Origin of the sequence: Nocardia arthritidis (assembly GCF_011801145.1) — a bacterium.
Lineage (GTDB): Bacteria > Actinomycetota > Actinomycetes > Mycobacteriales > Mycobacteriaceae > Nocardia > Nocardia arthritidis_A.
Window position 1 is genome coordinate 2,238,946 of sequence record NZ_CP046172.1, and the last position, 115,343, is coordinate 2,354,288.

Consider the following 115,343-nt stretch of genomic DNA (forward strand, 5'->3'; position numbering starts at 1 on the left):
GCAGCTGCGATGGAGGTGAAGCAGTACTCTAATGGCGGGTTGGCGGCGTTGGAGATTGGCGCGGCATACTTGCAGGCGAGTTCCAAGACTTCAGCGGCGTTGCTGACCACCAGCGATATCTTTGCCTTACCGGCCTTCGACCGCTACCGATCCGACAAGGGTGTCGTGTTCGGTGACGGTGGTACCGGTCTTGTTCTGACCCGGCGCAGTGGGGTTGCGAAATTGTTGTCGACCAATGTGATAAGCGATGGCACCTACGGTGCGGTCTACATAGGAAACGACATCGGCACTGGGATCGTTGGCTCGGATACTGTCGTTGGTCCAGTAGATCTACGAGCCCGTCGCAAAGAGTACCTGATAGATAACATGGCACTCCTGATGAAGGTTGTCGAGTCGATGACGAAACGACAATGTGACAGCGTCCGAGGCGCGTTGGCAGACGCGGACCTGAGCTGTCGCGATATCGATCGCTGGATACTCACTAATGTCGGGCAGTCAATGGTGGACCGGCAGTTCAATCACGAGTTCGCTATCGAGGAGGTCGCTACGACCTGGAACTGGGGTCGCGAGGTCGGCCACCTTGGCGCGGCCGACCAGATCGCGGGTCTGACCTACTTGCTGGAGACTGGAGCCCTAAACCCTGGCGATCGCGTTGCATTGTGCGGAGTAGGCATGGGCTTCACGTACGCCTGTGCCGTGCTGGAGATCATTGAGCGGCCCGAATGGTCGCTGACAGCCGCCTGATCGGGTGCGGACCAGGGTCGTGAGTGGGAAGTGTGATTACGAGAAAAATAGCAGACTTACTCTAACCTAAGGGAACTTATGGAAAGTGTGGCCGATTTACTTATCGAACGGGCGTGTAGCCACGGACCGAAGATCGCTGTCGAGTCTGGAAAGGACAATCTCTCTTACGATAATCTGCTTGGTCTCGCTCGACGATATGCTAAATGGTATCGAATGTCGGGTCTGGAAGGGGGCGATCGTGTCGCAATCCTTCTACCTCGGAGCATATCGGCTCTTGCAGCTTTTTTTGGTGTCCACCTCGCGAATGGAATTGTCGTCTTTGTGGGCGACAGTCTGAAGGGTCCACAAATCTCGTATATCCTTGAGCATAGCCAGGCCAAGCTAGTGGTTACCCACAAAAGGCTACGCAATCGAGTCGAGGTGCGTGCGCATATTTTGGATGTGTCGGAGCTTCCGCTAGCCGAGGCTGGAGGTTATATTTCGACGTCCACCAAAAGCGGGGATCTCGCCGCGCTGATTTACACATCCGGCTCGACGGGTAAGCCTAAAGGGATCATGGTTACTCACGGCAATCTCTTGGCCGGCGCGAGAATCGTGGCCAATTATCTAAATTTGAACCCGTCAGATCGTGTGCTTTCTATTTTGCCATGGAACTTCGACTACGGCCTGAATCAAGTTTTGTCAACATTCTATGCGGCCGGGACGGTTGTGATAGGACGGTCCGGGTTTGCGCCTGACGTCTGTCGACTGCTACACGAGGCTGAGATCACCGGTTTGGCTGGTGTGCCTCCGATGTGGGCATTGCTGACTAAGCACCCATCCCCGCTGCCGAAGATGGCGCTGCCACATCTCCGCTATATTACTAATTCTGGTGGCATGTTGCCGCCCTCGACTATCAATTCAATCCGCGCTGCACACCCTCACCTCGATATATACCTCATGTATGGGCTAACCGAAGCTTTTAGATCGACATATCTTCCCCCTGATCTCGTGGACTTGTATCCCGACTCAATTGGCATACCAATTGCTGAGACAAAGCTAATGGTGGTCGGCGAAGATGGCACGGAATGTGCTTCGGATGTTGTGGGGGAATTGGTGCACGGGGGCGTCACGGTAGCTGCCGGATACTGGCGTGACGAAGACACCACGGCACGAGTATTCCGCCCCATCTCCGGCGCTGTCGCTGGTTCCGTTTCTGAGATCGTCGTCTATTCGGGCGACTATGTCCGACGCGATAAGAATGGATTGTTGTATTACGTAGGGCGGCGAGATGAGCTCTTCAAATCCCGCGGCATCCGGGTCAACCCAAGTGAGATAGAAGCAAGCTTGCTCGCTTGCAAGTTTGTGAGCGAGGCTGTAGTGATGGGCGTGTCGAACTCATCTGCCGATGCTTCGATTGTCGCTGTAGTAGTTCCTACCGATATCGATGTGGAGGATCGCCTATGGGAGCACTGCGAAAAGTATTTACCGGGACATCTGCAACCAGATAAAATCATCATGGTCTCCGCGCTGCCCCGTACTAGCACGCTGAAATTAGATCGAAGTGCGATCCGTAAGAAGTATTCGACGTCCTATTCAAAGGCTATATCATGAGGCGTCAATTCGACGAGGAGCTATTACTTCCTTTGGAGGAGTTCGCTCAACTCCATCGGTATACTGTCCGAGCCGCGGGCGTCGATCTAATCGACCTTTCCTATCCTAACCCGCTCTTTCACCGCGACGTCCGAGCGCGCGAACTGCTACAAGAAATCGCTGAAAAGCTAGAACCACGTTCATTGCAATACACTCCGTTTGGAGGCGCGACGGTTGTACGTCGGAGGATTGCGGCTTCGCTTAAATGGACTGGATTGTGTTTCGGGTATAGAGACGTGGTACTGACGCCGGGTGCGACTGCAGCATTGTGCGTTGCATTGTTCGCACTATTTCAGCCAGGCGACGAAATCATCCTTGTGACGCCCTGTTGGATGGACTACCCGATCTATTTGAAACGCTTCGGGCTCGTGGCCCGCATGGTGGCGTCCAGGCCGGACAAGCGCCTGGATCTCGATGCCGTATCCGCTGCTTGCAGCACGCGGACGGCAGGGATAATAGTGAGCCAACCGTCCTGTCCAACAGGTGTTCTGATGACGGCTGCAGAACTTTCTGGTTTGGCAGAGGTATTAACGGCCGCTACTGCATATGGGCGGACCGCGCCGGTCCTGATTAGTGACGAGGTGCATCGCGACCAGACGTGGGCTGACGTTACGTTTAGCACCCCGCTCAGCTATTACCCTGCAGCGCTGAGTGTATATTCCTTTGGTAAGGCATGGTCCATGCAGGGACAACGGACAGGATACATCGCCCTGTCGCCGAATTTTCCGGATGGTAACGAGGTACGCCTACAGCTTGAGCGAGCAATGCGTGTTACCGGGTTCTGCGCACCGACTGCGCTTATGCAAGCGGTTGCCGGCGCTCTGGCGGGAATGCAGCCACACCGAGAAGGCTTGGCTTTCGACCAACAGGTCTTTAGGCGGGGGCTTGACGAACTGGGCTACAGGGTCACGCCGGGACAGGGGTCGTGCTTCATCTACGCGGAGTGCCCAGGTGGCGATGATATCGAATTTGTCCGGAAGGCGGCTCGGGAAGGTCTGCTGATCATGCCGTCAAGCATATTTTATGAGCCTGGATATTTTCGGCTTGCTCTTAATGTTGGTGCAGATCGCGTCGATGACGTCATGGAACGGTTGTCCTGCGTCGTTAGTTAGGGTATGGTTCTGATGAATACTGAAAACGTTAGTGCAGAGTCGATTGCCGACAATTTGGAAGCTCGTGTCCGCCGCATCGGACAAATCGATGCTAATGAAATCGAATTCAATCGCTCGGTGCACTTGTTCGAGATGGGATACCTCGATTCCATGGGTGCAGTGCGACTGATCGAATTCATCGAGGGCACGTATTGCCTGAAGCTTTCGGAAGAGCAATTGAATGACTCAACATTCAGGTCAATTAATGGCATGGCTAGAATTGTTGCAAATATACTATCCCAACGTAATGTGGCATAAGTTTCGGATCCGTGCTGTCAACGCGGATCATGAAATGTCTGTCCGCCGACGTTGTGGCGATTGCGCTGTTTGTCGCCTGCGACCTCACTCCAGCGACTGATCGCGATCAGCTTGATCCGGGAACGAGCCTCGCACCGATCGAGAACGAGCTCGACATGAAAGCCGCGCTTAACAATAGTGGGTTCTCGATCTGGATCTGCGCATCGTAGGTGGATCAACTATGCGTCGGGCAGTGACGCGCATGGATGCCTTCAGGGAGGGAACGCCAAGCGCTCGTGGGCACGGTTGACAGGGCGGCGAGTCGGTGAGGCAGAATGCACAGTTGTGAAAGGTCGCTTCACGGGCTGGTCGGATGCCGCGTTCGATGTTCTATTGCGTCTGGAGGGTGTCCCCTCGACGCACGTTCGGGCGGCGGTGCGCAATGATCGTGAACGTCTGGTTCGGCAGCCAATGGTCGCGTTGCTTGAAGAGCTGGCCACCGTGTCAAGCATATTCGAGGATCACTCGGTCTCGCATTTCCGTACTAATCCGTGGTGGTGGCAGCACCAATGCGCGGTTGCCCGGCTGGGGCGAAATATAGAAATTAGCCTACGTTTCGATCTCGATGGTCTGCGGATACAAGGTGCATGGTGGTATCCGGACTCATGTCAAGTCGATAGCTTTCGAGCGGCTGTGGCAGACGATGTGGCTGGCAGTCAGCTTCAGGAGATTATCGAGAACTTGGAAGAACGTGGATTCGGGATCGAAGGCGATGTAATGAGTCGAGTTCCGCGAGGCTACCCGCGGAATCACCCACGGGCAGACTTATTACGTCATCGCTCGGTGCTGGCTATTGAGCACCTTGGCTGCGATGAATGGCTATACACGCCCACCGTAATCGATCGGGTGCTCGCCGCAACTGATGAGCTCTACCCATTAATGTCCTGGCTAGTCGATCATGTCGGCAGTGCTTCGAATAGCGGTTGATCTTCGCGTTCAGCCGTAGTAAATGTGGCTCACAATTTCCTCAACCGCTTGGCGGTTCGTATTCTACCCTAGTAACTTCACCTGACTTCGGCCAGATTAGTGCGCAGGTGCGTCGGGGCTGTGGATTTGGCGAAGGATCTCGTGGAGGTCGGCTGGTAGCGGGTCTGCGGCGGTGAGTGTTGGTTGCCGGCGTCGACGGTGGGGTATCGGCGTGTGGTTTGAACGAATTTCTTTATGCTCCATCCGGTTCGGGTTGCGATCCCCGGCTGCGTGGAAGTAGTGGTAGGTGAATGCGTCACTGCCACTGTCGAATCCGAGGTCGGTCGTGTCCTTGCATATGTCGCTTCCCGGTTGGGCGCTGGCCCAGTCGTTGTGGAACCATGCCAGGAACTTCTCGATGTCATGCTCGGCCTCGCGAATGTGAAGCATCGGATTGTGGGCTGTTCCCCCTGGTTCGCTCCCATGGCTTCACCGTACGGTCGTCGGCAAGTTGTTTTTGACGACACTCTCCGCGGAGCTGGAAGCCTTTGGCCAGCACGGTTCTTCGCCGACAAGGCTACCCAACCGCTACAGAGATTGTGAGCTGACTTCAGCGTGCAACCGATCCGCTACGTCAAGCACCCGCAGTTCAGGCGCCCGTGTTGGACCGTGCCAGACTCGCCTGACGAAGTGCCCCAGGATGGCGGTCTTCGCCGGGCTGACGCCCCTTCGCTGAATGATGACGCTGTAGGCGATGATGAGGTCGGTGCAGGCGTCGAGGAGCGCGTGTCGGTTCCGTTGCGACGGTTCACGAGCCGTGGTGTCAACGCACGGCGCGCGGGCGGAGACGGCGCAGCATCGGCAGTCGATAGGCATGTTTCGCGAGGGCGGACCGCCAGCAGTGGTCTCGGGCGGCCAACCGCCAATGGCTGGCAAGCCACAGTGCGACGCCGAACACAAGCCAGCCGAGATGGGCCGACGGTGCCTTGTACGGAAATAGCAAGACTGATGCGAGGGAGTCGATCACGAGCAGTATGGCGAGGAATCGCGCGAGGCCGGGATAGAGTGCCCAGGCCAGCAGAAGTACCAGTGCAATGATCACGCTCAGCCCCGTCTGCCCCATGATCGATGCCCTTCTCGATGTTGAGCGAGCCTGTGGCTACCGGAATTGTCCGCCGGAGACCGATCGGCATCAAGAGGCCGAATGGGACCTCCACGCGACGATGATGAGCTACAACCGTCGACGACGACGTCGAACCGGCAGCGATCGCTGTCGCCGTGGGAGTCTCCGACGTCGCTGAACGTCCTGCGCGGCGTCATCCGACGCCGATCCTGGGTCAGTCGACGCGTCGTCGCGACGCGTCAACGTCGGAGTACAGACGATATCGGGTGATGGCGAGGGCTTGTCGACGTAGGGATCTGGAGGATCCGCGACCGGCTGACTGGCGGTAGGAGCACCGAGTCGGGCGAGAACCGCAGCGCGGTCGCTATCGCGGAGCCTGTGTTCCTCGTCAGCGATACGCTTTCGAAGCTCGGCGGCGAAATCCACGAGACGTTGGTCGATGCCCGGGAACGAGGGGGGTGGAGGGCTCAGGGTCGGGGGTGGCGTCCCAGACGGGATGAGCGCGGCGTGCTCGGTGAGCCAGTTTGCCGCTCCGACTGCTGAGATAAGTTCGGTGGTAGTGGACGCGTCGTCGGTGAGCGCCAATGTCTCAAGTTTCACCGCGCCGGTCGCGATGGCTGCGTCTGTGCGTCGGTTTGCTGTTTCGCGGGCGACCCATCGTTGAGCGCGGTCAGCCAACAGAGAGGCGGGGTCGCGGGTCCCCAACAGGGCGGTACCGAAGTCGGTGAAGTCGTCGGTGGTGATCGAACCGATCAACGTGTTGCTGTTCAGGCCGGTGGCCTCTGCGCGAGTGATCGCGTCTAGCAAGGCGGCGAAATGCCGGGAGCAGGCGGCTTCCCGGTACACCACCACAGGCAGGGCCCGGTATAGCAGGTACCGTCCGCGCTCGTCGGACAGCTGCTTGATGTAGTGCTCATGGTCGCGGCGCAGCCGGTTGAGACGCTGGATGCGCATCCGCCGGGTGAAGTTGTCCCGATCGGACTCGGGATCGGGAGCGTCGGGGGTACCCACTGTCGCAGCCGGTCCGGGGCTGCCGGTGAGGCGGCGTCGGAGTTCGTCGGCCAGATCGGCGAGTTCGGTGTCGACGCCGGGATGACGGCTGGGTACGGGTGGGCAGCCGGTCACGGGAGCGTCACGCAGCGCCCTGAACCGACCGGATTGCGCCAGCACTTCGCGGCGATTGATGGCCGCAGCGGCAGCAAACAGCGTCGGGTCGTCGGAGGTGTCCGCGGTCAACGTGTCCGTCGAGGTGGACACAGCTGCGGTCGCGGGGGTGAGGTGCTGCGCGATCCAGTCGTCGGCGCGAGCACACAGCACGGCTGCCACATCGCGGGCGGTGGCCAGGCTGTCGCCGAGGTCCTGGCCGTTGTTGGTGGTGATGTCGGCGACGAGGGCACGGCTGTCGAGTCGATGCTGATCGGCGAGCGCGATCGTGTCGAGCAGGGTTTGGAATCGGTCGGAGGTCTCGGCGTCGCGATAGAGCACGACAGGCAGCGCCCGGTCGAGCAGCCGACGGCTGCGTGCGTCGGCGAGTAGCTGGGTGATGTGGTCGTAGATGCCGCGCAGCCGCGCCGGGTCGTCGATGCGGTCTTGTTCGAGTCGCATGGTTTCGGTGGCGGTGAGATTGTCGTCCTCGCGAGCCAGGACCTTCGCGAACATTTGTTGTCCGGTGATCGGGTCTTCGGGCTGCTGCTCGCAGGTTGGGTCGAGGGCGTCGATTGCCTGGTAGATGTGGTTGGATTCCGCGCCGCGGGTGAGCCCGACGTAGGCAAGGGCACGCCCGAGGGTGGCGTTGATCAACAGGCGACACCGGTCGACGGTGCTGCCTTGGCTGCGATGCACGGTGGACGCGTAGCCGAGCTCGACGTTGGCGGCTGTGTAGTCCGCCGTTAGACGGACACTGCCGCGGTGATTGACACCGAGAACGGTGATCGACCCGTCGCCGTGCACCTTCCGGATGCGCCACAGGTCGCCGTTGTCGATACCGCTGCCGCGGCGTTTGCCGCCGGTGATCCGCAACCGGTTGTCGTTGAGACGAGTCACGACGACGTCGCCGACATAACCGGCAGCGCTGTCGGACATCCGCACCGAGCCGCGCGTTATGTCGACACGTCCGGACATGGTGTGCGCCGCTTGGGCGGCGAGGTTCAAGGCGGCCACGTCATCGAGCGTGGCGGCGAGCATCAACGAGGATTTGCCAGCGGCGATGTCGGCGAGATGATCGGTCAGGATGCGCTCACGCAGCTCGTCGACCATCCCGGAGGTGACCCGTCCGGCATCGCTGTAGAACTCCCACGCCGCTTCCGTGTCGCCGGCACGGACCGCCAATGTGGCCGCGGCCTCAGCAGCGGACTTGAATCGGACGATCGTCATCAGCGTCGGTGCGCGGGTGTCGGCGGCAACGAGACGCAGTGCGCCACCGGACTCGACGGCCGACAGCTGGTGCGGGTCGCCGACCCATCGCACGACCGCGCCGTGCTGGTGGGCGAGGCGTTGCAGCTGGTCGAGGTCGTGGGTGGCCGCCATCGCGGCTTCGTCCACAAGCAGCATCGCGCCCGGGGTGATGCCGGTGGGCAACCTGTACTTGGCCAAGGTCAGGATCCGGGCGACGGTGGAGCCGCGCACGCCGATGCTGTTGCCGAGTTCACGGGCCGCGTTCTTCGACGGACCCAGCGCCAGCACGGACCTTCCGCTGGCTTGCCACGCGCGGGAGACGACCTTCATCGCGGTGGTCTTGCCGCTGCCGGCGGGGCCGATGGCGGCGGTCAACGCCATCCCTGACGTGCAGAGATGATGCGCGATCGCGCGCTGCGCGGCGTTGAGCCGGCGACGCCGCCGAGGTTGGGACCGTTCGACTTCGGCGATGGCCTCGTCGACCGCGGCGTGGGACAGGTAATACTCGGTGGCGGTGTTGGCCGCGTCCAGCAGACGGCGTTCGGCGGCGAGGACTTCTTCGCTGGTGTAGCGGATCGCTCCGGTGACGGTGAATTCGCTTTCCCCGTTGCGCCGCGCGATGGCCGCGGGCACCGGGTCCGGGTCGACGGTCAATTGGATGCTGTGTCCGTCACGTACGGTCTGCACGATTTCCTCGACGGCGGCGCGTTGCGCGATGTCGCTGTCGAAATCACACAGACCGACGCGTTCGTCGGCGGCGGAATAGATGTTGGCCTCGGTCCAGGTCGCCCGACGTCGCGCGATCGTGGCCGTGACTTCTTCGGCGATTCGTTTCGGGTCGTATGTTCTGCGTTGGGTGGCGGTGAATGCGTCGTCGATGTCGGCGAGCAACTCGTCATCGTCGCGTGACAGCAGCAGTTCCCGAACCTGCGCGATGGCCGGGGCGCGGTCGCCGATGCGCAGCGCGATGCATTCGTCCACGGCGCGCTCGATCGCGGCGGCCAGGTGTGTGTCGTCGGATCGCGCAACTACGGATGCGCCGCCGACGGCCACGCCCGCGGCGATAGCGACTCGGCGGGCGTCGAACGTGGCCGGATGCTCATTGAGCCGGTGTTGTTCGAGGAGATCGGTGACGAACCGTCGTGCGTCGCGGCCGTCGCCGAGGAAACCGCGGACCCGGCGATCCCAACCGGCCATCATGTCGCGCAGGCTGTGTGGTTCGGCTTTGGCGTCCCGGGTTTCCAGCGTCGCCTGTTGCGCCAACTTGGCCTGGGCGCGCTTGTCGGGATTGTGGCCGTGTGCTCGCCGGTACGCGGCGAGGAGTTGTTCGGTGCGGGCGATGATCGCGGTGCGGCGCTGGGAGAAGAACTCGATCATTGCATCGGAGATGCCGACGATCTCGAGCACCGGTTGCTTGCCGCGGCCACGGGAGCGTTCCTGGAACCGCAACCCCAGACGGCGCCACAGCTTGCCGACGATCATCGCGTTGTAGCGGCATGATAACGCCACCGCGCCGCCGTAGAGAGGCCGGGCGTCCAGCGAGGACCATTTGCCGTCGCTGCCCTGGACCTTGGTAGAGATGGTCGCGTGCGTGTGCGGTAACGGGTCACCCGTGCGCGAGTCGTAGTGACGGAACAATGCGACAGCGAACCCGTTCGCGTCGATCTGCCGAACGCCGTTGTGGCCACGGCGCGTGACCGCGTACCGCTGCTCGGCCCACTCCAGGGTCTCGCGCATCGCTTCCTCGTGGCATTCCCAAATGACGCGGCGCACCTCGTCGTCGGCCAAGCCCCACAGGATCGCGATCGATTTTTGCGGGGTGAAGACGCAGTCGAAGCCGGCGACGGCCTTACGCGACTTCACTTGCTCCTGGGCGAGCGCGTCCTCGATGGCCTCGGTTGACGGGTCGGTGCCGAGTTCGGCGGTCAGGTGCGTGCGGGTGGCCTCGGTGCGCAGCATCATCCGCTCGTCGTAGGTCGGTCGCCGCTCGTTCTTCTCGGTGAACGCGACCACCATCCGATCCAGCAATTCCGATATCGGCGTTGAAGAGGAGAATTGATAGAAATTCGTACCCAAACTGGCGTCGGCGATCGCGTCGGCTATCGACTTTCCGTCGGCCAATGCCTCCGTGATGATGCGATTCGCGTCCGGGTGCATTCCCTCGCCGAACAACAATTGCATCTGCTGTTCGGTCACCTCGCCCGATAAACCCAGCGCGGCTGCGCCGCGCCCGAACCACTGGCCCGGTGGGCACCCGTACGCGGTGTAGTAATCGGTGAGGTCACGAGTTCGATCCCGCGTACGGTCGCCCGTAGCGACCTGCTGGGTCAAGTACTCGTAGCCGTCACCGGAATGCAGTCGGTGAAGTGTCATCACCTATTCGAAAGTCCCCCAAGTCGCATCGCGATGCAAGGGGTGTGACGCGTTTAAAAAGAAAGCCCATATGGGATGTAATGGGATGTAATGGCGCGAGCAAGAATGGTGTTCAGAAGGGGGTGTTGGGAGAGCTACATTGAAATTCTGGGGAAACAGAATGAGAACGACCACGTCCGGCCGGACCCGAAACCGGGGCGACCGGCGGGCCGAGAACACCGGGAAGCGAAGGACGACATGGACAGCCAGCAGCCACCCAAGCGTTCGACGTCAGGACGGACGATTGCGCGCCGCATCACCGCGCAGGCGGTGCGGCATCAGCTCGAGATCGCAAAGGCCAACGGTGACGATCTGTATCTGTTCCGCCGCCACTGCGACGCCCAGAGGCGGGCAGCCCGGCGTCGCGACGCCGCCATCGCCGCCGCGACGAGTCGATACGAGATAGCCGTAGCGGAAGCGAAAGACGCCTACGAGAAGGTGGTAGCCGCTGCGCTGCCGCAGCAGAGCGACGCGCTGCGTCGGATGAAACAACGAGGCGTGAGCGACGCCGACCTCGGCACGTGGGCCGAGATGCCGGTCGGCGAAGTGCGCAAGCTGCTCGGCAGCAGCCGAAACGCAGTGTCGACAGGGAAGTCGGGGCGAGCGCGTCCAAGCCCGGCGCGCGATGACAACCAGAAACCATTGGTGTCGGGGAGAGACGACGTGGCGGGATTACCGGAGCTTGGAGGGAAGCAACCGCCGCAGGACCGAAGCGTGGACGATCCGCGCGGCGAGGCGCGAACGCCAGGCGCCGTGCTTGACGGCGAAGACGAAGTGCCCAGTCAGCCACAGAGCGATTCCAGTCAGCAGCCAGCCGGCATGCGCGGCGGGCGCACGGTTGGGAAGCAGGATCAGCGTGAGGACGGAGTCGAGCATCAAGAGGATTCCGGCGATCCGGGCGAGGGTGGGAAATAGGGACCAGAAGATCAGAAAGCCTGAAACGGCGATGACAGTCAACCAGATCAGTGCCATGGCTGAGCCTCTCTTTGTGCGGACGGGGCCGACGGGAATGTGATGGATCGCGAGCGTCGCTGTGGCTCGGCGTGGACTCCGGGGGCCGTGTCGGCGGGTCACCGCGCACCTGCTTGGGCAGGCGGGTGAGTCGAGTGTCGACACGGCCCTCGCAATCCGCGCCGGGGTGCGGCGGTTGGCCGCGGTCAGACACCGTGCTGCTCGCTGGAGGTGGCGACGTCGCCGTTGCGGGGCGAGGGTTGTGTATTCGGCAGGCTCCATTCGTAGGAGCTGCCGGGGCGGGGTGCGACGCGCGGCATGCTGGTGGTGGCCAGTCGCTCGCGGCGCACGTCGTTGAGCTGTTCGGACTCGCGGTCGAGACAGTCGTCCACGGTCACGGTCAGATCGTGGACGACTGTCTCGAGAGCGCGACAGCGGTCCGAGAGTTGGGCGACCAGAGCGCGTAGCCGAGAATTCTCGGCCTCCAGGTCAGCTCGTAGGAGTGGCTCGGACATGGCGCACGCATCCGTGTGTGCACCCGACTCAGTCGGGCAGCGGGGTTACCGGTCGACGGTGATAGTGCTCGAATTGAGCCCGCCGGAAATCGGCAGCAGCGACACGGACACCACGATCAGCCAATCCCGCGACGTAACGGTCTAGACGGCCGTGGGCCGCGGCGTGATCGTGAGCCGAGGTGCTGCGGGCGATTTCTTCCATCAGCTGATGCGCGCGCCGGTCGATCGTGGGGTAGCGAGTGGCCCAGGAACCCTCCATGCGTTCCCACTGGTCCGGGTCGTAGGTGAGGTCACCGACCCACCCGTCGATGTGGGCGGTCGCAGTTACAACAGTCATCGTTTTGCCTTTCAGGACGGGGGAATGGAAACAAGACCGTCTGTCCCGGTCCCGCGATACGGGACCGGGACAGACGATGGGAGATGAGGGTCAGAACGGCGGCTTGTCGTCGTCGCTCTCGGGGGCCGACTGTTCGCCCGCGCCGACCGAGACCGGGGTCTGGTCGGCAGCAGCGCCCCAAGGGTCGTCGATCGGTTCGCCGATCACGGTGGCGGCGCGCGACGCCTTGGTGACCACCGCCGTCGCGTACTGCAACGACGGTCCGAGGACATCGACGGTCATCTCCATGACGGTGCGCTTCTCGCCCGTGTCCTTAACGGTGTAGCTGGACTGCTTCAACCGCCCGTACGCGATGACAGTCATGCCGCGGGTGAGGCTGTCGGAGATGTGTTCGGCCAGCGGACCCCACGCGGTGCAGCGCATGAACACCACGGGCAGGTCCTTGTACCGTTCGGCGTCCTTGTCGTAGTAGCGGTCGTTGCACGCGACGGTGAAGTGAACGCCTGCTTCGCCCTTTTTGCTGAAGAACAGTTCCGGGTCGGCGGTCAGGTTGCCGATGACGGTGGGAGTAATTGCTCCGAACATGGTGAGTCTCCTTGGGTGAAATTGAATTGATAGGACGACCGACCCACCCCGGCCCCCCGCCAGCTCGAAAGTGAGAAGAGCTGGATCGGTGCCGTGGGGCTGTCGATCTATGGCTCCGCCATCGGGCTGCGGCAAGGGCGTCAAGCCTGGGGCGCTTTTCCACAGGCTTGACGCCCTTGCCACGGCCTGATCCCCTTGGGGTAGATCGACAGCCCCTGTCACCGATGCCGTCGACCCATCGGACCTCCATGCACCGACCCGACAACGCCCGCAAGGCTTTCCAACGAGGTCGGATGCTGGGAATCGCCTCAGAAGGCACCCGGTGAACGTTGAGTGTGATTCGGAACGATGGGGTGCTGCTGATGAAGGCCGCCGTGGCGTGCGATGAGCAGATCGTCGTGTAGGCCGGTCTACGCCGCCAGTGGTAGCGAGCGGCGTGGTGCTGGGTTTGCGACTGGCTCCGGGCATCATGGTCGGCTCTCACCTGCAAGGGAGGACCACCAGTTGCCGACGAGCCCGCGTGCGGTCCAATCCGCGAGGTGGTCGTGTGCGCAATCGCGGTGCGAGGCGACCGCCGCCATCCGCTCGATGGGATAGCAGCGCGAATGCGTCGAGCACCCTTGGGGCCAGCCGGGTACGTCCTCATCGAGCACGATGACGTTTGTCGGGATCAGCCCGTCGCTGGCGAGCGGCGCGAGCAGGGTCGCCTCGGCGTCAGGGTCACCGAGCGCAGCGGTGGGCAGCAGCGCGAAGTGCCAGCGCCGGTCAGGAGACAGGACAGCGACCCGGATCGGAGTGTCCAGTAGCGCGGCGGCGGCTTGCACGGCGGCCACGGCGGTGTAGCCGTAGCAGAAGATCTCGAGCGGGGTGCCATCGAGACGGGAGTAGACGGCGGCGCACCAATCAGTGTTGGCGGCCATGTCGTCGTCGAGCACCAGGCCGTCGCCGTTGCACACGAGCATCTCGAGCGGAATACCGTGGGTTTCGCCGACGGGAAGGTAAATGTTCACGTGGCCTACGACGCGGATCTCGGCGTAGTAGCCGAGCTCGGCTAGAGCGATCAACTCCGGTGCGTAGCGCAACTGTGCTTGGGCGATGAGGGCGTCGAAATTGGTGGAGGACAACGCCTTCTCCCCTCGGGAGTGCGGGTGCGGGAAGTGAAGGGCGGGCCTATGGCTCCTGTCCGATCGCTGTTCGATGGGGCGCATGAGGACCACAAGCAGGTTTCTCCACGTCAGATGGTGGGGACTTCCTGACTAGATGCCGGTAGGCGTTTGAGCTGGCTCGGAAGGGAAACGCGCTGCTGGTGATGGGCGACATCCGCTGGTGATGAGAAGGTCGTCGCAGGCCGGTCCTACGCCGCCAGCGGTTGGGAGCGGGTCGGTGCCGCTGTGCGGTCGTGGGGAGTCGGGGCGGAGGGCCAGCGGTCGAGTTCTTCGCCGGTGACTGCTTCGACGAGGGCAGAGATGAGGATCTCGGCCACCGGAGGGGTGACGGCGTTACCGAGCTGCCGCACGCGCTCGCGTTTGGTGCCCAGGACCACATAGCTGGAGCCGAATGCCATGGCGCTGCTTATTTCCTGGGGCTCCAACATGCGGAAACGGACATCGGCGATGTCGAGTTCGGCGACGCTGTCGACAAGAGCGAAATGACCGCGGGTGGGTACCGTGCACATCGGGTCGGTGATCGGCCTGGCGGCGCAGCGGCCGTAGTACGGCAGGAGCATCGAATCCCACTGGGTGCCGAAGGCATTGACGGCGGGGGTGACGAGGCCGTGATGGTTGCCGCTGGCGGTGATGGTGGCCAGCGCCTCAGTGACCGGTCGCGCATCGGAGGATCCGCCGCGGAGTTCGGCGATGAACGGCCAGAACGCGACGGCGGTTTCCGCGCGGGTGGTCTGCGTGCGCATCGGGAATGTCGCGGGCACGGCGTCCTTGCCGTCGCGGCCTTCGGTCGGCACCAGCAGCGGCGGCACGACCAACGCATGGTTGGATCCGTCGGCGACGACGGTGGCCAGCGGCTCGTCCAGACCGATGGTGCGGGGGCGATCCGAGCGCAGCAGCGCCAGGAACGGGGCCGGCACCGCGAGCCCGTCGTTCTCCCTGGTGGTGCGCGCGCTCATCGGGGAGGTGATCGGCATCGCCTGATCACGCCAGGTTCCGCCTGCGGGAACCATCATCGGCATCACCGTGGCGTAACGGCGCAATCCGACCTGGATCCGTTCCATCGTCTTGTCCGCCAAGGGTTTCGCCCGATCACCGATGCGAGTTCCTTCCAGGCTCCAATCGATCGCCGCTGCCGCCGGGAGCGCGGGCGGTTCCAGGATGGTGTTGCGACACCGAACATGTGGGCAGCGGTAGAGATACTGTTGCCGGTATCGGCCCATATCGGCGTTCGGTTGTTTGAACACCTGGAGTGCCTGCACCCATTCGTCGCAGCCAGTGCAGTACGCCAAAGGGCGTAACCACTTGTCCCAGTCGGGTTCACGGCCCAATGTGGTATCCCAATAGGCAAGATATAGGCGGTCACGGCTTTGCGGTGCCGGTGGCGTGAGGACCGGCTGGGCGTGCATGGAATTCATCGCGATGAGCTTGGTTTTGTAGCCCAGGGCTCGGATTTCGGTGACCCAGCGAGTCCATTGGTCCCACGCACGGACCTCGATGACGTTCTCCACTATTCCTGCGCGGACTCTGCCGCCGCGGTCGATGACACCGCGCAGGTACTGAGGGACCTCTTCCATGAGGGCGCGGGAGCGTTCGGCGGCCTCGTCGCGGGGGAGCTCGAGCAGGTCGACTTGCAGGGTGTTGTGAAAGTCGCGGCGTGCACCGCGCGCGGAGGACCATTGCGGGCACTCCGGAGACGCCCACAGAAGGTCGGCGACCGGCCACCGGTGCACCGGCGCGGTGCGGATGTCACCGAGATAATGGTCGGTAGCTGGAAAATTTCTGGAATGGGACTCAATTGCCAGATCCCAATGATTCGCGGCGCGAGCAACTCGAACACCCGGAACAGCATGAGCGCCTTGGCTGGAGCCGCCGGCGCCACAGAACCAATCCATTAACTCAAGCATGGTTGCACCTCTTCGGAATGCAAGGAAGGCGACAGGTGACCCGCACCGTAAAGACGCAGAAGCGCGCCGACCGGCCGAAGCCGGTCGGCGGACTCGTGGTCATCGACTCGGTGTGCGACTTGATTGTCGGGAATAAGCTATGCAGACAGAAGGTGACCCGTTGTGGTCTGCCGGGACGGTGGGATCAATTCTCGGTGTTAAATGCGCCGCCGGATGCTCGCCGCAATTGCTCGTCGAGCGTGCCATCCACGAGGTTGGCGATGAATCCGCCATCGAGGTATACGCACACGGTGAAGCGGTCCGAGCCTCCGAGTACTCCGTCCATCTCGTTGTTGGACGCCGCGACGTCATACCCGTTGGGTAGGCGTGCCCAGAATGCGTAAGTGTCCGCTCCGAGATAGACACACTCGCATGTGCCGGTGACGGCGTAACGCCCGACCGTTCGGAACTGTTCGGGGTACCGGGACGTGAAATATTCGACCGCTTCGGTCGGATTATGAGGATGGAGCGAGCGACGGAGTTGCTTGGCTCGGCGCACGGTGAACGTGAATTGGAAGATAGCGAGAACGCAGAGGAGGGCTGGAATGGTTATCAGCACGATCGTTGCGGCATCGTTCATCGCTCAGGCGCCTTTCAGTGTGTTGTGCTCCTCCACGCCACGAGGACGGAGATCAATTCGCCGATTTGATCGGCAGAAAGGTCGGCGGCCATGTAATCGCCGTCGTGTCGGCGTTCAGCGGAAAACGCCGACCACCATCTCCGTAGTCGATCACATGCAAGCAGTGATCTCCCTCATCTGCGGCGGAATATATTTCAAGATGAACGGAAATATTCAGCTCCTTTGATCGTCGACTGTGTCATGCCAACGCCATGGCTTCGACGGCCAGGTCGTCGAGGGCGTCAGCCCGGGTGGGATCGGCCAGTGTTTGGGAGAAGCTGGTAATTGCGTTGGCGATCCCAGCGGCGTTGAGCTGTCCACCCGCAATAAAATGGCTGAGAATTCCGGAGCGTTCCGCTTCGGAGAAACGCATTTGTTTGGCGATGACGGTGATCGTCTTGTCCGGTTCGGTCACCGGAGTCGTCGCGGTGGTATCCAGAAGCTCGATCTGTTCGGCGAGGAACTCCGGCGAGAGCCAATGTCGGACCGTATCGCGGGTTTTGGCCGTCACGACGGCCAACTGTTTGTCATAGGTGTCCTGGGACCAGGCAACGGCACCGGCCTTGAGTCGGCTTCCGAGATGGACGTCGCGGACGGCCAGCATCGGCAGCGTTAGCCCATTACCGCAAACCTGTACGTAGAGTTCAGGTTTCAGCACGACAGCGCCATGGCCAGTCTCGGAGTTGGAGAAGCGGAAGCCGGCGAACATCACCGGCAGGCCGGGATCCCTGGGCAGCGGGGCGGCGGGCGTGGGTAGGCCGGGTGGAGTGGTGACACTGGTGCGGTCGCTCGCGAGTTGTGGCGTGGCGAACGGGTTGCGGTAGTTAGCGAGCAAGGCCGGAGCCAACTGGGCGACGGCGGGTGAATAGACCTTGACGTGCATGGAGGAGTCGGTCAGGTCGCAGGAGCGGATGGTGACCGGGGTGCCTGCCTGGTTGATGCCGTCGAGTACGGCAGTCAGCACATCGAAGTTGTCGCAGATACCGAAGCGGTCCGATAACACTGCCCGCAGCACCCCCGGTCCGCCGGGATCACCGCGGAATGTCCGCAGGAGGAATTTCCGCTGGTCGGATTCGTGACGGCTGTCGGAGCCGGGGACACGGCCGTGGATTTTGCCGTTGACATTCACATCGAACAGGTCCAAGCGGCCGGTGTCGCGCAGCTGGCGCAGGTACCGGCGAGATATATCGAGTTTCTCGGCGATGTCGCCGTCGGCGGAGGCGGTCGGCAGGTACCGGCCGTCGACCGGGGTGACACCGGCCTCGTCGATGACAGGATCGGCTCCGGTCAGTTCGATGAATCCGTCACGGCAGGTCAACGCGGTGACGGGGGCGACAACGTCGAGTTTGGCGGTCTGCTGGGTTTGCAGCAGCGCGACCATGTCGTCGAGAGCGGCGTTGCGGACGCCGGTAAGTACGGACACGAGAAACCATCTCCAATCGGGAAAGGCGGAAAGGGCGGTTCGCCGGTGTGACCAGGCGGGCACACCGGCGAACACGGGATCAACGGAGTGTTGATAGCGGGGTGCTTTTAGAGGTCGGTCTCGATGGAGTCCGGATCGAGCTCGCCGAGTCCGGCAAGTTCGATGGCGACCAGCGGGTAGCCGCGCGCGGCGAGAAAGCGTAGATAGAACGCCACGTTCTCGTGGTTATCCCGCCCGGACGCGACCTCACGCATCCGCCACAGATCCTTGGTGATCAGCCGTTCATAGCCTGCGAGAACAAGGACGTAGACATAGACGTCGGCCCGGCCCCGGGTCGCCTCGGGCAACGACGCGGCAGCGTCTTCGGTGTTGGCGAATCCCAGCAGCCGCAGCGCCATGTCAGCGGCACCGAACCGGCTCAACAGCTCCGGATCACGCAGCAGCGACGCGGCGACGAACTGGGCCTCGTCCTTGGTGAGGGTCTTGCGCGGCACGATGTGCTCGACCAGCCAATCGCGCCGGGCGGCATTGACCGCCTTGGCCTGGTCGCAGAGCCTCTCGATCCGCGCGGCTGCCTGCCGCTCGGCTTCACGGCGCTCGGCCGCCAACCGCGTCGCCTCCGCACGGGCAGCCTCTACCCTCGCGGTCTGTTCGGCGGCCAGACGCTCGGCCTCGATACGAGCCGCCGCGCGAGACTGAGCTTCGTGCGGATCCTCTGTCTTGGCGGTGTCGTCAGCAGGATCGTCGACGGCGTTGACGCCGGAGGTCACGGGTGCCGTGGCGGAGGCAGCCGCTTCGACAGCCTCGGAGTGGTCATCTGGGTTGTCGTCTCCGGTCGGAGGTTCTGGGTCGGGCCCGGAGAGCTCGATGTCATCGTCCAGGGGCGCGGGCATGACGCCAGCGGTGGTCATGTCGTCGGGCCGGATGTACCACCACGGCCGCCACGGTGACAGCTTGATGGTGTCGGCGTGGCGCAGTCCATCGGCGGCCTGGGCGGTGCGGTCTTCCTCGGTGTCCCAGTCCACGGTGTCAGGATCGACCGGTACGCCGGTCTCAGCGTCGGTGATGTCGAGTTCGTCGTCGAGGTGTTCGAGGTAGACCGCCCATAACGCGGCGTGTTGCCGGGTGGCGGCGGGGGTGACTTGCAGGCCGTCGAGGGTGCGAACGTCGTCGATCGGCACGTAGCTGTCGGCTGCCTGCGAGAAATCGTCCTCGCGCAGGACGCGATAACCCTGTTCGGTGTAGCCGAATGCCTCAGCCTGGTGGGCGAGAGCCTGGTCACGCTCGTCGCGCAACAACTGCGCGGTCCAGTTGAAATCGCGGGCGTCGGTCTGTTCCAAGCGCGCTACGGCCTCGGTGTCACCGGCATTCTCGAATTCCGCGATCACCTCGAGCTGGGCGAGGTCCAATGAGCCTTCGTCGAGCAACCGTCGGGCCGTCGGCGATTTACCGATCAGGGCCGTGGTTTTTACGACGTCCTTCTTCATCTGAGTCGCCTTGGACACCTTGGTGACCGGCATGCCCAGATCCAGCATCAGCGCCACCGCCGCAGCGTGGTCGCTCTTCGGCAAGGCGACACGGCGGTAGGTGCCGAGTTGCTTGGTGATCCGCGTAAGCGCCCGGGTTTTGTCATCGAGGTCGGGGGCGCGGCGAACCCAACCTGGTATAGCCTCCAGACCCGCCTTGCGCGCAGCCAGTACACGCAATTGGCCATCGACGACGCTGATACTGCCCTCGGGAGTGAGTTCGGCGATGATCGGAATGGAGACGCCCTGTTCGCGAACTGCGGCCAGAAGTTCGACTAGCTCGGGATCGGATTCGAAGGTGTCGTCGAACGTTCGACGGACGTTGTCGTCCACCACCAGGATGCGGGGGTCCAGCGACGGTGGCTGGACCAGGAGTTGTTCGAGAGCGTCAGTGGATTCGGAGACTGGTGCGGATTCGGCGATGTCTATCGACATGGTTGTCTCCCTTGATGTTTCAAAGGTTGCCGGGGATCGACGCGCGGATTCAGCCGGGCGTTGCAGTTGTGTATTGCTGTGCGCAGGCGCGCGGATGCGGGGGCCTACGGTTCGTGGAAGCCGGTCTCGTAGCCCTCGCCCACACAACGCAGGCAGGCCAGGTGACCTTTTTCGCCGTCGCAGTTGAGACACCGAACAAGATGGAAGTTGCACTCCGCGGAGGCGAACGGTCCCGCGAGCCAGCTGTCTGGGTTTTGGTCGAGCCAGATGTCATCGCCACAATGGCGGCACACGCGTCGCTGGTCGGATGCCATATCAGCCCTCGATGGGAATAGGCGCACGTGCTGTGGCTGCGGGTGGGTGAAGGGTGTGACCGACCTGCCGGTGTGCCGCAGCGTCGTGAGCGAAAGGCAGTGAGAATCGTGTCCGACTGCTACGAGGCTGGGTCAGGAGTCGCCGTAGTGCGTGTCGGGGCCGTTGTTGACGGACACGACCAGCGGCAACGCACTGGCCGGGATGCCGTCGTCCTCGACGTGAACGAACGTGTCCGAGCCGCGCCGACGGATGTGAACACAGACCCCGGCGAACTCGAAGACGTACATGTCAGTGCGATCGCCGTATTCGGGTTGGGCGTCGAAGACCTGAATGCGCGCGAGACCGAGCCGATGAATATCCGGGATTCCAGGAGAACCCTCGGTGATGGTGTAGGTGACTGTCATAACTGACCCTGCTGCGGTCGTGACGGATGGATGGCGGAGACGAGCGGGGGTGTCGAGCCGCCGGGCAGCGCCGCAAATTCGATACGCCGGTTCTCAAGTTGTGAAACGATGCGGCGGTTCGTCGGCCGAAAGGGCGGGACTTGCGTGACGGACGAGGCTCAGCTGATACGGCGTGGGCGGAGTGCCCCGTAGGCGAGCCCGTCGTCGATGGTCCGTGCGGCCTCGGCTTCGGTGAATCCGTCGTACCCGATGTGGTGGCGGGCGGCCTCGTGCAGGATCGCGCGCGCCTCGTATTCATCGAGTTCTCCGCCGCCGACGAGCCGTCCCAGAGCCCCTGCGGCACTCAGCAGTGTCAGATGGCGTTGGCCGGTGGATGCGGAGGTGACCGCGTCCACCTCGCTTCGGAGAACTTTCGAGATGTAGGCGTGGGCGCGATAGTCGGGTAATACCAAGGGATGTCGCGGCGGTCTCGGCAGCGGCGTGAGTGCGTCGGCCAGCCAGTCGGGCAGATCCGCGACCGGTGTGCGGCGAACGATCCGATACACGTCGCCGGATCGGCGAGACCCGGGCGCGACGACATAGCCGCCGACGCCACGGGTATCCACACGCCATCCCAACCTGGCGGTGCTGTTGCCGAGATCGGCGCGCGGTGGCGGCCGGAAGTAGAGATGCCATCCGGCGGGGGTGCGAACGGTAAGAGTCTGCGAGGGAACCGGCCTGCCCGCTGCCTCGGCCAGGCGTGTCAGCACATCGCGTCCGTCGACGGCACCGGACCATTGCGGAGGCGGGTCGACGTCGGCACCCGCGTCGAGGTCGAGGACCAGCAGTCGGCTGGGACCGCAGGCGATGCCGATGTTGAACGGCACCGTGCGCCAGAATCGGCGGATGTCGGCGTGGTCTCGGGTGGCCGCGTCCTGCCAGTCTTTGATGGCCGGGCGCTTATCGCCTGGACGCAACGGAAACACATAGTTCCCGGCTGCCGCTGCGGCCAGCGCCATGTGCATCATCGGCGCGACCCGTTCACTGAAGGGGGCACCCGGGGCGATGCGGGCCAATTGCACGGCGACCGCGTCCGCCCACTGTTCGACGGTCATGATCGGGGGTCCGTCGGCTGGCGATCGTCCGGCGGATCGGTGGGGTCGTATCGGCCGGGTTCCCAGTCCTCGACGTCACTCCCGCATACCGCACATTCGGGATAGGCGGTGCCGTCGGCCGTAACTTCCACATGGTGGCGATGTGTGCGGTAGACGCAGCTACAGCCGGGTTCGGCGTAGCAAGCGCGTTCGCCGCCGTCAGGATGATTATGGACCCATTCCCGGGCCGCGACGTCCTGCTCGTCGAGGATCGGGCAGTCCTGCAACGCGGCGATGATGCGGTCGAGCTCACGCAACGCGGCGGCGTCGTCGGCGAGGACGGTCAGGGTGTGGATCTGTCCACCCGGCCACAGATCGATGCGATAGTCGGTGCCGAACGGTGAGACAGCGTCGATATATTGTTGCGCTAGTTCGTAATTGGATTCCTGAATCGCGGTGTCGCCGCGGGCGTTGACCGACAAGGGCGTGGTCAGCCAGATCCAGTCCTGCCGATCGCTTCGGCGTGCCCACCAGATGTTGTCGCATTCGCGGCTGTGGGTTTGAAGGTCGTTCACGAGCGGAATCACTGCGGCGATTCGGTCGGCACGGCGCTTACGTGCTCCCGGCATAAGATTTCTCCTTTCCTACGAGCAGGGCGTTCGCCATCCCAGCGGTGCCCAACTGAAGGTTCCGGCGGGCCGCTGCTCGTCGTGCGGCCCGCCGGAACCGGGCACTGATCGGGTTGGTCGCGGAACCTCAGACCAGTTCGGGCACGCGGCGGCGCCACGGCACGGCGGTGTGCGGGGTGAGCGTGCGGCGAGCTACGTAGCGGGGTGCCAGATACTCGTCGGCGTACCAGCGGCCCGGCGCAAGCCGCGGATGATTGGCGTGCTCGCCGTCGACCGCCGGATCCACGCCCGGCCGAAAGATCCGCAAGTGCCCAGGAGCGACGGCATGGTCGGGGCCGAGCGCGTCGTTGAACCCCGCGACGCTGCCGGGGTCGACGACCACCACATTGGCCACGCCTGCGACCGCCGCAGCGGTCCTTTTCGCGATCGTGTCGAAGCCTGACGCACTACGCCGCAGGCGGGTGAACAGGTCGGGCACATGCATTAGCACCACGATCGGCACGCGACGCTCGAACGCCGATACCTGCTCGGCCAGCTGCTCACCGGCGGCTGCCGATCCGGCAATGTAGCGGGGTGTCGTGGTCAGCAGGTCCTCGCCTACGCCCGGCTGCAGGCCGTGATCGAGCAGCGTCATCACGATCGATGGAGCGGCGCAGGATCGGCCCTCACCCCGTACCTCGACGCTGATGGTGGTCGAGAATGTGCCGGACAGGCGGCGGTCTTGCACAGCGGACAGCCGTGTCCGTCGAACACTGTTCCCGTGACGCAGCTCGACCAGGGACGCCGAGTACTCGTTGTGGTCGGCGCGCGAAAACTGTTGGTGTGCTGTGATGAAAGGGTTGACCGATGCCTCGGCGGTGACCCACGTCGTGAACGCCCCCATCGCGGAGGCGAGTGCGTGCTCGGCGTGGTCGGTCCACGTCGCGGTGTAGAGAAGTTTCATGGCTCACTCCTGTGACGAAGGGGCAGTGCGAGCACCTGTAACGGCGGGGCCCGGCCCGTGTGGTGGGCGCATCCCCCTCGCCACGGCGTCGGGAAGGGTGTCAAGCCTGCGGGCGCTTTTCCCGCAGGCTTGACACACGACCGACCGCCGTCGGCAGCATTACAAGCGCCCACCACACGGGCGAACCCGCCTACATCAAGGGCGACGGCCGGAGTCAGGCGCGGAAAGGGCTGGGGCCGAACATGTCGGTCCAGCAGGCAGGACAGATGCGGGACTTGACGAACTCACGGTCGGGGATCGACAGGTGTGCGAGCGCGTCCTGGATCCGCATCCGGCGCTCGTACCATGCGGTGAACCTGGCGCGATTGACCAGGAAGGTTTCGACCTTGCCGCAGGTATCGCAGTGGACCTCGACCGGCAAGTCCAGCGATGGGTCGGTGTCGGATCGGGTCGAGTGGTCCGGTGAGTCGCTCACGGGAAGTGCCCGGTCGGTCAGCTGAGGGTGTGGATGTGGATCTGGTTGCGGCGGTGGATCTTCGGGATCCTGGTCGGGGCGCGAAGGTAGCGCAACTCGGTGTGGCGATGTTGTAGCGTCGTTGTGCCGTGCAGCGTTATCGCGCCGAGTGGTCGGGGACAGTATGGAGTCGCTGCGGTCACGTGGTACGCGGCCGGTCGGTGGCGGATGGTTATCGGCGCAGTCGTCACACAGGCCGATCAGGCGGTTGCGTATCAGGTTGTTCGCGGAGATGGTCACGATTTTGACCTTGCGGCAGTGCTCGCAGTATCCGATGGTGCGCATGCGCCGATGCCTTTCTGCCGGCCGGTGTTTCACGCGCGTTCAATGCCGGTGTGCGTGCGGGGTGTGGAAGAGGTTCTGATCAGCGAGGATTGAATCTCCGATCAAGCCTGTTGGCGATGTCGGCGGGGGCTCATGCTCGAATTCACCGTGGGAGATGATCACCAGCGGCCGGGTTCTCCGGCAGGGAACGCCGGAGTGCGCCGTCGATGGGTTCGTCATCGGCGATCTAGGAATGGAAGGACCAATCGCCGGGCTGGGGTGCGTCGAACGGATAGTTTGGTGTGTGCGCGTGGGCGAGCAAGGGCGCGCTCTCGTACGGCTTGCGCCAGGATCCGTCATCGGACGCGGTCGCGTGGCAGGCAGGGTCGGTGCACTGGCGGCGCCATCCGTGGAATACCACGGCGTAGATCAGGTGATCGCAGCTGATCAGCAGCGAGAAACGACCGTCACGGGTCACTGTGGTGTCGGCGCCGCGGCGGGTGGTGAACAATCGGACCACCAGGCTGTGCCAGCTGCGTATTGCGTCGAGGCAGTGCGCCGATGTGGGGCCGTAATAGTCGGCTAGCGACGCCAGGTGGGCTTCACACTTGGCGATCTCGTCCGCGGCATCGCGGGTGATGTGGATATCGAACTGGTGGGGGCGACGGTCGACGACGGTCAGTGGGGGTTCGGGGACGGCCGGGTCTTCGAAGGTACTCGGCCAGATATTGACCAACTCCATTCCGATCGTGGTGGCGGCGCCCCATTGGTCGGCGCGGGAGGTGACCGCACCGGCGAGCGCCTGCCACTGGGTGGCGGGGATCGCGAAGCGTTGCGGATCGAGCGGGTTATCGCGGTCGAAGTCACCGAACCGGCGGCCGTGGTCGGCCAGTAGCGTGTCGAACAGGCCGCGGACCGCGGCATCGACCAGTTCCGACATCGATGTCGCGTTGGCGATGCTGTCGGTGAGGGCGCTGATTTCGGTGTCGGTCAACGCACGCCGAACTTCTTTGACGGGTTTGGACATGACAACTCCTCTGGTGATCTGGAGGGCTTGGGGCGCAACACAATTGGGGATGCGTACAGGTTGGAGCGTGGTGCCGTGGGTGCATCCGCAGGGAGGTCGGGCGGTGCCAGAGACCGCTCGAATCCACCGCGTCAGGCAGCGGCCCGGCCGGCGTAATGGGTTTGGACGTGGTCGCGCAGTTGGTTGTGGACCTCTTCGACCCACGCGATGTCACCCTCGATCGCAACGTCGGCGACCGCGACCTCGACAGGTTCGCCGCGGGCGACGAAAGTGGGTGTTTTGCCGACTCGATACGCCGTGATGTGGATGACGCCCGGCTCGGTCACCGGCTCGTTCTCGCCGCGCCACCAGTTCTGCGGATGACGCCAGAACGCGTGGTACTCGACGTCGTCGACGCGCCATTCCCAGCGTTCCCCCTCGGCGGCGCGATGGTGATCGAGTTTGACGCTGCCCCGCTTCTTGTTCGGACGCGGACGGGCCGGCGCGACATCGAGGAGCGCGAAAAGCTCGGGGAAATGCTCACGGGCCTGCGCGGCGGTGAGATGACCGATCACCTTGTCGTAGGACAGCGGCTGCGGGCGACCGTTGCGGCGGGTCAGCGCGGTGAGGGTTTGGACTCGACCGCCGAGGGTTTCGTAGAGACCGGCCACGCTGACCGACTTCGGGTTGACGCGAGCGACCTCGTGCCAGCGATCACGGCTCCAGGAGACGAAGTCGCCGACCGCGAAATCGTCTGGACCCCAAACGCGGACACCCGCCTCGTCGAGGACCCGCCACCAGTAGTCGATTTCCTCGAGCTTCTCCACGATCTCGGCACGTGTGATCGCCAGCGAATGATCCGACCACCGGTCGCCGTTGGCCTCGAGGGCGCGGCCAATCCGGCGAAGCTCGGTCTCGATGCCGAGGATGCGGCGCTGCGTGGTGCCCGGGTTCTCCTTGTAGGAACGGAAATTCGCTGCGGCCGCCGCACGGTCGATGCGATGTTTGGCCTTGTCGTAGAGCGCCCACGCCTTGCCCTCACGCTGCCATAGCCGATCCAGCAAGCGACGGTGACGATCTTCGGAATGATGACCGACGAGAATCGGCTGACCGTTGAGCATGTCGTAGGTGCGCTGGTTGGCCGCCCGGATGGTGTCCGACGTCCAGAACTCGCGCCGCGCCATGTATTGCTGGTAGGCAGCGCGGTCGTCGGCCCGGTCGTACTTTTCCTCCATGAACCCGGCGAAGTCGACCGCCGGTGTCGTGTCGTCGATTTCGATCTCGACCTCGTGACCGAGTTCGCGCAGGCGCGCGACCGCAGTGTCGATCTTGTAGGTATCGGATCGGTGGCGCCGCGAGTGCGGCAGATACCAGAACGGATCACCCAACTCGTCATCCTCGGGAAGGTTCTCCGACCCTCGGAAGTTGCAGGGCCACTCGGTGAGCGCCTTCCCGACCCCCGACATGCCACGGTAGGTTCCGTGGACGAGGGTGCCGAGTTGACGATTGTGGCGAATAGTAATGCTACTCATGCGATTACGTCCTTCTGATGAAGGTGCAGCAGTCGAGGAATGAGAGAATTCGCCGGACGCGAGGGGCGTCGGGCGATGCTCGGGCACGCTGATCCCGGTCCCGGTCGCGGGACCAGAGGGCGCCGGAGTCGCGGTCGGACTGGCGCGATGTGACACGCGGTCGGTGTCAGCGGGGTCGATGCCAACGACCCGGCAATTTCACTGCTGTGCTGGTCGGTGTTTGGTCACGGCGCTGTCGGCGGCGGCCTCCGAGGTCATCGAGGAGATTGGGCGGCGTTCAGTGGAGAGTCCGGTTACGGCCGTTGGGGCGCAGGAGTTTCCGGACGGGACTGTGCGGCCACCAGGATCAGCAGGCTGTTCGCTGTAGAGAGGACCTGGTCCAAGGAATCCCGGATCCTGTCGATGAGCGGGAGGTGCTTGTCCGGGAAGCTGAACTCGGTCCAACCGGTGGTTAGCCCGACCATGCGTTGGCGGCCGTGTCGGTTGTGGAGGATGACGTAGAACCCGGAGCCATCGGAATCGTCGTCGCCGTTCACCTGAAGCTCGAGATCCGGATCGCCGACGAGCACTCTGGCGGCGACAGCGTCGCTGACCAGATCCGAGACAGCGCTGGCAGGCGCCTCGTGCATGTCATCGGGAACGCAGGCGTCGAGATCGTCATGGTGTTCGTCAACCCAGTTCGCGAGCGCATGCTCATCCACCGCGAAATATGCTGGTGTGGTGTGGTCGACGGTGAACACGACGCGGGAGCGATGGTCGTAGTCGTCAGAGTCGCTGTGGGCCGGCAACTCGACGGACCCCTTGCGAGTTGTGGCGAAGTCTGCGAGTTCTTCCTCATCGGGGTTCGACGGCGTCGGAAATTTGCCCCGGAACAACACCAGCATGGCGATGGCGTCGTCACGGGCCCGGAAAGGTTGTGGGAACTCGATATTGGCCGATGCGATCCACAGCCCGTCGCATTGATGGACGACGCCGAACTTGGTGATGTAGTCGGTGGTCCAGACTTCGAAGGCGGGACCGTCGGCCTGCGGGCTGATGTCGGTGAGCACGATCGGCGGGAGGTGCGGGGTGATGTCCATGGTGTCCTCGCTCATGTACTCGCCTCGGTTCTGGTCGTGTGGAGATCCGGTAGACGCGGGCTGGACTGGATCGACGGGAGTGGCGAGAAAGTGGCGTCGGTCAGGGCGTGGAGGAGGTCGGCGGCGGCGCTGTCGAGTTCGCGGAGCTGGTCGGCGGCGTGGGCGGCGAAGCGCGGTTCGAAGCCGGCGCGTTGTTTAGGACGAACTTCGGCAGGCGCAGCGACGTAGAAGGTTTCGGTATGCGGATAGTGATCGCCGGTGGGGTGCGCCAGCCACAGCCTGGTGTGACCCGCCTCGGTGACGGGCTCCAGATCAAGGCCGAGGGCGAGGCGGTGCAGGAGCTGCTGCTCGGTGTCGCGGTTGCCTCGGTGGGCGATCTCGACCGATCGCCACGCTTGTGCCGGGGCGAAGTAACAGCGACGAACGCGATACAGCGCCCATTCGATTGCCGCCAATTCCTGCTCGAGAAGCTCCAACACAGCCGCAGCGTCATCGCGTCGCAGGCGCGCTGCCAGCGTGCCCGCCCGCCCGAACAGCCCGGCATGGCGGTTCAAGGCCACGGCCATGTACTCGTCGATCAGGTGGTGAACAGCTTCGGCGGGTGCGGCGTTGAAGCGAGCGAGCTGCTCGGGCCATTCATCGCGCGAAACGAAACAGCATTGACGGCACAGGGATTTGGGCCACCACACACCGAACAGGTCGTAGAGGTATTGTCGGCATTGCTGTCTGGTCCAGCCGATTTCGTGGATCGGATAGAACGGGCGGCGGCGACCCCCGAATTGCACGGCCGAGTCGGTCAGAATCCGGCTGCCCTCGTCGACGTTGTAGCCGACTGCATGCAAGTAGGGGGTCGTGCCGAGTTCGCGGGCCCGCCACTGGTCCAACGGCCATCCCTTGGCCTTGATCGAACACTTGCGGGTGCCGCCGAGTTGCGGCATGACACCGTTGGTGCGGTTCTCCCGGCTGAGACTTAAGAACCCGTGCATGTCGGGGTCGGAGTGCAGATGTACTGGTTCCCGGGTGTCCTGCATTACGACGATCCCGTCGGCGACGGCTGGCCCTGCACGAGCGACCTCGACCATGCGGACGTGGTGTTCGGTCAGGATCGGCAGCACAAACCGCTCTACCAGCTCGCAGGTGGAGGCCCATTCGTCGCCGGTCTGGGCGGTCATGACGATGAGATTGGACAGATCGTCCAGGAGTTCCGGCGGACCGAATCCCGGTTCGAGCAGGGTTCGCATGACTCCGGCTGTGCTTTCCGCGCCCATGCCATACGACCAGCAGATCGGCAGGACGGGGTCCTGGGCTGGTGTCGGCAGGTCGAAGAGGGTGTCAGCTGCGGGCACAGTTGGCGACGGTCGTGTCGGTGGCGCGGAAGACCCGCGTCGGAATACCCGCCCGCTGAGCCAACCGGGCGGTGTGGCTGGCACCGGCCGAGTTGTTGCGGATGAAGGCCAGACACAAGTCGGCGCCGGCACTCACCATCTGGGCGTTACGCACGAACCCGGCGCGGCGGCCCAGCCGGTCCCAGTCGGCCGGGTGACGTTCGACCCGCCCGCCCCACGCCAGCCAACACGCTTCGCAGAGCGCGTCGGCGCCACGCGGGCATGCTCCCGACACGAGCACGGCATCCGGAGACCACGCATCTGCCAGCGCCGCTCGGATGGTGGCGCGGTCGGTCCAGCTACGGGAGCCGGTGATCAGAATGCGGCGGCCTCTGCCGAGCGAGGCACCTGACGGCTGCGGTGGGGTCGGTGAGATAGTGACGGCCAATTCCAGGCGCACGATCTCTCGGTCGGTGGTTGTCTGGTTGAACATTGCTGTGGACACGACGACCTCCAGGACGCGACGTGGATACCGGTGCCGGAGCGGAAGTGGTTGAACACGATCGGTGTCGACGCCGGGCCCCGTTCTGCGGGGCGCGCCTCGGCTGCCGCGGCGGCGGGAAGGGGGTCAAGCCCGCGGGCGCTTTTCCCGCGGGCTTGACGCACGACCGACCGCCGACGGCACCATCTTCGGGCGCCCGCAGAACGGGGACCGGGGAGCCGCTTTCTCAGAAGTCGGTGTACTCGGCGAATCGCTCGCCGGTCGCGGGGTCGCCGTGATAGACCGCTGGTCCGTCGTTGAGGTTGATGCGGATCGGTCCGGTGTGATCGAAGGTGTCGATGTGCACCACACGGCGATCGTCGCTTTGGCCCCGATACACCCTGACTTCGATGTCGTCGCGGATGATCCGGTCATCGACGAGTTCGGTACCGTCCAGGAAAACCCGCACCTTCGGCCCAGGGTCGACCGGAGCGACATGCAGCACGGTGTGTCCGGAATCGGCCTGCTCGACGCGCAGCGATCCCCACAGCGCCTCGGCGACGACGATCGGCGTACCGGTGGCGGATGGCCCTGCGGCTGGGGTTTGGGGTTCACGGCCATGAGATAGCGCGGTGATCAGGTGCGGCAGAGCGGCGCGGGCCTCGGTGATCGCCTCGTCGAGAAGAGCGGACGCGACTTCGACCAGCTGGTCCTCGAAGCTCGCGTTTGGGCCGAAATCTGCTGCGATGGAAGCGGTCCCGAGCAGTACACCCGCCTTGTGCACCGACACCGTCACGATGCGAGCGTCGAGTTCGGTGAACAACCGGGCATCCTCGCGGACCTGCCGCTCGGCCTCGATCTGCGCGGGACCGCGGGCATACCCGAGTGCCGCCAAGTCCGCCCGACGCTGCGCAATGGTGTAGCAGGGCAGAAAGTACCGGGGAGGATGTCCGGGTGTGGTCGGGTCGCGGGAGATGACGTCGGGAGACCACGAATTGGTGTACTCGCCCAACCATGACCGGTCCGAATCGTCGTCCGGGGAAGCCGTCGCGGTGACGACGAGGCCGGTCGATTCCGGGTCGTCGAGCAGGAAACGAACGGCGTCATCGCCCCGGCATTCATAGGTGGGCGGTGGTTCGAACGCGACAGCGTGACGGTAGGCGACGGCGGCAGGAAGCCCGGCGGCGCGACCGGCCCGGTACCGTCGAATCACGCCAGCGTCAACGGGCGATGGCAACATGTGCGAGCCTCCAGTTCTACGCGGCGGACGGTCCGGCAGGTTGGGATGTTGTCGTGGTCGTGCGGGTGAATCGGCGACCGTTCGCCGGAGGACGGGGGTCGGTGCCCGCGATTGCGGAGTGGTGTTGGGTGAAGTCGCAGACGACGATCTCAGTGGCGATCGGCCGCTGGTGCCAGTCGTCGGCGTAGTAGGTGGTGTCGACGCTGCAACCGAGCTCCAGCGCGATGCCGGTCGTGGTGTGGAACTTCTGGTACTCGGCGTCCGGATCCTCGGTGTAGCAGCGCTTTCCGCTGTGGCTGAACGGGGCCGATTGCTGCGGAACGAGGAACACGCCATGGCGTGCCAGTTGCGCCGCGACAGCGATGACGTGGTACTCGAATCGCGGACCGCGGTACCCCGGACCGTCCATCGCGCGGCGGATGGGTCCGAACGGCGGGTTGGCGATCGCGGTGTCGAACGAGCGCAGCCGCATGGAGGGCACGGTCAGCACGTCGGCGCAGACCCAGGTGGCCTCGGGCATGATCCGCATGCCGATTCGGACGTACTCCGGATTGCGTTCGACACAGACGAATTCGCGCGGCGGTTCACCGTTCCACCGGTGATCGAGAAGGTTGCGGCACGCGAAGCTCAGGTGCCCGATTCCGGCGCACAGATCGATGATGCGGGTTCCCACGACGTCGATGCGCATGTCACCCGCGAGCCCCAGGGGCGTGAAATACGCTCCGTCCAAGCAATACTCGGGATTGGCGGCCTCCTGCCAGTGATCCAGGACGAACTTCTTCTCCTCGTCGTCGAGGTCTCGGTCGGCGTCGATCAGCAGGCAGGCTTCACGATGCAGCTTGGCTTGACTTCTGCTCAATGTCGTAGACATACGAAATTCCTTCGCTCAGGCCACCATTGCCGGTAGCCGAGAGTGGGGTGGGATCGCGCCGAGACGTCGGGCGAGTGGGTGACGGCTCGAACAGCGAAATCTGGCCAGTCGCAGGGACACCGGAGCGCGCACCGGCCGCTGAGGTCCGCCACGGTCGGCGTGGGATCGGTTGCGCTGGAACGGGATCGGACCACAGGCCGGGGTCGGCGGCGGCCACACGCGCGGCGCAGGCACGCAACGCGTCCATGGCCTTTTCCCGCCAGTACAGGGCAAAGCGGAAACAATTTCGGCAATCGGTGATCACGCGTTCGCCGGTGACCGGGTCCGGGCGCGATAGGTGCCGACAACCAGGTAGCTGGACGTTGGCGGTGCGAGAGGCCATCGACCAGGCTTGACTATCACTGCTGTGGAGCAGATGACCGGCCAACGCCAGCGCATTCAACGACACGCCGTATCCGTGCATTTTCATGCCCAGCGGCGCGAGAGCGGCAAGGACCCGGGCTACGTACCGGGCGCGGTTCTTGCGGCAGACGCTTCCGATTCCGACCCACCGGCCCGTCAAGTCGATACCGGCCTCGAGGTAGCGGTAGTAGTGCTCGATGTACTCGTGCGGATGCAAGCCCTGCAGCGTGGGCAGCCACGGCACGAAATCGAACTGCTCGGACAGATACAGATAGTTCTCCAGCGTCGCCTGCTGATGCTGGCTTGTGGTCAATCCGGTGAAGCGCAGGCAACCGGGTTCGCAAGGCACGTCTTGGATCCCGACGAACAACGGCGGCCCGATGTCCTCGATCAGCCGAGTCCACAGCGCCCCGTATTCATCGGGATGAGCCCACCAAGGATGCCCACGCGGATCGGCGGTCAGCATGATCGCCGAATACGCTCCCGAGTCACCGGCATACGGGGCCTGGAGCGCTTTGACCGGGAACTTCTCGCCGCGAGAGCGATACTGCGCCAGTCTTTTCGCCGACACGAACACCGGGACCGGAGACGCGGTCATCAGGCTGGGTTGACCGATCCCCAGGAAGAACAGCATCCGACGGGCCGGGTCGAGATGATCAGCGCTGGTCGTCCACGGCGTGACCGGTCCCCACGCGGTATCGCACCGCTCGATCGATCCGGGGGCCACGGGCAGCAAGCGAGGCTGATTGGAATTTTGAGTAAGCAGGGACGGCAATGCACCTCCCCGGAACACCTGGGGGGTTGGGAAATCTCGGATGGGACAGGGGTGAATGGAACTGCCCGCCGCGGCGAAACGCGCTCTCTCCCAACAGAGGTCGGGCTCGCGGGTCGGCGGGCCGGCCGTTCAGTCCGCCTTGGCGGCGGAAAGGGGGTGTCAAGCCGCACGCTTTTCGCGGCTTGACACCCCCGCCGCCAAGGCAGACTGATAAGGCCCGCCGACCCGCGAACCCGGCTCTGCCGCTCTACCTCACTCCGTGTGGTTCTCGCGCATGAGCATGTGCGTGAGCGCCGCACCCATCCCGAGCACGACCACCGGGAGACACGCGACCAGCGTCGTGATCGGCCACGGTGCGGTCGGGGTTCCCGCGGCCTGCATCAGGTGATAGGCGATCTGTCCGGCAGCGCCGAGCACCAGGCTGCCGAGGGCCGACCACTTGGCGTAGTTGACGGTCTTCGCGGTCCGGATACGACCCGACAACCAGACATACAAGGCGTACGACGCGTAAGCCTCGACGCCGATCGGCAGGGTGATCGCGCTGTTGAGGCGGGCGGAATCCCAGATGCCGGGCAAGGGATGGATGACACCGAATCCGGTCAAATCGCCGAGACCGACCCAACCGGACCACACTGCCACCGCTGCGGGCAGCGCGATCAGCAGTACGGGCCAGATCCTGATCGGGCGAGACGATGTTTGCGGTGCCACAACTGCTCGAGCGTCGCGACCGGATTCGTCGTCGGTGACGTCGTCAACCGTCAACCCGCCGAATGGCGACGTGTCGGTCCGGCGATCGTCTGGCACGGGTTCATCGACAGATGACGCGTCGATCTCACCATGTGTACGAAGCTCTGTCATTGACGCGTCCACCGGCTGTTGTTCGAACTTCGGTGTCGTCGCCTCAGTGACCGTGTCCTCCCTGTTCGCGACGCGGACGCCGTCGGGCGACGCAGGCAGGGTGTCGGCGGGAGCCTGCCGATCGTGGTCGGCAGGGCGAGACAGGTAACGCTGGGTTCGCCGCCAATCGTTGACCACGTTGGATGCGTGCTGACGCGAGACCTTCGCTCCGCAGCGCGCCAGCACCGAGCGGACGTCGTCGGTCGTTGGGTCTCCGAACAGCTCGCACACGAGCCGCATCATGTCCTTCTTGGTCGAGCAACCTTCGAGGGCCGTCCGGAGCATGACATCGTCGGGCACACCCTCCAACGGGTTGAACCCTTCGGGAAAACCTTCGGGAATCAGGGCCAGTGCGCGGTCACTGCCGGAGTGTGTTGTAGGACATATCTTTTCAATGGTCATAGTGCTGTCTCCCTCCGGCTCGTTCAGGCCGCTGCGGCGAGTGGATGGGGCTCGCCGGTCAAGCTGGCCAGCGCCAGCGCGACTTCCTCGAGGCTGGCCCGGGTGTAGATGACGGTCGAACCCTCGGACTTCCCTTCGGCGTGCCCGGCGTAGGCGCGGGCGACGGCGAAGCCGAAGTTGCGTTCGACCCATTTCAGGGTCGTGTGCCGAAGCCAGTGGGTGCTGATCTGTTGCTTTTCGACCCACGGCAATTCGAGTCCGATCCGGGTCCACAGTCCGTCGTATCGGCGTCGGGTGATCGGTTTGCCGTTGCGGTAGCGCAGCAGTTGTTCACCACGTTGTACTCCGCGCTCGTGGGCGTGGTGGAGCAGGTTCGCCATCAGAGTGGGCGAGATCGGTTGCCAGCGAGGGATTTTGCCCTTCTCTACGAGGTGGATCAGGCATTGTTGCGGATCGAGGTCGTCGAGGCGCAAGCCCAGGGCACCGCCCCGCCGGCACGCGGTCTCGGCGTGCAAGCGGAGTAGCACCGTGTCGAGGTCCGGGTCGTTGCCGGTGGTCGCGGCCACCTTCGCGATCTCGGTGAGCTGCTCGAGCGGTAGGCCCCGTCTGGTGGACGGGATGCGACGCGGTTTGGCGACTCGTTTGGCAGGGTTGTCGCCCGGCCGGAGGAAGCCATCGCTTTCGGCGTGCTTGTACAGGAACCGCAGGGCGCTGATCATTGCTTCGGCGGCTCCGCGGCCGTCGCGGGCGTTGCGGTCGGCTTTGGCGTTGCGTCGAGCGGCGTCGCGCATCTCGGAGATCTCTGTGACGGTGGGTTCGTCGATGCGACGGGGACCCCATTCCCGCTCGACGTATTTCCAGTGGGTGTTGTAGGTGCGCAGCGTGCTCTGGGAGGCCACTCGCTCGCGGATGGCTGGGATGTATTCGGCGAATGTCGGCGCGGACGGTCGGACGTCGAGCAGATCGGCGGCGGTGATGCCCATCCTGGCGAGCAGGGTGCGCGCGGCGTCGAGCTCGACGGAGGTGATCGCAGGGGTAGCGGTTGTCACGGCTGCTCACCGCCGTCGATACGGTCGCGGATCTCGGCGACCAGGTCCGCGAGCGCGACCTGGCACACGATGATCAGCCGTCTCTGGTTGGGGTGGGCAGCCAGCAGCACACGGTCGCCTTTGCGCAGGCGGATCGCCTTGCGGATGTCCGCGGGAATGGAGAGTTGCCCGTTGCGCGCGATCGCGTGACCGCCGGGCTCGCCGTCGGTGACCAACAGCACACCGGGCAGGCTGGGCGCCACTGGCCGGATCCGGATCGGGGTGCCCGGGTCCCAGCCCAGCGAGCCGAGCACCGCGCGTTCGGCCAGACGGCCCGCGTGGTTGACCAAGACCGAGCCGTAGACAACACGAATCGTGTCCAACGAGGTCGGCAACATCCGATCCAGACGCCCGCCTCGCAACCGCGCCGGTGGCAAACCGGAATCTGGCGGCGCAGCACTGTGATCGGCCGTCGCGGCGGACGTAGGCAGCGCGAACGGGAAAAGACCACCGATGCTCGGTGACCCTGAATCGTGTTCTAGCGCGCTAGAACACGAGATACGGGAATGGTGTCCAGGAGTATTGGAATTGTGCGCCATCAGGGACTCGAACCCCGAACCCGCTGATTAAGAGTCAGCTGCTCTGCCAATTGAGCTAATGGCGCTTGTTCTGTTGTTGGCTCCGGGGCGGTGGGCCGTGTTCCGGTGCGGGACAAACATTAACAGGTGGGGGGCTTAGAAGTGAAATCGGTTTCTGACCGGGGGTTTTGTGGCGGGTGGTGCGGGGGGTGGTGGTGGGAAACCGGCAAATCGGGCGGCGGTGGTGCTAGCGTCGGGGTGGGCATCCAGGCCGTGTCGGGGTCGTGATCGGGTGGGTTCGGGTGCTCGAGCTGGCAGAATGCGGGTTGTGATCGGGATCGATGCGGTGGATCGGTCGGGTCCGGAGCCATCGGCGCGTTGGTGTGCGCCGAGACTTGAACAGGGGTTGGTATGCGCGGTGGTCGTGGTGGGCGGTCGATCCGGGGGATTGTGGTCGCGCTGGCTGCGGCCGGGTTCGCGCTGACGGCGTGTTCGGCGCAGGAAGCAGCGAAAGATGTTGCGATAGAACGTAATCCGGTTATCGAAATGATCAAGCCGAAGATGGTTTCGCTGGTCGAGGACGGGGCGAAGGGTGTTTCGCCGGGTGTACCGATGGTGTTCGCGGTGCAGGACGGGATCTTCACGAATGTGAGTTTGGTCAATGCGCGGGGCGAGTCGGTGCCGGGCATGATCGCGCCGGACGGCCGGTCATGGCGGAACACCGAGGTACTCGACTACGGCGAGACCTATCGTCTGAAGGCCGACGCGATCGGGCTCGGCGGCGCGAACACCGCGTCGGTGAGCTTCACCACCAGTTCGCCGCGCAATCGAACCAAGCCGTATCTGCTGCCGGGCGAGGGCGATGTGGTCGGCGTCGGCCAGCCGGTGGCGGTGCGGTTCGACGAGAACATCCCCGATCGCGGCGCCGCCCAGGATGCGATCAGAATCACCACCGAGCCCGCGGTGGAGGGCGCGTTCTACTGGGTGAACAATCGCGAAGTGCGTTGGCGGCCGGAACATTTCTGGGCGCCGGGGACGAAGGTCACCATCGATGTGAACGTCTATGGGCGTGATCTCGGCGACGGACTGTATGGCCAGAACAACATTCACTCGTTCTTCACCATCGGCGACGCGATGATCTTCACCGCCGACGACGACACCAAACAGGTGACGGTGGAACGCAACGGCGAGCTGATCCGCACCATGCCGACCTCGATGGGCAAGAACAGCACACCCACCGATAACGGCATCTACATCGTCGGCGACCGCTTCGAGCGGATCATCATGGACTCGTCCACCTACGGCGTCCCGGTGAACTCGTCGGACGGATACAAGACACCGGTCGATTTCGCGACCCGAATCTCCTACAGCGGCATCTTCTTCCACTCCGCGCCGTGGTCGGTGGGGCAGCAGGGTTCGGTGAACACCAGCCACGGCTGCCTGAACCTGAGCCCCGCGAATGCCAGGTGGGTCTACGAGAACGCCAAGCGCGGCGACATCACCATCGTGAAAAATACGGTGGGCGGCACACTTTCGGGCGTCGACGGACTCGGCGACTGGAATATTCCGTGGCCGCAATGGAAAGCGGGCAACGCCTGAGCCGGATTGCGCTTCCATCACAGTGGTTTCCGGGTCCTGTGCGCCGGACCACACGGCCACTACAGTGCAGGATGCACGTGCGCGGACGGGGGTCACAATGTCGAACGGGTTTCGTGTCCTGATCGCCTGGGTGATTACGCCGCCGTTGCTGGTGGGTGCGTACTGGCTGTTCTGGGCCGTCGTCGCACCGGGTTTCGGTCGGCAGAACGGCGTGGAAGCCTGGTGGTACAACGTCTTCCTGCACGGCAACGGGCTGTGGTGGTTCCTGGCCTACGTTTTCGCGGGGCTGGCCGTCTACTTCGGCTACGTCTACTACGAGGTCTGGTTCCTGACCGGGCTCTGCGTGCTGCTGATGATCGGAAGCCTCGGTGTAGCAGGGTATTTCCTGGTCAACCTGGACAAGAACGAAGGCCGCTTCTACACCGGCGCGACCACGTTCTACGTGCACGATCCCGAACACGTGCCGTCCGCGCTGCATCTGCTCGCCGACGGTGGCGCCAAGAACACCGACGGTTGCGCGATCAAGGGCCGTCACGACGTCTACGGCTGCCTGCGGCAGGGCGACTTGCCCAGTGCGGGTTGGGATCCGAGGATCGGCTCGCTGGACGGCGCGGGCGTCGCCCTCTCCCGCGCCACCGGTGACGTGCAGGCGGTGAGCCTGCGCACCGAGACCATCACCTACCTGAACGGCAAGGGCGACAACGGTTCCTGGAGCGGCGTACTCGACGGCAGCGGGATCAATGTCCCGCTCGGCGGGGTCGCCGAATGGTCGGGTCAGGGCAGCGCGACCCAGTGCACCTTCACCGGCGACTACGGTATCGACCGGGCCTTCGGCGGCTCGCGGCGCAACAGCCTGCCCAACCTGCTGAAGGAACGTTTCCCGCTGATCGCGTACAGCATGGGCGATGTGTGGGGTTACTGCGACGGCAAGGAGCCGATCGTGGTCATCCCGGTGACCACGCCGATACCGTGGACCCACCGCACCGTCGACGCACCGGCGGGCGTGATCACCGTGCGCGGCGACCACGGGCGGGTGCGGCTCGACTACCTGCGTGATGTCGCCCCTGGCACGCTGCCCGGTCCGGTCTATCCGAAATCGATTGCGGCCCATCAGCGCACGGAGACGAAATGGGCTGCGGGCCGGGAGTACATGAACCGCAACCACTTCGGCTTCGATCCGGCGCATTCCGGCGCGCAGAGCGGCAATGTCTCCGAGTATCTGCTGCGGGACAAGTCGACCGGGCGATTGCAGTGGGTGACGCCGATGACGTTGCGCGGCAGCACTTCCGAGCTGTTCGTTGCCTATGCGATCATCCCGGCCGACGAGGTGCACCGCGGTTCGCTGAACGCGCAATCGGTGTACGCGCTCGACGACAGCGATCCGCGCCGCATCAATATCGACAACCTGGATGCCGACGCCCGCTCGTGGCTGGCCGCCAACGCGGGCACGGTGATGTCGAACGGCGGGAAACTGGTGGAGTTCACCCCGATCGATGGCGACACCTGGCGCGGCTTCGTGGAATTCAACGGTCGGGTCGCCTACCGGATCGATATCGCGGCGAGTCGCAAGACTCCGGTGCAGTTGGTGCGGCTCGACGACACCGGAGACACCGGCCCGCCCGCACCATCCGGCCCGCCCAACGCCGACTGCGGCAAGGCGCTCGCATCCCTCACTCCGGCCCAATTGGCCCAGTGCGCCAAGGTTTTCGTCGACGAACTGGCCAATCGGCAGCCCGCACCCCGCTGATCGGACCCATCAGTGGGGCTGCGTCGCGAGGGAACTCTCCAGCGCGGTAATGAAATACGGGAAGTGGGTGGCGAAGCGCCGCAGGTCGCGATCCTTGTCGAAGCCGCCGAACCAATACAGTCCTGCGGCCATCGGCAGGTCGCGGAAGCCGCGGATCCAGTTGTCGGCACGGCCGGTGACGACGGTGAAGGGCAGCGCTCTGGCGAAGACCAGCTCCCGGTCCGATTGTGAAAGTTGCTCGGGGCGAAGCATTTCCAGCGCACTCCCGAAGCCGGCCAACTGCTCGACCAGTTGACGTCCCGCGCCGGTCCTGGCCGGGAGATAGCGTGGCAGCAGCAGTGCCGCGATGCCCCCGAGCAGCAGGGCGGCCCCGACCAACGCGTTTCGGCCCACTACGGCGAGCGCGATCGTCATGCCGATACCGGCCAGCACGAGCGGCACGCCCAGCCAAAGCGATCGTCTGCGGGTGCGGTCGGCGAGTAGACCCTGGCCGACGGCATCGGACAGCAGTGCCGCGCGTACCGGTTCGATCGCGGTGCCCGGCAGCTCGGAGATGGTCGCCGTAGCCGAATCACCGGGCAGCAGTGCGTGATACAACGCGCGTTCGTAATCGCGCAGCTGCTCGTCGGCCGGGTGCGCCCGGGTGATCCGCCAATCCGATTCGCCGATCGGCTCGATCCACAGATAGCGGCGCACCGCGAGATCCACGACGGTGGCCGCGAGCGCGGCCGCGTTCGCCGAGGCGTGGAGCAGCACACCGGCCTGGCCGGGCAGGACGGCGCCGGGCGAGACGAACTGGGTCTGATTTCCGTTGCGCCACAGTGGTTCCACTGCCTTATCGCTGGACGGGGCCGCGGCGTCCTTGCGTCGAGTCCACACCAGGTAGCCGCCGAATGCGGCGAGGGCGAGCAGTAGGACGCCGAAGGCGATCAGCACCGGTGTGGTGATCGTGAACGCGCCGGATCGGCTGCTGTCATGGATTTCGGCGTTGGCGGGCACGGTGCCCGGCGGCAGCTGCAGGGTGACGTCGAGCAGGTCGCCGCGGTGCAGACCGTCCTGTCGCAGTTGCAGCACACCGTCCGGTTCCACGTGCGCACCAGCACAATTCGTGGTTCGACCGGCCGGGCCGATTCGGCAATCCGCGATACCCATGCGGAAGCTCGGGCTGATCACCGATGCCTCGATCGCTGCGACATCGGCATCGAGCACACCGGTCCACTTGAACAGCTGAGTGCCGGGTGCGTCGCTGACCACGCCGTGCACCGTGTACTTGACGGTGGATTCGCCGGGCGGTGCGTCGATGACGAACTTGTCGCCGTCGGATTTCGCCGTGCCCGGCCCGGTGGTCGCGACGTCGGTGACGGTGAAACGCCGTTCCACATTGTCGTGCAACACGATTCGCAGCGGCAGCAGCATATGGAACCGGCCGCCCTGCGGGACGGTGACGGTCTCGGCCACCTCGAGCAGACCCGCCTCGCTCAGCTTGATGTCGGCCTTGATCGTGGCGCCGGGCGGATCCTGCGCCCGCGCGGGCGCGACGACGAAAAAGGTGGTGAGCGCGAGCAATAGAGCGCCGAAGGCCGCCCCCCGAATGATCAGCATGGGGCCATAGCCTAGACACATTGGTATTCTTCGTCAGCCGCTGTCGGATACCGGAAGAAGCAGGGGGCGTGGGGGAAATGAGCGTGCGATACCGAACCTCGCGGGGTCGGCTATGACACAGCCACCCGGATACCCGGGCGGTCCGCCCGCCGGAATGCCTTATGGTCAGCCGGGATACGGACCCTCCGGATACGGCCCACCTCCGGGGTACGGGGCGCCGCTGCCGCCGCCGGGCGCGTATGTGCCTGCCCCGCTGCGGCTTCGGCCGTTGCCGCCGCCCGGATATCCCGGGCAGCCCGCTCCCGGGTACTACGGGCAACCTCAGGCACCGAAGGGGTCTGGTTGCGGCAGCGGGCTATTGGTGGCCGTGATCCTATTGGCCGTGGTCGGTGCGCTCGGGTACTACTCGGTGTGGAAGCCCTCACTTCCGGTCGACACGACCGCTGTGCGGCCGAGCTACACCTATGCGCCGACCTCGTCTCCGACCACCCTCGCGACAACAACTGTCCCGGTATCGACGACGGTCAAGACCTACTCGCCGACCGCTACCGCAGGACCGCTGACCGGGTCGGTCGCCCCGTCGCTGAATATCCCGACGCCGACGAAACCCGCTGGGCCGCAACCGGTTATCGCACTCGCCGACAATCCGCTGTTCAGCGACGCGGGGTGGGGGCTGCCCAACATTCCGTGCGACTACCCGGACTGGTCCGCCGATCCCGCCGCGGCGCGCGCGTTCTTCGAGGCTGCGCGAACCTGCCTGGACGGCATGTGGCGGCCGATTCTGCGTGCCGCGAATCTGCCGTTCGCCACCCCGAATCTCGAGGTTCCCGCCCGCGCGGCGGACACATCGTCGCCGTGCACCGGCAGCGGTGGGAGCTACGCGGCCTTCTACTGCTCGGCCAACAGCACCATCTATATGCCGCTCGACCACATCCAGGTCGAACTCCACGGCGACGATATCGAAATCTATCTGGCGATCTTCGCCCACGAGTACGGGCACCACGTGCAGGCCATGAGCGGCGTGACGGAGAAATCGAATCGCGATCGCTACCGCGCCGGACAGAATTCCGCACTGGGAACCGAACTTTCGCGCCGCCTGGAGCTGGAGGCGCAATGTTTCGGCGGGATGTTCATCGGATCGTCGGTCTTCGAGGGCACCCTGACGGCCGCGCAGGGCCAGCACGATCTGCAGGACAACTACCGGCGCGGCGACTCGCCCGGCGATGTGCGCGATCACGGCACCAAACAGCATTACGGCCTGTGGTGGGAATGGGGCTATTCGAATAACCGGGTGCAGAAATGCAATACCTGGAACGCCACCTCGGATGTGGTGTCCTGAGCCGGATTTCACCAGCCCCTCGCGTCAGCAACCAGCCTGACCGAACATCCGCGCCGTGGTTCGGCGCGAGACGGTCTGGCAGGCTGGCGGTATGACGCATGAGGTACAGCGCGCTGTTGCTTGGCCGTTTCCGGGTGATCGTTTTCCGGAGCATTTGGGTGTGATCGTTCAAATGACCGTGGTAGCAGGGGAAGAGCCGGTCCGAGTGGTGACCCATTGGGATGACGGCGACTGGACCTTCGCGGACGGTGTGCACGATCCGAATGGCAAGGGCAACGCCATTTTGGCGTGTATCGAGCACCTGCTCGATACGGACGACAGCCTCGTTCCGCTGGCCACCATGCCGCCCGGCACCGTGGCGTGGCGGAATGATCAGGGTGAGTCCTGGACCATCGAGGCACACGCCTACGAGGAGTAGCCGTAGGCAGTTCCCGCTAGTCGTGCGGGTGGTTTCGGGGGTCGTCTAGGCGCCGGGGCGCGCTTCCGTCGGTACGGTGATGGGGGTCGTGTCCGATGTCGTGGTGCCGGTGCGGATGGTTGTCGTTGTGCCCGTGGTGATTCGGGGCATGGCCATGGTGGTCTTGTTTCGGCGGATGCGGGTGATGGGGCGGGGCCGATGGGCGATGTGGTCGGCCGGGACGGTGTGGTGGCGGGGTGTGGCCGCCGGGCCCCGCGGGTGGGGGAGCGGGGTGATGCGGGGGTGTCGGTATTTGGGGTACCGGTACCGGCGGGAAGACCGGGGGCGGTGGGACATTGGGCATGGTCGGTGTGGTCGGGGTGGGCAGCGGCAGGATGGGCTTCGCGGGCATTACATAACCGCTGAGCCGAGACCGGTAGTGCCGCAATGCCGTATCGGCCTCATCACGCGAATTCGCCTCTATGACAGCTCGATACGCCTTGAGTAGGCCCGAACCGTCGCCGTGCTGCTGTACGACAGGGCTTTCCAGCTCGTGCACCACCCGTTCACCGGCGACCGGACGGACGACGACGTGCGTGTAGCGCACCTTCGCGCCCGGCTCCGACAGTGCCGCACGCAATTCGGGGTCGTTGTCGAGTGCGTCGCGCAGCAGGTCGTCGTGTTCGTGCGGTGGCACGGTGGCGGTGCGCCGCACGGTCACCACCTCGACGACCGGATGGCCGTCCGCCGTATGCAATCCGACTCCGGTGTCGTGCACGGTGGCGTCCTTGGAATGTAGGTATGCCGCAGCTTCGGCGACGCGCAGCCGTCCAGCCAGCTCGCGCAGCCGCTCTTTGGACGCCCGGACCTGCTGGTCGGTCTCGGCCCATTCGACGCTGTGGCGGCCCAGTTTGTCGAGCGCACGCACCAATTTCTTGTGCTGCCGGTAGATCCGATCACGCTCGGCTTGCAGGTCGCGCACCCCGTCCCAGTCTCGGGTGTGCGCGGAGACGACGTGCGGTTCGCCGACCACCCGCGGCACGTCCTCGCCGATCAGGTCGACCGTGAAACCCGGTGGTTGCGGCGGTTCGGACGGGTCGATGGGCGGGGGCGTCCCGGCGTCCGGCTCGCCGGGGTCGTCGTGCCGCACGGTCGGCGAGGTGAGATCGGCGACGTGCATGCGGTATTCGGGACCGGAATCGACTCGTACGCGCAGATATTCGATCCGCGCACCCGGCTCGCGCAGCGCGTCGACCACCTGCTGATGTCCCAGCGCCTGATGTCCCAGCGCCGCCGCGAGATGCGCCGCGCGACCGGGTTCGTCCGCGTCGTGGTATTCGCCCTCGGTCAACCGGTCGAGGACGAGGACACGCGGCGGTTCGCCCGCGGTGCGGATGACACCGACATGTTCGGTAACCATCTGTCCGCCAAGCGATTCCACGTGATCGAGACCGGCCCGCGCCGTCATCGCATCGGTAAGCCGGCCGAGCGCGGGCCGGACCTCCGCGTGGTCCATCCGGTGGTATTCGACCGCGGCTTCGGCCAACTCGTGTAGCTGGTCGGCGGTGAAATGGCCGGAATCGCGCAATTCCTCGAACAGGCCCGGCATCCGCCGCGGTTGCAGGTAGCGCTCCGGATCGTCGAGCAGTCCGCGCAGCGCCCGATGGTTCTCCAACCAATGCCGCGCGGCGTCGTTGTTCTCGAACAGCCTGCGCAACAAGGCATCTCGCTGGTCGCGGACGGCGCGCAGTGGCGCTATCACCGCCCTGCGCTGTGCGTCGAGATCGGCGAGATCGGCGCGGGCGCGGTCGGATACGTCGACGGGATCGTGGGTCAGCACATACTGTGGCCCGTCGCCGACCGGCTCGATGGTGAAGCCGCGTTCCTCCGGCACGACCGGCCCCGGCGGATCGCCAGGTCCTGGCTTCGGACCGTCCGAACCGCCGAGCGCCCGCGGCGGTTCGGCGACATCCGCCTCGGTCAACTGCGCGATCGCGTACTTGATGCCCTTGCGCCAGCCGGTGAGCGGCGGACGGTCGGAGTCCCAGTCGGCGCCGTGCACGCGGCGGGTGTAGGCGTTGGCGTCGCGCCAGGTCTTATCCGGATTCTTGCCGAGGTAATTCGATTCGCCGAGCGCGTCGCGCAGCAGGATCAGGTCCTGCGGCAGGATCGGCGCCGGGTTCTCGTCCACCAGATGTTCCGGCAGGCTCTCCAACGGATTCCCGTCGAGCCGGATCCACGCCTCCGCGACATCGGCGACGTCGTCGAAGGGCCGCCGCACCCGCGCGCCGGTGATGCGGTCGACGGTCCAGAACCCTGCTCCGTCCGGACCGCCGCGCATCAGATGATTCTTGATCTGCAGCAGTTGCTCGCGAGTCAGGTCGAATCCGAATATCGAACGGAAGGTGGTGCCGTCCGGCAGGCGGTATTCGTTGACGTTGCGCAGGATCCGATCCAGCTCCGAATCATTCGCCCGGTACCCGTCGAGGACCTCGGTTGTCCACTCCTGCACCCGGTTCCACGCGGCGACCTGCTCGGACCACGGAATCCGCTTGCGCGACAGCAGGATGCCCGGGTTGTTGTCCGGAATTTCCTGGCGATCCCGCCAGCCGAGGGCCTCACGCCCGTCGTGCTCCAAAAACAGTGGCTGGTAGTTCTTTTCGGGCTTGCCGAACCATTCGAACTCCCGGATTCTGCGCACGAAGCGGATGTGCTCGGTCCACGGATGGTCCAGCACCCGAATCGGCTTGGTGCGCAACTTGTCCGGCACGTCGTCGCCGTGGAAGCCGATCGGGACCTCGGTGGTGGAACGCAGCTTGCCGATCCATTCGGTGTGGCTGAGCACGAAATCGCCGAACCGGGGATGTCGCTGGAACCAGGCCCGCATCTTCGGCCTGGACTTGTCGGCGATCAGCACCCACCGCATGGGCGGGTAAGCCGCATCGGCCAACGGAAGCGGTTCCGCCACATGCTCTTCGGGGCCGGGCACGCCCTGCTTGAGCCAGTTCTCGATGGCGCCGTCGAAGGTGAGGCCCTTCGCCTGTTCCTCGGTCAATTCCGGCCAGTGGCCGGTGGTCAGTCCGAGAATCGCGTCCTCGATGGAGGTTTGGAACGGATCGACGCCCAATTGGCTGCTGGTGCCGTCGGGCGGATCCTTGACGGTGTGCCCCGTCGGCTTGAAATCGGCCTTCCTGGCCTCGGCGCGCCGCGGGCCGTGCTCCCGCGCGTCATGCCAGTTGCCATCCGCGTCGCGCCACGAGGTGAGCGTCGTCGGATCGCGGTCGACCCATACGCGGCCGTCGCGTTCGATGATGGATTCGGGCAGGTGCACCCGCCGGATCGCCGGTCCGCCAAGGTGTTCCATGCGCAGGCCGCGATCGACCGGATCGATGCTGACGTGGTGATATTCGATGACGGCGTCCGGGCGGCCGAGCAGCAGTGCGAGGTCGCGGCTGCGGGTCAGCGCCTCGTGCAGCGCCCGATCGTGGTCGGCGAGTGGATGATCCGGATCCGGGCGCGAGCCGACGACGATCACCCGCGCCGGTTCGCCCTCCGCGACACCGACCCGGTCGGTGATCCGCCAGTTCGTGTGTTCGGCGAGCGCGTCGGTCCAGGCGCCGTCGAATCCGTCGAGCCGGTCGTTCGCCCGGCCCGCCATGGTGTCGGCCCGGCGCACCAGCTCCTCGAGACCGTCGATCGCCGTGGCCCGCCGCGCCGGATCCGGTTCGCCGGTGTGCGCGAGTTCCGCCAGCGCGGCGCGATATTGCTCGAGCCGGGCGGCCGCGGCGTCGCGCTGGCGCACCGCCTCCTCGTATTCGGCGATCAGCGCGCGGCGCTGCTCCGTGAGCGCCTGGCGCCGCTGCAGCATTTCGTCGCGGATATCCCGCAGCCGTTCGGCATTGGTGATGTTGTCGGTGGTGCGTTGCCGCGCGGCGAGTTCGGCGCGGCGAGCCCGCACCCGTACCTTGCGCGGCGCCTCGTCGGACAGGTCGGCCTCGCGCGCCCTGATCCGCGCGATCTGTTCGCCGATTCGCGCGATCTCCTCGCTCGGCGTCGCCGATCGCTCGAGCCTTTCGAGTTCGATTGCGGCGGCGTCCATTTGGGCGCGCAGGTCGGCGACGCCCTCGGCGTGGGTCACCGGGTCGGCTTCGGTGGCGCGCAACAGGTCGAGCGCGGTCTGCAACTGCTTGTGCTGCCGAGCGGCCTCGGCGCGCTGCTGCGCGAGATCTTCGCGCCGGACCCTCGCCTCGGCATCGCGTTCTACGACGGCGGCATGTATGGCGCCCGCATGCTCCAATTCGACTATGCGGGCGTGCACCTCGACGATCCGGTCGGCGAGATCGTTCACCTCGTTGCTCGAACGGGCGAGTGCCGCGAGCGCTTCCTCGGAATGCCGGAGCGGCCCCGGCAGGAACTGGTCCGGTTCTTCAATACCGCCGCGCAGCATGATCTGCGTGGTTTCCTCGCCGAGGCGTTCCAGGGTGGTTTCCAGGTGCTCGCCGAGTTCGCCGTCGGGATCCCGGATTTCGAAACGCATGGCGAAGTCGTCGCGTTTCGCCTTCGCCGCCGCCCACTTCTTGACCAGATCCGCGTGCTCGGCGTCCGCCTCGCGCAGTTGCGCGTCGATATCGCCGGTGAGATCCGGATGCGCCGGAGCCGGCGGCGCCACTCGTTCCTCGACGGGTGGATCGATATGGGTGACTCGGCCGTGCTCGTCGACCACCACCCGTTTGCCGTCCGGCGGTGGGTTTTCCCTGGCCGCGACCTCGGCCGCGGCCAGCCTGCGCTGCTCCTCGACATTGTGTGCGGTGTGATATTCGTCGAATTCCCTGCGGATTTCGCGGATCAGCGGTGCGCGTTCGGTGGCGGCCCGCAGTGCGTCACCCAATTCCGCGTGTCCGGCGACGCCGCCGTTTCTGGTCGCCTCTTCCCTTGCCCGCCTGAGCATTTCGCCACCGGCCCGCTCGGCGGCCTCCGGGATCACCTGCCGCTGTCTGATCTCGTGCACCCGGTCCGCCAGCCCCGGCGTGACGCCGTCGGGCGAGCCGAAGATGGCGTGCTCCAGTTCTCTCGGCGTCATCGCGGCGGCGTCTCTGATACCGAGTTCGGTTGCCAGCTCGACGATCCGATCGTGGATGCGGGCACTGCGTTGCGCGGCGGCCGCGATGCCCCGGCCCATTTCGCGCAACAGCGCCTCGTGTTCGGTGAGCGGTTCGGGGTCGCGGACCACGCGCTCGGTCTGCCAGATCCGGCCTTGATCGTCGACGTGCACAACACATTCGTCGATGTGGTAGCCGTCTCGCGCCCAGGTGAGATAGCGGTCCGTCGAATAGTCGGAGCCGACGGTGAAGTGCACGAGCCGCGGTGGGTCGCCGTCCATCCTGCGGGTGAGCGCGCCCGCGGGCCTGCCACCGGCTTCGCGGGTAAGGTGTTGCGCCGCAGCGGTTCCCGCCGATCGGCGGATCGCATCCTCGTGTGCGAGCGCATCGTGGAAGGCGCTCAGGCGCTCCAGAACCAGCGGGGCGCGCTTCATCGCATTGCGGGTCAGGTGGTCGAGCGCCATTCGTTCGGACCAGTAGCGGCGCAAACCCATCCGCGCCTTCAGCTCCTTGGCGTATTTGCGCATGGCGAGCGAGCGATCGCGCAACTCGTCGACTCGATCGATGAGTTTGCGTTCCAGGTCGTGGGTGCTCTGGGCCGGATTCAGATCCTGGTGGAGGCCGTGCAGCAGCGCGGTGAGCTCTTCGTAGGCGCGGGCCGTGGCGGTGGTCGCCTCGGTGATGCGCTCGCCCCATTCCGGCATATCGCCGACATGCCTTGGTGGAGTTGGAGGTTGCTCGGCGGATCCGTCGGGTATGGATTCCGCGGTGTCCGGGTGAGGCTGTTCGGATGTGGAGTTCGGTTCGGGTGCGGGACGTTCCGGGTCGGTGTGTTCGGTGTCGCCGGTACCGGCCTTGTTCTCCCCGATGGGTTCTGTTTCCGGCTTACCGCTTTCCGACACGGACGGTTCCGGCCCCTGCGCGTCCTTTTCCGTTGCCGCAAAAAGCTTTTCGAGGTCCGCGCGGGTGTCCGCGACGGCATCGGACTCGCGCTGGTCGAGCTGACTGCCCTCCAGTTCGGTGAACCGGCGGGCGGTTTCGAGTTGGTCGCGCAGGTCGGCGACGGCGCGGCGGATTTCGGCGGGCGACATGTTGTGCGGCCCAGGAAGATCCGCCGGGTCGCCGCCTGTTGCGCGCCACAGGTCGGCCAGATCGCGATAGGTGTCGCCGACGGCATCGCCTTCGCGCACATCCAGCTGGCGGCCTTCCAAATCGGTGAATTGACCACCGGTTTCGAGTCGGTCGCGCAGGTCGGCGATGGCGCGGCGGATTTCCGCGTGCGACATGGTGCCCCGGCCCGGCAGCTCGGCCGGGTCGCCGCCGGTGGCGCGCCAGAGGTCGGCGAGATCGTCGTAGATATCGCGTTCCGCCGCACTTGCGTGCGGAACCTCTTGTGCGCCTTCCTGTTCCGTGGTCGGCTGGTCGGTTTCGCGCTCACGTGGGGCGGGCTGTTGGTCGGATGCGCCGGGTTCGCGTTCGGGCTGGGCGGTTCGCTCGCCGGGCTCGACAAACGGCTCATGCGCTTTACCGGCCTCAATAATGTGAGGCGCGTGGTACACCTCGGGCGCGACCGGTTGCATGGGCAGTGGGGTGCCGTCGGGCTGGCCCTCATAGCGGAATTCGATATCGTGGAAGCCCGCGTCTCGCAGATTGCGAAGGACGAGTTCCCGCTCGGTGGCCGGCGCGTGTGCGGTGCTTCCGGTTTCGATGCGTAGCGTGCCGCCGGGTGCGAGCACCCGGAATATCTCCCGCGCCGCGGTCGACGGCACCTCCAGCAGTGACTTGATATCGACGCGTTCGAAGAAGACCTCGTTGACCGAACCATCCGGAATCGCCGACAGGTCACGGACATCCGCGATCAGGTCGGGCCGGGTGGAATCGGCCCGGTTGACGAAGATCTCGCCCGGCCCGGCCGGCCGGTATTCGTGTCCACCGCCGATCACCAGCCGCACACCGTTGGGTCCGGCCGCGGCCAGCAATGCCGGGAGGTCATCGGTGGGGGTGGTGCGCCACGACGGATCGTGCGCAGTCGGCTGCGGCGGCTGCCCGATCGGATCGACCTCGGCGATCCACACATGTCCGTTCCGATCGATCGCGATCCCGATGTGCTCGGAATGCCCCTCCGGCGTGGACATGGTCATGACGGCCCGGCCTGCCCCGGCTATGTGCTCGAACCTGAACTGGTCGCGGTCGACACCGCGGTCCCGTGCTATTTCCGCGCCGACGGCGGTCACCGCATCGGTCATACCCCAGCCGCGGCGATCGGCTCGCTGCTGTTCGATCCGATCGATGGTTTCGACCAGATGTTCTGCCGCCCTTGGCATTGCGCCCTGAGTGCGAAGTGCGTGCGCGATGTCGGTGGGTCCGAGTCGATGGGTATTCGCCAATCCGAGTTCGGCCGCGCGCTGCCGGATCGATTCGAGATAGCTTCGCGGATAACCGATCTCACGCACGGCAGCGGCAACCCTGGCCCGGACCTCGGGCGCGGTCGGCCGGTGTCCGTGCCAGGGCTCGCCGAGTGTCCATCGCGGCGGAAGGTGCGGCGACGGCGCGCCGAGCGGCGGCATCCGGTCCGGATCGTATGGGGCGCCGAAGTGCTTCTCTTCCGGATACGACCGGCTCGATTCGATCGGGCGTTCGCCGCCCGGCAGTTCGACGCGTTCGCCGTTGAGGTCGAGTGCGATCACGTAATAGGCCTCAACGTGATCCGGAGTCGTCTCGGGCAATCTGCCCTCGGTGCCGTTGGTCGGATCGTGCTGCCAGACCTCCTCGCCCGCGCGGGTGACGACGTATGCGTGCCCGAGCCCGCCCGGGGTGTGATACACCTCGCCGACCAGCACGACGACATTCGGATCGCCGACCGCGGTGAGCGCGGCGCGCAGATCTCGAAGATTACGGAAAATTGTTGGTCCGCTGGCTTTTTCGCCGAGATCGGACAGTGCGTAGCCCTCGGGTCCAGGATCCTCGGGCGGTACGGTGAGCACATCTTCGCCGATCACCGTGTTGATGAACCGGGCGGCCCTCGGCAGGCAGTCCGGGGGTGTCGCGGTCGGGTCGACGGGTTCGGTGACCGGCGCGCGATCGGCGAAGGTCTGGCCGAAAACATCGGCGTAGCGGTTCAATTCGGCGTCGACGCGGCGATGTTCGGCCAGGGCGTCGCGCAGTTCGGTGAGCTGTGCGGCCCGATCCGGATGCGCGGCCGCCAGATCCGCCAGTCGCTGTTCGGTGAAGTGCTGCGGCGCACCGGTTTCCGGCGGTATGCCGAGATCGTCCGCGAGCTCCCGAATGCGCTCGGTGAGTGCTCGGCGTTCCCCGGCCAAAACGGCGTGACCGTCGGCTACCGCATCGAGCCAGCTCAATTCCTGCTGCGCCCGAGCGCGTTCCGGCGACCCGTCGGGCAGCGTCGCGGTTTCGCGCAGTGCGGCGAGACGTTGCCGGACCACCTCCGGCAACAGCGAATGATCGAGCCGGTCCTCGGTCGAGAAGACCATGGCGACCGTTGCTTCCGGGTGCTCGGTGATCCCGCCGGGGAACTCCAGCCACCGCCCACTCTCCGGGTCGTACATGCCGATCCTGCCGTCCTCGCCGACCACGAGGTCGTAACGCCGGGCGCCGTACGGGCCGGCGTCGACAACCACCGCGACCGTGCCCGGCCCGCGCGCGGTGATCTCGTCGGCGAGTTGCCGATGACTGTCGTACGGATGGAATTCGGCGTTGTGACCGAGCTCGAGCTCGTCCGGTGTCAGACCGGCGGCGGGGATCTCGGTGCCGGAGTCGACCCGTACGGGATCGGAAGGCGTTGTGTCGCGGTGGTTTTCGGTGCGGTTCGGGTCGGCGGCGGTGCGCCCGGTATTCGTGTGGTCTCCGGAATGATCTGCGGTGCCGGGTGCGATTTCCGGCCTTGCCGGGGAACCGGCGTCGCCCGCGATCGGACGATCGGAGCTCGGGCGAGCGGTGGTCTGTTCCGCGTCGGCTCGACCGGCGGTCGGTGCGGCTGCCCGGCCCGATGTCTGACGAGCATCGACCGGTGCGGTCGGAGTCGCGCGGCTGTCGCCGACCGGCCGAGCCGTCGGTTGGCCCGTCTCGCCAGGCCGCGTGCCCTTCGCCGTCTCGGCCGAGCGTGCGGCCTCCTCGGGGGAGAGGACTGCGCGGGAATTCGGCTGTACCGCTGGTCTTTCCGTGGCGGGCCGAGCCTCACCTGGGGTCCCGGTGTCGAGGCGTCCGCCGTTCGTCGGTGCTGCGGGGCGATCGTTCGCCGGAGGCGCGGTGTCGGGGCGCCCGCCGTTCACTGGCGTCGCGGGCTGGCCGGTCGGCGTCGCCGGGCCCTGCTCCGGTGCCGCGGTGCCGTTCTCGGGTTGTGTGAAATGGCCGACCGCCGCCGCCATGCCGTTTTCCGTTGCTGTGGTGCCGTTTTCGGGTTGCGTGAAATGGACCGCCGTCGTGCCGTTTTCCGATGCTGCGGTGCCATTTCCGGGTTGCGCAGGATGGCTGGCCGGCGCCGTTGTGCCGTTTTCTGACGGCGCGGTGCCATTTCCGGGTTGCGCAGGATGGCTGGCCGGCGCCGTCGTGCCGCTTTCTGATGGCGCGGTGCCATTTTCGGGTTGGACTGGGTGGTTGCCGGCCGCCGCTGCGCCGTTCTCCGTCGGCGCGCCGGTCGGCTGTGCCGTCTCGACCCGGGCGCCCGCCGGGGTCGCCGTATGATCGGCCTGCACGGGTGTGATCGGCGCACCGGCGTCGCCGGCCATCCCCGCTCGGGATTGCCCCGTCGAATGTTGTTCTCCGGCACTCTGTTCGGGAGTATCGGCGGGTCGGCTGTTCTCCGGCCCAGCCACGTCACCCGCGCGCCCCGGACCGGAACTCGTCGCCGAATCCGGCTGCACTGTGCCAGCTTTGGTATCGCCGGGCGAGTCGACCCGCTGGGTGCCCTGCACCGGACGGCCACCCGAATCCGACTGGGGCGTCACCGGTTTCGAATCGACGCCGCGGGCATTGTTGCCCGCGTCGGATGCGCCGGGGGCAGGCCGAGCCTCGCCGCCGGGTGCCGAATTGCCCTGTGGCGCGGCCTGACCCGATCCGGCAGCCTCGCCGGTGGAATGTCCGGCACCGGGATCGTTGACGACAGGCGGCGGGGCGCCTGAATCGCGGTGCGCCAGTGGTTCAGCACTCGCCGGATGCGCCGCCGGGGGCCCGGACGCCTGCTGCCCGTTGACGGAACTCGCGTGCTGGCCATTGGGACTCGACTGTTCGCCATTCGCACCGGTCGGCGAACCCGCGTGCTGGCCGTTCGCCTCCGGCATTGTCCCCGTTGCCGATCCGCGATTGCCGGTGCCCTCCGGCACGGTGCCCGGATGCTGCCCATTGGTCACGCCCGTATCGCGCACCGGCGGTGTCGCACCGTCGAATCCGGCGGGCACCCGCGCCTCGGGTGTACCGCGAAACCTGTTGACCAGCCCGTGGTTTCCGAGCCCGACCGCACCGCCCGCGACGCCGCCGACCAGCATGTGCGCGTCGAGCGGCCCCCATTTGTTGATATCGAACTCGCCCTTGACCAGATTCGGTGCGGCATATCCGGCCAGCGCGCCGGACAATCCGGCCGCTCCGGTGCCGACCAGTGTCTTCACCAGATTCGGTGTGCCCTTGAGCATTCCGGTCTTGAAGATCGCGGTCTTGAATATGTCGTTCGACAGGCCGTGGCCCCACTGGCCGCCGAGGGCGCCCGCCGCGCCCGCGACGGCCATCGAACCGGATTCACCCCAGTCGATGCCGCCGTGCATCTTTCCGTCGGCGCCCATCCTGCGGTGGCCCTGGAGGTCGAGCAGTTCCTGCATCAGCGCGTCCTGCGCACCGCCGATCAGCGCCGACTTGCCGACGTGCAGCAGCATGAATTTGGTAAGCGCCTTCCAGCCTGCCTTGGTGGTCAGACTGAGAATGGCCTTTTTCAGCCGGTTGGCGACGATGCGGATGAATCCTCTGGTCACCGCGACCGCGGCGGCCTCCTCGGCGGGTGCGGTCGGCGGGAAGATCCACGCCGCGGCCATCTCGCCGGCCAGGATGATCAGCGAGGTGATCATCATGCCCTGCGCGTATTCGAGTTCGGAGCCCAGGTTTTCGGCGGCGTCGCCGATCGAGTCGAGGATTTCGGCGAGCATCGGGATGGTCAGCGTGTCGGCTTTGCCATCCCGTGGGGGTTCGGCCATGAGCGCGTCGAACAGTTTCCCCATGGTCTCGCCGCCCTGGCCGGACGGATAGCTGGCCAGCGTGGCCGACTTGGCCGCCCCGACATCCGACAACAGGTCGCGCACTTGCTTGGCCGCCTCGCGCCAGTCGTCGGCGACCCCGAACATGCCGGAATGGCTGCCCTCCGGCCAGTCCGCGCCGGCGACCCAGCCGAGCACGTTCAGGATTTCGTAACCCACATCACCCATGGCAGTAACGCTTTCGCCGATCAGGTGCCGTGTCGTCGCCGGTGCGCCGGGGGTGTCGAACTCATCCGAGGCTCCCTTGCCGATGCTGGAACCGCTGCCGGAAACCCTCGGCGTAGGCCGAAGGGGCGGCCGAGACCAACATTTCGGCGGCGGCGCGGAGCCGGTCGTCCGGCGCGTCCTGCACCACCCTGGCGATCAGCTCGGCCGTCGTCGCGGCCGACCAGACTCCTGGGATCGCATCGGAAATCGCTGCGGCATCGGGTGATTCGCCGCGATACCAGAGACCGCCCGCATACCGGTAGCAGAAGGTGATCAGCCCGGTCCGGATCCTCGAATCGGTTGCACCGCTGGTTGATTCGGGATCACCCGGGGAATCAGGCACCGAAATAGTCGTTCTGCGTCAGCTTGCGCGCGGCGGTGCGCTGGCCGTCGGCGAACGTACCGAACCCATTGCCGAGATTGCCCGCGTTGGTGAACGTCGCATCGCGCATGTTCGCGTAGCCGTTCTTGCCCTCCATGAACTCCCGGCCGTAGTGGTCGGTGCCCCACGGTTCGCCGCGGCCGTCGAGATTCGATTGCAACCTGCCGAATATCGTCGAGATCTTGTGCTTCACTCCATCGTTCGCGTCCGCGGCGGTACTCAGCTTGTCGGTGTAGGTGTGCAGTCTGTCGACCATCATTGACCTCCGTGCAACCGATCCGAAATCGCGACATCCCATCGCATCAGAGGTTTCCCAACACGATCGGACGTCATGGCGAACGACCGGTGAACGCCGGGACACGCGAAATCTACTGGGCGGTAGTGCCCGTGGCGCTCGTCTCGTGGGCGTCAATTGAGCTCCTGCACAGCGATTTTCGCGGCCTTGGCGAGTAGCGCGTTGTCGTAGCTCGCGTCCTGTTTCGCGCGGGTCGACAGCACGGTGAGCACGATCGGGGCGCGGTTCGGCGGCCACAGCACGGCGATATCGTTGCGGGTGCCGTAGGCGGCGGAGCCGGTCTTGTCGGCGACCTGCCAGTCCGCGGGGACGCCGGCGCGGATCAGTTCGCCGCCGGTGGTGTTGCGGCGCATCATGTCGGTGAGAATGGCGCGGGCCTCGGGGGTGAGTGCGGAGTCCAGCAGGTACTTCCGGAGATCGGCCGCCAGGGCGCGGGGTGTGCTGGTATCCCGGGTGTCGCCCGGTATCGCCTCGTTCAACGCGGTTTCGGTGCGGTCCATCTGGGTGACGTTGTCGCCGAGGGCGCGTAGGTTCCGCTCGACGCCCTTGGGGCCGCCGAGCCGCGCGAACATGTGGTTGGCCGCGGTGTTGTCGCTGTATCGCAGCGCCGCGTCGAGCACTTCGCGCAGCGTTATCCCGTCGGCGAGGTGTTGTTCACTGATCGGTGAGTTGGCCACCAGGTCGGCCGAGGTGTACTTGATCCGCAGTTCCAGATCGGCAGGTGCGGTCGTGGCGAGTATCACGCCCGCGAGCAAGGCCTTCGAGGTCGACGCGTAGGCGAACCGTTCGTCGGCGCGGTGCTCCACGGTGCGGCCGGAGCCGGTGTCGATGCCGAAAACTCCCAGATGCGCGTCGAATTCGGTTTCCAGCGCGTCGAATTCGCCGGATATCGGCGTCGTCGCGGTGGAGGTCGGGGCGGGCGCCGCGTTATCGGTCGCGCATGCGGCGAGCGGAAGCAGCAGGGCCGCCGTGATCGCAACGGCGGCGGATCGGGCGGTGCGAAACCTCGTCATTCGGATCTCCATTCGTCGCGGTTGTTGCCGATGGGCAGCCTCGCACCCGGTGCCGTATGCCGTCCAAGACACAAATGCGGGTATCAATGCTGAATTGGCATACACTGCGGTGCCGTGGATATGGTCGCCGCGTGCCGCGCCTTCGTCGCCGTCAGCAGCAACGGCAGCTTCACCGTCGGCGCCGCGGCGGCCCGGATTCCGCAGTCGGTGGCCAGCCGCCGGATCGCGGCGCTCGAACAGCACTTCGGCGCCCGGCTGCTGAACCGGACCTCGCGCAGCGCCACGTTGACGTCGTTCGGGCGGGAGATGCTGCCTTCGGCCCGGCGGCTCGTCGAACTCGCCGAGGCGATGGAGCACGAGGCGGAGCGCGCGAAGCTGCGGCCGTTCCGGATGGCGATACCCCAGATATGCGCGCCGCTGCCGCTTGCCCGCTGCGTCGCGGTGGCGCGCGAGGGCGGGCTGAACCTCGACCTGCATTCGGCCGGACCTAGGGAACGCGCGGAACTCGTTCGGACGCAAGAGGTTCGGGCCGCGCTGAGCGCGGTGACGCCGGACCGGGCCAGCTGGCGGGTGCCGCTCGGCCTCGCGGCCACCGCGGGCCCGCATCCGACCCCGCTCTATCTGGAGACATTGCGCGCGGGCCGCGCCGACCGGGACGCCAGGCGTCGCCGGGTCTGGATCCAGCCGGAGGACGATATGCCGCACCTGCGCGACCCGCTCACCCGGCTGCGTGACGCACTCGGTCTGCAACCGGCGCAGGTAATGGTGGCCGATTCGCTGATCACCGCGGTGGCCGAGGTGCTCGGCTCCGACGATCTGCTGCTCGCCTCGCGGCGGCAGGCCGATGAGCTCGGATTACATTGGCGGCCGATCGGTGAGTTGGAGCTATCCCGCGGCTACGAGATCGCGGCCGGGCAGCGCGCGGACGCCGAACGCGTCAGATCGTTGCCGGCGCGCGCGATCGGCGCCTGCCTCGGCGCACCAGAGGACGAGAGCGAGGAACGGTGATGGGGATGAGCACGGCGCTGCGCGAGGTACGCCGAGTGCTCGACGACGCGGGCCTGCGCGGCTCATTCCTGGTGCGCGACTTGGATTCCGGCGACGAACTCGGGGTCGACGCCGAGGCGGAGTGGCCGATCGCATCGCTGGTCAAGGTGCCGCTCGCGGTGGTGACGCTGCTGCGGATCGCCCGCGGTGAACTCGACCCGGCGGCCAGGATCGAGGTCGAGCCGGGCCGCATCGCGACGGCGGGGCCGATGGGTCTCGGCAAATTCCGGCATCCGGCCGGCATCGCGCTCGACGACCTGCTGTATCTGAGCACATCGATCAGCGACGGCATCGCCGCGGACGCCCTGTTCGCGCTGACCCCGCCCGCCGCCGTCACCGCGGAGCTGCGGCGGCTCGGCCACGACGGAATCGCGGTGCGGCATCTGATGGGCGAGCTCACCCGGACACCGGTCGAACGCTTCGAACCCGCGCAGGCGCATCTGGCGCATACGCTCGCCATCGAGGCGGGCACCGCCGGGCACGGTCATCCGGTGCCGCAACTCGATATCAGTTGGGCCAACGCGGGTTCGGCGCGGGCGTTCGTCGACCTGATGCGGGATCTGTGGCGGCCGAGCGCCATTCATCCGGATGCGGCGGCGCGGGTGCGGGAACTGATGGCGGACAACGTGGTCCGGCAGCGACTCGCGCCCGACTTCAGCTCCGATGCGGCCCGCTGGTCGTCGAAGACCGGAACCCTGCTCAACCTGCGCCACGAGGTGGGCGTCGTCGAGCATGCGGACGGCCAGGTGCTCGCGGTGGCCGCGCTCACCGAATCGCGGGTTCCGGCGGCCAATCAGCCCGGTGCCGAGGCGAGCATGGCCAAGGCGGCCAGGATCCTGCACGACGAATTGCGGACCGGGCCATGGAATCGACTGTGACGCAGGTCATATCGTGGGGGTGCGCATCCGGAGATGGGACGAATCGCCTATCTTTGAAGTTGCTGTGAATCTTTCTGTGACGGTTGTGCACCTGGTGGCCAGGCTGCACGTGGATCTCGGTCGGCTGGCCGCCCAGCTGTGTCGCTGACGCGTACCCACACCATGTTCCACCCTGACCGTCTCGGAGTTCTGCTATGTCCACACCCCTTTCGCGCGGCCGTGCCCTCAATCCGGCGCGCTGGCCGTTCGGTGTCCAGATCCTGCTCGGCCTCGTGGTCGGCATCGCCGCCGGCTTTATCGCCCGCGCCACCGGATCCGCCTGGCTCACCAGCACATTGACGCAGGTCGGCGGCATCTTCGTGCAGCTGCTCAAGCTCGCCGTCCCGCCGCTGGTATTCACCGCGGTGCTGGTGAGCATCGCGGGCCTGCGCCACGTCACCAATGCCGCCCGGCTGGCGGGCCGCACACTGCTCTGGTTCATGGGCACCTCGCTGATCGCGGTGGTCGTCGGGATCGCGCTCGGCCTGATCACCAATCCGGGTCGCGGCGTCGACCTGACCCTCACCGGCGCCAAGGCGCCCGACAGCAAGGGCGGCTGGACCGACTTCCTCACCGGCATCATCCCCACCAACGTCATCGGCGCGTTCACCAACGGCAATGTGCTGCAATTGGTTTTCCTCGGCGCCGTGCTCGGGGTGGCCGCGCTGAAGCTCGGTGAGGCCGCCAAACCCTTTGTCGGGCTGGCTGAATCGGTGCTACAGCTGGTGCAGAAGGCGCTCTGGTGGGTGATCCGGCTCGCGCCGATCGGCACCGCGGGACTCATCGGCAAGGCCATCGCCAGCTACGGCTGGAATCTGTTGCGGCCGTTGGCCACCTTCACCGTCGCGGTCTACGTCGGCTGCCTCATCGTGCTCGTCGTGGTGTACCCGATCCTGCTGCGCGTCGTCGGCGGAGTGAACCCGATTCGCTTCTACGCGAAGGTCTGGCCCGCGGTCGAATTGGCATTCGTCTCGCGCTCGTCGATCGGCACCATGCCGCTCACCCAGCGGATGGTCACCGAAAGGCTCGGCGTCCCAGGCGAATACGCCTCGTTCGCGGTGCCGTTCGGCGCGACGACCAAGATGGACGGCTGCGCCGCCGTCTACCCGGCGCTGGCCGCCATCTTCGTCGCCCAGATCACCGGCACCCACCTCGGCATCCGGGATTACCTGCTGATCGCCTTCGTCTCCGTGGTCGGCTCCGCGGCGACCGCCGGACTCACCGGCGCCATCGTCATGCTGACGCTCACCCTGTCCACCCTCGGCCTGCCGCTCGCGGGCGCCGGACTGCTGCTCGCCATCGATCCGATACTCGACATGATCCGCACCGCAACCAATGTCGCGGGTCAGATGGTGATCCCGGTGCTGGTCGCCAAGCGCGAGGGCATCCTCGAACGCGAGGTCTTCGACCGCCCGTCGGCGCCGCTCACGACGGCCGCGCCGATCGCGGAACCGATCCCCGCGGCCGCCTGATCGCGCCGGGTCGATCGCGAACGCGCGATCGACCCGGTTTCGCGCTAGTCCGAACCGTGTCTCCGCAGGTGGGAGAGGCATTCGGCAAGTTTAGGTCAGATGACCTATATTGGGTTTCGTGAACGACGCACTCGACTTCGATCCACACGGTCCGGTACTTCTCGTCGGCGGCTACGGGACGGTCGGCGCGGAGCTGGCGCGCCTGGCCGCACCGGCCTTCCCGCTGTTGCTCACCGGGCGCAGCCTGGCTCGGGGGCGTGATCTCGCCATGGAAGTCGGTGCGCAGCTTCGGGTTTGGGATCTCGCCGCGCCGGACCCGTTCCGGGCGGGCGTGCGCGCGGTGGTCGGCGTGGTCAATGATCCGGACGACCGCGTGCTGCGTGCCGCGATCACGGGCGGGGTGCCGTTCGTCGACGTCACGCGGTGGACCAGCCGCCTACAGCGCGCCGCGACAGTGGCCGCGCTGCTCGACCCGCGCGCCCCGGTGCTGCTCTCCTCGGCCTGGATGGGCGGTGTGACGAGTCTTGTTGCCGCACACCTGGGTTCGAGCCTGGGCGGCGCCGATGCGGTGGAGGTGGCGATCCGCTGGGATCTGCGCGATCGGGCGGGCGCCGACTCGGTCGAATTCCTGGACCGGCTCGGCCTGGACTACGAGGTGATCGAGGACGGCACGCGCCGGACCATCATGCCGCTGAGCGGTGTGCGCCGGGTCCGCATCGGCGACGCCGTCACGCGGGTCGCCCGCATCGACACCCCGGAACAATTCACCCTCCCGCTTACCCTCGACGCGGCAACGGTCGCCACCCGCATCGGATTCAGTTCCGGCGCATCGACTTCCGCACTGTTGGCGGTCAAGCGGCTCGGCTTCTTCCGCTGGGGCCGCAGTGACCGGTTCACCGGCGCACGCCGAGCGCTGCTGTACGCACCGGGTGACGGCGGCGTCGCCGCCCTGCGGATCGACGTCACCCACGGCGGGCGCACCGCCACCGCCACCGTCACCGACCCCGCCGGACAGGCGCACCTCACCGCGGTCGGCGCGCTGCTGGGTCTGCGCCGGGTGCTCGGACTCGACGGGGCGGCACCCGATTCCGGCGTGCGCTTTCCGGAACAGACACCGGTCCCCGCGGAGGTACCGGCCATGCTCGCGGCGCACGGCATCGATCTGCAAGTCGACATCGAAAGCGAAATCGGCAGTGCCGCATGACCGAACATGCCGCCAGCACCGACAAGGGCGCGCAACGGCGGGTCCTGCTGCTCGATGTGGCCGAGCGGATCCTGACCGAATCCGGTTACGGTCAACTGACGATGCGCGCGGTCGCGGCCGCCGCGCAGGTGCGGCTGGGGCATCTCCAGTACTACTTTCCCAACCGCGCCGACCTCATCGTCGCCGTATTGAACCGTGCGCTGACTCGCTCGCTCGAGCGGCTCGCCCCACTGCTCGGCTCGCCAGCGCCCGCCGCCGACATGGTGCGAAAGGTGTTGGCGGAGCAGGACGATCGGGAACTGGTCCGGATATACACCGAGATCTGGGCGCTCGCGGGCCGCGACGAATCCATCGCCGCGGCCGTGCGCGAGTTCTACCGCGCCTACCAGGGGCAGGTCGCCGACGTCATCCGAACGCGGAATCCCGAAGCCTCCGAAAAGATCTGCCGCACCAACGCGCGCATCTTCACCATGCTCGTCGAGGGTGCGGCGCTGTTCCGGTCGGGTATCGCCGACCATGCCGATCCGGTCACCGATACCGCGCTGACCGAAATCGCGGCGGCTCTCCTCGATCCGATGGTTCGTTGATGATGAGGCCGAATGTGCCGCTGCGGCCGGGTATCTCCCGGAGTTGCGGTGAACCGCCGCGTCCTATCTGATCGAAAGCACGAACTCACATATGCGAAATCGCCGCGCCGCCGTCGGTGGCCGAGGCGATATCGATCTGCCGCGTGACGCTCGACAGGCGACTTGCGGTTGGCGTACGAAGGGCGGAACCTCAATGGCCACAACAATTCCCGTCGGAGTCGTAGTCGCCGCCTGCTCGCCCTGCACGAGGCGGGTGCCGACGAAATCGCGGCCGCACAAATCCCGGTGGGCGATCCACAGCGCGACGAAGCCGCGTTCCTGAAGCTCATCGCCGAGATCTCCACGTAACCCGTTGCGCCGCAGTGACTTTGATCCGCCATGGTCGGACTCATGCAGGAGGATCCACGCGGCCCCTTTCAAGGTCCGAACGACGTGGCCATCACCTGACCGATGACGTCTTCAGGTGATGCGGGCGCCGCGGGCTCGGGCCGGGTTTCAGGCCGCCGTGGCCTCCCATACGAACCCGTCTGGGTCGGTGAACGGTCCGGCGTCGCTGTCGATGACGATCCCGTGTGAATCGCCGCCCTCCGGGGCGACGCCCGCATCCTTCGCGGCGGTGTGGCGCGGGTACATGGCCAGCTTGACGTTCGATCCAGGGGTCGCGAACTCGACGTACTTGCCTCCGAAGCTTTTCGCGACGGTTAGGCCGCGGTCGACGTAGAACCGCTTGCTGGCCTTCACATCGTCGACGCCGAGCAGCAGCACGACATCGTCGATCTCCCGGGTGACCGGGCCGGTGTCCTTCTTCTGTGAGGTGCTGATCTTCCAGATCGTCCCGTCCGGGCCCTGGATGACGCCGCCGTAACCCCAGAAGCTCTTCTTCGCCGGCTTCAGCGCGGTGAAACCGGCGTCGAGCGCGGTGCCGATCAGGCTGTCCACGGTGCCCGGCTGGGATACGACCAGCGAGAGCATGAATCCGCGGAAGCCGGACGTCGGCGCCGACGCGGCACGGAACTTCAGTCGCTCGCCCAATCCGAAGGCGGCGGCGTAGCTGGCCTCGATGGCCGCTCGATCGGAAACTTCGAGGTAGATGTCGATGTTCATACGGGTAACGCTAGGTTCGGCGGGACGTGGCCACATCCGTGCCGAATACGGAACGCGCCACGGAACCGGACACCCAGCGCGCCCCGGAGGATCAGGGCTCGGCAGGGGTGACGAGCTGGATCAGATTTCCGCAGGTGTCGTCGAAGATCGCCGTTGTCACCGGTCCGGCCGCCATGGGTTCCTGCGTGAACCGCACCCCGAGCGCGTCCAGCCGCTTGTACTCCGCTCGCACATCGGTGACCTGGAACGAGGCGGCCGGAATACCGTCGGCGACGAGTGCGGCCTTGTACGGCTTCACCGCGGGGTGCCCGTCCGGTTCGAGCAGCAGTTCGGTGCCGTCGGGATCCTCCGGCGAGACCACCGTCAGCCACCGGGCCGCGCCGAGCGGGACGTCGTGCCGCTTCGTGAAGCCGAGTTTCTCGGTGTAGAAGTCGAGTGCCTTCTGCTGGTCGTCGACGAACACGCTGGTGATGTAGATCCGCACGGTGCCTGTCCCTTCCTGGTGTTGGACTCTCCCGCCACTGGAGCCCCCACCATGATGGCAGTGCGAGTTCGATCGTTGCGCAGAAAGGCATCGCATGACCACGGTGACCGGCATCGACGCCCCCGGTACGCAGCACTGTGAGACGACGGCGCTGGCGGTGCTGTTGCGGCACCAGGGAATCGAGCTGTCCGAACCCATGCTCTTCGGCCTCGGTTCCGGCCTTTCCTTCGTCTACTGGGACAGCAAGGCCATGGGTTTTCCCTTTCTCGGGGGCCGGGTCAAACCCTTCGAGCTCACCCGAAATCTGGCCGCCGGGCTCGGGTTGGAGTTGCGGGTCCAGGAGACCACCTCTGCCCGCAAGGCTTGGGAGAACGTTGTCGCCGGGATCGACGACGGTCGCCCTGTCGGCCTGCAGCTCGACAGCCACTACCTCGACTACTTCACCTCTGACGTGCATTTCGGCGGCCATTTCGTCGCCATGTACGGCTACGACGACCACGACGCCTACCTGGTGGATACCGATCAGCAGGGCGGAACGGTGTCCACCAGCCTGACCGGCCTCGCTATGGCCAGGGCCGCGCGCGGTCCGATGACCGCCAGGCACCGATCCTTCACCTTGACCGCCCCGAAGTCCCTACCCGCGCTACGAGAGATCGTCGTCCCGGCCATCACCGCCTGCGCCGACGCCTTTCTCGAGCCGCCCATCGCCAACCTCGGCCACCGGGGCATCGAGAAGGCGGGCAGGTTGGTGCGCACCTGGCTCGAGCGGTCCGACGACCCGCGGCGGGACCTACCGCAGGCCGCCCTGCTGATGGAGCGGGGCGGCACCGGCGGCGCCCTGTTCCGCAACTTCTACCGCGACTTCCTCGCCGAGTGCACCCGGCTGCTCGATAACCGCCACCTGCGCGCCGGTCACGAGCGGTACACCGAGTCGGCCACACTGTGGACCGAAGTAGCGGCACTGATCACCCGGGCCGGAGAATCCGGCGATGCGCGATACTTCGCGGAGGCGGGCGACCTTCTCGGCGATCTTTCACGTATCGAACGCGAGGCCATGCGCTGTCTGGCCGAGGTGAGCGTAACCCCTTAGGAATACCTCTATTACGAATGGCAGCTCACGATCGGCCAAGTGCGGCAACGGCTTTCGAACTATTGTTGTCCGTGATCACGCGGCGGATACACCACGAGGCCGCAATTCCGCGATGAAGTCGAGTATTTCGCGGTTGTAGCGCTCCGGATCACCCATGAACAGCCCGTGTCCCGCGCCCTCGATCACCACGAGCCGGGAATCCGGAAGCAGCGCGTGGGTGCGGCGGCCGGTGTGCTCCAACGCCGCCGAGCGGTCGGCGTCGCCATGAATGATCAGGGCGGGCACGGTGATTCCGGTGAGTTCGGCGCGCTGGTCCGCGGTGATGAACACCTGGTTCGTCGACAGCAGCACCCGCAGTGGGGTGTCGAAGAACTGACGGCGGGTCCAGTCGCCGAGGCCCGCCGAAACCCGGTAGCCGGGCCCGAACCAGTCGGCGGGCGTCGTGGCCTCGACGAAGGCGCCGATATCGCGGCGCATCACCGCACGGACGGCCTCGGCCGCGGCGGCGTCGACCGGGCCTTCCGGATTGTCGTCGGTGCGCAGGAGAAAAGGCGTGGTCGGGGCGCCGAGTACGATGCCGGACACCCGCTCGTCCGAATGCCGGGACAGGTAGCGGATGATCTCCGCCGAGCCCATCGAGTGCCCGACCAGCACCGCGTCGCGCAGATCCAGGTGTGCGAGCAGTTCGGCCAGATCGTCGGCGAGGCGGTCGAGGTCGTAGCCCCCGCCGGGTAGATCGGAGCGACCGTGTCCGCGCCGGTCGAAAACCACACAGCGCATGTCCGCGGACAGAACCGCGGGCACCTGGTAATTCCACATCCCGCTGTTCAACGCCCACGCGTGCAGGAATACGACCGGCTGGGCCGCGGGCGCACCCGCCTGTGCGTAGAACAGCCGGGTCCCGTCGCTGGTGTCGAGGTATGGCATTGCCGAATTCCTTTCTGGAGTAAGGGAACTCGGTAATCGTGCGGTCGTGTTCGGCGGAAAGCGATTACCTCACAGGTATGCCGGTATCGGCCCGGCTATTGTCACGCGTTGTGACACCTCCGGCCGTTGGCGAACTGATCCGCCTGCGGCGCGCTCTAGCCGGATGGAGCTCGCACACGCGATCGGAATCTCGCCCCGCCACCTGAGTTTCGTCGAATTGGGCAAATCGAATCCCAGCCGCGGCCTGCTCATGACGATCGCCGATGAGGTCGCGACCTGGCCCGCCATCCCGGAGCGCCACTCGTGGAACCGGCTGTTCCCCGACGAACCCGATGGCCCGGTGCTGTTCTTCCCCCGCGCAAGAAGCCCGAATCGCACCGCCCGGAAGGAGCATGACCTGCGGGTATCGGTGCGCGGTGTGGCGGACGTCACCTTCGCGTGCTCTGATCCTCCGCTCGAGTCACAGTGGATTGTCGGGAGCGCAAGCCCGAGAAAGAGGATCGTTCACGGTCTCCGTGATCGGTTGTCGACCGGAGTCCTATTGCTGACCCAAGGCGGTAACTGGATGGCCGATATCGGATCGTTGTTGCGAGCCTGGTGGCGAGACGGGGTCGATTATCGCTGGCTGATCGAGACGTTCGAATCGCATTCGGCCCTCGCTCCGATGAAGATCATGATCGGGTCCGCGGGCATCGTCATGGCGTCGATAACCGCCCTGGCCCTGCTGTCGCAGGCGGGGCAGCGCGGTGTGGTGGGAGTGACTCAGGCGGTCGTCGCGATCACGCTCGCCCTGGCGTGGACGCTGAGGTGGTGGTTGCTGCCGTGGCCGCGCGAAGGCGAGTCGCTCGTGTGGATCGCGGCCATCGATATCACCGTCACCGCCAACAACGTGCTGGTCCAGGACCGCCTACTGGGGGCCTTGGGCATCGTGCTGCTGGTGACGACCGGCGGATACGCCACGATCTTCCACGGTCCGCGGATTCTGGCCCTGCACGTCGGCTGGTCGTTTGTGTCCTTGGTATTGGTGGGGATCTTGATGTTCGTCGGAAAGCCGGGGAACACCGGACATGGGAAGGGCGACCTGCTCCTGTGCGTCGGAGTCATGATGTCCAACATCTGTGTGACCGGCGTCGTGCTCCCCATCGTGCATTTCTCGCATTGGCTGGTGCAGCGGGACGCGCAATCGGATCCGCTGACCAAGCTGCTGAACCGGCGCGGTCTCGACAGTCGCCTGTCGCGATTCTTCGACCCCGCCGTGCGCGGGGGCGTGTACGCGGTGACCTTCGACCTGGATCGGTTCAAATCCGTCAACGACACCTTCGGCCATTCGCTGGGCGACGAGGTGCTGGTGCGCACCGCGAAATGCCTACGCGAAGCGGCCCCGCCGGGCGCCGTCGTCGCGCGCACCGGCGGCGAGGAATTCGCGGTCGTCGGATACCTGAAGGACGACTGCGTCGGGGCTATCGCGGAACGGCTGCGCGGCGCGATCGAAACTATGACCGATCTGCCGATCACCATCACCGCCAGCGTCGGAGCCGCCGTCACCGCGCTGAACGGAACCGGCGAAACCCGCACGGCCCCACTGCGCCAAAGCCTGTTCCGCTCCGCCGATACGGCCATGTACGAGGCAAAACGCTTGGGCGGCAACAGCGTTGTGATCGCCGAAACCCCGGCCGGTGCGCAAACAAGCCCGAACTGACGAGGCCGTGTCAGGTCCATGAGCTCATCAGTTGTGTAGCGATAGGACCGCCAATTCTTCCCAGCGGAATTGAAGATTTTCGAAGTCGACCAGGACGTCTACCAGGCGAATGTTGTTCACCGTGAGTGGCGCTCTGCGGTCGGTCGCATTGCGCAATCTGGTCTGGAGCGGCCCGGAGTCGCCTTTTCCTCGGGCATAGGCCAACGTGATGTGCGGGCGGCCGTTCTGGTACCGAACTGCCTCCGGTCCGAAGATTTCACCGGCCGCGGTTGTCACACGGTTACGGAGTTCGGTGAAATCGCGATCGGGCACCAGATCAAGGGCGATACTGCTGCGACCCGCAACCGCAGGCCCGCATGTCACCTCGAAGGACGGCACCTCGGCGGCGGCCCGCTGAAGCCGCTCAACCAATTCCGCTCGCTGGGGGCCGGGCACATCCCGTGCCGCGATGCCATCGACCACCATGAGAGTGGCGTGCAGCCACTCGTCCGGCTGTGGCGATACGAACTCCACGTCGTCGATGATGCCGCGGTAAGCATCGACCAGGGGTTTGATCTCGGCCGAATCCGGCACGAAATAGATATGCAATTTGGTCCAATCCACCGGCCAGCGACGCTTCAGCTGGTCGACCATGAACATGTCCACAGGTTGTCTTGTCTCCTCCGGATCGCGACCTAGCTCGGCCTCCCGGCAGTCATCTTGGGCCCTCATCCTTATCGTTGCCCACGGGTGGACGACAACCAGAACAGGGGCTTTCGGTTGCCCGATGCGAGGTCAGGTGGGTTCCGGTTCGAGCGATACCGATTACTCGACGATCGTTGTCATCCGCTCGTCGTAACCGGTGCGGGCGTCGATCACGCGACCGGCCGCCCACCAGTTCTCGCGCGCGGTCTCCACGATGCGGAACGCGACGTCCTCCGGGGGCACTCCGGCCTTTTCCCGCAGTTGGTCGACCAGCGACTCGAACAGGGCCTTCTTGGTGTCGGCCGTGCGGTTGTTGAACGACAGCGTGATGCACATCAGGCGGTTCGAACGAGGGAGTCCGAACACGACGTCCTCGTGAAAAGCTGTGCCCTCCGGGAATTCGTGGAAATAGTGGAAGCGATCGTCGTCGGGGATGTGGAGTGTATCGACCATCGCGGCGTGGATGGCGTCGGAGATGGCTTTGCGCTGGTCGCGAGTGGTCACGCCCTGGTGAAGGTAGATGTCGGCCAATGGCATCGCGTTACTCCTGATGGTGAGTCGGGTCGAGAATTGGGCAGGGCAAGCGCCGGGCGCGGGCACGCGAAAGCACGTGACCACGGCGCATGTTGCGAGGTATTGGCCGATGAGGGCGAGCAGTGCGACCGCCCGCGTCTCGCCGAAATCCGACAGGAACTCGGCGTACAGGCCGTCCGATACGTCGTGGTCGCGTACGAGCGCGAGCGCCACGTCGTGGGCCAGCTGAGCGGTCCGGTCGAGGCCCTCGGGAGTGCGCGCGGCGACGAGGTCCTCGATGGCATCGTCGCTCAGGCCGGCGCCACGTGCGGCTGCGCTGTGGGCGCCGACATCCACGGCGAATTCGGCACTGCCGACGTCGATCAGCGGTATCGCGCTGCGGATCACGGGAGCCGACAGCTCGGTCATCGCCGCGCTGAAGATCTCCGCCTCCTCGGCGTGCTGTCCGAAATAGTCGAACAGCTCGGATCCGAGCGCCTCGACCACTTGGGAACGACCCGTCCTGACTGTTTCGGGAAAACGCAGCGCGGACTGCCAGATGGCCGGGCCGGCGCCGTTCTGGACCGCGTATTTCAGTGAATTGGGCGCGTCCTTGTGTAGCACCCGAAGCATCGACGTGCCCGAGAAGGCCGATGTGGTGGGATCGTACCGGAGGAAGCCGAGGGCAGCACCGGCCCGAAGCAGTCGGTATGTCATATCCGGGTCACTGGACACGCGGCTCGCCAACTCTGCCGCTGTGCTCGATCCCACCTCGTCGAGATGTTCGGCGATCGAAAGCATAGCCATGGTTCGCACGACCTGACTCGCGTTCTGCCCCAACGACATCAGGTACACCTTTTCGAATTCTCCGGATCCGCTACTCACGGTGTCCACCCATCTTCGCCGTTGATCAACGCGCCCGCCTCGTCCATCGCATCCCACGCCTGCGCGGGATCGGTGCGCGTTTCCCACCCGCCGGGTTGTGATCGGCACCGCGGTGAAGTCGAGGGGCTCGATTCGTCGGCCGGGTCCGGCGCAGTGGAATATGCCCGCGACCGGACCCAGCACGAATCAGCTTGCCGCCGAAGCGGATGAGGTGGCATCACCCCGTCGGGGTGATATTCGATCGCCAGTGGCGGCCGGGTTCCGGCGAGATATCCGGAGCGTGGGCATCATCCATCCCACCCGGCGGAACTGGGCGCGGGCCTTCTCCCGCCCTGCCGTGCCAGGAAGTTCGACTCACAAGAAACGCGAATAGTCGAACATATGTTCTACGCCAGGGTAGACTGGCTCGGGTGAATACACATTCGACCGCGCTGGCGCCGGATGCTCGAGCACGAGGATGGCCGGACCTGGCCGATGTCGACTTGCTGCGCACCCTAGTCGAAACCGAACGCCGTCGAAGGCGACTGGATGCTGCCATGCGCGCGGCCGTCGCGGAAGCCGAGCGTCGTGGCCTCGCCGCGGACACCGGCTACCGGGACACCGTGGAGCTATTGACCGATCTGCTGCGGATCAGTGTCCACGAAGCGCGCCGGCGAATCGAATACGCGGCCCCGCAGGCCCGCTCGCGTTCCAGAAAGGTGTGGAGGGTGCTGGCGGCGGCAAGCTGAGGCCGGGCGCCTCGACTTCTGTTCGGAGGTTCGAGTCGAAGAGTTCGAGCCAGGTCAGAAATTTGCATGGACTTCCAGCGATCGCCCCGTATTGCACGCCCCGGCGACCACGGTTCATCACGCCCACTGAGGACACGTGTGAGGCCGACCCGCGCTATCGGACAAACCGCCGGTCGGCCTCCGCGTACTCCGGGACTTGCGGCGAGCCACCCCGAAGTCGAGGCCGACAGGAGCTGCCTGCGAAAATGAGAAAGCGCGAACCGATCCGCTTCGGATCGGCTCGCGCCCTCGCACTTGGGGTGAGCGACGGGACTCGAACCCGCGACAGCCAGGATCACAACCTGGTGCTCTACCAACTGAACTACGCTCACCATCGCCGGTGATTATCCGGCGCGGTCGATACTAGCGCGAAACTGGTTACAAACCCTAATCGGTTTCCGACGTGCTGTTTTGTGGGGCCGGGGGGCCGCTGAGGTCGGCGGCGACGGCGGCGATGTCGGCGGTGGAGGGGCCGGGGGCGGGGACGAAGGCGGTGCGCCGGTAGTACTCGAGCTCCCGGATGGATTCCTTGATGTCGGCTAGCGCGCGGTGCGAGAGGCCCTTCTCCGGCTGGCCGAAGTAGATGCGCGGATACCAGCGGCGGCACAGCTCTTTGATGGAGCTCACATCGATCATCCGGTAGTGCAGGTGCTCGTCCAGCAGCGGCATGTCGCGGGCGATGAAGCCCCGATCGGTCGCGATGGAGTTGCCTGCCAGCGGCACGGTGCCGGGGGTCGGCACGTATTCGCGGATGTAGTCGAGGATCTTCTGCTCGGCGTCGGCGAGCGTGACGGTGGAGTTTCGGACCTCGTCGGTGAGGCCGGATCGCGCGTGCATCTCGGCGACGACGGGGGGCATGGCGGCCAGGGCCGCGTCGTCGGCGTGGATCACGATGTCCACGCCCTCACCGAGGATGTTCAGATCACTGTCGGTAACCAGCGCGGCCACCTCGATCAGCTTGTCGCTGTCGAGCCGCAGCCCGGTCATCTCGCAATCCATCCACACCACATATTTGTCGGACACCTGGGCAACATTAGTCAGCCGCCATCGCGGTGTGTCCGATTGCCTCCATTGTGTGATGACCCGCCCGCATCGGCTTCGCCTCCTGCCGTCACCGGGTGGCGGCGATAGAGTGGCGACCAGCATCCCGTGTGTGCGTTTCGGTGCGACAGCAGTACTTGCGTTCAGCAGTCGGAGTCAGACCAAGACGGAGGACGTGCGATGACCAGCCCCCAGGAGAAAGCGGCCGCGGCCAGGAAAGCGGCGGAGGAGGCGGCCAGGAAGGCGGCGGAGGCGGCGGCTGCCGCGGAAGCCGCCGAGGCGGAGGCGGCCGCGCAGAAGGCCGATGCGGAAACAACTCCGCCACAAGAAAGTTCCGCGTCGCAAAAGGAATCGAAAACGTCTGCGTCGCAGGCCGATTCGAAACCCGGTGCCGCGCAGGAGATCGCCGCCGGATACGCATTCGACGGCGCCGCACTGGAATTGGGCACGGTCCTGGTCGACGGACGGGTGGATCCCACTGCGCGGGTGCGGATTCCGATGCGCACCATGAACCGCCACGGGTTGGTCGCGGGCGCCACCGGCACCGGTAAGACCAAAACGCTGCAGGGCATCGCCGAGCAGCTCTCCCGCGCCGGTATTCCGGTGGTGCTCGCCGACGTCAAGGGTGATCTGTCCGGATTGAGCAAACCGGGTGAGTCCAATGACAAGATCGTCGCCCGCGCCGCGGAGACCGGCGACCCGGACTGGCAGCCGACGGGCTATCCGGTCGAATTCGTCTCGCTCGGCACCAACGGCATCGGCGTGCCGATCCGTGCGACCATCACCTCCTTCGGCCCGGTTCTGCTCAGTAAGGTGTTGGGGCTCAACGAGACTCAGGAATCGACGCTGGGGCTGATCTTCCACTGGGCGGATAAGAACGGCCTGGCGCTGCTCGACCTGAAGGATCTGCGCGCCGTCATCACCCACCTCACCAGTCCGGAGGGCAAGGAGGATCTGAAGGGCATCGGCGGCGTCTCGGCGGCCACCGCGGGCGTGATCCTGCGTTCGCTGGTGAACCTGGAGTCCGACGGCGGCGACACCTTTTTCGGTGAGCCGGAACTGGATCCGGCGGATCTGTTGCGCACCGCGGGCGGACAGGGCGTTATCACGCTGTTCGAATTGGGCGCGCAGGCGGCGCGGCCGGTGATGTTCTCCACCTTCCTGATGTGGGTGCTCGCCGACCTGTTCCAGACGCTGCCCGAGGTCGGTGATATGGATAAACCCAAGCTGGTGTTCATCTTCGACGAGGCGCACCTGCTGTTCGCCGACGCCTCGAAGGCGTTCCTCGATCAGGTGGAGCAGACCGTCAAGCTGATCCGCTCCAAGGGCGTCGGCGTATTCTTCTGCACCCAGCTGCCGACGGATATCCCGAATCCCGTTCTCTCCCAATTGGGTGCGCGCATCCAGCACGCGCTGCGCGCGTTCACGCCCGACGATCAGAAGGCGCTGTCCAAGACGGTCCGCACCTATCCGAAGACCGGAAACTACGATCTGGAAAAGGCTTTGACCTCACTCGGCACGGGTGAGGCCGTCGTGACGGTGCTTTCGGAGAAGGGCGCGCCGACTCCGGTGGCGTGGACCAGGATCGCGCCGCCGCGCTCGCTGATGGACACCATCGGCGATGACGCGATCAAATCCCGGTCGCTGTCCAGTTCGCTGTACAGCAAGTACGGCCAAACCATCGACCGGGAGTCGGCATACGAGATCCTGGCCGCGAAAGTCGCTGCGGCGCAACAGACTCCGGAGGCGCCGCCGGCGCCGGGGCGTACCTCGAAGAAGGAGGAGGAGACCACCGCGGAGCGGATCATGAACAATCCGGCGGTGAAGAACTTCCTGCGCTCGGCGGCGACGGCGGCGGGCCGGGAGATCAGCCGCAGCATCTTCGGCACCCGGCGGCGCTGAATCGCACAAGAACTCGCGGCCGCACCGGGGCAGGTGCGACCGCGAGTCCCGATGCGGGACAACAGGTCCGGATCTAGCAGCCGACCTCGCGGGCCAGCAGATCCTCGACGGTCTCCCGGCGGATCAGCTCCCGGCAGCGCCCGTCGCGCACCGCGATGATCGGCGGGCGTCCGACGCTGTTGTACGCCGAGGCCAGGCTGTGGTGGTAGGCGCCGGTGCACGGCATGGCGAGCACCTCACCCGGCCGCAGATCGGCGGGCAGTTGCACGTCGACGGCGAGCACGTCGCCCGCCTCGCAGTAGCGGCCCGCGACCGTCGCGGTCATCTGCGGTCCGCACGGGTGCCGGTTGGCCACCACCACGTGGTAGCGGGCGCCGTACAGCGCGACCCGCGCGTTATCGCCCATACCGCCGTCGACGGTGACGTAGGAGTGCCCGTCCGCGACATGTTTGATGGACAGCACCCGGTACAGCGTCACCCCGGCGCGGGCCACGATCGCCCGGCCCGGTTCCATCGCGATGGCGGGTCGCGGGAAGTGGTGGCGGGCGCAGGCCGCGTCGAGCGCGTCGTCGATGATGTCGGCCAGTTCGGACAGGTTCATCTCGGCGTCGCCCGCGCGGTAGGCCACCGCATGGCCGCCGCCGAGGTCGAGTTCGGTCAGGATGATGCCGTGATCCTGGCGGACGTGCGCCATCTCGGCGACCATCCGGCGCACCGCCTCGCCGTAGTGGTCGGGGTCGTGGATCTGCGAGCCGAGGTGGCAGTGGAAGCCGACCAGTCGCAGATTCGACTGCCGCAGTATGCGCTCCACCGCCTCGGCGGCCGTGTCGCTGCCGATCGGGAAGCCGAATTTCTGGTCCAGCACACCGGTTTTCACGGCCGGGTGCCCGTGCACGTCGATGCCGGGGGACAGGCGCAGCAGCACCTTCTGCGGCTTGGTGGCCAGCGCGGACAGCAGGGTGATCTCGGTGAGCGAGTCCACCACGATGCGCCCGACGCCCGCCTTGACCGCGGTTTCCAGCTCGTCGAAGGATTTGCCGTTGCCGTGCATGACGATTCGCTGCGGGTCGACGCCCGCGGCGAGTGCGATGGCGAGTTCGCCCGCCGAGCACACATCTACCGAGAGGCCTTCCTGGGTGACCCATTCCGCCACCGCCCGGATCATCAATGCCTTACCCGCGTAGATGATTTCGGCCTCGGGGAAGGCCTTGCGGTAGGCCCGGCAGCGAGCCCGCACCTCGTCCTCGTCGAGGACGTAGGTCGCGGTGCCGTATTGATCGGCGATATCGGCGAGCGCGACACCGCCGAGGGTGATCCTGCCGTCGCCGTCATAGTGCGTGTCCTGCGGCCATACCGCGGGATCGAGGCGCGAAGGCATTCCCGTCTTCAACGAGGGGAATATGTCGAGCAGCGTCACGGTATTTGTTCTCCTGGGTGCGTCCCCGCTTTCTCGGAATGCGGGGCCGCTGTCAGGACTACGCCTGATAGTAGGCGTGTGGTCAGGCGTTAGCGGCTTCCTGACCAGCGATGATGCGATCTTGACGGGTCTTTGATACGCGTTGTGAGCGCCGTCATCCGCCCAGTTTTTTGTAGAAGGCGCCCGCGATGGGCGCGGTGAGCGCGCGCGGGCCGTACTGGCCTGCGACGCTCATACCCTTGCTGATGAGTCCGGGCACCACCCGCATCTTGTTGCGGGCCAGCGCGTCGATGGACATCCGCGCGGTGGTCTCGGCGGATACCCAGATGAATTCGGGAATCTTGTTGGAGGCGACGAAGGCCTCGGTCTGTTCGGGCGCGTCGGTGCGCACCGGGCCCGGGGCCAGCAGCGTGACGTTGATACCGCTGCCCTTCAGCTCGCCGCGCAGCGATTCGGCGAAGCTGTTGGTGAACGCCTTGCTCGCCGCGTATGTGGCGTTGTTCGGGATGGGCATATTTCCGGCCGCCGAACCGGTGATCAGGATGCCGCCACCGCCGCGGGCGATCATCCCCGGTAGGACGGCGAGCGTGAGATCGTGCACGGCGACCGCGTTCAGCTCCATTACCGCGCGCTCGTGCGCCAGGTCCAGTCCGGCGATCGGGCCGAAGGTGGCGACGCCGGCGTTGTTGCACAGGATCGCGATATCGCGGGCGGCCAATTCCTCGGCGAGTCCGCCGCGCTGGTCGCGGTCGGACAGGTCGACCGCGCGCACCTCGGCGGTGACGCCGTGCGCGAGGGTCAACCGTTGGGCCAGTTCGGTGAGCAATTCGCCGCGGCGGGCGATCAGGATCAGCGAATAGCCGCGGGCGGCCAGTTCCGCGGCGAGGGCGGTGCCGATGCCGGAGGAGGCGCCGGTGACGACGGCGCGATTGTCCGCGGTGGGGGAGGGCAGGCTCACGGGAGCGAGCTTAGGTGAGCCGCATATCGCGATCACGGCGTGGTTCCTCTTGCTCGGCTGAGCAAGAAGGACTATCGTTTTGCTCATGCAAGCAAGAAGCAGCTCGACTAAGCAAGATCGCACTTTCACCGAGAACGCGCGCCGCGCGCAGGTGGTGGAGGCCGCGATCGAGGTGATCGCCGAGCACGGCATGCCGAACGCTTCATTCGCGAAAATCGCCAAACACGCCGGGTTGAGCAGTACCGGCATGATCTCGTACCACTTCCGCGGCAAGGATGACCTGATCCGCGAGGTGGTTGCCGAAATCATGCGCATCGCAATCGGATTCGTGACCACCGAACTCGAGGGCGAGACCGACTACATGGCCCGGCTGCGCGGAAGCATCACCGCCAACCTGGCTTTGCTCGACGAGTACCCCAAACATATGCGGGCGCTGAACAGCATCGTCGCCAATGCCCAGCCCGATGATCTGAGCAAATTCGGCCTGCTCGAACGCGTCGCCGAATTCGGCCGTATCCAGGCGGAGCGGATCCGGGAGGCGCAGCGCGCGGGGGTGTTCCGGGAATTCGACGCCGAGATCATGGTGCTGGCCATGCGGGGCGCGATCGATGCCGCCATCGGCCGCGCCGCCATCGACCCCGGGTTCGACACCGCGGCCTGCGCCCGCGAACTCGCCGACCTCTTCGAAAATGCGACAAGGAAACAAGTATGAGCACCACCGGAGCCGACATCATGAACGAGCAGATCATCGCGGCATCGCGCACGCCGGAACAGAAACGCGCCGCGCTGCGCCGCCACCTCGCGCGCCAGTTGATCGTCGAGCTGGTGCTGCCGATCGGCGGCTACTACGGCCTGCGGGCGGCCGGTGTGAATCCGTGGCTCGCGCTGATCGCGCCCGGCCTGCTCGTCGGGCTGTTCATCGCCTACCGCGCGATCAGGGAGCGTCGCGTCGATATGATGGCGCTGTTCGCGCTCGCCATGATCGCGGTAGGTGCGGTGACGTCATTGCTGACCGGTGATCCCCGCACGCTGTTCCTGCGTGACAGCCTGATCTTCGGCGCCATCGGCCTGTGGATGCTGGGCACCCTGCTCACCGAGCATCCGTCCATGCGCAGCGCCGCCCGCGCGATCGTCACCGCGAAGATCGGCGAGGAAGGCTACCGGCAGTGGGATGCCCGCTGGGACAACGACTCCCGTTTCCGCAGCCAGCTGCGGCTACTGACGTTGGTGTGGGGCCTCGGCTTCACCCTCGACGCCCTGGTGCGCGCGGTGCTCGCCTACACCCTCCCGGTCGACGCGGTCCCGCTGGTGAGCACCCTGCAGTGGCTGGTCGTCCTCGGCGGTCTGCTGACCTTCCACATCGTCTACGTCACCAAGAAGGGCCTGAAGGTCTGATCCTCCCGCATACCGAATCGCTTCCCGCGCAACCGATTGCTTGCGCGGGAAGCGAATCGTTCTGCGGGAGAGGTCACCTCATCGCGCTTCGGGATCCAGGGCGAGCACGGATCGGCCGCCATCGACCGGGATGCTCGCACCGTTGACGAAACTCGCCGCGGGAGACAGCAGGAAGGCGACGACGGCCGCTACCTCGTCGGTGGTGGCGACCCGGCCGATCGGGTGCAGTGTCGCCATCTGGTCCCGCACCCGTTCGGCTATTGAATTATCCAGTCCGGCAAGGAATTCCGTATAGCGCTCGGTCTCGACCGAACCCGGCGCGACGGCGTTGGCCCTGATTCCCCTGCCGCCGTACTCCACCGCCACCGCCCGGGTGAGCCCTTCGATCGCGGCCTTCGCGGTGCTGTAGGGCAGGGCGCCCGGTACGGCCCGCTGTGCCTGATGCGATGTCATATTGACGATCGAGCCGCCGGTTCCGGCGGCCAGGAAGCGTTGGACGGCCGTTGTGCAACCGACAACCGCCGGTGCGAGATTGGCGTTGATCAATTCCAAGGTCCTTGTGGCGGAGGCCGAATCAATCGAGGCGTCCGCGAATACGGCCGCGTTGTTGACCCATCCGGCGAATGTTCCCGCCCGCTGGGCGAGATCGGCGGCCCGCTCTGCGGTTTCCGCCGACGTCGCGTCACCGATGACCGGAATCACCTGCCCGCCAGCCCATTCGAATGACTGCTCGTCTCGTTCGACCACTACGACGGCATGCCCGGCGTCGAGCAATCGCGTCACGATCGCCTGCCCGATTCCGCGCCCACCGCCGGTTACCACATATGCGTTCGCCACCAGCTCGAGCATAGTTCGAACCGCTGAATGTTCGGGCCGCTCGGCGGGACCCGGTGGAACTCGGGCGCGTCATCAGGTACACGGCACCGCGAAAACGATTGCGCCTCGGGGCTTCCGGGTACATCGCAGAAGTATCTCGCTCTTGCCGCACGCCGATGGACGTGACACCATCCATTACACAGCCGAGTCTTCGTGGGAATTACGAACTCCTCCATTTCGACATGCGATCGGCGGGACCCAGTGAACGTGGATTTTGGTGCGCACCCGGGTCTTTCGTGGTACCCAGTACTGCTACTGGTGAGCGGACTCATCCTGCTGGCGTTGGCCATCCCGCGGTCGTTGGACTGGTGGTGGCGTAGCGTCAATGCGGCCAGCGGAGCCCTGTTCGTCGGCTACGGAATCTATCTCGCCTTCTTCTTCCACACCGGCACCTACCTGGTGCTCTTGAAGGTGTTCGTGCTGCCGCCCATCCTGATCGCCATATCCCTCTCGACGCTGCTCGGCAAGCGCAAGAACAAACCCGGTCGATGAGCCGGGACACGATCGAGACTTCCTTTCGCACTCCACCCAGTCGGTGACCCCCTGATGTCACAGTCGCGGCCCCTGCGTCGTCGATCAGGCAAGCGAGCAGGAAATGCTGAAAGGAAAAGGATTCCACCGGCCGCGGCCACGCTGGTTTTGCAGCTGGCTCACTGATGGTCGCGCCGGGGCGGCCGGATCGGGAGCACCGCGACCAGTCCGGCCACCAGGACGAGCAGGATTCCGGCGATACCGGCCCGCTCGGTGCCGAAGGCCCACACGAAGAATCCGAAAAGTGTTGGGGCAAGGAAGGATACGGCGCGGCCGGTGGTCGTGTAGAGGCCGAAGAGCTGCCCTTCGCGACCGGGCGGCGCCACCCGGGTGAGGAAGGAGCGGGCCGACGCCTGGGCCGGGCCGACGAAGATGCACAGCAGCAGGCCGAAGATCCAGAACATGAGCGGTCCGGACACCATGAGCAGGATGGAGCCGAATACCACCATGGCGGCCAGCGAGCAGACGATCACCCGCTTCGGCCCGAGCCGGTCGTCGAACAGGCCGGCCGTCACCGCGCCAAGCGCCGCAACGACATTCGCGGCGACGCCGAAGAGCAGCACATCCGAATCGGCGATACCGTACACCCGCACGGCGAGGATCGCGCCGAAGGTGAATACGCCGACCAGCCCGTCGCGAAATATGGCGCTGGCCAACAGGAATCCGACGGTGTTGCGGTCGACGCGCCACAATTCACAGATATCGCGAAACAGCACCCGGTAGGACCCGAAGAATCCGGCGGTCGCCGCGCCGGGATCCGCGCCGGTGCGCGGTAATTCGGGCACGGAGAAGAAGATCGGCAGCGCGAAGCCCGCGAACCACACCGCCGCGAGCAGCGTCACCAGCCGGATATTGAGCCCCTCGTCGGTGGGCACACCGAACAGGCCGCGATTGTCCCCGTGTCCGGAGATGAAGCCGAAATAGCAGATCAGCAGCAGCACGATGCCGCCGAAATAGCCCATGGACCAACCGAATCCGGAGACCCGGCCGACATTCGCCGGTGTCGAGACCTGGCGCAGCATGGCGTTGTAGGGCACCGTCGCCAGCTCGTGGAAGGTCGCGCCGAACGCCAGCAGGACCAGACCGAGCCACAGATAGTGGTAGTCGGCGCGCACGAAGAACATGGCCGCCATGGTGACGATCGTCAGCGCGGTGAGCAGGCCGAGTGACCGTTTACGTTTCGCGGTGGCGTCGAAGCGTTGCCCGCTGACCGGCGCGGTCACCGCGACCACGAGCCCGGCGAGGCCGAGCGCCCAGCCGAGCCACGCGCTCGCGGATATACCGCCGGGCAGATCGGCGCCGACCTTGTCGGTGAGGTACACCGAGAATACGAAGGTGAGGATGACGGCGTTGAACGCCGAGACGCCCCAGTCCCACAGCCCCCACGCCACCACCTGTCCGCGCCCGGCCGCCTGTCCGACGGTGGCCGTCGCGTTCGCCTCGGTCATGCGCGCAGCATAGTGGCCGTTTTTCCGGCGCACCCCGGCTTTTCGCCGAGCCGAAACCGGTTATGCACTCAGTTGCATAGTACTGAGTGTTACGTCTACTCTTGCGACATGGCCCTCGAGCATGCGTTGCTGGTTTCGCTGACCGAGCGCGCCGGTTCGGGATACGAGCTGGCGCGCCGGTTCGACCGGTCGATCGGCTACTTCTGGAGCGCCACCCACCAGCAGATCTATCGCGTGCTCAAGCGGATGGAGGAATCCGGTTGGGTCACCGGCGAATCGGTGACGCAGGAGGGTAGGCCCGATAAGAAGGTCTACTCGGTGAGCCGGGCGGGCCGCGCCGAATTGGCCCGCTGGATCGCCGAACCCACCGATTCCGAGATCCCGCGCATCGAACTCGGCGTGAAGATCCGCGCCGCCGCGTACGGCGATATGGACGCCCTGCGCGCCGAGGTCGCCCGGCACCGCGAGCAGCACACACAGCGGCTCGAGGTGTATCGCCTCATCGAGAAGAAAGACTTCCCGGCGCCGGAGCGACTTTCCGGCACCGCCCTGCACCAATATCTGGTCCTGCGCGCGGGCATCCGCGTCGAGTCCGGATTCGTCGAATGGTGCGACGAAGTTCTACACGCCCTCACCCCGCGCGCGTCAGCCCCGCCCGCGGATACCGGAGAAAGGTAAAGCTCGCCGATGAGTCCCTTCCCCCACCTCTTCGAACCGCTCGACCTCGGCTTCACCACGCTGCGCAACCGGGTGGTGATGGGGTCCATGCACACCGGCCTGGAAGATCGCGCCTGGGACACCAACAAGTTGGCCGCCTACTTCGCCGAGCGCGCCCGCGGCGGCGTCGGCCTGATCATCACCGGCGGCTACGCGCCGAACCGCACCGGCTGGCTGCTGCCGTTCGGCGCGAAGCTCACCAACAAGACCGAGGCGTACCGGCACCGGGCGATCACCAGGGCGGTGCATCGGGAGGGCGGCAAGATCGCCATCCAGATCCTGCACGCCGGCCGCTATTCGTATATGCCCGGCAGTGTTTCGGCCTCATCGATCAAGGCGCCGATCAACCCGTTCAAGCCGCGCAAGCTGTCCGCGAAGGGCGTCGAGCAGACCATCGATGACTACGCCCGCTGCGCCGCGCTGGCCAAACTCGCCGGCTACGACGGCTGCGAAATCATGGGCGGTGAGGGCTATCTCATCAACCAGTTCCTCGCGCCGCGCACCAACCGGCGCACCGACAAATGGGGCGGATCGGCGGAGAACCGCCGCCGCTTCCCGGTGGAGATCGTGCGCCGGGTGCGCGCCGCGGTCGGCGCGGACTTCATCATCGTCTTCCGGCTCTCTATGGCCGAACTGGTGGAGAAGGGCCAGACCTTCGACGAGATCGTCGCGCTGGCAAAGGAAATCGAGGCCGCCGGGGCGAATATCCTGAACACCGACATCGGCTGGCACGAGGCGCGGGTGCCCACCATCGTGACCTCCGTTCCGCGTGCGGCCTTCGTCGAGTTCACCGCGAAGATCACTGCGGCCGTCGACATTCCGGTATGCGCGTCGAACCGGATCAATATGCCCGAGATCGCCGAGGAGATCCTGACCCGCGGTGACGCGCAACTGGTTTCGCTGGCGCGGCCGTTCCTGACCGATCCCGAATGGGTGAACAAGGCCAAACAGGACCGGGTGGACGAGATCAACACCTGCATCGCCTGCAACCAGGCCTGCCTGGATCACGCCTTCCAGCACAAGACCGTGTCCTGCCTGCTGAATCCGCGCGCCGGTCACGAGACCGAGCTGAAGCTGCTGCCCACCCGGCGCAGTAAGCGGATCGCGGTGGTCGGCGCGGGTCCGGCCGGTCTGTCGGCGGCGGTGAGCCTGGCCGAAAGGGGCCACCGCGTCGACCTTTTCGAGGCCGACGACAAGATCGGCGGCCAGTTCGACATCGCGCGGCGGATTCCGGGCAAGGAGGAATTCGACGAATCCATCCGGTATTTCACCCGCAAGATCGAGATCACCGGTGTCACACTGCATCTCGGCAAGCGGGTGAGCGCGGACGAGCTGATCGCCGGCCGCTACGACGAGGTGATCCTGGCCACCGGTGTGCGCCCGCGCATTCCGGATATCCCGGGTATCGACCATCCGATGGTGCTGTCCTATGCCGAACTGGTGCGCGACGGCAGGCCGGTCGGCAAACGGGTCGCGGTGATCGGCGCGGGCGGGATCGGCTACGACGTGAGCGAATTCCTCACCGTCGACGGTCATCCCGCGCTGAAGCTGGACGAGTGGAAGGAAGAGTGGGGCGTCACCGCCGATGACGAACAGGCGCCCGGTCAGCTCACCGAACCCAGGCCCGCGCCCGCGGCCCGGGAAGTGGTGCTGCTGCAGCGCAAGTCGGGCTCGTTCGGCACGAGCCTCGGTAAGACCTCCGGCTGGGTGCACCGGGCCGCGCTCAAGGCCAAGGGTGTCGAGCATGTCGGCGGCGTGAACTACGAACGCATCGACGACAGCGGCCTGCACATCAGCTTCGGCGAGAAACACGAACGGCCGCAACTGATTCCGGTGGACAACGTGATCGTGTGCGCGGGCCAGGAGTCGGTGCGCGAGCTGGAGGCGCCGCTGCGTGCCGCCGGCATCACCCCGCACCTGATCGGCGGTGCGGATCTGGCCGCCGAATTGGATGCCAAGCGCGCCATCGACCAGGGCACCCGACTCGCCGCCCGGCTCTGACGGTTACGCAAATACCTGCTATTCCGGTGCCCCTGGCGTTCATCGGCGGTTAAGCTCGCCGTGGTTGGGGAGGAACCGAGATGAAGTTTATTTTGAACGCAGGGTGGGTATTGCTGATGCTCGTGCCGATCGCGGGATGCGCGGCGGTAGGGCAGCCACCGGAACCGTCGACGCTGGTGGCCCGCCAGTCACCGGATACGCCCGCGGCGCGGCGGAATCTGACGCAGGCGGATCTGCCTGCCGGATACCAGCTTTCGAGCGATTCACCGGTGCCGCCGAATCCGGCCGATACGACGCGGGCCGAGCGGCCGGGCGACTACGCGGTCGATCCGGCCCGCTGTCCGCTTTCGCCGTTGCTGCCGGACGCCGAATTCCACGGCCGGTTCACCCGGACCTCAGCGGATAACCGGGCCGCGGCGAGCGGATTCGCCTTCGGCTGGTCCACCGACACCGCGGCGGCATTCAATTTCGTTGCGCTGGAACGGGATCTGGCGCAATGCGACCATGTGCTCGCGACCAGGCCCGACGGCTCGTACCGCGATATCACCAGCACCCGGCTCGACACCCGCAAGCTGGGCGCCGACGAATGCTTCGGCGTCTCGACGATCACGCTGCGCGCCACCGCCGCCGATGCGCCGCCGCGGTCGGAGAAGGCGGCCCGCATCGGGTGCCGGGTCGGGGCGGTCTCGGTGTTCGGGGTACTCGGCGAGAGCAGCCGGGGGGAGAAGCTCTCCAGCATGGGCGATTTCGTCGACACCATGCGGGTCCAGGTGCGCAAGGTGCGCGAGGCCGGTTGAGAACGGTTGTGCTCAGCGGTCTTTCGCGGGCCACCAGGCCGCCATGCCGAGGGCGATGATGCGGACCTGGGCGACGGTGCGGTCGATCACCGCGGTGCGTTCGCGCGGCACGGCGGAGATGTAGGCGGCGATACCGTCGGCGACCGTGGCGACGATGAGGTCGGCCGCGGTCTCCAATTCCGTGGGCGCCCAAGCGTCCAGCGCGCGTAGCCGGGAGAGATCGGCCACCAGCTCGCGCACGATCAGCTGCAATTCCAGTGCGATGGCGTGGCGCAGCGCCGCGGAGCCGCCGTGCCGCTCCCGGGTGAGGAAGCCGAACAGCTCGCGTTTGGGCTCCACTTGATCGAAGACGAAGCGCACGCTGTCCGACAGCCGGGCGTCCGGTTTGCGGCGCACCTCGCGCAGGGCCAGCCGCAGCGCGGTGACGCTCTCGTCGACCAGGGTGGCGCCGAGATCGTCGAGCGAGCCGAAATGCCGATAGAAGGCGGTGGGCACGATACCGGCCGAGCGGGCGATCTCGCGCAGGCTCAGCGCGGCGAAGCCACGGTCGGCGGCCAGTGCGAGGGTGCCGTCCATGAGGGCCTGCCGGGTGCGCTCCTTGCGCTCGTTACGGGTTTCCGCCTGCTCGCTCATTACCGTGAGCATACATCCGTTCACTATGCGCTCATTCCTTGGATGTTGCCCGGGTCACACGTTTTGCCGGTTGACACCGACATGTGTCTATCAGTCACACTTACTGAGTGTACAGACGTGCACTGAAATCGGAATGCGCGTCAGCCGACGGAGCGGAGAACCTGATGGTGGATCTCATCGATCTCGTGCAGACCTTGACCACGCCGCATCCCCTGGATCGGTACCTGGAGCTGGTCCGGCCGACCCTGACCGTCCGGCAGCTGCGCGCCGAGATCGTCGGCGTCGACCGCTCGACACCCGGCTCGGTGACGCTCACGCTGCGGCCCACCCGGCGCTGGCGCGGCCACGCCGCGGGCCAGTTCGTCCAGATCGGCGTGGTGATCGACGGTGTGCGGCACACCCGCTGCTATTCGCCGATCGACCCGGAAGGGCTCGGCGACAAGCACATTCGGCTCACCGTCAAATCGCATCCCGGCGGGCTCGTCTCGCATCACCTCTACCGGAACGCCGCGCCGGGCATGGTGGTCGACCTGGCCCCGGCCGCCGGCGTCTTCCGGCTGCCCGAGCCGCGACCGGGCCGGGTGCTGCTGATCAGCGGCGGCAGCGGTATCACCCCGGTGCTCTCGATGCTGCGCACCCTGGCCGCCGAGGGCTATCGCGGCGAGCTGACCTTCCTGCACTACGCGAAATCGCCGGTGCACGTGCCGCATCGCGCCGAGCTGGAGTCGATTGCCAAGGCGCACGGTAACTTCCGGATCGAGCTGCGCTATCCGCGGCGTCATCCGGAGCCGCCGCGGGCGGACGCGCCGGTGGGTTGTACGGAGATCAGCGGCGGCGGGCACTTCGACTACGACGAGCTGACGCGGGTCGCGCCCTGGTTCGCCGACGCGCAGACCTACCTGTGCGGGCCGCCGGCGCTGATGGCGGCGGTGCGCCGGGTGTACGAGGCCGAGGAATTGGCCGATCGGCTGCACACCGAGGAATTCACCGTCGCGCTCGCGCCGTCGCCCGACGCCGAGGCCACCGGGACGGTGAGCTTCTCGGCCAGCGGCGTCACCGCGGCCAACAACGGGGCCAGCCTGCTCGAACAGGCCGAATCCGCCGGGCTGACACCCGAATTCGGCTGCCGGATGGGAATCTGCTTCTCCTGCACCGCGGTCCGGCGCTCCGGTTGTACCCGCAACCTGCGCACCGGCGAAACCGACAGCGATCCGGATCAACCCGTCCAGCTGTGCATCAACGCACCCGTGGGCGACGTCGACATCGCCATCTGAGATCAGTCCGAAAACCTAAGGGGATGAACCGATGACAATTCTGACCGTAACCGAGGACGGACCGCTGGTCCTCAGCCCGCAGGACGTCGAGGAACTGGGCAAGGCGCTCGACGAGCTGCGCGCCCGCATCGTCGCCGACCTGGGCGACCGGGATCGCGAGTACATCTACTCGATCATCAAGGCGCAGCGCGGATTCGAGATCGCGGGCCGCGGCCTGCTGTATCTCGGGTTCCTGCCGCCGTTCTGGCTGGCCAGCGTCGCCGCGCTGAGCCTGTCCAAGATCCTGGACAATATGGAGATCGGCCACAACGTCATGCACGGCCAGTACGACTGGATGCGTGAGCCCGGCCTGAATTCCCGTGAGTTCGAATGGGATACGGTCTGCCCGGCGGATCAGTGGAAGCATTCGCACAACTACATGCACCACACCTACACCAATATCCACGGCCGCGACCGCGACATCGGCTACGGCATCCTGCGGATCGACCAGGGCCAGAAGTGGAATCCCTACTACCTGGGCAACCCGGTCTACGCGTTCCTGCTGATGCTGCTGTTCGAGTGGGGTGTGATGGTGCACGACCTCGAGGTCGACAACATCCTGCAGGGCAAGCGGAAGTGGTCCGATATCAAGCGACTTGTCAAGGGACAGTGGCGCAAAGCGGGCAGGCAGGTGCTCAAGGACTACGTGGTGTTCCCGCTGCTGAGCGGTCCGCTGTTCGTGACGACGCTGGCGGGCAATGTCACCGCGAACCTGGTGCGCAATGTGTGGGCGTACTCGATCATCTTCTGCGGCCACTTCCCCTCCGGCGTACAGACGTTCACCGAGGACGAGACCGCCGAGGAGACGCGCGGCGAATGGTACGTCCGGCAGATGCTCGGATCGGCGAACATCAGCGGCAGCAGGCTGTTTCACATATTGTCCGGCAATCTGTCCCATCAGATCGAACACCATCTGTTCCCGGACCTGCCCTCGAATCGTTACCCGGAGATCGCGCCGGAGGTAAGGGCATTGTGCGAAAAATACGGCCTGCCCTACAACACCGGACCGCTGCACCGGCAAATCGGATCGGTGTGGGCGAAGATCTTCCGGCTCGCATTGCCGGACCGGCTGACGCGGAGTGATTCAACTCCCGATGTTATCGTGATGCGTCAGCGGAAGGCGACCGAAGTGGGCGTGTGAATGGTGATTGGGAAATTCGAAAGTCGTAAGGATTTGATTCAGGAATTGACCGCCTCCGGGGCGCGTCATATCGGTAATATCGCCACGATCATCACGGGTACCGTCGCCGAGGTGACCAGGGAGATCGGCGAGTGGATCACCGACGCGATCGAGATGAACGAGGCGGCCGCGGCGGCCCGGCGCGATGCCGCGGCGCACGAAGTGGCTGTGCCGGAAGACGATTCGGCGCCGGACGCCGGAGCCGAATCGCCTGTTGACGGAAACGGCCACGGCGCCAACGATATTCGGGCCGAGTCGGCTGCTCCGGCGTCGGAGGTCGTCGACGCCGAGGTGGTCGATCCGGAGACCGAACGGCCGGACGAGCACCAGCCGGGGTGATCACCAGACCGGCAGCCTGCGCCGGTGCTCGGTCACATCGGTGATCAGATCCTTGTAGCCGTCCGCCAGTTCGGCGAGCCTGCACCACTGCAGATGGACTTCCCCGTCGGTCTGCGGCCGGTGCGGTGTGACCCCCAAAGCCTGTTGTGCCGCAATCCATTTCGCGGCCATACGGTCGATGACCGCACCGAGGGTCTCGGTATGCAGCGAGGCCCCGGTGCGGTGCGGCACATTGGCCGCCACCCAGTTGTCGATGGAACCGACCAATTCGGCTCGATGCCCGTCGATATCCTCGACCACTTGACTGCATTTGGCCACCAGCCCGCTCGGCGCATCGGGATCGTGCGCGGCGAGTAGCGCGTTTTGTCGTCGTTCATGGCATTCGACCAGTTCGCGGGCCGCTGCCAGCACTCGATGCTTGCGGCGATTCGGATCTTCTGGTTCCCGGAATGCGCGCAGTAGCGCCGACGCTGGCGGCAGCTCGCCGGCTCCGATACGGCTTTCGGCGTATTCGGTTGGCATGGTGCATACCCCTGCACTGTGGCTCTCGATTCGATACTTGGATGCGCCAGGGCCGAGGAGGATTTCGGGGAGGGGCACCCCTCGGCTCCGGCGCAGCCCCGAGTCCGAAGCGTCCCCCCATAGTCCACCAACACGGCAAAGTAACCGGGAAATCCGCGACGATGCGATGAGGAAGACGGCCCGAAAAATCGGGACTCTTTCAGGAAAGCGCGGTCGCCGAATCGGCGCAATAGTATGGTGTACGAACGCATAAGCTGCCGGTAAATCGTTATCCTCCGTTACGGATCGGTCACACACCTGCCATCTTGGTGAGGGCGTCCTGATCGCGGAGCGCACCGGCAGCAATCGGGGCGGCAAGCCGCATGCGTCGACACCGTCGATGGGCTAGCCTCGATATTCGTGCCCGCCTACGTATCGTCGCCGGAGCTGCGTTTCGGATTCATGTTCGCCCTGGAAGACCCCGAGCGAATTGCGGAGGTCGTGCGCACGCTCATGATCCGCAAAACGGTGTCGGTGTTCCGGATCGCCCGCCTCTCCGACGACGACGGGCCGCCCGAACGCTACGTGGTGAACTGGGCCGCGCTGCCGCAGATCTCGATCACCACCGCGGCCCCGAGCCGGGAGGAGCTGGCGGCCAACCGCACCATGCTGGTCAATGCGTTCCTCGGCGAGGACGGGGAAGTGAGCCTGTACTCGTCCCAGGGCGCCGCACCGAAATAGGCGGCTCGCACCGGAAACCCGGCGCGCCGTGAGCCTAGGCCCTGTGTCGAAGTCCCATCCGGCGCCTCCGTGGTCCAGCTCGCCGCCTGGCCGCGTTGTCGTCGTCGCCGATACAAACCCGGTATCGGCTCCTCCTCCGCCTTGCCAGGCGACGAGCTGGACCACGGATGCATCCGGCCGGACTTCGACACAGGGCCTAGCCGTCGAACTGTTGGCGTGTCGGTACCGGAACGTGCCGATCAGGGGTGTCCGGTTTGGGAGAATCTTGGAATTCCCAGCGGTTTGTCGCTCGACTCGAAAGCACCTGAAGGAGCGTCGATCATGCAACCCGACAACCCCGGTTACCCGGTCCGCGTCCGTGGCGATCTCGACCCCGCACTTTCGCGGTGGTTATGGCTGGTCAAATGGATTCTGGCGATTCCGCACTACATCGTGCTGATCTTCCTGCACATCGCCTACTTCGTGGTCACGGTGATCGCGTTCTTCGCGATCCTGTTCACCGGGAGATATCCCCGTGGGTTGTTCGATTTCAATGTCGGCGTCATGCGTTGGTCGTGGCGGGTGACGTTCTATTCCTGCACCGCGCTCGGCACCGACAAATATCCGCCGTTCAGCCTGGCGGCCAGCGAGGACTATCCGGCCGACCTGGCCGTCGACTATCCGGAGCGGCTGCATCGCGGGCTGGTGCTGGTGAAGTGGTGGCTGCTGGCCATTCCGCATTACCTGATCCTCGGCGTCTTCTTCAGCGGCCTCATGGTCAACGCCGGCTACGACGATGATTCGGACGGCTGGCGCGGCATGGGCGTCCCGCTGATCTTCGTCGTGCTGCTGATCGCGGTGATCGCGCTGCTGTTCACCGCGCGCTACCCACAGGGCCTCTACGATTTCGTGCTCGGCATGAACCGGTGGCGGTACCGGGTGCGGGCCTACTCTTCGCTGATGACCGACGCGTATCCGCCGTTCCGGCTGGATATGGGCGGCCGTGAAGCCGAAAACACCGCTGCCCCAACCGAATAGCGCACGGTAACGGTCCGCCCGCCGGTTCACCCCCGGCGGGCGGATTCGTATATCCGGCGCACCACGTCCTCGATACCCGGCTCGTCGATGGACAGATCCCGCACCTCGGCCCGCTCCGATACGGCCGCGAGCAGCTGTGCGGCGGTGGTGATTTCGGCATCGAAGGCGAGACGCTGACGCATCCCGCCCGCCTCGCTGGACAGCAGCCGCGCATTGGGGAGATCGTCGAGATCCGGTGTCGGCTCCGCGAGATCGACCACGAGCACCCGGCGCGCGCCGACCGTTCCGGCCAGCCCGGTGAGGGTGCCGTCGTAGACCAGCCTGCCGTGATCGACGACGAGCACCCGCTCGCAGAGACGTTCGATATCGCCCATATCGTGGGTGGTGAGCAGCAGCGATGTGCCGCGTTCGGTCCGCTCGGCCCGCAGGAATTCGCGTAATCGCTGCTTGGACAGCACATCGAGGCCGATGGTCGGCTCGTCCAGGATCACCAGCTCGGGGGAGTGCAGCAGCGCGGCGGCCACCTCGGCGCGCATGCGCTGGCCGAGCGAGAGCTGGCGCACCGGCGTGTCGAGGGTTTCGGCCATCTCCAATTGTTCGACGAGTTCGTATGTGCGCTTGCGGGCCTGGTCCGGATCGAGCCGGTGGATGGCGGCCAGGATCGAAAACGATTCGCGCAGCGGCAGATCCCACCACAGCTGGGAGCGCTGCCCGAAGACGACGCCGATCCGCCCGGCGAGCTCGCGGCGCCGCCCGACCGGCTCGAGGCCGCAGGTGCGCACCCGGCCCGCGGTGGGCACCAGGATGCCGGTGAGCATCTTGATGGTTGTCGACTTGCCCGCGCCGTTCGCGCCGATATAGCCGACGGCGGAGCCCCTTTCGATGCGGAAGGTCATCCGGTCCACCGCGGTGAGGGTTTCGCGACGGCGTCGCCAGCGGCGCGAGTCCTTGCGGTAGAGAGTGAATTCCTTTGTGAGATCTTCGATATCGACGATTGGTTCGGCCATGTCAGCCGCCCCCTCCCTGATAGTGCCGAGTGCCGCGCCGCCACAAAGCCATGGCCAGCAACCACACCCAGGCCGCGGCCAGCGGAACGCACCAGGCCAACCAGGACGGCAGCAGCGCGGGACCGGGCAGGCGCAGCAGCGCGATGGTGGGCAGATACGAGGTGAAGGCGACCGGAATCGCCAGGCCGAACACCAATTTCAGCGGCGTCGGGAACACCGAGGTGGGTTGGGCGGCGGCGAATGATCCGCCGTAGGTGAAGCTGTTGGTGAGCTCCGCGCCGTCGATGAGGTAGAACTGCAGGCCGGCCGCGCAGACGAACAGGCCGCCGAACAGTACGATCCCCCCGACGAGGGTGAGCGTGAGAAGTGTGAAAGATCTTGCGCCCCAGTCGATATCGTTGCGGATCAGACCGAGTGCCAGGATGACCGTCGCGACGGCGGCCCTGGCGAGGCGGCGCAGCGAGATATCGCTGGTGATCAGCTGCAGCAGCAGCGGCTGCGGGCGCAGGTGGAACGCGTCGAGCGTGCCCATCCGGATCAGCGTCGGCAAACCGTCCAGATGCCCGAAAATCACCTGGCACAGGGCGAATGCGGTATTGCTCAAGCCGAACAGCAGCAGCGCGCCGTCCAGGTCGAGGCCGCCGAGCACCCGCGCATTGTGGAAGATCACCCAGACCTCGGCGAATTCGACCAGCCCGATCAGGAATGCGCTGAAAACCTCGCTGAGGAAGGACAGCGGGTACGCCCGCTGGGAACGTATGCGCGAGCGCAGCACCGCGGCGTACGGGGTGAACCAGGTGCCGGACAGTTCAGCCACCCTGCACCTCCAGCTTGCGCCGCCCCGCCGCCAGTGCGATGCGCCCGAGCGTGCCCATCAACAACAACCAGAACACCTGGGTGCCAACGATTTCCAGTGCGGGCATACCGACGATGCGTCCGGAGAACACGTCGATCGGGGCCTGCAGCATCGACGGGAACGGGGTGGCGTGTGCGATGGTCCGCAGCCAGGCCGGGAACATGTGCACCGGCACGAAGAGCCCCGCGAGGAACGTTCCGAGGGTTTGGTACAGCAGGCGGACGCCGCGGGTCTCGACCACCCAGAACCCGACGAGGCCGACCAGGAACAGCGACAGGAACGAAATCATCACCGCCAGCACGATGCTCGCCGCACCCAGCAGATACGGTCCGACGGTTGTCGGCAGCGCGAGCCCGAACGTCAGCGAGCCGACCAGTACGCTGGGCACCCCGCGCGGCAGGATGGTCGCCGCGGCGCGACCCAGATCGGTTGCCATATAACTGAATTGGACATCGACCGGGCGCAGGAAGTCGATCGCGACGTCACCGTTGCGGATCCGCTCCATCAGATCCGTTGCCGGAGCCATGAATTGCAGTGCGCCCAGCAACCCCTGTGAGAGCCACACATACGCCCCCATCGTTCCCGCGGTATACCCGCCGAACGATCCGGCGGAGTGCACCGCCGCCATCATCACCGCGGCACGGACGAATCCGAATACACAGTTGGTGGCCAGCCCGGCGAACATCGCCATCCGATATCGCGCCTGCCGCCGGAATCCGGCAACCACCAGCCGCCGGTACACCTCGATTCCATCCGCCCTGGCCAACGCCGCACCCATCCGACCCCTCCGCTCGGCAACGCACAAGCAATCCAGCCTAGGGTGCCGTGCCGGTCCGCGCAAGGTTCGGCGGGTCCGCCAGGATGGGGCCGCTACTCGCCGGCTTGTGAATGATGGTGGCCCGCAAGGGTTAACAGGTCGGCGGGCGCGCGGTGATCGAGGTTGAATATCTGATGCCGGCCGGGGTGGATGGAGTCGAGGGCGCGCAGGTGGGCGCGCGCGTGGGAATGGTCCGCATCGGGATTGTCCGATGTGACGAGGCAGCGCAGCGAGACGGCCCCGAGGCCGCAGCAGCGGGAGTAACTGGTTATCGCTCGCTCGATGGGGAGTTTTGTGTCCGCAGGTGAATCGTAAGTTGTTGTCGTGCAGGAGAATACGAGCTTGCCGATACCTGCCTCACTCATCGCGTCGAGCAGGGCGAGGGTGGCGCTCGTCGCGCTGTCCCACTGCCATTGCGGCTGCGTCGTCGAAGAATCCGCCGCGAACTCGCCCGCGAAATGCAGCACCGCGTCGAAACCTGCTGTATCCGTGAGGAATTGGGCGATATCATGCAGTCGCACCGGTACCGATCTGACCTCCGGCGGAAATTGCCCGACACTGTCCGCCGCGTCATCCGCGACGACGATTTCGTGCCCGGCATCCGACAGCAGACGGACGACGGTATTACCGATGGTTCCGGCGCATCCGGTGACGAGCAACTTCATCGATCCGGCCTCCGATCGGGAACAGGTCTCGCACGGGAACGGGTCTTGGGTCTACCAGGGACTATAGGGCTATGCGGTGCGCAGGCCGGTATCGAGGTCCCCATCGAGCAGTGCGGCGCCGAGTCCGGTGAGCTCGTGCCGCATGGCGTTGCGCTGCCGCGTGCTCTCGATCAGCCCGGCCTCGCGCAGGATCGATGCGTGTTCGCTCGCGGTGGCGAGCGAGACGCCGAGCTGTCGGGCCAGCTCACTGGTGGAGCAGCCGTCGGCGATCACCTGGAGCGCGGCGGCGCGGGTCCGGCCGAGCAGCGCGTTCAACGCCTCGTTGGCCGGGCGCGGACCCCATGCCGCGGCCAGGTCGGCGATATCGCGCAGCGCCGGAATCACCAGCATCTTCGGTGCGTCCCGATCCACGGCCGAGCGCAGCACGATCGGTCGCGGCCAGACGAACAGCGACGGTATGAGCACCAGCCCGTGTCCGTGCAGGAATTCATCGTGGCAACTGGTGGACAGCGGCACCTCGAGCATCGGCTCCCGCCAGCGCACATGCGGTTGCAGCGTGGCGAATAACGCCTCGACGCCCTCGGTGGCCATCGTCCTCGCCCACCGGTCGGCAATTCCGTCGAGGTAGGACTGGACGTGTGCCCAGCGTCCCGCGAACGCGACCTCGTGGAAGTCCTGGACGGCGGTGGCGATGCACCGGCGCACCGCTGCGTCCCGCAGCGTCAGCCCAGCCGTCCACGAAGGCAGTGGCGGGTACCCGTCCCGCGCGCGATGTTTGACGGTGCTCGCGAGTTCGAGGCCGAGTTCGTCGCGGGAGGCGAGGTGCAGCGCCTCGATACCGGCGCTCATCGATCTGGTGCCCCGGGTCGGCGTGATGAGATCGACGAAATGCGCCTCGGGCGGGGCGATATCGGCGAGCACACCGAAGTTCTCCGGAATGGCTCGCCGCACCTGGCTGCGCCAGCCCGCGAACACCGTCGTGTCGCACCGCTGCAACTCCCGGCCCGCCAGCATGGTTTCGCCGAGCGCGCCCAGTGGCGCGCCGATCCGGATCCGCAGCAGATCGTGAGAGGTGAGGTGGATTCGTTTCATATGCTGTCTCGCCCCGTCGTGCCGCGCTCTGCCAACAGCATCGCACAGCGGTTCCGCTAGGGGTGATGGGTGGGCTGAAGGGTAACCACGATCACCGGGGGCCGCGCCACGGAGCGGCGACCATCGGATCCAGCCGGGTCACCAACTCCGCCACCGTTTTCGGCACGGCGACGGGTTCGCACGCCGGTCGCTTGTTCGTCCGGGGCCGACCGGAGCGCACACCCTGCACCATCCGCAGCAACGCCGCCGACACCCCGTCGGCCGTATCCTCCACCGCCCGCACGACCCCGTCGCACCGCGGTGCCGCCACATCCTTGATCATTTGTGAACTCCTGTTTTTCGCTCCTGAACAGCAGCGTAAGGAGGGGTGGGCGGCGCTGGCACCCTGTTTCGGCTGAGGCCGAAACACCCGGCTCGGCGGCGGGAAAACGGTTGCTGCACAGTCGCGGATCGTCGGCCGGGCGGCTTGTGCGCGATCGGCGCGGGTCCGGTGCGACACGGTCGGCGGACGCGAATAGCCACATAGTTGCTTAATGCCCTGAATTCGGGAATTTGTGATACGTTCCGAGCATCATCGGGCGCTCGTCGAGCCGTACGCGGCTCGGCCGTGCGACGCCCGCGACGGATTTCCAGGCTTCACGAATTCGCTTGTGCCGGACCCGCAGTGGTGTTCTCTGAAGAGAGCAAGGAGTGTCGATGACGCGCGCTGTACGACAACCGATGGCGCTTGGTGACGAGGCCGCCCGGCGGCTCGCCAATACCACCAAGACCGTGCCGCAGATGGGCACGATCACCCCGCGCTGGCTGGTGCATCTGCTGAACTGGGTGCCGGTGGAGGCGGGCATCTATCGGGTGAACAAGGTGGTGCACCCGGAATCGGTCGATATCCAATGCGACAACTTCGACGAGTCGCCGCTGCCGGATACATTTGTCGACTACGAAAAGCAGCCGGACGAATACCGGCTCAAGGCGGTGCACACCATCCTCGATGTGCACACCCGTGTTTCAGACCTCTATTCCAGCCCGCACGATCAGATTGCCCAGCAATTGCGGTTGACGATTGAGGCAATCAAGGAGCATCAGGAAGGCGAGCTGATCAACAGCCCGGAGTACGGGCTGATCGCCAAAACCGCGAAAGACCAGCGGATTTCGACCATCGCGGGTCCGCCGACGCCGGACGACCTGGACAATCTCATCGCCAAATGCTGGAAGGAGCCCGGCTTCTTCCTGACCCACCCGCAGGGCATCGCCGCGTTCGGCCGGGAATGCACCCGGCGCGGGGTGCCGCCGCCGACGGTCAGCATGTTCGGCTCGCAGTTCGTCACCTGGCGCGGCATTCCGATCGTCCCGTCGGACAAGGTGCCGGTGGAGAAGGGTAAGACGAAATTCCTGTTGATCCGGACCGGTGAGGCGCGCCAGGGCGTCGTCGGTCTGTACCAGCAGGGGCTGGCGGGTGAGCAGAGTCCGGGGCTTTCGGTGAAGTTCATGGGCATCGATCGCAGCGCGATCGCGTCCTACCTGGTCTCGCTGTACTGCTCGCTGGCCATCCTCACCCCCGATGCGACGGCGCTGCTGGAAGGCGCGGAGGTCGGCAAGTTCCATGACTACGCACCGCAGTACCGGAAGTGAGCCGGACGGCGCCGTCCCCGGTGTGGACGGCGCCGTTCCCGGCGTCGACGGTGTTGTGCCCCCGGCAGCCGACGTCGCGCTGCCGGGCCTCGATGGCGCGGTGCCGAGCTGGCTGCCCGACGAGGCGACGCTGAACCGGCTTGCCGGAGAGTTTTTTTCGGGGCTGCCCGGCGCCGCGCCGCAGCAATTCGGCACCGAGGCGGTGCCGGGCGCGGACCGGTTCGGACTTGTGCCGCAACACCTTTCGGCTCCGCCCGGACAACCTGCGCAGCCCGGCTTCGATTCCCGGCCGCCGACGCCCGGGCTCGCGGGCAGCGCGATCGAACCCGAGGTGCCCGAGGGTATCGCCGGTACCGACCCGTTCGGCATTGTGCCGCAAGATGTTCCGGAGTTCGCGCCGCGCGTGCCGACGCCCACCGGGTTCGATACCGCGCTGCCCGCCCTGCCGATCCCGGCGATCGCCTCGGCGCCGCGGCACGCCCAGTCGGCCGGGTTCTATTTCCTCACCGAGCCGAATCCGTATCGTGCTGCGGCACCGGCGAATTCGGCGCCGGATTTCTATTTCCTCGACGGCGCCTCCGAGCGCCGCCGGGTGGCCTCGACCGATCCGCATCCGATCTTCGATGTGAACGCGGTGCGCCGGGATTTCCCGATCCTGCAGGAGCGGATCAACGGATATCCGCTGGCCTGGTTCGACAATGCCGCGACAACGCAGAAGCCACAGGCGGTGATCGACCGGCTGAGTTACTTCTATCGGCACGAGAATTCGAATATCCACCGAGCCGCGCACGAGCTGGCGGCACGGTCCACCGACGCGTATGAGAACGCCCGCGCCATCATCGCCCGCTTCCTCGGTGCGGCGTCGGCCGAGCAGATCGTCTTCGTGCGCGGCGCGACCGAGGGCATCAACTTCGTCGCGCAAACATGGGGCCGCAAGCATATTCGTGAAGGCGACGAGATCCTCATCTCGCACCTGGAACATCACGCGAATATCGTGCCGTGGCAGATGCTCGCCGCCGAGACCGGTGCGCTGCTGAAGGTGATCCCGGTGGACGATACGGGGCAGCTGCGCATGGACGAGTACACCAGGCTGCTCTCCGACAAGACCAAACTCGTTGCGGTGGCCCATGTTTCGAATGCGCTCGGCACCATAACGCCGGTCGAGGAGATCGTGGCGCAGGCCAAGCGGGCCGGTGCGGTGACGCTGATCGACGGTGCGCAATCCGTGCCGCACACCAGGATCGACGTCACCGGACTCGGCACCGATTTCTTCGTCTTCTCCGGGCACAAGCTGTACGGGCCGACCGGAATCGGCGCGGTGTACGGCGCGGCCGAGGTGCTGCGTGATCTGCCGCCATGGCAGGGCGGCGGCAATATGATCACCGATGTCACGCTGGAACATTCGACCTATCAGCCGCCGCCCGCGCGTTTCGAGGCGGGCACCGGAAATATCGCCGATGCGGTGGGTCTCGGCGCGGCCATCGAATACGTCGAGCGCATCGGCATCGAAAATATCGCGGCCTACGAGCATTTCCTGCTCGAGTACGCCACGGCGGGGTTGCGCGAGGTGCCGGGGCTGCGGCTGATCGGCACCGCCGAGGCGAAGGCGAGCGTGATGTCGTTCGTGCTCGACGGCTATCAACCCGATCAGGTCGGCAGGGCGTTGAACGAGAAGGGCATCGCCGTGCGCGCCGGACACCATTGCGCCCAACCGATTCTGCGGCGCTTCGGGCTGGAGGCGACGGTCCGGCCGTCGCTGGCGTTCTATAACACCTGCGCGGAGGTGGATCGGCTGGTCGCCGCGCTGCACCAGCTGTCAGCCGACGCCGGAAACCGGTAGCGGTCGGTACCGGCGACAGGACATTCGCGGTGGCGAGTAGAGTCCGCACTATGTCGCGCGTCATTCGCATCGCCACCCGGTCCAGTCCGATGGCGCTGGCGCAGGCGGAGCAGGTGGCCGGGTTGCTGGCCGCGGCGGGCGCCGAGAGCGAACTGGTCAAGGTCACCACGGCGGGCGACCGCTGGATGGGCGACCTGTCGAAGCTCGGCGGGAAGGGCGCGTTCGTCAAGGAGATCGATCGCGCCCTGCTCGACCGCGAGGCCGATCTGGCGGTGCACTGCCTCAAGGACATTCCCGGCGATATCCCGGTGCCGGAGGGGCTCGCCTTCGCCGGATATCTGCCGCGCGACGATATCCACGACGCGGTGATCAGCCGGTCCGGCGCACCGCTCGCCGAGCTGCCCGCTGGCGCCGTCGTCGGGACGAGTTCGGTGCGCCGCACCGCGCAACTGCTGCTGCACTACCCGCACCTGACCGTGAAACCGTTGCGCGGCAACGTGAATACCCGGTTGGCCCGGCTGGAGGACGGGTACGTCGACGTGCTGATCGCGGCGGTGTCCGGATTGCACCGGGTGGGCCGGGCCGACAGCATCACCGAAACGCTGGACCTGGAGACCATGTGCCCGCCCATCGGCGCGGGCATCATCGCATTGCATTGCCGGGCCGATGACACCGAAATGCTGGATCTGGCAAAGCGATTCGATCATCCGGAGACGAGGCGGCTGGCCGATGCGGAGCGGGCGATGCTGCATGCGCTGCAGGGGCACTGCAATTCGCCGATCGCCGGATTCGCGCGCACCGAGCCCACCGGCCGACTGACCTTGTACGGCAAGGTTTTCAGCGCCGATGGCAGCCGCTGGCTGGATTCACACCAGTGGGGTGTGCCGGAGGAGCCGCAGGCGCTCGGCTTCTTCGTCGGCGCCGATCTGCTGCGCCAGGGCGCCCGTGCCATTATCGACGCGATACCGCACTGACTCTCGAAAATTACTGCGGCAGTTGGGTTCCGGTGAGCTGTTCGGCCATGGCCCACAGCCGCTCGCCGACCTCGCGGTCCTGTGCGCGCCGGTTGATCCGGACGGGTCCGGCAGGGCCGACAGAGCCGAAACGCCTAGTGGGACCGTAGTATCCGCCATTGCGCGCCGCCGGATCGGTGGCCGCGATGAGCAGCGATTCGACACCCTGCGCCACATCCATCGACGGCATGACCCGCATGCCGACCGCGTTGAGCATTCCGAGAAGTGCGGTGTTACGACCCATATTCGGGCCGGTGGTCTGGAGATTGGTGCGGGTGTAACCGGGGTGGGCCGCGATGCTGAGCAGCGGCCAGCCGCGCCGTGTGGCGATCTCGGCGAGCCGGACGCTCAGGATCAGATCGGCCAGTTTGGACTGCGCGTACGCGCGGTATCCGCTGTAGCCGCGCTCGAACTGCGGATCGTCGAGCCGGATCCGGCCGAAGTCGGCGAAGCCGCTGCTCATGGTGACGACGCGGGGGCTGTCCGCGCGCAGTAGCTGCAGCAGCAGCCGCATGGTGAGTGCGAACGGGCCGAGGAAATTGCTGCCGAATTGGAGTTCGAAGCCGTCCGCGGTGGTGTGCCGTTCGGGCGGGGCCATCACGCCCGCGTTGTTGACCAGCACGTCGAGCCGGGTGCCGGTGGCGATGAGATCGTCGGCGAATTCGCGCACCGAGGCCAGTTCGGCGAGGTCGAGCCTGCGGACCTCCAGCTTGGCGGCGGGGTGGCGGTCGAGGATTTCGGCCTTGGCCGCCTCACCCTTGGCGGGGGTGCGCACGGCCATGATCACCTGCGCGCCCGCACCGGCGAGCCGGGCGGTGGCCTCCTTGCCGAGGCCGCTGTTCGCCCCGGTGACGACGATCGTTTTACCGGTTTGATCGGGAATTTCGAACATCTTGCACTCCCTGGATTCGGGGTAAAAGACCAATGGTCTATTGCGCTCTCAACGCTAAGAGACCAATGGTCTGATGTCAATAGACCGATGGTCTGAAATAATCGCGGCATGGGTTTCCAACGGGCACGCAGCGAGGAGCAGCGCCAGGCGCGCAGACGCACGATTCTGGATACCGCGGCCGCCATGCTCGCCGACCGTCCGGTGGCCGATATCGGCCTCAACGAGCTGGCCAGGTGTGTCGGGCTGGCGAAATCGAATGTGCTGCGCTACTTCGAATCCCGGGAGGCGGTGCTGCTGGAGCTGCTGGACCTGACCTACCGGGAATGGCTGGCGGAGTTGCGGCCCAAGCTGTCCGGCGCCACGGGCGAATTGCCCGCCCGGCGCAAGTGGGTGATCGACGCGGTGGTGTCGACCCTGGTCGCGAAGCCGATGCTGTGCGAGCTCTGGAGTTCCCAGGCCGCCGTGCTGGAGCGCAATGTGTCGCCCGAGGTCGCGGCCCGCTTCAAACGCTCCTGGCTCGCCGCCACCGCGGAGCTGTCCGAACTGGTGCGCGGCGCGCTACCTGAGCTCGGCCCCGACGATGCGATGAAATTCGCTGGGGTGCTTGTCTTTTCGGCGGGCAGCCTGTGGAGCCACACCAATCCGTCGGCGGCCATGCTGACCGCGTACGAGCGGAATCCGGACCTGGCCGCCGTCCGCCTCGACTTCGCCACCGCGCTCACCGAACTGCTGACCGTTATCGCGAAGGGAGTGCTCGCGCCGGAGTGATCACACGGTGAGAACCACTTTCGCGCGCGCGTGTTCGGATTCCAGGTAGCGGATCGCATCGGGCGCCCGGTCCAGCGGGTAGGTGCGGTCGATAACCGGTCTTACGCTTCCGGATTCGATGAGTTCGCGCAGTGTCGCGAGTTTGTCCCGCCCCGGCTTCTCCATCAGTTGCCGTGCCCGCACCCGGCCGAAGCGCGCCGCCAACTGGCCCTTGATGGACAGCGCAATCGGCCCGAGGAAGCTGCCGCCGGTGAAGACGCCGCCGCCGGATATGACGAGTACGCCCTCGGGCCGCAGCGCGTTCTTCAGTGCGCCGAGCGAGCGATTGGCTACCAGGTCGAAGACTATGTCGTAGCGTTTTCCGTTGGCGGCGAAGTCTTCTCGGGTGTAGTCGACGATATCGTCGGCGCCGAGTGAGCGCACCAGCTCGGCATTGCGGGTGCTGCACACGCCGGTGACCTGTGCCCCGAACGCCTTGGCCAGTTGTACGGCGAATGTGCCGACGCCACCCGATGCGCCGTTGATCAGCACCTGCTGGCCCGGCCGTACCTGCCCGACATCGCGCAGGCCCATGAGCGCGGTGATACCGGCCAGCGGCACCGCCGCCGCCTGCTCGAACGTCAGTCCGGCCGGTTTGATATCGACGAGTTCCGCTGGGGCGCAAACATATTCGGCGAACGCGCCATCCGCCTCGCCCAGGTCGCCGTATACCTCGTCGCCGACCCGCAACAGCGTGACCGCGCTGCCCACCGCGGTGACCCGGCCCGCGAAATCCCGGCCGCGGATCGGGCGTTTGGGTCCGCGCAGCCCACAGGTCGGTGAAATCAGCCGCATCACCCGGGGATCGCCGCGCAGCACATGCCAGTCGTATGCGTTCACGCTCGCGGCGTGCACCCTGACCCGCACCTCGTCGGCTCCCGGCTGCGGAACCGGAACATCGCGCAGCGTCAGGACATCCGGCGCGCCGTAGCGCTCCTGCACGATCGCCTTCATGGCGGCCTCCGTGGCGCCGGAGGCAGACCCGCCGACCGGGCTGTCGCAACCTCGGCGCTCCAGCTGATGGTAGGTCCGAGAAAGGTTTCGCGGCAGGGGTATTCAGTCACCGGATGCGGCGAGCATGCGCTCCTTGCCGGAGCGGATATGCGCCTCCATCAGCGTGCCCGCCGCGGTGTCGCCGGCCGCGAGCCGGTCCAGGATCTCGGCGTGCTGCGCATTGGAAGTACGCCTGGCGGTTGCGGTTTCGAGCCCGTGCCGCCGGAACAGGTGCAGTTCCTTGGAGATATCGTCGTAGAGCTGGCACAGGCGCGGATTGCTGGACAGTGCCACGAGTTCGCGGTGCAGATCGACATTGCCCGGGTAGTAGTCGTCCACCTTCGGGATGGCTTTTTCGAGCCGCCGCACCGCCTTTCGGAGCTCGGCGACCTGCTCGGGGGTGACGCGTTCGGCGGCGAGCCGGCCCGCGAGCCCGAACAAGCCGGCCCGGATGTCGTAGAGCTGGGCGGCCTCGTCGATGGAGATCTCGCGCACGAACATGCCGCGGTTGGTGCGGAATTCGACGAGCCTGCCGCGTTCCAGCTGACGGCAGGCCTCGCGCACCGGGCCCCGGCTCACCCCGAGCCGCAGAGCCAGCGCGGATTCGTTGATCCGGTCGCCGCCCTTCAGTGCGCCGGTGATGATCATTCGCTCCAATTCCTCGGCGATCAGGCCGAGTAGGGATGGGCGCTCGGCGACCCGGCGCTGTAGCGCGCTCATTGCTTCCGTGTGCTCCGGCATCGGCACTCCAACTCGCATCACCTGGACGACAGCTCCGCATGCTCGCACAGTCGATCGTCAATTGCAAATCGTTGACAGTTGACAATTGACCGGTGCAGACTCGGGCCACCGTCCAATGCGAACGAAGGAGGACGGATGAAAATCAAGGACATCCGGGCCAGCGTGCATACCACATCGATCTCGGTGCCGCTGATGAGCGAACAGGTCAGGGGCTACGGCCGCGAGGAGCAGAAGGAATTCGTCTTCTGCGAGGTGGAAACCGATCAGGGGCTCACCGGCGTCGCGCTCACCGGACATTTCCTCGCCAGATCCGTGGTGGTCGCGCTGGAGCGGCACTTCCTGCCGGTCGTGCGGGACATGGATCCGACGGAGACCGAGGCCATCCACCAAAAGGTCTGGCGCACACTGAATCCGCGCACGATGACGGGCGTGGTGTCCAGCGCCCTTTCGCTGCTCGACATCGCGCTGTGGGATATCAAGGGCAAGATCGCCGGGCGTTCGGTGGCCAGCCTGCTCGGCGGCGCGCGCACCGAGGTGCCCATCTACGTGACGTTCGGATTCCCGCAGTACGACCGGGAAACGCTGGCCGCCGCCGCTCGGCTGCAACTGGATCAGGGTGTGCGCGCGCTGAAACTCGTTGTGGCCGTTGACAAGGGCGGCTGGAGGGAGGACGCGGCGCGCGTCCGTGCGGTGCGGGCGGAGGTCGGTGACGACATCGATCTGATGATCGACGCCAACTACCTGTTCACTCCGGTCGAGGCCGGATTCCTCTGTCGCGCCGTGGAAGATGTCGGCCTGACGTGGTTCGAGGAACCGCTACACCAGAACGACGCGCGCGCCATGGCGGATCTGCGGCGGCACACCCGAATTCCGCTGGCGGCCGGGCAGATGGAGGGCCATCGCTGGCGGCTGCGCGAGCTGGTCGAACATCAGGCCGTCGACATCCTGCAGCCGAATGTCTGCTACTGCGGCGGATTCACCGAGGCGCGCAAGGCCGCCCACCTCGCGCAGATCTACAACCTGCCGCTGGCGCACGGCGGCGGCTGGCCACTGTTCAACCTGCACACCCTGGCCGGGCTGATGAACGGCTGGATCCTGGAGTGGCATCTGGGCATGGTGCAGGTGGGCGAACTGCTCTTCCCCGACGCGCCGAAACCGGTGGACGGTCGCATCGCCGTGCCGGACCGGCCGGGCCTCGGCCTGACCGTCGACCGCGCCGCGCTGCGCGAAACCCTCGTGCCGGATCTGTGATGACGCGGGGTAATTCACATGAGCAGCACGACAATCGACGTCACGCCGGAGTCGGCCGCCGGTCCGTCCCGGTGGCGCCGGCTGGTCACCAACACCAGCTTCCAGGTGCTCGTCGCGGCGATCGCCGCAGCGATATTCGGCATCCTCGCGCCGAAGGCGGGTGCGGCGATGCAGCCGGTCGCCACCTCGTTCATCGCGCTCATCCAGATGTTGATCGCGCCGATCGTATTCCTGGTGACGGTCACCGGGATCGTGACCGCGGGCGGTATGAAAGCCGTTGGGCGCATTGCCGTTCGGGCGCTGATCTACTTCGAGGTGGTCACCACCATCGGCATGTTGATCGGGCTGGGCGCGGTGAACCTGCTGCGGCCGGGCGCGGGCGTGGCGCCGCCCGCACACGCCTCCGGTGACATCAACAGTTACGTGAGCGGTGCTGCCAAGAACACCTCGTTCTCGGCCTTCCTCGCGGATCTGGTGCCGAACAACGCCGTGGGCGCCTTCGCGGGCGGCCACATCCTGCAGGTGCTGATCTTCGCGGTGCTGTTCGCCGTCGCACTACTTCGCCTGCCGGACAACGTATCCCAGCCGATCGTCACGGGCTGCGCCAGGCTCGGCGCCGCGCTGTTCCGGATGATCGCGATGATCATGCTGCTCGCGCCGATCGGCACCTTCGGCGCGGTCGCGGCCACGGTCGGCAAGTACGGTCCGCAAACGCTGACCGCGCTGATGCGGCTGGTGGCCGTATCCGCGCTGGCGCTGGCGGTTTTCGTGCTCGTCGTGCTCGGCGGCGTCGCGCTGCTCGCCGGATTCTCGCTGTTCCGGTTGATCAAGGTGCTGCGCGGGGAACTGCTGGTGGTGCTCGGCACCTCGTCGTCGGAGGCCGTGCTGCCGCGGCTGATGGAGCGGTTGGAGGGCGTCGGGTGCCGGCGCAGCGTGGTGGGACTCGTTGTGCCGACCGGGTTTTCGTTCAACCTCGACGGTGTCGCCGTGGTGGTGCCGATCTGTGTGGTGTTCATCGGGCAGGTGTACGGGACGCCGCTGAGCTTCGGCGATCAGCTGACGCTGTTCCCGGCGTTCCTTTTGCTGTCCAAGGGCACCGCGGGCATCAGCGGGTCGGCCTTCGTCACCCTGGCCAATACGGTGGCCGCCACCGCGCTCGTCCCGGTCGCCGGACTCGCGCTGGTGCTGTCCGTCGACCGATTCCTTTCGCTGGTAAGGGCTTTGACGAATGTGCTCGGCAACGCGGTGGCCACCATCGTCGTCGCGCGGTGGGAGCCCGGCGGGCTGGACCGGGCGGCGGCCGCCGCGAGCATCGGCCTGCGACATTCGAAAGATAGTTAAGGAGAACAAGATATGCCTCGTATCGTCGCGATACACGAGGGCACCGTCCCGATCAGTTCCTCGATGAGCAATGCCTTCATCGACTTCAGCGCGATGGACTGCTCCATCGTCGCGGTGGTCAGCGATGTGATTCGGGACGGCGAACCGGTGGTCGGCTACGGATTCAACTCCAACGGCCGCTACAGCGCGGGTGAAATCCTGCGCCGCCGCATCATTCCCCGGCTCATGCAGGCGGCCCCGGACGATCTGCTGACCGACGACGGCCGCGCCATCGATCCGGCGCGCGCGTGGGATGTGATGCTGCGCAACGAGAAACCCGGCGGGCACGGGGAACGGTCGGTGGCGGTCGGTGTCATCGATATGGCGCTGTTCGATCTCGCGGCCAAATTGGCCGGGCTGCCGCTGTACCGGTGGCTCGCCGAGCATTACCGGCTCGGCGCGCCCGACGACGACGTATTCGTCTATGCCGCAGGCGGTTACTACGCGCCAGGCAAGGGGCTGCCGCAACTCCAGGACGAGATGCGCGGGTTCCTGGATCAGGGCTACGACGTGGTGAAGATGAAGATCGGCGGCGCGAGCCTGTCCGATGACCTCGAGCGCGTCGAGGCGGTGCTGGAGGTGTTGGACGGCAACGGATCCCGGCTCGCGGTGGACGCGAACGGCCGCTTCGACCTGGATACCGCGCTCGCCTACGGCCGGGCGCTGGAACCGTATGGACTGTTCTGGTACGAGGAACCGGGCGATCCGCTCGACTTCGCCCTGCACGCAACGCTTTCCGAGCGCTACCCCGGGCCGCTGGCTACGGGGGAGAACCTTTTCTCGGTGGCCGATGCCAGGAACCTGATCCGCTACGCGGGTATGCGGCCCGACCGCGATTACCTGCAATTCGATCCGGTGCTCGGCTACGGGCTGGTGGAATATCTGCGGATCCAGCAGATGCTGCGGCAGCACGGCTGGTCGGCGCGGCGCTGCATACCGCATGGCGGGCACCAGTTCTCGCTGCACATCGCGGCGGCGCTGAAGTTGGGCGGTAACGAGTCGTATCCGGGTGAGTTCCAGCCGACGGGCGGATTCGCCGACAACGCCGTCATCGCGGGCGGCCGGATCGGGCTCGGTGACACGCCCGGTATCGGATTCGAGGACAAGGAGAAGCTGTACCGGGTGTTTCGCGCACTGCACGCCTGAGTGTGCTTGTGAACCGCGCATGCCACGCCACCGCGCGAAGCGGCGAGCCCGGCTGACACGCCGAAGGGGTACGGACAATTCCGACCACTTACCGCGAATTCGCGGGCGAGTCGCAGCGACTTCGACTACCCCTGTGGGCGACCTGAAGGCAACCCGTACGGGGGAGGGCTGTTGCGCAGCTTCGCGAACACCGCGCCGGTGGCGACCGCCAGAACGTTCATCGACACCGCGGTGCACCGGGCCGGGCCCTCGGTGGCCGTGCGGGCGGCCGGAATCCTACGTTCCACCCGGGTGTGGACGCGGCTCTGGTTCGATGTGCTGGCCCCGCTGACCATGTTCAGCGTGCTGTTCACGCACTGGGTTCCGCTATGGAAGATCCTGGTGTCCGGCATTGTCCTGGGCGCGATCCACCTGGGCTCGACGCTGATCAACGACGCGATGGACGTCGATATCGACAGCGCCAGTTCGGAACGGTCGCGATACGCGCGGGTGCTGGTCACCGGGCGGGGCCGCGCGGGCGATTTCATCGTCTGCGGCGCGCTGCTCAGCCTGCTCGGAATCGGCCTCGCATTCCTGCTATCCGAATTCGTCGCCGCGCTGGTCGCGGGGGCGGTGGCCGTCGCGACCGCGTACAACGTTCCGCCGCTGCGGCTTTCGGGCAGGCCGATCTGGCCGCAGCTGATGTGGCCCACCATCTGGCTGCTGATGTTCGGTATCGCGGGACAGGTGATCGATACCGACAAATGGTCGCGCGCATGGCCTTTCGCGATATTCGTCGCGCTGTTCATGGGCGTCGGCGAGGGCATCACCCAGGACGTGCGCGACCTGGACAACGACGCGGCGGGCGGGCGGCGCACCACCCCGGTGGTTTTCGGCGTCACCCGCGTCTGCCTGGTGGCGCTGGCGGCACAGGCGGCGGGCGCCGCCTTCTGGGTCTGGTTCTGTCTGAGTTATCCGTTGCCGGTGGGGATCCTGATCGCCGGGGTCGCGGCGCTCGCGAGCTGGCTGACCCAGTTGGCAGGGTTGGTCCGCCGCCTCGACGCCGAATTCGACAAGGACACCGCGAAATACACGCACGTCGGATCGATCTACGTCTTCGGCGCGCTGAATGTGATTACCATTCTCGGTGTGCTGCTCGGCCAGTCGTAGTGGGGCAATATCATCGAGCGGTGCCGAGACTCGCCATCGCGACCTGCGTCAAGTATCCGACCCTGCTCCCGCAAGACGCCGGTTTGATATCGGGCCTGCGCGCGGCGGGCATCGATGCGCGGTTCCTGCCGTGGGACGATCCGACGGCCGAGTGGTCGGGTTTCGATGCCGTTGTCCTGAACGGGGTTTGGGGGTACCACCGGCGCTGCGATGATTTCCACGAATGGCTCGGCCAGCTCGGCTGGACCGGTGCGGCCGTGTGGAATTCGCCGGACCTGGTGCGCTGGAACAGCGATAAGACATATCTGCGGCAGCTGGAGGAACGCGGCGTCCGCATCGTCCCGACCGTATTCGTGCCGCAGGGCGCGGCGGTGCGGTTGACGGATCTGCTGGATGCCAGGGGCTGGGCCGATGCCGTTGTGAAACCGGCGATTTCGGCGGGCGCGGACGACACCGTGCGGATCTCGCGCGGCGTGAGCGCGGCGGACGCGGGACAGCGCACGCTCGATGCGATCACCGCCTCCGGGACCGCGCTGGTGCAGGCCTTCGTTCCCGAGGTGCGCACCGAGGGGGAGTGGTCGCTGTACTTCTTCGACGGTGTGCCCAGTCACGCGGTGATCAAGCGGCCCAGCGGATCCGATTACCGGGTCCAGCCGATGTTCGGCGGCGCGGCCGAACTGGCGGATCCGCCCGCGTGGTTGTCGGAGCAGGCGCGCGCCACGCTCGACGCGCTGCCGGAACCACCCGTCTACGCCAGGGTCGACGGGGTGTGCCGGGGGCGCGAATTCCTGCTGATGGAAGTGGAACTCATCGAACCGGCGATGTTCTTCGACCTGGCGCCGTCGGCGCTCGACCGCTTCACCGACGTTATCGCGGCCCGCGTACATTCGCTCCCGCCTGCGCCTCGCTAGCGGGCGTTCGCTCACTCCGGAACGGTCATGATCAACAGTCCGATCACGATCAGCAGAATATTGCTGGCGACGGCCAGCCCGCGGGTGATGGACTCCGCGCCCGGCCGCAGCCAGCCGCACAGCGCGATCGCCGCGAGCTGCGGCAGCGCCAGGATCGCGCCGTAGATCACGACCAGCGGTGAGCGGGCCGGGAATTCGGTGACGACGGCGGTGACGGTGATCAACTTGGTCAGCGTCACGGCCGAAAAGGGCAGGCTGACAACGTAATACGAGATGGCGACCGGCACCGTAGCCAAGGTGCGGCACGGCAGCGGCGGCAATGTTCGGTGGCCCCGGCACAATTCGTAGCCGCCCGCAGCCACCAGCAGCAGCCCGAGCAGCGGCCGGAATTCGGCGATGGTGCGCAGCGCGTCGAGCAGCAGCGGCCGGTGGAATCCGGAGGTGATCGCCACGCCGACACCGACGCTCAGCGTCGCGAGCGTCGCGGTGAAGGTGACGGCCGAACAGATGCGCCGGTGCGCGGCGACGGTGGTGGCGACTATGGCGAGCGCGACCGGATCGAAGCTGTCGACCACGGCCAGCCCGACGACCCGAACCGCAGCCGAATCCATTGCCGCCCAGTCGATCACACCCGGACTATACCGGCCCCCATGCTGCGGTTATAGCGGTCGGCACTGAGCTGTGACCAGGCCGATCCCGTACTGCGCGCAGGTCGCGCGATCCGGCTGATCGCCGGAGGACGCGAATCAGTTCGGTTGGTCCGGGTATCGCTCGGGGCTCGGGTCGACGAGCGCGCGGTAGCGGCGCAGTACGTCCTCGCGGTCGGCCGGTTCCGGCACCGACGCGCGGGCCGAGCGCTCGATCATCGCGGCCTGATCCAGCAGCACCTGACGCTGTTCGAGGGTGGTGGTGCGATCCATGATGGTGGCCAGCGTGTCCAACTGCCGGATCATCACGGCGGGCATGCCGACACCGGATTGCCGGATCTTCTCGAAGGCGCGCTGCACCAGGCGTTCATAGCCGGCGTGGGTGGCGATCACCCGGATGGAGCCGTCCCTGCCGCGGCGGACCGGATCCGGATCCCAGGAGGTGGTGATCCGGCATAGGCAATCGCCGAGCCAATCTATGCAGGCGAGGGTCGTGAAAATATCGTTGGTCGCCGGGCCGAGCGCGCGCAGTGCGATCTCGACCAACTGGTCGATGCCGAAGGAGATGTCCTGGGTGAGGGTTCGGGTCGAACCCGCGACATGTACGCGGGCGAACTGCTCGGTGACCTGATCGGCGGCGGACGCGGGCCAGACGGTGGCGACCACCTGCCCCTGGGTCAGGAAGTGGCCGGGCCGGTAGGGGAGGTGGATCACCGCGTCGGCCTCGGTGGCGATGCGCACCAGCTTCTCGTACCGGATGTACTGCAGGTAGCCGCTGCCCGCGACCCGGACCTCGCCGCCCTCCGCGGCCAGCAGGCGCAGCAGTTCATCGGCCGACGGTCCCCGCTCGGGCGCGCCGGTGGTCGACCGGTTCACCTCGACCGCGCTGGACACCTCGGCCGCGATTCCGGCGATCACATTCGGCAGCTGGATCTGCATCGCGACGTGGTTGATGAAATAGATCAGCACCGTCAGATCGATGACGAGCGAGGCGATCGAGACGGTGGTGCAGATATGCGGCACGAAATCGGGTCCGATCGACACCAGCGCGGCGATCGCGTAGACGAAGCTCGCGACGAAGGTGCCGAGGGTGAGCTGGGTGCCCCGATCGCGGATGAAGGTGCGCAGCATGCGCGGGCCGAATTGGGTGGAGGCCAGGGTGAGCGCGACGATGGTGATCGAGAAGACAACGCCGACAACGGTGATGATGGCCGCCGCGATGGCGGTGAGCAGTTGCCGCGCCGCGTCGGGGGTGCCGCCGATCACCCAGGACGGGACGGTGAACACCGCCCGGTACGCGGCGCGGTCGAGGGCGAAGGTGATTGCGAAAAGCCCGATCGCCGCCAGTACCTCGACGGCGGGCACGAACCAGAGATTGGTGCGCAGCGCGTCCCGGCGACGGTCGATTTCCAGATAACTGCCAGGCACGATGCCCGCTATTCGACGCCGAGCGCGACCTCTGTCGACTTGATCAGCACCTTGACCGGCGATCCGGTGCCGAGCCCGAGATCGTCGGCGGCGTCGCGGGTGATGGAGGAGGTGATCTCGTCACCGCCGTTGAGCCGGACGCGGATCACGGCCATGGCCTCGCCGCGGGTCACCGAGATGACGGTGCCGTCCAGTTGGTTTCGGGTGCTCAATCGCATGCGGGTGAGCTTACGCAGCCGAGGTCGGTTCGAAACGGATGCCGTGCCGATGTCGCGATAGCGCTCGGCTATTGTTCGCTGCCATGCGGCTGTCGGTATGCGATGCACGGGTGTGGGCGATTGTGGTCGCGGTGCTGATCATCGGGGCGGATAACGGCGTCGCCGAGGCCGCGCCGCTCTGTCGCGCGCCAGGGCAGGGTTGTTCGGGTGAAGAAGATCAGGGTCAGGCCGGTGGTGGCGGCGGCCGCGGCGGCCAGGGCTACCGCGAAGGGGGATTGGTACTCCGAGCCGCTTGGTACCTGTAGGAACGAGAAGAGCACTGTTGTGCCGATGACGGCGCGTTGGTAGCCGGTCGTGGTCGCCCAGGCGGCGAGCGGGAGGATGGCCCAGAGCAGGTACCAGGGGTGCATCACCGGGAAGAGGATGACGATGGCGGCTATCGAAAGGCCTAGTCCGCCAACGGGATGTAACCGGCCCCGGTAGACCGAGAACAGGAGTCGCACGGTGATCGCCGCCGCGATGAGTTCGCCGAGAGGGCGGGTGAAACCGAGCACGGCGGTGGTGTGATCGCCCAGTCCGAGCAGTACGCCGCCGAATCCGGTGATCATGCCGAGCGCGGTGGACGGGGACAGCCAGCTGCGGATGGCGGTCGCGATATCGAGGGTGCCGAGCCAGCCGAAGCCGAGTCCGCTGACGGTGCTCGTCACCAGCATCACCGTGCCCGCGACCGCCGCGGTGAGCGCCGCGGCGGCGGGCAGTGCGAGCAATGGCGTCATACTGCGGCGAATCCAGCGCCGCGCCAACGCCATTCCGATGAAACCGAGCGCGACCAGGGCGGGGATCTTCACCATCGCCGCCAGTGCGATCAACGCGCAGCCGCCGGTCAACAGCGCCGCCGTCCGGACGTTCGGCGGGCCGTCCGCTTCGATCGCGGTGAGCGCCGCGACAACGCCGGTGAGCATCAGCCCCATCATCAGCGCCTCGTTGTGCACGCCCGCGACGAGATGGAAAAGCACCAGCGGATTGGCCGCGCCGAGCCACAGCGCCCGCACCGGCTCGATCCGACACCGCACGGCCAAATGCGGTAGCGCCCAGGCGATCAGCGCGATACCGATCAGCGCGACGGCCCGGTGCATGAGGATGCTCGCGACGATATCGTCGCCGGTGAGCCGGGAAATCCCGCGACCGAGCGAGAGGAACAGCGGACCGTACGGTGCGGGCGTGTCCCGCCAGATCGTCGGCACGGCCCTGGTGAGCACGTTGTCGATGCCGAGCGCGGGGCCCGGCCCGAGCGCGTACGGATCCAGTCCGCGCGCGCTGATTTCCCCCTGTGCCAGATAGGAATAGACGTCCTGGCTGAACAGCGGCGGCGCGACGACCAGCGGGGCCGTCCAGAGCCCGACCGTGCCGAGCAGCTGTGCCCGGCTCAGGTCCGTCAAGAATCGGCCGAGCAGGAGCCAGGCCGCGACGATCATCGCGATGCCGAGCAGACACATGGTCATGGCCGAGGTCGGCACCCGGGCGAACAAGCCGATGAACCGCACGCCCTGCGTCGGGTCCTGCAGCACCGGTTGCGCTCCCGCGCCGAGCGCGCCGATCGCCAGCAGTACGCTGCCGGTGGCGCCGAACAGGCGGATACGACGGGTCTGCTCCGTCACTTCCTCGGGTCCGCGCGCTGCCACCGCTCGGACCGTAGCGGTGGCAGTCGTCCGTCAGATGACGGCCGAATGGCCACCGGCGAAACGCGCCGGGTTCAGTACTCGTGCCACTGCCGGAACGCGCCCGCGGCATTGCCCACCGGTGCGGGCGCGGCCTTGTGCGCGCCGCGCCGTGCCGCGACGACGAGTGTGGTTGCCAGGCAGGCGAGCAGGCCGGTGAAGATCAGTGCGCCGCCGATGACGAGCGGACCGACGAACGACGCGCCGACGCCGGGTCCGATGGCGGCCGAGATGTCCTCACCGTCCATCGCGACCTGGTACGTGCCGGGCCGGGATGTGGTGAACGCGTAGGCGACTCGGCCCTCGTGGCCGTCGACGCGATAACCCATACTGGATTCGCGGTGGCGCAGTTGGACGGGTTTGCCGTCCGGGTCGGTGATTTCGACGGTGACGGGGTGCGCGGGTTCGGAGAGGCGAGCGCCCTGATATTCGAGGTAGACGTAGTAGTCACCGCCGTCGGTGAGCCGCACCTGTGCGGGGCCCGGCGCGTTCGCCCGCTGGAATGCGGCGATCCGGTCTACGGGCCGCACGAAACCCGTTGCCGCGTAAACGATTCCACCGACGATTCCGATCACCGCGAATAGTGCGCCGAGGGCGAACCACCAGCCGGACGGGGTGATGCGCTCGGGTTCGCGCCGGGTGCTCGGATAAGCGGACGGCGCATAAGGTTGTGGCACAGGCGAGCCCTCCCGACTGCTGGCGATGTGGCGGCAGCCGACAGCCTACGACGCCGGCCGGCCGCCGCGTGCGCGGGTCGGCGGATCGGTGCGGTGTGTGCCGAATGCCCGGTGTGTCGTCGAGTGTCACAGTGACGCAACGGCATTGATCATCATTCGGCGTTGTACCGGTGCAGGTAGTCGGCGAACCGGGTGATGTCGGCATCGGGCCACTCGCGCAGGCGTTCGGCGAAGGCGGTCCGCCGGGCGTCCTCCGCTTCGCGCGCGACGCGTTTGCCCTCGCGGGTCGGTCGCAGGATGTGGTTGCGGCGGTTGGCCGGATCGATATCGCGTGTGAGGTAGCCGAGCCGCTCCAATGCTGTGACCTGCCTGCTGACGGTGGACTTGTCGAGCAGGAAGTGGGTGGCCAGGTCGGTGGCCTGGCAGCCGTCGCGCTCGATCACCAGGTCCAGGATGCTGAACGCGACGAGCGACAGTTCCGGATGCAGTTCGGCGGCGCGGCCGCGGGCGCGCCGGGCGAATGCGGTGAGCTCGCGCTGGATGGTGTCGATCGCCACGTCCCTCGGTCCGGTCATAGTTGTATGATACAACCATTATAGTTGTATTTACCAACCATTGGAGTGTGCATGGTGCAGCATCAACTCCGGCACGTCGCCGGACATCTACTGACGCCCCTGCTGATGTGCCTCGGCATGGCGCTGGCCTATCTGGGCGCCTTCCATCAGCCCGAGCCGAACCATCTGAAGGTCGCGGTGATCGGGACGACGCCCCAGGTCAAGGTGCTTGCCCAGACCATGAAGGACCGGGCGGGCGACAAGCTGGAGGTGCTCACCCTGCCGACCCGCGACGACGCGGTGCGCGAATTGCGGGACCGCACCCTGTCCGGGGCGTATGTTCCGGACGGGCAGCGACCCGAACTACTGGTGGCCAAGGCCGGCTCGGATACCACGGCCATGGCGGTCGAGGTGGTGTTCCAGCAGGTGTCCGGGCAGCAGGGGGTACCGCTCACCGTCACCGATATCGCGCCGCCCACCGGCGGTGATCCGACCGCGCAGGGCATCTTCTTCCTGCTCGTCGCGCTGAGCGTCGGATCGTACGGCAGCGTCGCGGCGATAGGTGCCGCCGGCGCCGGGCTGCGAATGGGCGTGCGCGCACTGCTCGGCCTCGGGGCCGCGCTGGCGGTCAGCGTGATCGGAATCGTCGTCGCCGGACCGGTTTTCCACGTCGTCGACCACGATCAGGCCGCCGTGTGGGCGCTGGCCCTGCTGTACTGCGCCGGAATCGTGCTGGTCGGCCTCGGCCTGCACACCTTCCTGCAGCGCTGGACGACGCTGGTGCTGATGATGTTGTTCGTCATGCTGAACTTCACCTCGTCCGGCGGTATCTACCGGCCCGAGTTGCAGAACGGCTTTTTCGGTGCGCTGCATGCGTTTTGGAATGGGGCGGGCTTCGTCGAAGGGGTGCGCGCGCTGCTGTACTTCGATGCGGGCGCGGGCTTCGGTGCGCGGGTGGTCAGCCTGTTCCTTTGGCTCGCAGCGGGTTTGGCGCTGGTGGTGATTGCGAGCATTGCCGAGAAGAAGCGCCGGGTGCCCGTCGCGCGGCATTCGGTCGATCGTGCCGCCGAGGAGGAGATGGAAGAGGCGGTCGCCGTGTAATCGACACGGCATCCGGAATGCGTTGGGAGCCTTGTCAGTCCGGTTTCGCGGCCGTTTTGGTATCCAACGGCACCAGCAGCCGGTGCGGCGTGCGCAGCGCGCGCGACACCGGATCGTCGCGGATCGAGAAATCGGCCCCCGGACCTGGATGGATCTCGAGTTCGGCGGGCCCCGGGGTGTTCCGGCAGGCCGTGCAGTAGCCGGTGGGATCGACCGCGGTGCCGCATGTCGTATGGATCCAGAGCCTGCGCGGCGCGCCCGGTGAGGTCTGGATATCGCCCCATTGGACCAGTGCGTAGAGGGCGGGCCACAGTGAGATGCCGCGCTCGGTGAGCACGTACTCGTCGCGGCCACCGTGCCGCTCCCTGGTCAGTAACCCATCCGCGACCAGCGCGGAAAGTCGTTGGGTGAGCACGGCTTTGGAGATGTCGAGATGTTCGGCGAAATCGGTGAACCGGCGCACGCCGTAGAAGGCGTCGCGCAGGATCAGCATCGTCCAGCGCTCACCGACCAGCTCCAGGGCGCGGGCCAGGCCGCAGTCCTGTCGTGCGTAGTCGACGCCGAGTGCCATCCGCCCAGTGTAGCCGAAATGGTCTGTTGACCGAACCATACCGCGGAACCTATAGTTCAAATGGTTCGGTCAACAGACCATAGGAGTGATATGCGCACCTCGGAATCGCGCACCCTGGCCGTGGCATCCGGCGGCACCCTGATCGCGCTGATCGCCTTCTGCGTCCCCCTCACCGCGATCAACGAGACCGCCACCGCCCTCGGCGCCGACTCCGGCGGGCGCATCTGGATTCTCAGCTCGATGAGCGTCGGGCTCGGCGCGGCGCTGCTCTCGGCGGGCACCATCGCCGACGACTACGGCAGGCGGCGCATTTTCGTCTCGGGTGCCGCGCTGTTCGCCGTCGCCTCCATCGCGGCGGCATTCGCGCCGGGCACAATTACATTCGTCATCGCGCGCATCGCCGAGGGTGTCGGTGGCGCGGCGTTGATCGCCGCCAGCCTCGGTCTGATCGCACACGCCTTTCCCGCGGGTCCGGCGCGCGCGGCGGCCAGCGGGGTGTGGGGCGCGTCCGTCGGCGGCGGAATCGCCCTGGGCCCCTTGCTCGCCGGCGTATCGGGTCGCTTCGCCGATTGGCGTGCGGCGTATTGGGTGATCGCGGCGGTGGCCGCCGTCATCGCGGTGGCCGCGGGCAAACTACTGGACGAATCCCGGGTCGAGCATCCGAGCAGGCTCGACGTGCCCGGCACGCTGCTGCTGGCCGCCGGGATGAGCGCACTGCTCGCCGCGCTCATCGAGGGCCGGTCCGGCGGTATCCGGCCCATCGTGGTCGGGCTCGCCGTCGCGGCGCCGGTGCTGCTCATCGCCTTCTTCGTCGTCGAATTGCGCAGCAGGGCGGCGATGCTCGATCCGCGGCTGTTCACCAGGCCCGCCTTCCTGGCCGCCACCGGCGCCGCCTTCGCCACCGGTATGGGCATCATCGCGCTCATGTCCTACTTGTCCGGCTTCGTCGGTGCGGCGCTGGGGATTTCGGTGCTCGGCGCGGCCTGGCTCATCTTCGCCTGGTCGGCGACCAGCGTCGTCACCGCGCTGTTCGCCCGCAGGATCCGGTTGTCCGGCCGGATCCAGCTCGCCATCGGACTCGCCGCCGTCGGAGTGGGTCAGCTCACACTGCTCGGGCTCGGGCCCGAATCCGGTTGGCAGCGCTTCGTGCCCAGCCTGATCGGCATCGGAATCGCCAGCGGCGTCGTCAATGCCGGACTCGGTCGCGAGGCGGTCGCCTCCGTTCCGGCGGGGCGCGGCAGCCTCGGCAGCGGCGCCAACAACACCGCCCGCTACGTCGGATCCGCCGTCGGCGTCACCGTTGTCTCGGTAATCGCGAGCGGCCCGGCGCATTCCGATGCGTCGGCGCTGTTCACGGGTTGGAACCACGCGACGCTGTTCACCGCCGCCGCATCGTTCGCGGGTGCGCTGCTGGTGCTGGCCTGCCGCCGACGCGGTGTCGTCCCGGCGCCGATCGCGGCCGCCGCGATCGGCGATAGCCTGAAACTCTAAGTGCCGCAACGAACTTCCGCATCGTGTAGTAGGGTTGGCCGCGAATTCGCCGGGCCCGGCAGTTTCGCCGCCGGGCCGGTTCGGCGATGCGACGATGGCAGGGGAGTGGATGAGACAGATCCTGTTCGCGGCGGGGATCGCCTTGGCGACGTCGATCCTATTGACACCGCTACTGATCAAGATCTTCACCAAACGCGGTTTCGGACAGGAGATCCGGCTGGAGGGACCGGCCAGTCATCAGGCCAAACGCGGCACGCCGACCATGGGCGGACTGGCCATCCTGATCGGCACCTGGACCGGATACCTGGGTTCACATCTGGTCGGCATGCGCTACGACGCCGACGGGCCGTCCGCATCGGCGCTGCTGGTGCTCGGCCTGGCCACCGCGCTCAGCGGGGTCGGCTTCATCGACGATTTCCTGAAACTACGAAATCGCCGCAATCTCGGGCTCACCGCCACCGGCAAATACATCGGACAGATCGGGTCCGCGCTGATCTTCGGCGTGCTGGCACTGCGGTTTCCGGGCGACCACGGGCTCACACCGGGGAGTAAACATCTCTCGCTCATCCGGGACGTGCCGACGATATCGCTCGGCGCACTCGGCTTTCTCGTCCTGGTCGGGCTCATCATCGTGTCCTGGTCCAATGCCGCCAACCTGACCGACGGCGCCGACGGATTGGCCGCGGGCTCCATCGGATTGGCGTTGGG

General features: G+C 66.1%; 104 protein-coding genes and 2 tRNA genes (2 of these 106 only partly in view). 45 read left to right on the forward strand and 61 right to left on the reverse strand.

The genetic code is table 11. The features are described 5' to 3' along the window. The 6 genes from F5544_RS09930 to F5544_RS09955 all read left to right on the forward strand — a co-directional run. Positions 1 to 744 carry the 3' portion of a ketoacyl-ACP synthase III family protein gene (locus F5544_RS09930; RefSeq protein WP_167472926.1) on the forward strand. The gene continues 309 nt to the left of window position 1, outside the view, so only the last 744 of its 1,053 coding nucleotides appear in the window; its start codon lies off the left edge, out of view; the stop codon is at positions 742 to 744. A 78-nt stretch (positions 745 to 822) separates the two neighbouring features. Next, the gene (locus F5544_RS09935; protein WP_167472927.1) at positions 823 to 2,337 is read left to right on the forward strand and encodes an AMP-binding protein; all 1,515 of its coding nucleotides are present in this window, start codon (positions 823 to 825) and stop codon (positions 2,335 to 2,337) included. After that, positions 2,334 to 3,488 carry an aminotransferase class I/II-fold pyridoxal phosphate-dependent enzyme gene (locus F5544_RS09940; RefSeq protein WP_167472928.1) on the forward strand — a complete coding sequence of 385 codons (1,155 nt, stop codon included), beginning with the start codon at positions 2,334 to 2,336 and terminating at the stop codon, positions 3,486 to 3,488. Before F5544_RS09935 ends, F5544_RS09940 begins: the two co-directional genes overlap by 4 nt. 12 nt (positions 3,489 to 3,500) lie before the next feature. After that, on the forward strand, positions 3,501 to 3,785 hold the full coding sequence (locus tag F5544_RS09945) for a phosphopantetheine-binding protein (RefSeq protein WP_167472929.1): 285 nt from the start codon (positions 3,501 to 3,503) through the stop codon (positions 3,783 to 3,785). An 11-nt stretch (positions 3,786 to 3,796) separates the two neighbouring features. Beyond that, entirely contained in the window at positions 3,797 to 3,994 is a 198-nt protein-coding gene (locus F5544_RS09950) for a hypothetical protein (RefSeq protein ID WP_167472930.1), read from the forward strand. A 115-nt stretch (positions 3,995 to 4,109) separates the two neighbouring features. Beyond that, the gene (locus tag F5544_RS09955) at positions 4,110 to 4,751 is read left to right on the forward strand and encodes a DUF2461 family protein (RefSeq protein WP_174867306.1); all 642 of its coding nucleotides are present in this window, start codon (positions 4,110 to 4,112) and stop codon (positions 4,749 to 4,751) included. 802 nt (positions 4,752 to 5,553) lie between these two features. Here the strand turns inward: F5544_RS09955 and F5544_RS09960 are convergent. Both F5544_RS09960 and mobF read right to left on the reverse strand, forming a co-directional pair. Then, positions 5,554 to 5,853: a hypothetical protein gene (locus F5544_RS09960; RefSeq protein ID WP_167472931.1), complete on the reverse strand. Its 300-nt coding sequence runs from the start codon at positions 5,851 to 5,853 to the stop codon at positions 5,554 to 5,556. 108 nt (positions 5,854 to 5,961) lie between these two features. After that, on the reverse strand, positions 5,962 to 10,620 hold the full coding sequence (gene mobF / locus F5544_RS09965; protein WP_167472932.1) for a MobF family relaxase: 4,659 nt from the start codon (positions 10,618 to 10,620) through the stop codon (positions 5,962 to 5,964). A gap of 237 nt (positions 10,621 to 10,857) precedes the next feature. Between mobF and F5544_RS09970 the strand changes: the two genes are divergently transcribed. Beyond that, positions 10,858 to 11,574 carry a hypothetical protein gene (locus tag F5544_RS09970; RefSeq protein ID WP_167472933.1) on the forward strand — a complete coding sequence of 239 codons (717 nt, stop codon included), beginning with the start codon at positions 10,858 to 10,860 and terminating at the stop codon, positions 11,572 to 11,574. Between the two features lie 242 nt (positions 11,575 to 11,816). Here the strand turns inward: F5544_RS09970 and F5544_RS09975 are convergent, their stop codons facing one another. From F5544_RS09975 to F5544_RS10035, 13 genes are all read right to left on the reverse strand, one after another. Then, positions 11,817 to 12,008 carry a hypothetical protein gene (locus tag F5544_RS09975; protein WP_167472934.1) on the reverse strand — a complete coding sequence of 64 codons (192 nt, stop codon included), beginning with the start codon at positions 12,006 to 12,008 and terminating at the stop codon, positions 11,817 to 11,819. Positions 12,009 to 12,153: 145 nt separating this feature from the next. Next, positions 12,154 to 12,462 carry a hypothetical protein gene (locus tag F5544_RS09980; RefSeq protein ID WP_167472935.1) on the reverse strand — a complete coding sequence of 103 codons (309 nt, stop codon included), beginning with the start codon at positions 12,460 to 12,462 and terminating at the stop codon, positions 12,154 to 12,156. A 90-nt stretch (positions 12,463 to 12,552) separates the two neighbouring features. Next, positions 12,553 to 13,047 (reverse strand): single-stranded DNA-binding protein, encoded by a 495-nt coding sequence (ssb, locus tag F5544_RS09985; protein WP_167472936.1) that lies wholly within the window; start codon positions 13,045 to 13,047, stop codon positions 12,553 to 12,555. Positions 13,048 to 13,514: 467 nt separating this feature from the next. After that, positions 13,515 to 14,171, reverse strand: coding sequence for a hypothetical protein (locus F5544_RS09990; RefSeq protein ID WP_167472937.1), 657 nt, complete (start codon positions 14,169 to 14,171; stop codon positions 13,515 to 13,517). A gap of 230 nt (positions 14,172 to 14,401) precedes the next feature. Further along, complete coding sequence (locus F5544_RS09995) at positions 14,402 to 16,117, reverse strand: DNA cytosine methyltransferase (RefSeq protein WP_167472938.1); 1,716 nt, start codon at positions 16,115 to 16,117, stop codon at positions 14,402 to 14,404. 184 nt (positions 16,118 to 16,301) lie between these two features. Next, positions 16,302 to 16,736, reverse strand: a complete 435-nt coding sequence (locus F5544_RS10000; RefSeq protein WP_167472939.1) for a hypothetical protein — start codon at positions 16,734 to 16,736, stop codon at positions 16,302 to 16,304. Positions 16,737 to 16,974: 238 nt separating this feature from the next. Further along, on the reverse strand, positions 16,975 to 18,273 hold the full coding sequence (locus F5544_RS10005) for a hypothetical protein (RefSeq protein WP_238847179.1): 1,299 nt from the start codon (positions 18,271 to 18,273) through the stop codon (positions 16,975 to 16,977). Positions 18,274 to 18,305: 32 nt separating this feature from the next. Beyond that, positions 18,306 to 20,159 (reverse strand): ParB/RepB/Spo0J family partition protein, encoded by a 1,854-nt coding sequence (locus F5544_RS10010; RefSeq protein ID WP_167472940.1) that lies wholly within the window; start codon positions 20,157 to 20,159, stop codon positions 18,306 to 18,308. A gap of 446 nt (positions 20,160 to 20,605) precedes the next feature. Continuing rightward, positions 20,606 to 20,878 (reverse strand): hypothetical protein, encoded by a 273-nt coding sequence (locus F5544_RS10015; RefSeq protein WP_167472941.1) that lies wholly within the window; start codon positions 20,876 to 20,878, stop codon positions 20,606 to 20,608. Between the two features lie 158 nt (positions 20,879 to 21,036). After that, entirely contained in the window at positions 21,037 to 21,972 is a 936-nt protein-coding gene (locus F5544_RS10020; RefSeq protein WP_203217515.1) for a bifunctional DNA primase/polymerase, read from the reverse strand. Next, positions 21,969 to 22,580, reverse strand: coding sequence for a hypothetical protein (locus F5544_RS10025; protein ID WP_167472942.1), 612 nt, complete (start codon positions 22,578 to 22,580; stop codon positions 21,969 to 21,971). The genes F5544_RS10020 and F5544_RS10025 overlap by 4 nt, the downstream gene beginning before the upstream one ends. Positions 22,581 to 22,707: 127 nt before the next feature. Beyond that, a complete protein-coding gene (locus tag F5544_RS10030) occupies positions 22,708 to 23,523 on the reverse strand; it encodes a hypothetical protein (protein ID WP_167472943.1) in 816 nt (271 codons plus the stop codon). Between the two features lie 214 nt (positions 23,524 to 23,737). After that, the gene (locus F5544_RS10035; protein WP_167472944.1) at positions 23,738 to 23,998 is read right to left on the reverse strand and encodes a hypothetical protein; all 261 of its coding nucleotides are present in this window, start codon (positions 23,996 to 23,998) and stop codon (positions 23,738 to 23,740) included. A 207-nt stretch (positions 23,999 to 24,205) separates the two neighbouring features. Here F5544_RS10035 and F5544_RS10040 point away from each other — a divergent pair, with 207 nt between their 5' ends. Next, positions 24,206 to 24,415 carry a hypothetical protein gene (locus tag F5544_RS10040; protein ID WP_167472945.1) on the forward strand — a complete coding sequence of 70 codons (210 nt, stop codon included), beginning with the start codon at positions 24,206 to 24,208 and terminating at the stop codon, positions 24,413 to 24,415. Positions 24,416 to 24,548: 133 nt separating this feature from the next. On the opposite strand, the gene F5544_RS10045 is transcribed toward F5544_RS10040, so the two are convergent. The 12 genes from F5544_RS10045 to F5544_RS10100 form a co-directional block, all read right to left on the reverse strand. After that, the gene (locus F5544_RS10045) at positions 24,549 to 25,328 is read right to left on the reverse strand and encodes a hypothetical protein (RefSeq protein WP_167472946.1); all 780 of its coding nucleotides are present in this window, start codon (positions 25,326 to 25,328) and stop codon (positions 24,549 to 24,551) included. Positions 25,329 to 25,459: 131 nt separating this feature from the next. Continuing rightward, positions 25,460 to 26,839 (reverse strand): DUF3560 domain-containing protein, encoded by a 1,380-nt coding sequence (locus F5544_RS10050; RefSeq protein WP_167472947.1) that lies wholly within the window; start codon positions 26,837 to 26,839, stop codon positions 25,460 to 25,462. 293 nt (positions 26,840 to 27,132) lie between these two features. Further along, the gene (locus tag F5544_RS10055) at positions 27,133 to 27,933 is read right to left on the reverse strand and encodes a hypothetical protein (protein ID WP_167472948.1); all 801 of its coding nucleotides are present in this window, start codon (positions 27,931 to 27,933) and stop codon (positions 27,133 to 27,135) included. After that, complete coding sequence (locus tag F5544_RS10060; RefSeq protein ID WP_167472949.1) at positions 27,930 to 29,264, reverse strand: hypothetical protein; 1,335 nt, start codon at positions 29,262 to 29,264, stop codon at positions 27,930 to 27,932. Before F5544_RS10060 ends, F5544_RS10055 begins: the two co-directional genes overlap by 4 nt. Next, positions 29,251 to 29,748, reverse strand: a complete 498-nt coding sequence (locus F5544_RS10065) for an SLOG family protein (RefSeq protein WP_203217516.1) — start codon at positions 29,746 to 29,748, stop codon at positions 29,251 to 29,253. The genes F5544_RS10060 and F5544_RS10065 overlap by 14 nt, the downstream gene beginning before the upstream one ends. 223 nt (positions 29,749 to 29,971) lie before the next feature. Further along, the gene (locus F5544_RS10070; protein ID WP_167472950.1) at positions 29,972 to 30,937 is read right to left on the reverse strand and encodes a hypothetical protein; all 966 of its coding nucleotides are present in this window, start codon (positions 30,935 to 30,937) and stop codon (positions 29,972 to 29,974) included. A gap of 43 nt (positions 30,938 to 30,980) precedes the next feature. Further along, positions 30,981 to 31,835, reverse strand: a complete 855-nt coding sequence (locus tag F5544_RS10075) for a methyltransferase (protein ID WP_167472951.1) — start codon at positions 31,833 to 31,835, stop codon at positions 30,981 to 30,983. After that, entirely contained in the window at positions 31,792 to 33,012 is a 1,221-nt protein-coding gene (locus tag F5544_RS10080; RefSeq protein ID WP_167472952.1) for a DUF7221 family queuine tRNA-ribosyltransferase-like protein, read from the reverse strand. Before F5544_RS10080 ends, F5544_RS10075 begins: the two co-directional genes overlap by 44 nt. 252 nt (positions 33,013 to 33,264) lie before the next feature. Further along, positions 33,265 to 34,311, reverse strand: a complete 1,047-nt coding sequence (locus F5544_RS45915) for a hypothetical protein (RefSeq protein ID WP_203217517.1) — start codon at positions 34,309 to 34,311, stop codon at positions 33,265 to 33,267. A gap of 23 nt (positions 34,312 to 34,334) precedes the next feature. Continuing rightward, positions 34,335 to 35,360 (reverse strand): tyrosine-type recombinase/integrase, encoded by a 1,026-nt coding sequence (locus tag F5544_RS10090; RefSeq protein WP_238847180.1) that lies wholly within the window; start codon positions 35,358 to 35,360, stop codon positions 34,335 to 34,337. After that, positions 35,357 to 35,722, reverse strand: coding sequence for an AbrB/MazE/SpoVT family DNA-binding domain-containing protein (locus F5544_RS10095; protein WP_167472953.1), 366 nt, complete (start codon positions 35,720 to 35,722; stop codon positions 35,357 to 35,359). Before F5544_RS10095 ends, F5544_RS10090 begins: the two co-directional genes overlap by 4 nt. A gap of 208 nt (positions 35,723 to 35,930) precedes the next feature. Continuing rightward, positions 35,931 to 36,003, reverse strand: a tRNA-Lys gene (locus F5544_RS10100). Between the two features lie 325 nt (positions 36,004 to 36,328). Here F5544_RS10100 and F5544_RS10105 point away from each other — a divergent pair. Both F5544_RS10105 and F5544_RS10110 read left to right on the forward strand, forming a co-directional pair. Next, a complete protein-coding gene (locus tag F5544_RS10105; RefSeq protein ID WP_167472954.1) occupies positions 36,329 to 37,516 on the forward strand; it encodes a L,D-transpeptidase in 1,188 nt (395 codons plus the stop codon). Positions 37,517 to 37,613: 97 nt separating this feature from the next. Then, positions 37,614 to 39,263, forward strand: a complete 1,650-nt coding sequence (locus F5544_RS10110; RefSeq protein ID WP_167472955.1) for a hypothetical protein — start codon at positions 37,614 to 37,616, stop codon at positions 39,261 to 39,263. A gap of 9 nt (positions 39,264 to 39,272) precedes the next feature. On the opposite strand, the gene F5544_RS10115 is transcribed toward F5544_RS10110, so the two are convergent. Next, positions 39,273 to 40,865: a DUF2207 family protein gene (locus F5544_RS10115; RefSeq protein ID WP_167472956.1), complete on the reverse strand. Its 1,593-nt coding sequence runs from the start codon at positions 40,863 to 40,865 to the stop codon at positions 39,273 to 39,275. Positions 40,866 to 41,226: 361 nt separating this feature from the next. Here F5544_RS10115 and F5544_RS10120 point away from each other — a divergent pair, with 361 nt between their 5' ends. Together F5544_RS10120 and F5544_RS10125 are read left to right on the forward strand one after the other, a co-directional pair. Further along, complete coding sequence (locus F5544_RS10120; RefSeq protein ID WP_238847181.1) at positions 41,227 to 42,204, forward strand: neutral zinc metallopeptidase; 978 nt, start codon at positions 41,227 to 41,229, stop codon at positions 42,202 to 42,204. Between the two features lie 172 nt (positions 42,205 to 42,376). Then, positions 42,377 to 42,622 carry a hypothetical protein gene (locus tag F5544_RS10125; RefSeq protein ID WP_167472957.1) on the forward strand — a complete coding sequence of 82 codons (246 nt, stop codon included), beginning with the start codon at positions 42,377 to 42,379 and terminating at the stop codon, positions 42,620 to 42,622. A 16-nt stretch (positions 42,623 to 42,638) separates the two neighbouring features. Here F5544_RS10125 and F5544_RS10130 read toward each other — a convergent pair whose 3' ends face one another. From F5544_RS10130 to bla, 4 genes are all read right to left on the reverse strand, one after another. Further along, on the reverse strand, positions 42,639 to 54,125 hold the full coding sequence (locus tag F5544_RS10130) for a hypothetical protein (RefSeq protein WP_167472958.1): 11,487 nt from the start codon (positions 54,123 to 54,125) through the stop codon (positions 42,639 to 42,641). 61 nt (positions 54,126 to 54,186) lie between these two features. Beyond that, on the reverse strand, positions 54,187 to 54,507 hold the full coding sequence (locus tag F5544_RS10135) for a hypothetical protein (protein WP_167472959.1): 321 nt from the start codon (positions 54,505 to 54,507) through the stop codon (positions 54,187 to 54,189). Then, positions 54,500 to 54,805, reverse strand: a complete 306-nt coding sequence (locus F5544_RS10140; protein WP_167472960.1) for a hypothetical protein — start codon at positions 54,803 to 54,805, stop codon at positions 54,500 to 54,502. Before F5544_RS10140 ends, F5544_RS10135 begins: the two co-directional genes overlap by 8 nt. 149 nt (positions 54,806 to 54,954) lie before the next feature. Beyond that, on the reverse strand, positions 54,955 to 55,866 hold the full coding sequence (gene bla / locus F5544_RS10145; protein WP_167472961.1) for a class A beta-lactamase: 912 nt from the start codon (positions 55,864 to 55,866) through the stop codon (positions 54,955 to 54,957). A gap of 108 nt (positions 55,867 to 55,974) precedes the next feature. Here bla and F5544_RS10150 point away from each other — a divergent pair, with 108 nt between their 5' ends. The 6 genes from F5544_RS10150 to F5544_RS10175 all read left to right on the forward strand — a co-directional run bounded on the left by F5544_RS10150 (position 55,975) and on the right by F5544_RS10175 (position 61,429). Further along, a complete protein-coding gene (locus tag F5544_RS10150; protein ID WP_167479096.1) occupies positions 55,975 to 56,862 on the forward strand; it encodes a LysR family transcriptional regulator in 888 nt (295 codons plus the stop codon). Further along, complete coding sequence (locus F5544_RS10155) at positions 56,862 to 57,779, forward strand: serine hydrolase (RefSeq protein ID WP_174867310.1); 918 nt, start codon at positions 56,862 to 56,864, stop codon at positions 57,777 to 57,779. The genes F5544_RS10150 and F5544_RS10155 overlap by 1 nt, the downstream gene beginning before the upstream one ends. Positions 57,780 to 57,973: 194 nt before the next feature. Continuing rightward, positions 57,974 to 59,290: a dicarboxylate/amino acid:cation symporter gene (locus F5544_RS10160; RefSeq protein WP_167472962.1), complete on the forward strand. Its 1,317-nt coding sequence runs from the start codon at positions 57,974 to 57,976 to the stop codon at positions 59,288 to 59,290. Between the two features lie 118 nt (positions 59,291 to 59,408). Beyond that, entirely contained in the window at positions 59,409 to 60,494 is a 1,086-nt protein-coding gene (locus F5544_RS10165; RefSeq protein WP_167472963.1) for a saccharopine dehydrogenase, read from the forward strand. After that, positions 60,491 to 61,081 (forward strand): TetR/AcrR family transcriptional regulator, encoded by a 591-nt coding sequence (locus F5544_RS10170; protein ID WP_167472964.1) that lies wholly within the window; start codon positions 60,491 to 60,493, stop codon positions 61,079 to 61,081. Before F5544_RS10165 ends, F5544_RS10170 begins: the two co-directional genes overlap by 4 nt. Before the next feature lie 168 nt (positions 61,082 to 61,249). Then, positions 61,250 to 61,429, forward strand: coding sequence for a hypothetical protein (locus F5544_RS10175; protein ID WP_167472965.1), 180 nt, complete (start codon positions 61,250 to 61,252; stop codon positions 61,427 to 61,429). 147 nt (positions 61,430 to 61,576) lie between these two features. Here the strand turns inward: F5544_RS10175 and F5544_RS10180 are convergent, their stop codons facing one another. Then, the gene (locus F5544_RS10180) at positions 61,577 to 62,185 is read right to left on the reverse strand and encodes a glyoxalase (protein ID WP_167472966.1); all 609 of its coding nucleotides are present in this window, start codon (positions 62,183 to 62,185) and stop codon (positions 61,577 to 61,579) included. Between the two features lie 91 nt (positions 62,186 to 62,276). Further along, complete coding sequence (locus F5544_RS10185) at positions 62,277 to 62,669, reverse strand: VOC family protein (protein WP_167472967.1); 393 nt, start codon at positions 62,667 to 62,669, stop codon at positions 62,277 to 62,279. Between the two features lie 94 nt (positions 62,670 to 62,763). On the opposite strand from F5544_RS10185, the gene F5544_RS10190 reads away from it, so the two are divergent. Continuing rightward, positions 62,764 to 63,759 (forward strand): BtrH N-terminal domain-containing protein, encoded by a 996-nt coding sequence (locus F5544_RS10190; protein ID WP_167472968.1) that lies wholly within the window; start codon positions 62,764 to 62,766, stop codon positions 63,757 to 63,759. 75 nt (positions 63,760 to 63,834) lie between these two features. Here the strand turns inward: F5544_RS10190 and F5544_RS10195 are convergent, their stop codons facing one another. Further along, positions 63,835 to 64,686 carry an alpha/beta fold hydrolase gene (locus F5544_RS10195; RefSeq protein ID WP_167472969.1) on the reverse strand — a complete coding sequence of 284 codons (852 nt, stop codon included), beginning with the start codon at positions 64,684 to 64,686 and terminating at the stop codon, positions 63,835 to 63,837. A 163-nt stretch (positions 64,687 to 64,849) separates the two neighbouring features. Here F5544_RS10195 and F5544_RS10200 point away from each other — a divergent pair, with 163 nt between their 5' ends. Then, a complete protein-coding gene (locus F5544_RS10200) occupies positions 64,850 to 66,385 on the forward strand; it encodes a diguanylate cyclase domain-containing protein (protein WP_238847182.1) in 1,536 nt (511 codons plus the stop codon). 27 nt (positions 66,386 to 66,412) lie between these two features. Here the strand turns inward: F5544_RS10200 and F5544_RS10205 are convergent, their stop codons facing one another. Next, positions 66,413 to 67,024: a 2'-5' RNA ligase family protein gene (locus F5544_RS10205; protein WP_167472970.1), complete on the reverse strand. Its 612-nt coding sequence runs from the start codon at positions 67,022 to 67,024 to the stop codon at positions 66,413 to 66,415. 165 nt (positions 67,025 to 67,189) lie between these two features. Continuing rightward, on the reverse strand, positions 67,190 to 68,428 hold the full coding sequence (locus F5544_RS45920) for a tautomerase family protein (RefSeq protein ID WP_238847430.1): 1,239 nt from the start codon (positions 68,426 to 68,428) through the stop codon (positions 67,190 to 67,192). Positions 68,429 to 69,003: 575 nt separating this feature from the next. Between F5544_RS45920 and F5544_RS47475 the strand changes: the two genes are divergently transcribed. Continuing rightward, positions 69,004 to 69,195 (forward strand): hypothetical protein, encoded by a 192-nt coding sequence (locus F5544_RS47475; protein WP_238847183.1) that lies wholly within the window; start codon positions 69,004 to 69,006, stop codon positions 69,193 to 69,195. A gap of 295 nt (positions 69,196 to 69,490) precedes the next feature. Here F5544_RS47475 and F5544_RS10220 read toward each other — a convergent pair. Then, positions 69,491 to 69,566 (reverse strand) — tRNA-His (locus F5544_RS10220). A gap of 55 nt (positions 69,567 to 69,621) precedes the next feature. After that, a complete protein-coding gene (orn, locus tag F5544_RS10225; protein ID WP_167472971.1) occupies positions 69,622 to 70,257 on the reverse strand; it encodes an oligoribonuclease in 636 nt (211 codons plus the stop codon). 198 nt (positions 70,258 to 70,455) lie between these two features. On the opposite strand from orn, the gene F5544_RS10230 reads away from it, so the two are divergent. Beyond that, a complete protein-coding gene (locus F5544_RS10230) occupies positions 70,456 to 72,177 on the forward strand; it encodes a helicase HerA-like domain-containing protein (protein ID WP_167472972.1) in 1,722 nt (573 codons plus the stop codon). Positions 72,178 to 72,250: 73 nt separating this feature from the next. Here F5544_RS10230 and lysA read toward each other — a convergent pair whose 3' ends face one another. Next, on the reverse strand, positions 72,251 to 73,594 hold the full coding sequence (gene lysA, locus F5544_RS10235; protein ID WP_167472973.1) for a diaminopimelate decarboxylase: 1,344 nt from the start codon (positions 73,592 to 73,594) through the stop codon (positions 72,251 to 72,253). A 154-nt stretch (positions 73,595 to 73,748) separates the two neighbouring features. Then, positions 73,749 to 74,552 (reverse strand): mycolate reductase, encoded by an 804-nt coding sequence (gene cmrA / locus F5544_RS10240; RefSeq protein ID WP_167472974.1) that lies wholly within the window; start codon positions 74,550 to 74,552, stop codon positions 73,749 to 73,751. Positions 74,553 to 74,637: 85 nt separating this feature from the next. Here cmrA and F5544_RS10245 point away from each other — a divergent pair, with 85 nt between their 5' ends. Together F5544_RS10245 and F5544_RS10250 are read left to right on the forward strand one after the other, a co-directional pair. Next, on the forward strand, positions 74,638 to 75,264 hold the full coding sequence (locus F5544_RS10245; RefSeq protein ID WP_167472975.1) for a TetR/AcrR family transcriptional regulator: 627 nt from the start codon (positions 74,638 to 74,640) through the stop codon (positions 75,262 to 75,264). Next, the gene (locus F5544_RS10250) at positions 75,261 to 75,947 is read left to right on the forward strand and encodes a VC0807 family protein (RefSeq protein ID WP_203217520.1); all 687 of its coding nucleotides are present in this window, start codon (positions 75,261 to 75,263) and stop codon (positions 75,945 to 75,947) included. The genes F5544_RS10245 and F5544_RS10250 overlap by 4 nt, the downstream gene beginning before the upstream one ends. Before the next feature lie 78 nt (positions 75,948 to 76,025). Here the strand turns inward: F5544_RS10250 and F5544_RS10255 are convergent, their stop codons facing one another. Continuing rightward, positions 76,026 to 76,784: an SDR family NAD(P)-dependent oxidoreductase gene (locus F5544_RS10255; protein ID WP_203217521.1), complete on the reverse strand. Its 759-nt coding sequence runs from the start codon at positions 76,782 to 76,784 to the stop codon at positions 76,026 to 76,028. Between the two features lie 297 nt (positions 76,785 to 77,081). Here F5544_RS10255 and F5544_RS10260 point away from each other — a divergent pair, with 297 nt between their 5' ends. Further along, positions 77,082 to 77,315 (forward strand): hypothetical protein, encoded by a 234-nt coding sequence (locus F5544_RS10260; protein ID WP_167472977.1) that lies wholly within the window; start codon positions 77,082 to 77,084, stop codon positions 77,313 to 77,315. A 158-nt stretch (positions 77,316 to 77,473) separates the two neighbouring features. Here F5544_RS10260 and F5544_RS10265 read toward each other — a convergent pair whose 3' ends face one another. Then, entirely contained in the window at positions 77,474 to 78,802 is a 1,329-nt protein-coding gene (locus F5544_RS10265; protein ID WP_167472978.1) for an MFS transporter, read from the reverse strand. 108 nt (positions 78,803 to 78,910) lie between these two features. Between F5544_RS10265 and F5544_RS10270 the strand changes: the two genes are divergently transcribed. The 3 genes from F5544_RS10270 (at position 78,911) to F5544_RS10280 (ending at position 82,317) form a co-directional block, all read left to right on the forward strand. Beyond that, positions 78,911 to 79,480: a PadR family transcriptional regulator gene (locus F5544_RS10270; RefSeq protein ID WP_167472979.1), complete on the forward strand. Its 570-nt coding sequence runs from the start codon at positions 78,911 to 78,913 to the stop codon at positions 79,478 to 79,480. A 9-nt stretch (positions 79,481 to 79,489) separates the two neighbouring features. Next, a complete protein-coding gene (locus tag F5544_RS10275) occupies positions 79,490 to 81,520 on the forward strand; it encodes an NADPH-dependent 2,4-dienoyl-CoA reductase (protein ID WP_167472980.1) in 2,031 nt (676 codons plus the stop codon). 80 nt (positions 81,521 to 81,600) lie between these two features. Then, positions 81,601 to 82,317: a hypothetical protein gene (locus tag F5544_RS10280; protein WP_167472981.1), complete on the forward strand. Its 717-nt coding sequence runs from the start codon at positions 81,601 to 81,603 to the stop codon at positions 82,315 to 82,317. Positions 82,318 to 82,329: 12 nt separating this feature from the next. On the opposite strand, the gene F5544_RS10285 is transcribed toward F5544_RS10280, so the two are convergent. Next, positions 82,330 to 82,950, reverse strand: a complete 621-nt coding sequence (locus F5544_RS10285) for a TetR family transcriptional regulator (protein ID WP_167472982.1) — start codon at positions 82,948 to 82,950, stop codon at positions 82,330 to 82,332. 164 nt (positions 82,951 to 83,114) lie between these two features. Between F5544_RS10285 and F5544_RS10290 the strand changes: the two genes are divergently transcribed. From F5544_RS10290 to F5544_RS10300, 3 genes are read left to right on the forward strand one after another with little or no spacing between them, the layout of a single operon-like run. Further along, positions 83,115 to 84,224, forward strand: coding sequence for a ferredoxin reductase (locus tag F5544_RS10290; protein WP_167479102.1), 1,110 nt, complete (start codon positions 83,115 to 83,117; stop codon positions 84,222 to 84,224). 31 nt (positions 84,225 to 84,255) lie between these two features. After that, complete coding sequence (locus F5544_RS10295) at positions 84,256 to 85,404, forward strand: fatty acid desaturase family protein (RefSeq protein ID WP_167472983.1); 1,149 nt, start codon at positions 84,256 to 84,258, stop codon at positions 85,402 to 85,404. A gap of 45 nt (positions 85,405 to 85,449) precedes the next feature. After that, positions 85,450 to 85,782: a hypothetical protein gene (locus F5544_RS10300; RefSeq protein WP_238847184.1), complete on the forward strand. Its 333-nt coding sequence runs from the start codon at positions 85,450 to 85,452 to the stop codon at positions 85,780 to 85,782. Here F5544_RS10300 and F5544_RS10305 read toward each other — a convergent pair whose 3' ends face one another. Further along, on the reverse strand, positions 85,783 to 86,304 hold the full coding sequence (locus F5544_RS10305) for a DUF4254 domain-containing protein (protein WP_167472984.1): 522 nt from the start codon (positions 86,302 to 86,304) through the stop codon (positions 85,783 to 85,785). Positions 86,305 to 86,703: 399 nt separating this feature from the next. On the opposite strand from F5544_RS10305, the gene F5544_RS10310 reads away from it, so the two are divergent. Together F5544_RS10310 and F5544_RS10315 are read left to right on the forward strand one after the other, a co-directional pair. Then, on the forward strand, positions 86,704 to 87,024 hold the full coding sequence (locus tag F5544_RS10310) for a hypothetical protein (RefSeq protein WP_167472985.1): 321 nt from the start codon (positions 86,704 to 86,706) through the stop codon (positions 87,022 to 87,024). A 321-nt stretch (positions 87,025 to 87,345) separates the two neighbouring features. After that, complete coding sequence (locus F5544_RS10315) at positions 87,346 to 88,041, forward strand: DUF4389 domain-containing protein (protein WP_167472986.1); 696 nt, start codon at positions 87,346 to 87,348, stop codon at positions 88,039 to 88,041. Positions 88,042 to 88,067: 26 nt separating this feature from the next. Here the strand turns inward: F5544_RS10315 and F5544_RS10320 are convergent, their stop codons facing one another. The 6 genes from F5544_RS10320 to F5544_RS10345 all read right to left on the reverse strand — a co-directional run bounded on the left by F5544_RS10320 (position 88,068) and on the right by F5544_RS10345 (position 92,800). Beyond that, positions 88,068 to 89,048, reverse strand: coding sequence for an ABC transporter ATP-binding protein (locus F5544_RS10320; RefSeq protein WP_167472987.1), 981 nt, complete (start codon positions 89,046 to 89,048; stop codon positions 88,068 to 88,070). A gap of 1 nt (position 89,049) precedes the next feature. Next, on the reverse strand, positions 89,050 to 89,865 hold the full coding sequence (locus F5544_RS10325) for an ABC transporter permease (RefSeq protein WP_167472988.1): 816 nt from the start codon (positions 89,863 to 89,865) through the stop codon (positions 89,050 to 89,052). Further along, positions 89,858 to 90,682: an ABC transporter permease gene (locus F5544_RS10330; protein ID WP_238847185.1), complete on the reverse strand. Its 825-nt coding sequence runs from the start codon at positions 90,680 to 90,682 to the stop codon at positions 89,858 to 89,860. Before F5544_RS10330 ends, F5544_RS10325 begins: the two co-directional genes overlap by 8 nt. Positions 90,683 to 90,774: 92 nt before the next feature. Continuing rightward, a complete protein-coding gene (locus F5544_RS10335) occupies positions 90,775 to 91,386 on the reverse strand; it encodes an NAD-dependent epimerase/dehydratase family protein (protein WP_167472989.1) in 612 nt (203 codons plus the stop codon). A 69-nt stretch (positions 91,387 to 91,455) separates the two neighbouring features. Further along, complete coding sequence (locus F5544_RS10340; RefSeq protein WP_167472990.1) at positions 91,456 to 92,478, reverse strand: winged helix-turn-helix domain-containing protein; 1,023 nt, start codon at positions 92,476 to 92,478, stop codon at positions 91,456 to 91,458. 91 nt (positions 92,479 to 92,569) lie between these two features. After that, positions 92,570 to 92,800, reverse strand: coding sequence for a hypothetical protein (locus F5544_RS10345; RefSeq protein WP_167472991.1), 231 nt, complete (start codon positions 92,798 to 92,800; stop codon positions 92,570 to 92,572). A gap of 374 nt (positions 92,801 to 93,174) precedes the next feature. Between F5544_RS10345 and F5544_RS10350 the strand changes: the two genes are divergently transcribed. The 3 genes from F5544_RS10350 to hemC are packed head-to-tail and all read left to right on the forward strand — an operon-like array spanning position 93,175 to position 96,921. After that, a complete protein-coding gene (locus F5544_RS10350; RefSeq protein WP_167472992.1) occupies positions 93,175 to 94,107 on the forward strand; it encodes a family 2A encapsulin nanocompartment shell protein in 933 nt (310 codons plus the stop codon). Further along, positions 94,079 to 95,947: a family 2A encapsulin nanocompartment cargo protein cysteine desulfurase gene (locus F5544_RS10355; protein WP_167472993.1), complete on the forward strand. Its 1,869-nt coding sequence runs from the start codon at positions 94,079 to 94,081 to the stop codon at positions 95,945 to 95,947. The genes F5544_RS10350 and F5544_RS10355 overlap by 29 nt, the downstream gene beginning before the upstream one ends. A gap of 50 nt (positions 95,948 to 95,997) precedes the next feature. Next, positions 95,998 to 96,921, forward strand: coding sequence for a hydroxymethylbilane synthase (hemC, locus tag F5544_RS10360; protein ID WP_167472994.1), 924 nt, complete (start codon positions 95,998 to 96,000; stop codon positions 96,919 to 96,921). Between the two features lie 10 nt (positions 96,922 to 96,931). Here hemC and F5544_RS10365 read toward each other — a convergent pair whose 3' ends face one another. Further along, positions 96,932 to 97,852, reverse strand: a complete 921-nt coding sequence (locus tag F5544_RS10365; protein WP_167472995.1) for an SDR family oxidoreductase — start codon at positions 97,850 to 97,852, stop codon at positions 96,932 to 96,934. Between the two features lie 108 nt (positions 97,853 to 97,960). Between F5544_RS10365 and F5544_RS10370 the strand changes: the two genes are divergently transcribed. Further along, positions 97,961 to 98,620, forward strand: a complete 660-nt coding sequence (locus tag F5544_RS10370; RefSeq protein ID WP_167472996.1) for a TetR/AcrR family transcriptional regulator — start codon at positions 97,961 to 97,963, stop codon at positions 98,618 to 98,620. On the opposite strand, the gene F5544_RS10375 is transcribed toward F5544_RS10370, so the two are convergent. Beyond that, complete coding sequence (locus F5544_RS10375; protein ID WP_167472997.1) at positions 98,621 to 99,613, reverse strand: NAD(P)-dependent alcohol dehydrogenase; 993 nt, start codon at positions 99,611 to 99,613, stop codon at positions 98,621 to 98,623. Between the two features lie 102 nt (positions 99,614 to 99,715). Beyond that, the gene (locus F5544_RS10380; RefSeq protein WP_167472998.1) at positions 99,716 to 100,393 is read right to left on the reverse strand and encodes a GntR family transcriptional regulator; all 678 of its coding nucleotides are present in this window, start codon (positions 100,391 to 100,393) and stop codon (positions 99,716 to 99,718) included. Between the two features lie 135 nt (positions 100,394 to 100,528). Here F5544_RS10380 and F5544_RS10385 point away from each other — a divergent pair, with 135 nt between their 5' ends. The 5 genes from F5544_RS10385 (at position 100,529) to F5544_RS10405 (ending at position 106,230) form a co-directional block, all read left to right on the forward strand. Next, positions 100,529 to 101,644 carry a mandelate racemase/muconate lactonizing enzyme family protein gene (locus F5544_RS10385; RefSeq protein WP_167472999.1) on the forward strand — a complete coding sequence of 372 codons (1,116 nt, stop codon included), beginning with the start codon at positions 100,529 to 100,531 and terminating at the stop codon, positions 101,642 to 101,644. Positions 101,645 to 101,662: 18 nt separating this feature from the next. After that, a complete protein-coding gene (locus tag F5544_RS10390; RefSeq protein WP_167473000.1) occupies positions 101,663 to 102,985 on the forward strand; it encodes a cation:dicarboxylate symporter family transporter in 1,323 nt (440 codons plus the stop codon). Positions 102,986 to 102,997: 12 nt separating this feature from the next. Continuing rightward, positions 102,998 to 104,170 carry a mandelate racemase/muconate lactonizing enzyme family protein gene (locus F5544_RS10395; RefSeq protein WP_167473001.1) on the forward strand — a complete coding sequence of 391 codons (1,173 nt, stop codon included), beginning with the start codon at positions 102,998 to 103,000 and terminating at the stop codon, positions 104,168 to 104,170. Between the two features lie 171 nt (positions 104,171 to 104,341). After that, positions 104,342 to 105,319, forward strand: a complete 978-nt coding sequence (locus F5544_RS10400; RefSeq protein ID WP_167473002.1) for a UbiA family prenyltransferase — start codon at positions 104,342 to 104,344, stop codon at positions 105,317 to 105,319. A 20-nt stretch (positions 105,320 to 105,339) separates the two neighbouring features. Beyond that, positions 105,340 to 106,230: an ATP-grasp domain-containing protein gene (locus F5544_RS10405; protein WP_167473003.1), complete on the forward strand. Its 891-nt coding sequence runs from the start codon at positions 105,340 to 105,342 to the stop codon at positions 106,228 to 106,230. Between the two features lie 11 nt (positions 106,231 to 106,241). On the opposite strand, the gene F5544_RS10410 is transcribed toward F5544_RS10405, so the two are convergent. From F5544_RS10410 to F5544_RS10435, 6 genes are all read right to left on the reverse strand, one after another. Continuing rightward, positions 106,242 to 106,859, reverse strand: a complete 618-nt coding sequence (locus F5544_RS10410; protein WP_167473004.1) for a hypothetical protein — start codon at positions 106,857 to 106,859, stop codon at positions 106,242 to 106,244. A 117-nt stretch (positions 106,860 to 106,976) separates the two neighbouring features. After that, positions 106,977 to 108,305, reverse strand: coding sequence for a DUF2254 domain-containing protein (locus F5544_RS10415; RefSeq protein ID WP_167473005.1), 1,329 nt, complete (start codon positions 108,303 to 108,305; stop codon positions 106,977 to 106,979). An 8-nt stretch (positions 108,306 to 108,313) separates the two neighbouring features. Continuing rightward, entirely contained in the window at positions 108,314 to 108,523 is a 210-nt protein-coding gene (locus F5544_RS10420) for a TOBE domain-containing protein (RefSeq protein ID WP_167473006.1), read from the reverse strand. Between the two features lie 68 nt (positions 108,524 to 108,591). After that, positions 108,592 to 110,205, reverse strand: coding sequence for a polyprenol phosphomannose-dependent alpha 1,6 mannosyltransferase MptB (gene mptB, locus F5544_RS10425; protein ID WP_167473007.1), 1,614 nt, complete (start codon positions 110,203 to 110,205; stop codon positions 108,592 to 108,594). 71 nt (positions 110,206 to 110,276) lie between these two features. Beyond that, positions 110,277 to 110,918, reverse strand: a complete 642-nt coding sequence (locus F5544_RS10430; RefSeq protein ID WP_167473008.1) for a hypothetical protein — start codon at positions 110,916 to 110,918, stop codon at positions 110,277 to 110,279. A gap of 152 nt (positions 110,919 to 111,070) precedes the next feature. Beyond that, positions 111,071 to 111,493 carry a MarR family winged helix-turn-helix transcriptional regulator gene (locus tag F5544_RS10435; RefSeq protein WP_167473009.1) on the reverse strand — a complete coding sequence of 141 codons (423 nt, stop codon included), beginning with the start codon at positions 111,491 to 111,493 and terminating at the stop codon, positions 111,071 to 111,073. A 51-nt stretch (positions 111,494 to 111,544) separates the two neighbouring features. Here F5544_RS10435 and F5544_RS10440 point away from each other — a divergent pair, with 51 nt between their 5' ends. Continuing rightward, positions 111,545 to 112,573 carry a hypothetical protein gene (locus tag F5544_RS10440; RefSeq protein ID WP_167473010.1) on the forward strand — a complete coding sequence of 343 codons (1,029 nt, stop codon included), beginning with the start codon at positions 111,545 to 111,547 and terminating at the stop codon, positions 112,571 to 112,573. A gap of 34 nt (positions 112,574 to 112,607) precedes the next feature. Here the strand turns inward: F5544_RS10440 and F5544_RS10445 are convergent, their stop codons facing one another. Next, complete coding sequence (locus F5544_RS10445) at positions 112,608 to 113,144, reverse strand: winged helix-turn-helix transcriptional regulator (RefSeq protein WP_167473011.1); 537 nt, start codon at positions 113,142 to 113,144, stop codon at positions 112,608 to 112,610. A 90-nt stretch (positions 113,145 to 113,234) separates the two neighbouring features. Here F5544_RS10445 and F5544_RS10450 point away from each other — a divergent pair, with 90 nt between their 5' ends. Further along, positions 113,235 to 114,635, forward strand: coding sequence for an MFS transporter (locus F5544_RS10450; RefSeq protein ID WP_238847186.1), 1,401 nt, complete (start codon positions 113,235 to 113,237; stop codon positions 114,633 to 114,635). Between the two features lie 109 nt (positions 114,636 to 114,744). After that, a protein-coding gene (gene mraY, locus F5544_RS10455) for a phospho-N-acetylmuramoyl-pentapeptide-transferase (protein WP_167473013.1) crosses the window boundary here: on the forward strand, positions 114,745 to 115,343 show its 5' portion. 475 nt of this gene lie beyond the right edge of the window; only the first 599 of its 1,074 coding nucleotides appear in the window; it begins with the start codon at positions 114,745 to 114,747; the stop codon falls past the right edge of the window.

What these genes read in the sequence shown, in the direction of transcription:
- F5544_RS09935 (WP_167472927.1), top strand. Translation starts at nt 823, where the DNA reads ATGGAAAGTGTGGCCGATTTACTTATCGAACGGGCGTGTAGCCACGGA.
- F5544_RS09940 (WP_167472928.1), top strand. Translation starts at nt 2,334, where the DNA reads ATGAGGCGTCAATTCGACGAGGAGCTATTACTTCCTTTGGAGGAGTTC.
- F5544_RS09945 (WP_167472929.1), top strand. Translation starts at nt 3,501, where the DNA reads ATGAATACTGAAAACGTTAGTGCAGAGTCGATTGCCGACAATTTGGAA.
- F5544_RS09960 (WP_167472931.1), bottom strand. Translation starts at nt 5,853, where the DNA reads ATGGGGCAGACGGGGCTGAGCGTGATCATTGCACTGGTACTTCTGCTG.
- mobF (WP_167472932.1), bottom strand. Translation starts at nt 10,620, where the DNA reads ATGACACTTCACCGACTGCATTCCGGTGACGGCTACGAGTACTTGACC.
- F5544_RS09970 (WP_167472933.1), top strand. Translation starts at nt 10,858, where the DNA reads ATGGACAGCCAGCAGCCACCCAAGCGTTCGACGTCAGGACGGACGATT.
- F5544_RS09980 (WP_167472935.1), bottom strand. Translation starts at nt 12,462, where the DNA reads ATGACTGTTGTAACTGCGACCGCCCACATCGACGGGTGGGTCGGTGAC.
- ssb (WP_167472936.1), bottom strand. Translation starts at nt 13,047, where the DNA reads ATGTTCGGAGCAATTACTCCCACCGTCATCGGCAACCTGACCGCCGAC.
- F5544_RS09995 (WP_167472938.1), bottom strand. Translation starts at nt 16,117, where the DNA reads ATGCTTGAGTTAATGGATTGGTTCTGTGGCGCCGGCGGCTCCAGCCAA.
- F5544_RS10000 (WP_167472939.1), bottom strand. Translation starts at nt 16,736, where the DNA reads ATGAACGATGCCGCAACGATCGTGCTGATAACCATTCCAGCCCTCCTC.
- F5544_RS10010 (WP_167472940.1), bottom strand. Translation starts at nt 20,159, where the DNA reads ATGTCGATAGACATCGCCGAATCCGCACCAGTCTCCGAATCCACTGAC.
- F5544_RS10015 (WP_167472941.1), bottom strand. Translation starts at nt 20,878, where the DNA reads ATGACAGTCACCTACACCATCACCGAGGGTTCTCCTGGAATCCCGGAT.
- F5544_RS10020 (WP_203217515.1), bottom strand. Translation starts at nt 21,972, where the DNA reads ATGACCGTCGAACAGTGGGCGGACGCGGTCGCCGTGCAATTGGCCCGC.
- F5544_RS10025 (WP_167472942.1), bottom strand. Translation starts at nt 22,580, where the DNA reads ATGCCGGGAGCACGTAAGCGCCGTGCCGACCGAATCGCCGCAGTGATT.
- F5544_RS10030 (WP_167472943.1), bottom strand. Translation starts at nt 23,523, where the DNA reads ATGAAACTTCTCTACACCGCGACGTGGACCGACCACGCCGAGCACGCA.
- F5544_RS10040 (WP_167472945.1), top strand. Translation starts at nt 24,206, where the DNA reads ATGGTTATCGGCGCAGTCGTCACACAGGCCGATCAGGCGGTTGCGTAT.
- F5544_RS10045 (WP_167472946.1), bottom strand. Translation starts at nt 25,328, where the DNA reads ATGTCCAAACCCGTCAAAGAAGTTCGGCGTGCGTTGACCGACACCGAA.
- F5544_RS10050 (WP_167472947.1), bottom strand. Translation starts at nt 26,839, where the DNA reads ATGAGTAGCATTACTATTCGCCACAATCGTCAACTCGGCACCCTCGTC.
- F5544_RS10055 (WP_167472948.1), bottom strand. Translation starts at nt 27,933, where the DNA reads ATGAGCGAGGACACCATGGACATCACCCCGCACCTCCCGCCGATCGTG.
- F5544_RS10075 (WP_167472951.1), bottom strand. Translation starts at nt 31,835, where the DNA reads ATGTCTACGACATTGAGCAGAAGTCAAGCCAAGCTGCATCGTGAAGCC.
- F5544_RS45915 (WP_203217517.1), bottom strand. Translation starts at nt 34,311, where the DNA reads ATGACCATTGAAAAGATATGTCCTACAACACACTCCGGCAGTGACCGC.
- F5544_RS10105 (WP_167472954.1), top strand. Translation starts at nt 36,329, where the DNA reads ATGCGCGGTGGTCGTGGTGGGCGGTCGATCCGGGGGATTGTGGTCGCG.
- F5544_RS10110 (WP_167472955.1), top strand. Translation starts at nt 37,614, where the DNA reads ATGTCGAACGGGTTTCGTGTCCTGATCGCCTGGGTGATTACGCCGCCG.
- F5544_RS10115 (WP_167472956.1), bottom strand. Translation starts at nt 40,865, where the DNA reads ATGCTGATCATTCGGGGGGCGGCCTTCGGCGCTCTATTGCTCGCGCTC.
- F5544_RS10125 (WP_167472957.1), top strand. Translation starts at nt 42,377, where the DNA reads ATGACCGTGGTAGCAGGGGAAGAGCCGGTCCGAGTGGTGACCCATTGG.
- F5544_RS10130 (WP_167472958.1), bottom strand. Translation starts at nt 54,125, where the DNA reads ATGGGTGATGTGGGTTACGAAATCCTGAACGTGCTCGGCTGGGTCGCC.
- F5544_RS10140 (WP_167472960.1), bottom strand. Translation starts at nt 54,805, where the DNA reads ATGATGGTCGACAGACTGCACACCTACACCGACAAGCTGAGTACCGCC.
- bla (WP_167472961.1), bottom strand. Translation starts at nt 55,866, where the DNA reads ATGGAGATCCGAATGACGAGGTTTCGCACCGCCCGATCCGCCGCCGTT.
- F5544_RS10150 (WP_167479096.1), top strand. Translation starts at nt 55,975, where the DNA reads ATGGTCGCCGCGTGCCGCGCCTTCGTCGCCGTCAGCAGCAACGGCAGC.
- F5544_RS10155 (WP_174867310.1), top strand. Translation starts at nt 56,862, where the DNA reads ATGGGGATGAGCACGGCGCTGCGCGAGGTACGCCGAGTGCTCGACGAC.
- F5544_RS10160 (WP_167472962.1), top strand. Translation starts at nt 57,974, where the DNA reads ATGTCCACACCCCTTTCGCGCGGCCGTGCCCTCAATCCGGCGCGCTGG.
- F5544_RS10170 (WP_167472964.1), top strand. Translation starts at nt 60,491, where the DNA reads ATGACCGAACATGCCGCCAGCACCGACAAGGGCGCGCAACGGCGGGTC.
- F5544_RS10180 (WP_167472966.1), bottom strand. Translation starts at nt 62,185, where the DNA reads ATGAACATCGACATCTACCTCGAAGTTTCCGATCGAGCGGCCATCGAG.
- F5544_RS10190 (WP_167472968.1), top strand. Translation starts at nt 62,764, where the DNA reads ATGACCACGGTGACCGGCATCGACGCCCCCGGTACGCAGCACTGTGAG.
- F5544_RS10195 (WP_167472969.1), bottom strand. Translation starts at nt 64,686, where the DNA reads ATGCCATACCTCGACACCAGCGACGGGACCCGGCTGTTCTACGCACAG.
- F5544_RS10200 (WP_238847182.1), top strand. Translation starts at nt 64,850, where the DNA reads ATGGAGCTCGCACACGCGATCGGAATCTCGCCCCGCCACCTGAGTTTC.
- F5544_RS10205 (WP_167472970.1), bottom strand. Translation starts at nt 67,024, where the DNA reads ATGTTCATGGTCGACCAGCTGAAGCGTCGCTGGCCGGTGGATTGGACC.
- F5544_RS45920 (WP_238847430.1), bottom strand. Translation starts at nt 68,428, where the DNA reads ATGTCGTTGGGGCAGAACGCGAGTCAGGTCGTGCGAACCATGGCTATG.
- F5544_RS47475 (WP_238847183.1), top strand. Translation starts at nt 69,004, where the DNA reads ATGCGCGCGGCCGTCGCGGAAGCCGAGCGTCGTGGCCTCGCCGCGGAC.
- F5544_RS10230 (WP_167472972.1), top strand. Translation starts at nt 70,456, where the DNA reads ATGACCAGCCCCCAGGAGAAAGCGGCCGCGGCCAGGAAAGCGGCGGAG.
- F5544_RS10245 (WP_167472975.1), top strand. Translation starts at nt 74,638, where the DNA reads ATGCAAGCAAGAAGCAGCTCGACTAAGCAAGATCGCACTTTCACCGAG.
- F5544_RS10250 (WP_203217520.1), top strand. Translation starts at nt 75,261, where the DNA reads ATGAGCACCACCGGAGCCGACATCATGAACGAGCAGATCATCGCGGCA.
- F5544_RS10265 (WP_167472978.1), bottom strand. Translation starts at nt 78,802, where the DNA reads ATGACCGAGGCGAACGCGACGGCCACCGTCGGACAGGCGGCCGGGCGC.
- F5544_RS10270 (WP_167472979.1), top strand. Translation starts at nt 78,911, where the DNA reads ATGGCCCTCGAGCATGCGTTGCTGGTTTCGCTGACCGAGCGCGCCGGT.
- F5544_RS10275 (WP_167472980.1), top strand. Translation starts at nt 79,490, where the DNA reads ATGAGTCCCTTCCCCCACCTCTTCGAACCGCTCGACCTCGGCTTCACC.
- F5544_RS10280 (WP_167472981.1), top strand. Translation starts at nt 81,601, where the DNA reads ATGAAGTTTATTTTGAACGCAGGGTGGGTATTGCTGATGCTCGTGCCG.
- F5544_RS10285 (WP_167472982.1), bottom strand. Translation starts at nt 82,950, where the DNA reads ATGAGCGAGCAGGCGGAAACCCGTAACGAGCGCAAGGAGCGCACCCGG.
- F5544_RS10290 (WP_167479102.1), top strand. Translation starts at nt 83,115, where the DNA reads ATGGTGGATCTCATCGATCTCGTGCAGACCTTGACCACGCCGCATCCC.
- F5544_RS10295 (WP_167472983.1), top strand. Translation starts at nt 84,256, where the DNA reads ATGACAATTCTGACCGTAACCGAGGACGGACCGCTGGTCCTCAGCCCG.
- F5544_RS10305 (WP_167472984.1), bottom strand. Translation starts at nt 86,304, where the DNA reads ATGCCAACCGAATACGCCGAAAGCCGTATCGGAGCCGGCGAGCTGCCG.
- F5544_RS10315 (WP_167472986.1), top strand. Translation starts at nt 87,346, where the DNA reads ATGCAACCCGACAACCCCGGTTACCCGGTCCGCGTCCGTGGCGATCTC.
- F5544_RS10320 (WP_167472987.1), bottom strand. Translation starts at nt 89,048, where the DNA reads ATGGCCGAACCAATCGTCGATATCGAAGATCTCACAAAGGAATTCACT.
- F5544_RS10330 (WP_238847185.1), bottom strand. Translation starts at nt 90,682, where the DNA reads ATGGGTGCGGCGTTGGCCAGGGCGGATGGAATCGAGGTGTACCGGCGG.
- F5544_RS10335 (WP_167472989.1), bottom strand. Translation starts at nt 91,386, where the DNA reads ATGAAGTTGCTCGTCACCGGATGCGCCGGAACCATCGGTAATACCGTC.
- F5544_RS10340 (WP_167472990.1), bottom strand. Translation starts at nt 92,478, where the DNA reads ATGAAACGAATCCACCTCACCTCTCACGATCTGCTGCGGATCCGGATC.
- F5544_RS10345 (WP_167472991.1), bottom strand. Translation starts at nt 92,800, where the DNA reads ATGATCAAGGATGTGGCGGCACCGCGGTGCGACGGGGTCGTGCGGGCG.
- F5544_RS10350 (WP_167472992.1), top strand. Translation starts at nt 93,175, where the DNA reads ATGACGCGCGCTGTACGACAACCGATGGCGCTTGGTGACGAGGCCGCC.
- F5544_RS10355 (WP_167472993.1), top strand. Translation starts at nt 94,079, where the DNA reads ATGACTACGCACCGCAGTACCGGAAGTGAGCCGGACGGCGCCGTCCCC.
- hemC (WP_167472994.1), top strand. Translation starts at nt 95,998, where the DNA reads ATGTCGCGCGTCATTCGCATCGCCACCCGGTCCAGTCCGATGGCGCTG.
- F5544_RS10365 (WP_167472995.1), bottom strand. Translation starts at nt 97,852, where the DNA reads ATGTTCGAAATTCCCGATCAAACCGGTAAAACGATCGTCGTCACCGGG.
- F5544_RS10370 (WP_167472996.1), top strand. Translation starts at nt 97,961, where the DNA reads ATGGGTTTCCAACGGGCACGCAGCGAGGAGCAGCGCCAGGCGCGCAGA.
- F5544_RS10375 (WP_167472997.1), bottom strand. Translation starts at nt 99,613, where the DNA reads ATGAAGGCGATCGTGCAGGAGCGCTACGGCGCGCCGGATGTCCTGACG.
- F5544_RS10380 (WP_167472998.1), bottom strand. Translation starts at nt 100,393, where the DNA reads ATGCCGGAGCACACGGAAGCAATGAGCGCGCTACAGCGCCGGGTCGCC.
- F5544_RS10385 (WP_167472999.1), top strand. Translation starts at nt 100,529, where the DNA reads ATGAAAATCAAGGACATCCGGGCCAGCGTGCATACCACATCGATCTCG.
- F5544_RS10390 (WP_167473000.1), top strand. Translation starts at nt 101,663, where the DNA reads ATGAGCAGCACGACAATCGACGTCACGCCGGAGTCGGCCGCCGGTCCG.
- F5544_RS10395 (WP_167473001.1), top strand. Translation starts at nt 102,998, where the DNA reads ATGCCTCGTATCGTCGCGATACACGAGGGCACCGTCCCGATCAGTTCC.
- F5544_RS10420 (WP_167473006.1), bottom strand. Translation starts at nt 108,523, where the DNA reads ATGCGATTGAGCACCCGAAACCAACTGGACGGCACCGTCATCTCGGTG.
- F5544_RS10435 (WP_167473009.1), bottom strand. Translation starts at nt 111,493, where the DNA reads ATGACCGGACCGAGGGACGTGGCGATCGACACCATCCAGCGCGAGCTC.
- F5544_RS10440 (WP_167473010.1), top strand. Translation starts at nt 111,545, where the DNA reads ATGGTGCAGCATCAACTCCGGCACGTCGCCGGACATCTACTGACGCCC.
- F5544_RS10445 (WP_167473011.1), bottom strand. Translation starts at nt 113,144, where the DNA reads ATGGCACTCGGCGTCGACTACGCACGACAGGACTGCGGCCTGGCCCGC.
- F5544_RS10450 (WP_238847186.1), top strand. Translation starts at nt 113,235, where the DNA reads ATGCGCACCTCGGAATCGCGCACCCTGGCCGTGGCATCCGGCGGCACC.